The sequence below is a fragment of the Mastigocoleus testarum BC008 genome (assembly GCF_001456025.1).
Taxonomy (GTDB): Bacteria; Cyanobacteriota; Cyanobacteriia; order Cyanobacteriales; family Nostocaceae; genus Mastigocoleus; species Mastigocoleus testarum.
In genome coordinates, this window is the sequence record NZ_LMTZ01000001.1 from 1 (window position 1) to 115343 (window position 115343).

The window sequence follows — 115343 nt, forward strand, 5'->3', positions numbered from 1 at the left end:
AAGACCTTGCCATTGGAATTGTCCAGACTAATCACTTCTCGATCTATCTTACCTTACGTCCTAACTAAGCTGGCGATTGCTATATTTGATGTAAGTATTCATCTAAGTTGGAAAGTCTTTGCAAATTAAACCTTCCATCCATATCTATAATTTGTAATTGGGTCAACGCTCAAGTTTTCAAATTGGATGTGGTTGATTAAAAATTAAAATCCGCATTTGGGTGAATGTAAACTCAGTCGGATTGAATGATTCTCCTTTCAAATTTGGGCATTGGTTAATTATTAATGAGTAAATCGACTGTTATGAATGATACCTGGCGACCTGTGCCAGCAAATTTAACCCTGTTACAAGATGAGATCCATGTTTGGCGAATCAATCTTGATATACCTGAAGAAAGGGTGCAACAGCTATTAGAAACATTATCAGCAGATGAAGTTGCTCGTGCTGACCGATTTTATAAAGAGCAACATCGCCAAAGGTTCATCGCCGGTCGTGCTACGCTGCGCAGTATTTTGGGTCGTTATTTAGATATAGAGCCACAAAAATTAGAGTTTTGCTATGAACCTTTAGGTAAACCTGTTTTAGCACAAACTTGTGGAGGAGATCGACTGCACTTTAACTTATCTCACTCTCAGGGTTTAGCATTGTGTGCGGTTAATCGCGATCGACCACTTGGAATAGATCTGGAGTATATTTCGCCAATTTCTGACGTTCTTAACCTTGCAAAACAGTTCTTCTCTCCTAAAGAGTATTCAATCATGCGATCGCTTCCACCACACCAAAAACAACAAACATTTTTTCGCTATTGGACTTGTAAGGAAGCTTATTTAAAAGCAACAGGCGCAGGGTTAGCACAATTACAAGAAATTGAAATAAATCTCTCTCCAGGAGAAAGCGCCAAGTTGAAAACAGATTCTAACTGGAGTTTATTAGAACTAGTTCCCCAAAGAAACGCAGTTGCTGCAGTTGCAATTGAAGGTTCTGGTTTTAGTCTAAAGTGCTGGCAATATTAAGGGAATTTCTACTTAAAAAGCCACTCATTAGGGCGCATGTCGATGCGCCCCTAGTCACTGTGTAGATCCTAATCCCCATATGCCGCAAGGCGGCAGCAGTGCTATCCCCAATTCCCAGTCGCTAATCCCTAATCCTCCATCACTGCATCTCCACCCATTCGACGATACGGTTCCATACCCACCAAGGGTCTGGGTCATTGGCTTGTTGTTGACCTTTTTTGCTATTTATATAACCAATATGACCACCATGTTTGGTTAACAGTAAATCAATTGCTGGGTTACCACTGCAAGCAGTTTTTAACTCATCAACAATATCTGGGAGAAAAAATGGATCGTCTTGGGCATAAATAATTAAAGTTGGCTTTAAAATGTTTGGTAGTAACTGCAAAGCACTGCTAGCATCATAGTAAGCTTCCACACTGGGGAAACCCAATGGACCAATTACTAACTCGCGATCAAAGCCCCAAATACTCCGAGCGCGTTTGATAGCTTCCGGATCTAAGGTTCCAGGGTGAGCTTTGTGAATCTTCCAAGCAAGCTTTTCCAGATTTTTGGCAATTCTGGCTTCAATGATTCTGCCAAAAGGATAGGAAACTAGGTAAGCCAGGGATCGCCTAGAGTCCAAATTAGGGCAAACTACTGCAACACCACCAATATCATTGGATTGAATGCCAATATCAGTAGTTTGTTTTTTGAGTTCTGTTGCTGCTTTATTACCCCATAAAGCTAATTGTCCTCCCAAGGAATAACCAACAAACCAAAACTTTGCTGGACAACCAATGGCTGCAGCACCTGCTGCGATGCAAACAAAATCATCCCCCTCAAATAGACCATCACTAGTTAAAGTCGGGGATAGTTCCGCTGATTTACCATGGGCGCGCCAATCAAATAAAACCACTGCATAGCCGCGATCATATGCTTTACGTGCCAAAATCCTGAGTGACCACTCACTTTCAAGGTCGCCCGTAATGCCGTAAGTGGCGATAATGGTACCGCGAGGATTTTCGGGGATCGCAACCAAACCATATAAGGGTACATCTTGAAATCCGCGAAAAATATGTTCTTTATAAGGCAAATCGGGACTATTTGAGGTTTTCTCCCAGTATCTTTTGCCCCATAAAGCAGAATATATAGTCATTCGCACACCATTTTGTAAAAACCGAGACGGTTTATAGGCGGCATTACACAACATATTAGTAAAGTTCTATCTAGTGACTCACAATCCTTTTATCTTAATATTTATGTTATATTTAAATTCTTTTTTATAATCAAGACAGCAGTCTTTGTAATTCCCAAAGATTCTTATTTATCCTTAATAAGTAGTAATGATTTTTTAATAATGCCAAGAATTCTTGTCATAGATGACGATCCGGCGATCTCAGAATTAGTTGCTGTCAACTTAGAAATGGCTGGTTATGATGTCAGCCAAGCGGAAGACGGTATTAAAGGTCAAGCATTGGCACTCCAATTGCAGCCAGACTTGATCATGTTAGATTTAATGTTACCTAGAGTCGATGGATTTACGGTTTGTCAAAGATTGCGTCGAGACGATCGCACTTCGGAAATTCCGGTATTGATGCTGACAGCTTTGAGTCAAACTCAGGATAAGGTAGAAGGTTTTAACGCTGGGGCGGATGATTATCTTACTAAGCCCTTTGAAGTGGAAGAAATGCTGGCTAGGGTGAGGGCATTATTGCGACGTACTGATCGCATACCTCAGGCTGCGAAGCACAGCGAAATTCTCAACTACGGACCTTTAACTTTAGTTCCAGAAAGGTTTGAGGCGATATGGTTCAATCAGACTATTAAGCTAACACACCTAGAGTTCGAACTGCTACATTGTTTGTTACAACGTCACGGACAAACAGTTTCTCCCAGCGAAATACTCAGGGAAGTTTGGGGTTACGATCCAGACGACGATATTGAAACCATTCGCGTTCATATTCGCCACCTGCGAACTAAATTGGAACCAGATCCCCGCCATCCCCGATACATTAAAACAGTGTATGGTGCAGGTTATTGTTTGGAATTACCAAGCAGTCCCCCATCAGATACAAGTGTAGCTGCGTCGGAGGTCGAATAAATAACGGTGAACTCTGGGGCGCAAATAGCAAAATTGGCACTCCCGTTCACCGGGTTTTTACTGAGTGCCAAAATTTTTCTATTATTTTTTCTCTTTATTTTTTCTGAATTAATCACATAAACAGCGACTGAAAAGTTTTTTCTGGTCGTAACAATTTTAACTTTACTATTATTCAACCAGCTCCGCGTATGCGCGATGACATTCATCCCAGGGCAAACGCACAGGGCAAACGCATCTTATCAATAGGAACGACCCGATCTCGATAAAGCCCAAAGAAGCAGGATTAAATCTTACACAGGTTGATTGGTAGGAACAACTAACATACGAGGAATGAGGACATGATCTGGTTGTTCTAAGATGAAGCGAACACTACGAGAAATATCTTCTGGCAATAATACACCCCCAGAAGAAATATAATCTTTATTTTCCTGTGTCCAATTATCATAAAGTCCTGTATCTACAGTCCCAGGAGCAACTGAAGCCACCTTGATTCCTGTTCCTGCCAATTCCATCCTTAGTGCATCAGTAAAAGCTTCTACTGCATGTTTAGTTCCGTTGTAAGCTCCATAAGTAGGTGCAGTTTTCAACCCTGCAATACTAGAAGTATTAATCAGAAAACCACTACCAACTTTTTTAAAATGCTTGAGAGTAGTGTATGCCATACGATAAACCGCTTCTACATTGAGCCTTGCCATTTGAGCAATAGAATCAATATCTACTTCTTCAATCGCCCCTATGGTCATCACTCCTGCATTATTTATCACTACATCCAATCGTCCGTAAGACTCTAAAGCAAATTCCAATAAAGAGTAAGGCATTTGAGCGTCAGTAATCGCACCCGCTAGTACTTTGGCGTTTTTTAACGAAGCAGCAAGTTGTTCTAATTTGTCTTGAGAACGAGCAGTAAGAACTAGTTTCATTCCCACTGAATCTAGTTCTTGAGCGATCGCTTTGCCAATACCACTACTGGCACCAGTAATTAGAGCCACCTTATTATTCAAATCCACAATTTTTAGTTCCCAAATGAATCGATTACATAAACAATTTGGGAAACAAAGACAGTAAAGAAGAAATCTATCTCCCCAACAATCATTGTTTCCCAATAATGAATTGAACTTGTTGTGTTCTTAGATTTAAAATTTTTGACTACAGCATTTACTAAGGAGCCAAAGCATTTCCGCGGATTAAGCTACCGATAGTTTTAGCTGTAATTTTCATCTGTGTAATTGGATTAGCCGGGACAACAGTCTTATAAAGATAGCTGTCAAAGGTTAATCTCTGTACGTCAAGGTCATCGCACATTTCCACAAATGCTTCGCGGGTAGCATCGGAACGATAAAATACCCTTTGCAGAATATCCAGAACTTTATAGGTGAGTCCGTACTTTTTATCCCACCGCTTCAAATAAAGCTTCAGTTCTGCTTCTGTAGGAATGCGAGTTCCACCATTAGAAATCTCAACGATGGTTTCAGCACACATCCGTCCAGATTTAGCTGCAAAGTAAATACCTTCTCCTGAAGACTTGGTAACGTAACCAGCTGCATCACCTACCAAAGCAACTCTACCGACTACGCGACGAGGACGAGGATGCTCAGGAATTGGATGAGCTTCTACCTTAATAATTTTACCGCCAACTAATTTCTTAGCAGCACGGGCACGGATTCCAGCTTGTAATTGCTTAATACTTGCTTTGTGTACCTGCATAGTACCAGTACCCACAGCAACGTGGTCATATTTGGGGAATACCCAAGCATAGAAGTCGGTAGAAACGTCGTCACCAACATACATTTCTGCCAAATCTTCGTAATACCCCATCATCTCCTGAGGTAGACGAATCCGCTCTTGGAATGCGATCGCATAGTTGTAATCCCCTGCATCAATTTCTTTCGCGATTCGGGAATTAGCACCATCTGCACCAACAATTAAATCGACCTTCAGAGTTTTGGCAACACCTTTTGCCGCACCTTCAGAATGATCTATGTAATGAATAGTATATGGTTGTGTCTTATCTGTAGGAATATCAAGTTTATTAACGGTAGCATTAATTAAATTTGCACCTAATTTTGCCGCCCGATTACGCAAGTAGCCATCAAGTACCTCACGGCGACACATACCGATATATTCATCTTGATTGACTAAGTTGATATCAACCTCCCGGTTAGAAGGCGAAATCATCTTCATTTTCCGCACTTGGCGGTCGATAATGTCTGGAGGAAGTTCGAATTCACTCACCATGCATAGAGGAATAGCTCCACCGCAAGGCTTAGCATTATCTAGTTTGCGCTCAAATAAATAAGTTTCAATTCCAGCTTTTGCTAATACTTCAGCAGTGCTCGAACCAGCTGGACCTGAGCCAACAACAGCAACCCTCAGACTCAAAGGTTTTCTCCCTATCTTGATATCACTCGAAGCATGTTACCACGGTATTTTGACTCATTTTGCGGCTAAGTAGGGAGATTCAAGTCAAACGCAACATTCCTTAAGATTTCGCAACAAATGTCAGTATAAGAAGCAGGTATTTAAAGGTTTGTCATTATCCGCTTAGATATTATGCATTGAAAAACCTAATTCTTGCTAATTACTTAAAAAAACTAATTACTCAAAAAACTGATTGCTTCATCACACCAAGCAATCCAATCCTCTTCACATCTCAAACCTTTACGTAGTGTCAAATATTGATATTTCTGAGGTAATTGACAATTATTGATATCCTGAAAATATTTTGTTTTAATTTCTTGATAAGTTAATAATCTCTCCCAATGGTGTTGGCGCTGCTCTTGCAATATCTGAATCATCGTTTCTTTAGGCACTAAGTAACCAGCAAATAGCTTAACTAAAATTTCTTCCTTCGCTGGTGATATTCCAGTTGGTTGAGCGATCCAATCCTGAAGAGTTTGCTTTCCTAAATCTGTAATTGAAAAGACTTTTTTGTCTGGACGACCTTCCTGAGCGATTTCCTCAGCTTTAATCCAATTTGACTGTTCTAATTTACGGAGTTCTCGATAAATTTGTTGATGAGTTGCTTTCCAGAAAAAACCTACTGAACCATCAAATTGCTTAGCTAGATCGTAGCCACTACTTGATGAATCAGATAAAGAAGCTAATATTGCATGGGATAAGGACATATTACTCTCGCTTCTAGCCTAAATAATTTTTGCTCCTAGTTGTTGAATATGCATTTTATTGCATATAAATTAAGGATACACAAATTTAACCCATAAACAAGAATATAAATAGTCGTGTTGGATAATCTGAGCACTGTGTAAGCTTGAATTATAAGCTTAACCAGTCCGTCCGTTGTTTTGGAGAAATGGTTAATGTTATTTGTAGGGATTACGTCCTGAAAACTGAAATAATAAAGATTTAAAGATTTGCGTTCTTTCCAAAACCTTGCACTTGATTGGATAAATAGCGTAAATCAAGAAAGAAGAATTATCGGTAATACAAATTGTTGTTAGCTGAATTTGCTCCCCTTGCTTTAATTGCGATCGCACCTACAGGTGTAAATAAACTGCAATCCCTTTGTGTGTCTTCGTCAGGAATACCAAAAGATAGCGCAAATATTTGGGTCCCAGAGTCTTGTGCTGAAATTACAGGAACGCAAGTTTACAACACTTCACTGAAAAAACACGTAGCTAGTTTATGGCAAAACCAAAGAGCATTTATTTTTTGTTTGGCTACAGGTGCAGTCGTAAGATTAATTGCACCTTTGCTAGAAAATAAATCTAGCGATCCAGCAGTCATTGTAATAGATGAAATGGGGCAATTTGTCATTAGTTTGTGTGGCGGACATCAAGGTGGCGGGGATCGACTAGCCCAACTAATTGCTACACAACTTGGTGCAATGCCCATATTAACTGGTGGTTCAGCTAGTTTAGAATTACCAGCGGTGGATATGTTAGGAGTTCCCTTTGGTTGGTGTAGGGGGGAAGGAGACTGGACTGCTGTAAGTGCATCTGTAGTGAGGGGCGAACCGGTACAAGTAATTCAAGAAGCTGGTTCTACTATATGGCGAACAGCAAGGGGTGTGGAAAAATCTTCCCTGTGTTTTGAAGAAACCGTTGATGCTACAGCTGAAATTTGGATTACTTGTAGGTCTTTTACAGATAAAAATTCTACCCATAAACCTTCTACCCATAAATCCTCTAAGCAGAAGTCACAATTTAACCTCAAGGATCATAATTATACTGATCAATCTCAAAAATCAATAATTACCTGGTATCCAAAAGTTTTGTGGGTTGGAATTGGTTGCGAACGAGGAACGCCACGAAAGGTAATAGAAGCTGCGATTGAAAATACTCTCCAAGAATATCAACTAGCAAAAGATGCGATCGCAGGTATTGCCACCATTGATATTAAATCGGATGAAGTGGGTTTAGTAGAATTGTGTGCAAACAATAATTTACCCCTGAGAACTTTTAGGCGCGAAATTCTCAAACACATATCGGTACCCAATCCTTCCCAAATAGTAGCAAAGGAAGTGGGAACGCCCAGTGTAGCAGAAGCTGCAGCTTTATTGGCTACGTTTTATCCTTCCCATACCGACAAGGAGCCAAGTGAAGAAATATTGAATTCCAGTCAGGGGAAAACTAAAGGGGAAATGCTGATTCCCAAACAGATTTTCCGTTTAGAAGGACAACCTGGTGCAGTGACGGTTGCTGTCGCCCAATCGGAAAGAGAATATACAGGTAGAAAAGGCAAAATTTTACTTGTAGGTACTGGACCCGGAGAATTACAACAAATTACACCCGCCGCCCAAACTGCGATCGCATCTGTGGATGTAGTCATTGGTTATGGTCTTTATCTTGACTTAATTAGCCCTTTGTTGAGAACGGGGCAAATAATAGAAGCATTACCAATTACCAAGGAAAGACAACGAGCCCAAAGAGCAATTGAATTGGCTAATTGGGGTTTGATTGTAGCTGTTGTTTCCTCAGGTGACTGTGGAATTTACGGTATGGCGGGATTAGTCCTCGAAGAATTAAAAGTTTGTGGTTGGGATGGGAAAACTCCTGGGATCGAAATTTTTCCTGGTATTACTGCCTTACAAGCAGCAGCTTCTCGGGTAGGAACGCCATTAATGCATGATTTTTGTGCCATCAGCTTAAGCGATTTACTGACACCTTGGGAGATAATTGAAAAACGTTTACAAGCTGCTGCTGCTGCCGATTTTGTCACGGCTCTATATAATCCCAAATCGAAAACCCGTACGAAACAATTAACAATTGCCACAAATATTTTTTTACAACATCGCAATCCAAACACAACAGTTGCAGTAGTTCGTTCGGCTTATCGCGAAGACGAGCAAATTACTCTCACTACTTTGGATAAATTGTTGGATGTTTCTGTAGATATGCTAACTATAGTTTTAATTGGTAACCAAAATACACGTAACTACTGTGAATGGATGATAACTCCACGAGGGTATATTAAGTAAAAAGTCAAAATACAGGAGTCAGGAGACAGGAGTTAGGAGGTTGATTAGAACAAAATAAATTTATCTCCCATTACCCATTACCCATTACCCATTACCTATTAACAATCAAGTAGGTCTAAGTATATAGTTAATAGAACTACAAACAAAAGATAGAACAATTGAACCCAACAAAGCTGCTATTGGTCCTTCAATGATAAAACCATAGCTGGGAGTCAAAACGCTTGCGAGCCAGAGAGTAAAACCATTAATCACAAATGTAAATAAGCCAAAAGTTAATAAAGTAATCGGAGAAGCTAAAATTCTCAGAATTGGCCGAATAATAGCATTGACAATCCCAATAACTAATGCAGCTAATAACGCTGTCATAAAATTATCAACTTTAAAACCAATATTGATGTAATGAAGAATACCAGAAGTAACAAGTAAGGCAAAAGCAGTGCCCAACCAAGTGAATAAAAAACGTCGCATAACCTTTTTTTAATTAATCAGTGGGAAGTAAGAATTATCTGATACATGAATACTTATTGCATCCCGAAACCTCAAAATCAATACTTTAAACTAAAATCAATGCTTTAAATTAAAGACTGACTTGTCCTGCATCAAAATTAGCTCAATAAAATTAACTCGATCTGCGTAAGCCCCATATCCTATCCCTAGGAAGGCGTGGGATAAAATTCCTCCTCGCTTAGTCAAAAAAACCACCTATCTCATCAAAGGGGTAATGAGTTACTATATGTTTGTTGGCAAAGCTGTAAATGCTGGTCAACATTTGTTGTACCTTGTACGCTGAAGCGCACCACTTTAGTGGGGACAACTCACAGTATAGGATTCTACCCAGTAAATAGCATGTTGCTAGTCCGTGGGTAGGTAAAACTTTGACAATACAAAGGTTTGAGTATTCTTTGTATTACTCAACTGTACGGTAGGGCGTACCGCGCAGTCTGAATCTTAAGCTTCTCCTGCAAAGACACCGCGCTAACGGTTAATGTCCACGGCTTACCGGGAGTCTCCGTTCAGCTTGCTGCGTTCAAGAAGCCCACACTCTACCACAAGGGAGCATGTGGGTACGTCACCAAAGAATATCAGTATATGCTTCCCTACAGAAAAATTTGGAAAAACAACTCTCTTCCTGCTGTCAATTCGATGTTGGGGAATAGTAATCGGGAAAAATTAATTTAATATATCAGAATTATCCCACCTATAGGCTGTGTACTGTAAAACACTACCAATATTACTTTAGGTTAGCGTCGGATCTGTTTATTAATAATTTGCCAAGTCGCTCCACCGACAACGCCATCGGCTTCTAATCCGTAACGTTTTTGTAATGCCTTAACTGCTGTTTCTGTTAGGGAACCAAAGTCTCCATCTATACTAGTTTTCAAAAAACCCAGTCTTTTTAATTGTTTTTGTAATTTTAATACTTCTGCACCACGCATTCCCAAACGTAAAATAGGAAATCCCTGTGCAGTATATTGAATCCCAGGTTTCTTGGAAGAACTAATTATTTGTGAAGAAGGAGGTTTTTTGGTAGAAGATGAAGTGGATTGTTGACTGCGGGACGGAGTTTTTGTCGCTGGTTTCTTCTTTGGAGGTTTTACTGGTCTTGGCTCTGGACGAGTTGGAATATTTCGGGTAACTTCTTCAGAACCGATATCATTTCCTCTAATAGTCGCTACTTCCGAAGGAACAGGAAAGTCTGAGTTATTATTTCCACTTGCACTTCCTCCAGCAGGTGGAATAGGAAACAAAGTTTGCCAAGTATTATTATCGACAATACCGTTTGGACTTAAACCTGCGGCGACCTGAAAACTAGAAACGGCGTTAGCGGTATTTTCGTCATAAACTCCATCTACTTCCCCTGAATAAAAATTCAAGAGTTTCAAAGCTGCTTGCAATTCTGAAACAAATGCTCCTTTACTACCCACTTTTAAATTTGGGCGAGAAACTTTTCCTTTAATAATTACTTGGTAATTTGGCTCTTGTGCAGCAACCGAGACAGTACTAACAGAGCTGATCGCCAAAGGTATTAAGGAACAAAGTATTAATAAACAAAATTGACTGTTATGAGATATATTCAATGACAATGCTGAGCGCAAGCTGTTAAAAATACTTGCTTTCTCCATCGCGATCGCGGAATTAGCCCCCGAATACTTCATGCTTTACAGTTTTGAAATTTTCCTAGAGTTGGTGAATCATCCTAGATTTAATGAATAATTCCTAAAATTAATGAATTATTTCTAGAACTGGTAGATACTACTGAAATTATTTAAATTACAGCGATAGCGTCTTGGGAGTTTATAGATTACAGGATCGACTTGCCTTATGCCAAATTTTAAAACCGTTTAATCGTAAAACTGTTTATAAAAACAAAAGCACATTCACAAACACATTAACACTTTTAGCTCATACACAGTCCTAGCTCTGCATAGCTGTAAAAAGAGTAATCTGTCTTGGCTCATGAATCCTGTATTTTCTCAAGCAAACGACTAGACTAATGACACAGTATTAACCGCTTCTTTTTGACCTACCAACGATACATAAGGTTCCCATAAATATTTACGAGCACAAGCAAGTGCATCTTCTTGGGTCACAGCAGTAATTTGTTCCTGAAACTTGCGATCAAAGTCTATCCCCAAACCTAAAATCTCATACCAACCATAGATTTGAGCAATTTGAGCATTTGTTTGTTTCCCAAGGGCGTATTGTCCCAGAATTTTATTTTTTGCTGCTGTTAAAGCTGATTCAGAGATTTCCTTGCTTGAAAGTAAATCAACTTCTTTACGCAATCCTGCAAGGGCTGTACTGGTATTATTAGGGGCTGTACCCATATAAACTATAAATGAAGCGGGGAATAGTCTAGTGGGGTAAAAAGCCGAAACATCGTAAGCTAAACCTCTTTTTTCCCGTAACTCCACAAACAAACGGCTAGAAAGTCCATTTCCTAAATATGTTGAGAGTAACTTTAGGGAAGCATAATCGGGAGAAAGTACCGAAGTTCCCAAATAACCCAACATCATAATAGATTGTTGAGTTGCTTGGGGAGTAATTTGATGTTGTGGCGCAGCACTTACATCTGGTAGCTCGAGTTCTGGTGGCTTTGACTCTGTTGGAGATTCCCAATCACCAAAAATATCTTCAACTAAAGCGACAGCTTGATCAGAGGTAATTTTTCCGGCAATACTAATCACCATATTATCCGGACGGAAATATGTTTTGTGGTATTCCTCTATGTCGTCCCGAGAAATACTCGCCATTGTTGTCTCATTTCCCAGCACTGACATAGAGTAGGGATGATTTTGATACATTGCCTGCCGCAGTTTCTCAAACGCCACCGAAAATGGTTGTTCTTTTTGGGAACGAATATCTTGTAGAGCGATACGTTGTTCGAGTTCTACTTCTGCTTGGGGAAAAGTTGGCGTTCGTAAAATTTTGGCAGCCAATTTTAAAATTTCAGTAAAGTCAGCGGTGACGGTTTTCAAGGACAATAAAAAGTAGTCAGGAGTTGTATCTGCACCTAAACTTGCTCCGACCGACTCGACTTGTTCGGCAATTTCCAGGCTAGAGAGTCCGGAACATCCTTTGGTTAAAACGGCTGAAAGTAAATGGGATAGACCCGATTGCTGGGGCTGTTCGTTGCAACTCCCCGCCCGGAAAAAAATCCGCGCTGCAATAATATCACAAGTTGAATTCTCTGAGGATAGCACTACAATTCCGTTCGGAAGAACAGTGCGATTGATGGTAGATTTGAGCAGCGAGATTGTTGTCATTTGTGTTTTGTCCTTTGTCCTTCGTCACAAGCCATTAAACACTAGTCAAAAATAAAAACTAGCGAACAATCTACATTTAATGACTGATAACGTTTATTAGGGTTTCAATATACCCACCGCATAATTACTCGGTGAGAGGTGTTCTTGGGCGATTTTTTGCAATTTTTGGCTGTCAAAGGACTGAATTTTTTCGGGATATGCAACTGCAAGCTCAACCTCAGCTATTGTGTTGTAATAACCATAAAGACCCGCAAGTTGATTGGGGGTTTCCGTAGAAAAAGCATAATCGTTACATAGTAGTCGTTGAGAACGAGTAATTTCCTCTTCACTAAATCCAAAAGAAATTAAATCTTCCAAATGGTTGCGAATTAATAACTCCACCCGCTCCAGATTTTCTGAATCTAACCAAGCGGTGATGGTAAATAAACTCGATTCTCTTTGTAAGGCGAAGTTACTATAAATTGACTGTACTAACTGTTGGTTTTCCCGCAAATCTCTAATCAGTCGAGATGTTCGTCCCTGTGCCAATATTGCTGAAAGTAGATCTAAGCCATAAGCTGCATCTAAATTTTCAACACCTGGTGCGATCCAGGCCATAATTAATCTAGCTTGTCCTAAGTTGGGCAAACTCATTTCTTGACGAGTAATACCCGACAATACTGGTTTTGTTGCTTGCTGTGGTAATTCGTAATCAGCACGCTTGGGAAAATGTTCGAATGCGCGATCAACTAATTCCAATGCAGAAGTAGATTCGATTCCCCCAACTACGACTACCGTAGTATTTTCCGGTTGGTAGTGAGTATGATGAAAACATCGCATCGCCTCCGGGGAATGCTGACGTACTTCGCTTTCAGCTCCTAGTATTGGGCGTCCATAAGGATGATTTTGGTAAATATCGGCAGCCAAAGACCGAAAGACCATCCAATCGGGATTATCTTGTGCTTGACGAATTTCTTCCAAAACCACATCTCGTTCCCGGAGAAATTCGTCTTCGGGTATTGCCGCATTCAAAACTAATTCTCCCAAATCTGGCAAGGTTTCTTGGAGATTATTTGCCGCTGTCGTTAGAGAATAGTGAACGTAGTCATAGCTCGTTGCAGCATTCGTGACCCCACCTTGGTTCTCAATTTTTTGATCGAATACTCCTGCAGGTAATGTCGGAGTTCCTTTAAAAATCATATGTTCCAAAAAATGAGCTATCCCAAACCAAGGTTTAGGCTCCAAGGTTGTACCAGCACGCACCCAAACGTCTGCCACAACCACAGGAGTGGTAGGAACCTCTTGATGTACGAATGTTAGACCGTTATCTAATTTGAAAACCGAAGCAGGAAACACGTCGTTATTTCAGTGCCTTAATAAGTTTTGCTGCTTTAAAGGACATTTTTATCCAATTCTCTGCGATCTTAGCTTTTGTAAACCCATAAATTAGAGTCTACTTATACGATTAATCTGTGCCTGTTATAGTAACAGGTTCTTCTGATTCAATCTTAATATATTATTAAATACCTTGTATAAAATATAATTATACCCATTTAGTATTAACACCTTGTATTAACACTTTGTATTGAGGTACATAAATTATTTCTTATTGTTTATATATCTTACACATTACGTGCAACTTCGTAGAATTTCAAATACTGGAGTTATTGTTGTGCTATTAGCTTGACGCAACAATTAAGAACCAGCACTCAAATCTAAAAATAGAACCTTCGAACAAAAAATAAATCTAGAAAATAAACCTAAAAACTTAGTTCCGAAACTAAAAATCAAAAAAATCAAAAAATTAAATCAAAATTAAAGCTCCCAAGCCTAATTATTGGCTCCAGGAGCTAAATTATTTGGGTTAGCCGCAACGCCGTTTTACCTAAGTTTATGACCTGGTAAAACCAGGTGGGCACCTTACATCTCGTTTAAAGTTTCCGGATACTGGTCCGGTTTACCGCTACAAGACGACTTTGGTTCCCTTACTTATTAAAGTCATAGATCACAAAACTTTAATGGCAGTCACCAACGTCTCAGCCAACCGTCATTATTATAGCTTTTAATCCGAAATTGTCTACTGGTTATTGGAAACTGATATATGGCTAACGCCACGCAATACCTGGAGCTTTTGTGGCGACGGCAGATCCGTTCGGAACGTAGCGCAGCGATAGGTAACGGCTCCGTGGGTAGCGCAGCTATAGTTATAGCCTCTAGCCGTGCTAAGAGCGGTTAAGCCTTACGGCAGAGCCTATGACTACGTCACCTTACGGATCCGGCGACGGCAAAGCCTCTTGCTGCGCTAACGGCGCAAGCCGCGTGCATTCGTCTTTAGACGCGTGCAAACCGGTACGCTATCGCTAGCCGCTAACGGTAACTGGTAATTTTAACCAGTTATTTTAGTGAAAAAAGATTCAAGAGTACCAAATAGATTCGATTTGATGGGCTACATTGAGAGCATCATCACGGCTCTGAGTATTTAGTAAAACCGTGACATGTCCCAATTTACGTCCGGGACGCGATTCAGTTTTACCATACCAGTGTAAGTGTGCCTGAGGAATTTGTTCTATTTGTTGACATTTTTCTCGCGAGTCACTTTCGGAATTTTCTGTTCCCAAAAGATTTACCATGATAGCCCCTGGAGAAGTCATTGTTGTGTTACCCAAGGGAAAATCACATATCGCTCGTAAATGTTGCTCGAACTGAGAAGTTTGACAAGCGTCAATAGAAAAATGTCCGCAATTGTGAGTGCGAGGTGCAATTTCGTTTACTAATAACCCAGATTCCGCACTCAAGAAAAACTCAATTCCGAAAGTTCCGACTACTTCCAATTTATTTAAGATAGTCGAAGCAATATTCTTTATTTCCTCCACAGTGTGGGATGGAATATCCGCAGGAGCGATCGCCCGACGACAAACTTGTGCTTCTTGCTGAGTTTCCACAACTGGATGGATCGCAATTTCTCCAGTTGCAGAGCGAGTAGCTATTACCCCCAACTCAGATTCAAAGGAGATAAATTGCTCCAGTAACAAGCTTGTGGTGGTTGAATTTTGTTTATAAAACAGTAATTTTGCTTTTAAATCTTTTAAATTTTCAACAATATGAGTACCCTGACCATCATAACCATGACGACGAGCTTTTATTACTAATGGCAAACCCAAATGTCGGCAAATCAAATCTTCACCAGCATCCATATTTACGTCGAATGCTACAAACTTGGGTACGGGTAATCCTAAATCGCACAAAAATCGTCGTTGATTATACTTGTCTAATAAAGGCTTCAATGAATCTAATTTCGGACGAAAACAAACTCCTCGTTGTGATAATTTTGATAATTGTTCTAAATTAATAAATTCATTTTCAAAAGTAATTAAATCACATGTTTTTGCTAAATTAGCTGTTGCATCGGCATCAGCAACGGAGGCAAAGACTGTATCACTAGCGACGCTAACTGCTGGATCTCGAGCATTGGGCGTTTGTACGATTATTTCTATCGCTAATTTCTTCGCCGCCTTACCGATCATCCACGCCAGTTGACCGCCACCAATTACACCAACACGCTTTATCGACATCCTTAAAGAATTACTATTTACTATACTTCACGATTCCATGTCCCCAAATAAATTAAAGTCTCATCCTACTCTCTCTCCCCACTGTCGCAATAACATAAATAAAATCTAATTGAATGTTATTCGATGCGTTTTAGCATACTAACGTTATTAGGTGATTGTGAAATTTTGAACAGTGAATTAGTAAAGGTAGTAGCTACAAATAAAACAGGGCACTGAGTAACAAAAAATCTAATTTAATTATAAGTAAATATATCCTGAAGTATTCATATGTAGACTCCAAAATGAAATAATTATTACTTACTATTTATCTACTGTTAATAACTTACCATCATGTATCATATTTTTTTCAACTTACGTTTAATTAACCATGAATACTTGATGGTTTTGTTTTAATATTTACTGGCAGATTACTATAGAAAAATTTTTATTACTAATTACAAGGTTCTGCTGTATTATTAGTTACAACCAGTTTGGTTGATACAACTGCAATAAAAATACATATTATTCAATATATTTAAATTTTAATTGTAAAGCAATATTTCCTTCTTGGATTATAAAAATTGGAGAGAATCTCATCGATAAGCACATAAAATTTGACAATGAACTTACAATACAACTGCTTTATATATATTCCTTAAATATTGGAAATTCTTATTAAATTAATAATGGAAGCGATTGTAAAAAACAGGCAATAATTATTATTTACTCTGTTTGCATTAAGTATGTTTTTAATTTAGATTAGTTAAAATTTTAATTTTGTTAAAGAATATTTTTGTTTTGTAAAATATAGATTGCTATAGTTATAGTATGTCCATTTGAAATTTGGGTAGATTTTATTCTGGTTTTGCTTGCATATTTTTTAGTATTGTGATTTTATAAACAGATGAAATTGTCTTATTAGTAACTAAGTGAAAACTCTATACTGAAAGCAAAGATTCTGTGTTTATTAAAGTCATATGTAATATAAGAGATAAAAGCTTCACTGAGCGCGACCAATGACCTCAACCCTATTAAAATTTCCTCGTTTAAATGCTCCAAAAGTTCACAGATTGTCCAATGGTTTGACAATACTTGCGGAGCAAATTCCGGTAGAAGCAGTTAACCTTAGTTTGTGGAGTAAAGTCGGGTCAGCAGTAGAAACTGATACGATTAATGGCATGGCTCATTTTCTCGAGCACATGGTCTTTAAAGGTACCCAAAGATTAGTCGCAGGTGAATTTGAGCGTCGAGTAGAAGAAAGGGGTGGAGTTACTAATGCTGCAACCAGTCAGGATTACACTTACTACTACATCACCACAGCTCCAAAGGATTTTGCCGATTTAGCTCCATTGCAAGTTGATGTTGTAATTAATCCGACAATTGCAGATGATGCTTTTGAACGAGAGCGGTTAGTGGTATTAGAGGAAATTAGACGTTCGGAAGATAATCCCCGTCGCCGCAGTTTTCGTAGAGCGATGGAATTAGCATATGAGAATTTACCTTATCGGCGTCCGGTACTAGGTCCAGAATCGATAATTAGTCAACTCAAGCCGCAACAAATGCGTGATTTCCATAATCACTGGTATCAACCTGATGCAATTACAGCAGTTGCGGTGGGCAATTTACCAGAAGAAGAATTAATTGATATCCTTAAACAGGGATTTGAGGATGTTTTTAGTCGTAAGGAAATTCACTTACCCCAAAGTACGAACTACAATTCCGACGGGTTAATTGGTAGTAAAAAACTCGATAGCGAAAAACCATTTACAGAAATTATTCGTCAAGAATTTATTGATGAAAATCTACAGCAAGCGCGTCTGATGATGCTATGGCGAGTTCCGGGATTAAATCAACTCGAATTAACTTTTGCGTTAGATGTACTAGCTGGGGTCTTAGGTCAAGGGCTGACATCCCGACTGGTTAGGGATTTACGGGAAGAGCAGGGATTAGTTTCCTATATCTCTGCAAGTAATATGACTAATAAGTGGCAGGGAACATTTTATATTTCCGCCCATTGTTCAGTAGAAAATTTGCCCTTAGTGGAAGCAGCGATTGTCAAGCATATTGCTAGACTCAGTCAGGAAACAATTCAAGAATCAGAAATTGCTCGGGTGCGCAAGCGAGTTGCGAATAGATTTATTTTTGCGAATGAAAAACCCAGCGATCGCGCCGGTTTATATGGTTATTATCAAACTCTACTTGACAATCTAGAAGTAGCTTTTGATTATCCAAACTACATTCAAGCTCAAGAAACTAATGACTTGATGGAAGCAGCACAGAAATATCTTTCACCTGAGGCTTATGGAGTAATATCACTCAAGCCAGCGGTATAAATGATATATGCAAAATCTACAGGTTACACATGCAAAAATTATAAAGATTATAAATTACGACTCCAAAGAATGACTCTTGAAGAATAACTCTTGAAGAGCCAAAGTTTGCAAGACTCACAACTTTTGTTTTAGCGATCGCCATAGTATAAAAAACAGATTATCTGATTTTTTCTTCCCAGATTATTTCTTGGAAGATCCCTTTTGCATTACTTCTAAAGAATAATGTCAGTACTGATTTGTATAATTTCAGTTATAGTAAATCTGTTTTTATTTTTATGGTGTGTAGTGCTAGCACGAGGTATATTGTGTTTTCTATGAGTTATAAATGATCAGTTATAAATTATGTTAGCGACATGATGCATTCTAACGGATGTTAGCCCAGCCACCCCGTAAGACTAAACCGCTATCTAGCCCAAAGTCATTAAATGAGTCGGTTTATGTTAGCGCGGTGGGGCGCATTTTACTCACACATTTATAGTTGTGGGTTGTTTCCCTGACAAAAGCTAAAATTCAGAATTCCAAATTCCAGAATTCCAAATTCCAGAATTCCAAATTTCAGAATTCCAAATTTCAGAATTCCAAATTTCAGAGTTAAAAAATTCAGAATTACAAAATTCAGAATTACAAACTTAAAATTCCCCAACCCCAAAATTTAATCTTATTATGTGGACTGAAATTGACACCCATGTAAGCCAAGTTACTGGTAATAAATTCCAAACCCAGCAATGGCGTTCGGTTGGTGGTGGGTGCATCAACCAAGGTTATTTTCTCTCCGATGGACAGCGCAGCTACTTTGTCAAAATGAATCGAGCAGCCAAACTCGCGATGTTTGAAGCAGAGGCTTTGGGCTTGAAAGAAATTTATGATGTTGGTACTATCCGCGTCCCTAAACCAATTTGTTCTGGGGTATCCGGTAACTCTTGTTACTTGGTGATGGAGTGGTTAAGCATGGGTAAGGGTAATCCTAAGTCCTGGGAAGAGATGGGGCAAAGATTAGCTGCAATGCATAAGTATCATTTAAGTACTGGTCGCGAGAAAAAGTTTGGTTGGAATATCAATAACACAATCGGTGCTACCCCCCAAATCAATACTTGGACGCAAAACTGGGTAGAATTTTACGTGAAAAATCGATTAGCTTATCAATTTGAGCTTGCAAAGCGGCGCGGTAGTCATTTTCCCCAAGCACAACAGTTATTAAATGCTATACCCAAACTATTATCGGGTCATCAAGTTCAACCATCATTGGTGCATGGAGATTTATGGGGAGGTAATGCTGGATTTACAGAAGATGGAGAGCCAGTAATTTTTGATCCCGCAACCTATTATGCCGATCGAGAAGTTGATATTGCCATGACGGAGCTTTTCGGCGGTTTTCCTGCAGCTTTTTATCGCGGTTACAACAAAGTTTTCCCTTTGAATAAAGGTTATGAAAAACGAAAAATTTTATATAACTTGTATCACATCATCAATCATTTCAACTTATTCGGTAGTGGTTATGTGGGACAAGCAAACAGTATGATTTCCAGGATATTAGGATAAGAAATGAGTAATGAGTAATAAGTAATAAGTAATAAGTAATAAGTAATGAGTAATAAGTAATGAGTAATGTTAGCCTAAGCGGGGCGCGCAGCTAGCGTTAGTGTACCGGATCCGTAGGTAGCGCAGCTATAGCTATAGGTATTGCGCACAGTAATAAGTAATGAGTAAGAAGACTTGAAATGACTCATTACTATTTAAGTTAATTTTTTTATTTTAATTTTTGGGTCTGAATATTTGGTCACACATTACCCATTACCCATTACCAATTACCAATTACCAATTACCAATTCCAATTACCTCTCCCAAAGCGCTCAGGAGATAATTGAGGAATAATATCATCTTCAAAGCTGCTCACCCAATTAGCGAACCGCTTTGCTAAGGGTGGAATAATTACTAGAGGGTTACTAAAACCTGAAAAAATGTAAATATTATCTTGTTCGGGAAGGGAACCAATTAGAGGTAAACTGTCTTTACTAAAAGCTACTAAACAATGATGGAAGGATCCAGGTAATTTACCGATTGCAGGTAGGATATTTTTTATGCGATCGCGTAGCAAGGCTTCACTATTTGTAGCATCTATATTGCTGTGGGGGTCGGTTAATATATAACTAATTTGACCCAAGCGCAAACTTCGATCTAAAAATTGCACCGCTCCAGGATCTAAAATATTACCCAGTTTATTACCTGGTTCGTCCCATAATTCATCACTTTTTGTCGATCCTGATTCTAATTGGAACCGTTGTAAATTTGCCGGCATTACCAAAGTATTCAACTGCAGTTCTACAGGTTGAGTTTCAATGATTTCGGCATGGGTGAAGTATATCGGTATGTTTATACCGGAGGCTTTTAGTAAATTGCGGCTAAAACCACCAGCGCAAACTGCAATATTGGCAGCATAATAAGTGTTTTTAAGGGTTTTGATGGTTGCATAATTTACCCCTGTACTTTGTACTTTCTCCAAATTTTGGAATGTGACAACTTTGTCAATCTCGATTTCTCCTCCTGATTGCAAAAAGCCTTGAAGATAAGCTTGGGTAGTTTTTCCTGGATGAATATGACCGTGTTTAACAGTTAAAGCCCCCGATATTACCTCTGGATTTAATAAAGGTTCCAACTCAGTAGCTTCTTGGGTTGTCAATAATTTTGGAGGAGTAGCAAAGCGAGTGTAATCTTCTTTAACTTTTTGGGGATCGATATCAACGGGGATCGTCAGTAATAAATCCAATTCGCGAAATTCAGTATCTCCTGACAATTCTTCTGAGAGTACCTGATGGCAAATTTTTCCTTCTTCACACAGTTGACGATTGATAGTCGTAGTAGCAGACCAAAATGCTAAACCACCGTAACTGTAGCGAGTAGCATTATCAGGTCGAGCATCCTGTTCTATTAGTAATACTTTAAAGTTTTTTTGTTGTAATTCATACGCGATCGCAGCACCAGCAATTCCCCCACCAACAACAATCCAATCGTAAATTTTCATATTTAGCTAAGAAGTAAAAAGTAAAAAGTAAGAATTAAGAAGTAAAAAGTAAGAAGTAAAAAAAAGTTATTAATCCTCAGTCGCTATATGATACGCCGCAAAGCGGCACACAGTGCTATTTGCTATTCCTAATCCCTAATCCCCAGTCACTATATGCCGCAAGGCGGCACGCAGTGCTATCCCCAGTAACTAATCCCCAGTCGCCACACCAATCTCCAGTCTCTAATCCCCCAAAGACGGCAAATACGACTTATGAGTTACGGTTCACCCCAATGGCTGCCGGTATTAATTCTCATACATTAGACAGAGTAAATGCAAAGTATTTTGAGCCCGCAAACAGCTTATGAAGCATAACCGTCCTCATCAAGGTTCGGGAAACCACCCTTCATCGACTGGCTACACAGGCTCAGTATATATATCAGCATAAGTGGTGGATAGCCAGTGGCTCGAAGTCCCAGGTAACCCCAGAAAAATTTTCATAAATTATTAAACTGGAAATTTTATCAGACCCAGTTATATGAAAATTTAGCCCTTTATAATCTGATTCATTCTTTTGTAGTTATACGGAGCCTACACATAACATGGCAAAAGTAGTTGGAATTGACTTAGGTACAACTAATTCCTGCGTGGCAGTTATGGAAGGTGGTAAACCCACGGTTATTGCCAATGCAGAAGGTTTTCGGACAACACCTAGTGTGGTAGCTTTCGCCAAGAATGGCGATCGCTTGGTAGGACAAATCGCTAAGCGCCAAGCGGTAATGAACCCCGAAAATACTTTTTATTCCGTTAAGCGCTTTCTCGGACGGAAATATGATGAAGTTACCAATGAAGCTACAGAAGTTTCCTATAAAGTGGTACGTGACGGTAACGGTAACGTTAAATTAGATTGTCCTCAAGCGAAAAAACAGTTTGCACCAGAAGAAATTTCTGCACAGGTTTTACGCAAACTCGTTGATGACGCTAGCAAATATATTGGTGAAACAGTAACTCAAGCTGTTATTACAGTTCCTGCATATTTTAATGACTCCCAGCGTCAAGCAACTAAAGATGCTGGTAAAATCGCCGGTATTGAAGTTTTAAGGATTATTAACGAGCCTACTGCTGCTTCTTTGTCATATGGCTTGGATAAGAAGAGCAATGAAACTATCTTGGTATTTGACCTTGGTGGTGGTACATTCGACGTTTCTATTCTCGAAGTTGGTGATGGTGTATTTGAAGTTTTAGCAACTTCTGGTGACACTCACCTTGGTGGTGATGACTTCGATAAAAAAATTGTTGATTACTTAGCACAGGATTTTCAAAAGCGAGAAGGTATTGACCTGCGCAAAGATAAACAAGCTCTGCAACGTTTAACTGAAGCCGCAGAAAAAGCAAAAATTGAGCTTTCTAGTGTCACCCAAGCGGAAATCAACCTCCCCTTCATTACCGCTACTCAAGATGGTCCTAAGCACTTGGACACCACATTAACTCGCGCTCAATTTGAAGGGCTCTGCGCTGACTTGATCGACCGTTGTCGCATTCCCGTTGAGAATGCAATGCGCGATGCAAAGTTAAGTAAAACCAGTATTGACGAAGTAGTTCTAGTTGGTGGTTCAACCCGTATCCCCGCAGTAAAAGAAGTCGTAAAGAAAGTACTGGGTAAAGAACCAAACCAAAGCGTTAATCCCGATGAAGTAGTTGCAGTTGGTGCGGCGATTCAAGCGGGCGTACTTGGTGGTGATGTTACTGGTATCTTACTACTAGACGTATCACCTCTATCTTTGGGTGTGGAAACATTGGGTGGAGTAATGACAAAAATTATTCCTCGTAACACCACAATTCCGACCAAGAAATCTGAGGTCTTCTCTACCGCAGTTGATGGTCAAACCAACGTAGAAATTCACGTTCTCCAAGGGGAACGGGAAATGTCTAGCAACAATAAGAGTTTGGGAACCTTCCGTCTTGACGGAATTCCTCCTGCACCCCGTGGTGTACCTCAAATTGAAGTAACTTTTGATATCGACGCTAACGGTATTTTGAATGTTACTGCAAAAGATAAGGGTACAGGTAAGGAACAATCTATCAGTATTACCGGTGCTTCTACCCTTGATAAGTCTGAAGTTGAACGGATGGTAGATGAAGCTGAGAAGTTCTCTTCAGAAGATAAGGAACGTCGCGAGAAAATCGATCGCAAAAACCAAGCTGACTCCTTGGCTTATCAAGCCGAAAAGCAAATTGAAGAATTGGGCGATAAAGTACCCGCAGATGACAAAACCAAGATTGAAGGTTTAATTAAGGATCTGCGCGAAGCAGTTAACAAAGAAGACGACGAGCAGATCCAAAAATTTATGCCAGAACTGCAACAAGCATTATTCTCCGTCAGCAGCAACATTTATCAACAAGCTGGTGGTGATGCTGCAGGTGCGGGTGCTACAGGAGGTCCTTCTGCTGGTGCTTCTAGTTCTTCATCTGACAGTGCTTCTACTTCGGGAACAGGTGGTGATGATGTAATTGATGCTGATTTTACTGAGAGTAAGTAATTGTTCAGTAATTTTGCTAGATACTAAAAATTAATTTCTCGATTAGTTTCTTGATTATATTAGGGTGCGGCAATTTTGCCGTACTTTATTCTTCAACACAATTTAGTTCGAACAAAAATATTCACGGAAAAGCTACCCACAATTGAAAAGCGGGGTAGCTTTTGGTTTATCCTGAATCTTTGAATCTCTAAACAATATCTGTGTTTTGATATAGCAGCAGTTACCATAATTTTTAGGACGTTTTCCTGTTCCCTGTTCCCTTTAAACCAAAATTATGATGTCCTAAATGAGGTTTCTGTTACTGTATTACCGAAATTGATATTAAATAGCTATTTTCTATTTCGAAAATATTCTTGAAAAAAAAGTTTTAATTTAGCTGTATTCCGTGTTACAATTCCTCAAGCTTTGGCTGATGACAAGGTTCAGGGGCATCTACGTCTAAAAAGCTTCTATTTAAAAGTCATTTCGTAAGAGAGTCATAAAAATAGCCATTGACATTCTTAGCATATTTTTTCAGATCAGCATTGCTTGCAAAGATATCTGCAAAGTTTATGCTCTTTGAGTGAACCTGCGGTAGAACCTGCAAGAAGGTCTTGATGATATCCATACCCATCTGTATCTCCCAAGCCTGGGATACCATACCCTTCGACGAGTTCTATAGCTTGTACAGCGATATCTCGTACATCTTCTCCACCAATATCTTCTTCCTCTTCGCCAACTCCCGCATCTGGTTCTGAACCATACTCTTCGTCTACCCCGAGCAATTAAAGTTTGTTTCTTTGGTACCGTTGGGGAATATTCTTCTAAAGAAATAGTGTCATTGATTTCAGTCTCTCGTATGACTGTCTCATAAAAAGATTCATCTGAGTTTTTCAAGGCTAAGGTTGGTGAAATACCTGTAAAAGCTAGCACTACAGCAGCAAAAACTACAGTTAATTTACTTTTCATCAATAAATTATTCCTTGACTATAAAATGCGAATTTAAGCAAAGTTTTTGCTTGATAGCTGTTGTCAAGCATTTGAAGTAAATATCTTAAAAGAGTTGTATTTCTTATTTTTATATCAGCAAAAATATAACTTGTAAGATATTTTCGACTTGGAAAATAATAAATAAAAAAGAAACATCAAAAATATTTACTCACACAAAGTATGGAAATATAATTTACTACCAATCATAGTTTGTTTAGCACAAATATTAATTGCAATGACAAGTTATTAGCTTATGAATTAATTATTTCTTTGGTAAAATGTAAAGGTAATTATTCAAATAATTATTTAATAACCTAACTTAGATTGTATAAAGATATGAGGTTACAAAAATAACAAATATACAATTAATAACAAAGTATAACAAATGTTTACTTCAAAAAATACTGTCTGGAAATAATTTATCCCTGCGATCAAATATAATTTTGTCTCATATAGTTAAAATGCATTTACTAGCACATTACTTGTCTAAATCATAGATTTTCAATTGATTTTTATTTAGCGTGACTATAATAAAGCTCTTATGTGATGGGGATAAAAGAGCCTTCACTTATCTCTACAAAAATATATTGATCGTCATTAAAAATAGAAAAATTTTCTACACAAATGAAAAATGGTTCAAATAGCTCAATGTCAATTAAATTAATTTTTCAACTAGAAATATTAGTTAGTGTTTGATTTTCCATAAGAATAATATTTATTTCGCACCCTAATAATTTTTATAAAGAAATATTTACGTGGTTTTGTGGCTTAGACTTTAGGTAATTAATATTTGGAATTTTTATTTAGAAATTTTGCTGAATTAGATGTGCAACAACGACATAAATTAATCTTGGATGAGATTTTTATAACAGGAAAATATTTAAGAAACTTGCAAAGTTCTTGACACTTATCTTCTAAGTTGAAACAAACAATCAAATACTTAGAAGGATTAAGAAATGAAAAACCAACCGAAACTTTACTAGTTGCTTTTAGTTACAGCTTTGGGAATAGTAGAATTTTCTACTGTTGTTCGAACTGAATCTAAAAACGAAGAGCAATAAGAACAGCAACTAGCTGCTAAATTACGTCCTTATGCTGAGATTACTCCCGAACAAGCGAAGAAAGCTGCTCGAGTAACTCTGAGAGGTGATACAGAAGAAGTTGAATTGGATGTCAACGAAAATCACGGCTTGTACTATGAGGTAGAGTCTGCAAAAACAGTAGTTTATATAAATGCGAGAAGTGGTAAAGTCTTAGGTAGCGAGTCTGCAAGTAAAGAAGATGCAGTTGAAGATAGCTTAGAAAGTAGTATAAAAATACCTGATAGCGTTCAACTTCCTTACTAATAAATCATTCAGAATATTACTGAGAATGTAAAAGGGGGTTTTTATGTCCAATATCAAATTCTTAATACCCAATTTAACGCTAACTCTATTTCCCTCAAAATCTAATTATGCAATTTCTTCGTTACTAATTTTTCATATTTTTAACTCTTTACCTCGTCAAAAGGTGTTTAGAAAGTTATAGGGAAATAAAAAATTTTATATTCAACTAACAATTTTAATTGATACTGACAACATGCGAATGATAAAACTTAAATTAACAAAATTTCAAATATTATCAAAATTTCAAGAGATTTAACTTTACACTTTATCTCGATTTATTAGAAGTTTTAATTCTAAAAATTTGTAATCTGATTTTAAAATAAAATAATGAGGATCCTAATTGTTGAAGATGATGATCGGATTGCTAAACCGTTAGCAGAAGACTTAAGAAATCAGCACCATGTTGTTGATATTGCTCGAGATGGTATTGAAGGGTGGGAATACTCACAAGCAGCGGAGTATGACCTAATTTTATTAGATTTAATGTTACCTAGGTTAGACGGTATTAGTTTGTGTAAGAGGTTAAGAGGTACTCAATCACAAGTACTGATTCTAATGTTAACAGCTAAAGATACTACTATTGATAAAGTTATTGGGCTGGATGCTGGTGCTGATGATTATTTAATCAAACCATTTGAATTAGAAGAACTTGCAGCACGAATTAGGGCTTTATGTCGTAGAAGTAGAGAAATTCAACAACCAATTTTAAGGCACAATTGTTTACAACTAAATCCGACTACCCATAGAGTTACTTACAAGAATAAAATTATTTCATTAACCCCTAAAGAATACTTAATACTAGAATATTTTTTGCGTCATCCAGAGCAAATTGTTACTCCATCTATACTTCTTGATAAACTTTGGGAACTCGATAAGTCATCTGGCGAAGGAACAATTAAAACTCATATTACTAACCTACGTAATAAACTCAAAGCAGCAGGAAACATGGATAATTTTATTGAAAACGTATATGGAGTTGGGTATCGTCTTAGTTCTAATTAAATGATAACTATTACTAATAAACCTATGTTTCAAAAGACTCGATATAAACTGTTATTTTCTTACGTCACTGTATTTACAATAATTTTGGGAATTTTTACTGTTACTGTAAGAATATTTTTTATCCAAAGTCTCAAACAAGAACTGATACAAAAACTAATAATTCTTAGCACAGATGAAGCTCATGATGCAAAATTAGAAGAAGGTGTAATTAAGATACGAAGTGATTTCCCGACGGAAGAACTTATTGCTCATAAACAAACTTTGGAATGGTTCGATCTTCAAGGTAAACTTATTCAGCGACAAGGTAAATATGATTTAAATTTACCCTTTTCTCCTCAAAATAATGTGCAATACTTTCAGGTTAAAGAAACTGAATTGATTACATTTACTTTATCCATGAAAGATATAAATAATCATCGTCATTTTGGTTATGTGAGAGTAACTCAATCATTAGAAGATTTCAAGCAAACCGTACAAAAATTAGATTTGGGATTAACGAGTGGAATTGTTATTGCTGTAATTTTTAGCAGTATTGGAGGGATGTTCCTGACTCATCAATCCATGCGACCAATAGAGAAAAGCTTTCAACGTTTAAAGCAGTTTACTGCTGATGCTTCCCATGAGCTTCGCAGTCCTTTGATGGCGATTAAAAGTAATGCAGCAGTTGCACTGAAATATCCAGAAGCGATGCGTCCAAAAGATATCGAAAAGTTTGAAGCCATCGCTAGTGCTGTCAGTCAGATGACTTATCTGACTGAAGATTTACTTTTTTTAGCTCGCAGTGATGCTTATGATGGAAGTACAAAAAACGAACATTTTTCTCGCAATAAATGGGATAAGTTTGATTTGGGGATTACTTTAGCTGAATTATTGCAGTTATATCAACCTCAAGCACTGGATAGACAAATTAATCTCAAAACACAACTAAGTAATAATCTTTATATTTTAGGTAATGTTTCCCAACTGAGGAGAGTTTTTCGGAATTTGATTGATAATGCACTTCATTACACTCCTTCAGGAGGAAAAATTGAAGTAAAAACTAATATTATTAAAAAACTGTTGGTAGTTGAAGTAGAGGATACAGGTATAGGAATTACACCAGAGGATATTGAACGGGTATTCGATCGATTTTGGCGAGCAAATGAGTCCCGTTCCTACCGGGATAATGGCTCTGGACTAGGATTAGCTATTTCGAAAACTATTGTTGAGAACCATGGTGGTTCAATTAGTGTTACTAGCAAATTGGGTATTGGTAGCTGCTTTTCTGTGCGATTACCATTGTTAAGTTGAAATCATGAAATTTATGTTAAACCTACAAAATTATATCTATAGAATTAAACCTATAAACTTAAATGGACGATATTAAAATTACAGAAAAAGAATTAAATATTTCACGAATTACTTTTCGATTTATGTTGATAAATTATTTCTAAATTAAAATTTTTTTACTTATAGTACTTGTATTCGTACATATACAAATCTATTAATATGGGACAATGATGAAAATTTCTGATATTTTGATACTACGTAATAGAAAAGAGATTAATTTTCTCATTGATTATTATGCTTTGCATAAATTGCCAGCCTTTATAAAATTTGAAATTGATTTTGAATGTGAATATACATTAGTACAACCAATGGAAACCGTTTTGATGGTGGCTAACGATCCATATCCACTTGTTGAATATTTTGGTAGTGAAAAGGTTATGTTTGAACGAATTCTTCAGCCTCTAACCCTTGTGGAGCAGTTGTCGTCAAGAAGAGATGAGTTTAAACAAGCATTACGTGCAGCAAATTCTGGAAGTGCTGTGATTGCAATTGAATACTGGAATAGTAGTAAAACTTGTATGTTACAAGATCCAATTTTGGTTGAAAGTCCACAAAATAGGCGCTGCTGCTAGCAGATGAATGAAAATTAATAGGCTGTATTAGAGAAAATATCTATCTTATTTCTAAGATTTTCTTCTGAAAATTTGTTTCTAACAATATTTTGGTTTTGGATATCAAACTCTGAATTCTAAACTTTAAGCTTTAAACTTTAAGCTCTAAACTCTAAACTTATTTCGTGAAATGTGTAGATGCTATTCCTGGTAACCGAAACTAACTACTGTAGATACAGTACATGAATAATACTAAGTCCGGATTAATTACCCCTTTTTAGAATGAGAGAGGGAAGTGTGGGAAGTGTGGGGAAATCCCAAAGAATATAAAGGGGCTTTAAAATCGTACTTGGTATAAATTAAGCCATCTTTAGTACTTTTCTCAATAATATTTGATCTTCTAGTTTTGCTTTAAATCTGCCTTTTTCGATATCTCTAATCCAACTTTGACTTTTACCTGTCAGTTTAGCTAATTCTCTTTGGGAAAGATTCATTTTTTTGCGTGCTTGAGAAATTTGTTCTCCTAAAAGCCCTCCTGCTATTTTCACTTTTCTTCTCATCCTTGAACTTTGCTTTTTTTTATTAACTTCACTATGGTATTGTTGCCACTGTGGCGGAAAGTCAAAAGATAAAATTCGACCGTTCATTAACATATTCCACTTTCCACGGGGACTGACATCTGTAAGACTGCTTTGACTTCCTCCATCTTCGATCCAAAATTCTATCGCTTCATCTGGATCTTCAGGAATATTAACTAATTTTGCCCACAAAGGTTGAATTTCTAGTGGATAGGTCACCGGATCGAATACTGGTTTGATGCCATAGTGATTAAGTATTTCTAAATCATTTTCATAGGTCCGTAGTAGCCGCTTACGTTCGTCCCTTTGGGTACAAGCAAGAGCAAGTTTTTTCTCCCCATAAGCAATGCGCATTAAAGTTGGGACAGTAATTCGCTGCTCTCTGCCAACTTTGCTTTTAAATAATAACCACAGCATCATTCGAACTGCACCTTCATGCTGTTGCCAATAACTCATTACAGTAGTTAGTAGAGATTTTGGCAAACTACCGTATTGGTAAAATGCTTTTCTTTCTTTGCAGGCTTGTTTGTTTAAAAAGTATTTTGCCCAGATACCTGCTTTAATTTTAAACGTTAAGCCTACAAGATGTTTGCAACCAAGTTCATCTTCTTGCAGACTATTGTAGGTTTGTGTCAAATGCCATAAACGACTTTCGGGGATTGAGAACCCTTTAATTCTCCCTTGTTGCGGCCAATTAATTTTAGTTGTCAGAGAACAAACTTGATGAATAATATTTTTGATTAAGTTCAACTTAGAAAGTTTAGTCAGGTCTTTTCGTTTTTCTAACCCTAAGTATTTTTCGATCTGACGGTCGTCAATAACAAATTCTTGCTCCCATGGTCTTTCTTGAGCTGTTGCATGAGCTGCAAAGATTAATAGAATACAGGCTGCTTTGATATCAATAGCTGCGATCGCGTTTAAATCTTTGACCTTTGTCCCATCATCGGGAGCATTAGTTACGTAAAAAGCAATCTCTCCTCTTCCTTGCTTAACTGGTCGACGATAACACAAGCTATCTTCTCCATCTTTTTCCCAAGGTAATGATGCTCTCTGAGATAAAATATTGCAGGCTTCCCAAATTACAATTGCTGAAGCAAAAGGATTAGTCTCCTGGTTCGCAAACAGATATGGGCTAGTAGCCTCTGTGTAGTTAACTTTACATCTTCCTCTTTTTGCTTGCAAAGGAATGGGTGAACTCGTTGGACATACGCTTACACAATGGGGTTCTGAATAATAACCCTCACAGTTATTACAAAGTAAAGGATCGATCCAATACCCATTTCCTTCGATTTTGATTGCACCTGTAGGACACTGAAGAAGGCAGATGTCACATCCAACACAACTCTTGTTAGGAATGGTATAAGGCATAAGGCTGAAGTTTTTCCTACTCTACTCGCTGAGATGTCGGACTCAAGTACCACTTGGATGTGTCCTGTTACTTCACTACACACCACCGCATTTTTGTCGGGTAAAGAAAGTATTTTCTTATTCCGACAAATACATTCATATATCTATTTGCGGACGTTGCATCCAATCAACTCTTTATCAAAAATTTAAACTTGAGCCTGATTTAAATTTTGCTTTTTTATAAGATTTCATAAACATTTAGATAAATTTGTTCATAATGAGCTTATAAATTTTTTTGGGGATTCCTTTTCAAGACCGACTCTCATTGCATCTTATTATTGGGGTAAAACCCTTAGAGAAACTGTTATTCATTAACATCGAACAATCACAAAATTCAACTTTTTTAAATATTTGAAATAAATTTTGTTTATATAATTTAAACATTTGTAATTTAAATTAATATCTTAAGCTTCCAGATTAATTCCTATAGTTTCAGAAATATGAAGATAATATGATGATTTTTGTGTACGGAGAATTTATTAAAACTGATTTCTGTTATGTAGAAACATATAAATAAAGCAAAAAAGTTAAGTATATAAAGTCACGTAATATAAAATTGTTAGTTTATCGTTTAAACATAATATTTTATTAACGACAAAATATCTTTTTTGAGTCAAACAATAATACCTTCAATTGATAACTAGCGAATTCAATTTGGATAGTTATCTATTTGCTTTATAAATTATCTGCCAAATATTGAAATATTAAAGTAACCAAGTGCTTGCAAAAATCAAGTGATAGTAAAAATTGAGCCTTAAAAATATTTTTCTTATTATTCATTAATAGAAAATATTTTCATTAGTTATATTTTAATAAAAATTTTGTTCTGGGATATTAATAAAAATGCAACTTTATATAGAATAGAAAATGATTTATTTTTATCACTTTAAATAAAGACTCTTAAGTTAGAATAAATGCAAACAAATCACTATGCGTTCATTAGAAGGTTGAATTATGTCAGCAGTAACAGGACTAACATTTGGTGGTAAAACTTGGACGCCAGAATTTGCGCAAGAAATTGATAAAGATAAATGTATCGGTTGTGGCAGATGTTATAAAGCATGTGGATATAATGTGCTGACATTAAAAGCATTAGATGAAGAAGGTGAATTTGTTGATGATGAAGATGATGATGAAATCGAAAGAAAAGTAATGGTCGTTGCAAACAAAGATAATTGTATTGGCTGTAAGGCTTGTTCTAGAATTTGTCCTAAGAATTGTTATACTCACGCAGCGTTAAATAATTAGGAAACTCCAAGAAGATAACTTATCCCAAATGAATTTTTTCGCGATCAGTGTTTTATAGTCAACTATCGCTTGTCAATCATTACAATGGGATATTTTGATTTACTGTTTCCTTGGTACTGTTGTAATTACTTTGTGGCTGCTTAGGGTTATTTTTTACTAAATTAGGCGCAATTCATTAAATCTATTGAAGCGCCTAAATTTATAGATAGAGGAGAATAAACATATTTCTATTATTTAAAAGTTTATTGCAAACATTTAGACACTATATATCAATTTTGAATATTTAATTTTGTGCTAATCATAAGGAAATTTAGCAGGTACTAATATAGATGATATTTGTGTTTATATTTACTTAATACAAATATCCTCAAGTGTGACTAAATAATACAGAAAATTACAGATTTTTAAATACTACTTGCCTGGGTATAATTCCATCAGCGGGTAGTTATTTTTATATAAAAAAATTTAGAAATGAATTCCTTTAGAATCAATTATTTAATAAATATTAGGATTTAAAAGTGAAATACAATTACACTTTAATATGTCAATAGGACAGTTAGCCGTATTAAATCAGAAATAATTGATGGATTTTTACTCAGTCTAACTTCCTGTAACAAAAATAATTATGTCTATTGAGTCTGGCATCTGACACAATTATTTTTGGCTATTTGTTAATGGGGATACATATCAGTAATATCTCCAAAAACAGCTTCAATTTTAAATTCCCGAACACTCAATACTCAACAATTGACTCATATTGAAACTAGCAGGTATTTATGCTTCAAATTCCTGTTTCACTCCTAACTTTAGTGGCTGGAATTACAGTCACTCTTTTCAGTATTTGGGTTGGTCAACACCACTCTTTACTTCCGGTACAAGCATCCGAGCAAGCACCCTTAGTAGATAATTTTTTCAATATTATGGTTGCAATCGCTACTGCTTTATTTTTAGTAGTAGAAGGAACAATTATAATTTTTTTGGTGAAATTTCGTCATCGTCGTGGAGATGATACAGATGGGGTTCCCATCGAAGGAAGCTTTGCTTTGGAGGTTTTTTGGACAGCAATCCCAACAATTATTGTAATCTGTTTGGGTATATATAGTGTCGATGTATATACCCAAATGGGAGGAATTAAACCGCGTAATAGCGAACAAATTGCTGGAAATCTGAATAAATCTGGAACTGCAATTGCTGCAACTTTAAGTGATGAGGGTGGAGATAGCTTACAAACAAAAGCACTCAAAAGTCCCACCATTGGAATTACAGGAGAAAACAACAAAAAAGCAGACTTAGTAGTCGATGTTACAGGAATGCAGTTTGCTTGGATATTTAATTATCCTGAAAGCGGAATTACCTCTGGAGAACTCCATGTTCCTGTAGGTACGAAGGTTAAACTGAATATTGCTGCGACCGATGTAATTCATTCATTTTGGGTTCCACAGTTTCGTCTCAAACAAGATGCAATTCCTGGTATCCCTACAACATTAGGATTTACTGCAACTAAAACTGGTACCTATCCAATTGTTTGTACCGAACTATGTGGTGGTTATCATGGTTCGATGCGATCGCAAGTTGTAGTTCATTCTCCCGAAAGCTTTGAAAATTGGTTGTTAGCTAACGCTACCAATACTGATAAAGTCACCAATACCATAGCATTAAGCCCTGAAGAGATTCTCACTCCATATGCTCGCGAACTGGGAGTTAATGCTGATACTTTGGCTGCTATTCACCAATAAAACTATTCCCAATTAATGATTCCCAATGAATTACTCACAATGAATCATCCATAGCAGCAACATCGCAAATATCACTTATGACACAGACACAATTACAATCGCCAGAACTTCCAGTGAATCATGGCGCTCACCCTGAAAAATGGAAGTGGTACCACTACTTTACCTTTAATATCGACCATAAAGTAATTGGTATTCAATATCTGGTAACGGCATTTATATTTTATTTGATTGGCGGGTTGATGGCTGTTGCTATGCGCGCCGAACTTGCGACACCAGACCCGGATGTTGTCGATCCCAATCTGTATAATGCTTTGATGACCAACCACGGGACAATTATGATTTTCCTGTGGATTGTACCGAGTGCAATTGGTGGTTTTGGTAACTATTTGGTACCACTGATGGTTGGGGCTAGAGATATGGCATTCCCCAAGCTAAATGCTATTGCATTTTGGTTGAACCCGCCAGCTGCGGCATTATTGGCTGCCAGTTTCTATTTTGGTGGTGGTTCCCAATCAGGTTGGACAGCCTACCCACCCCTCAGTTTAGTTACTGCCCCAACTGCCCAAACATTGTGGATTTTAGCAATTGTTTTGGTCGGAACTTCTTCAATTTTGGGTGCTTTAAACTTTGTGGTCACCATCTGGAAATTGAAAGTTCCCAGCATGAAGTGGGATCAATTACCCCTATTTTGTTGGGCAATTTTGGCAACCTCTGTTTTAGCACTACTTTCTACACCTGTATTGGCTGCAGGTTTAGTTTTGCTCCTATTTGACCTCAACTTTGGTACTTCCTTCTTTAAGCCAGATGGTGGCGGTAATGTAGTCCTTTACCAACATTTATTCTGGTTTTATTCTCATCCGGCAGTATATCTGATGATTCTGCCAATCTTCGGCATTATGTCTGAAGTGGTTCCCGTTCACGCCCGCAAATCAATTTTTGGTTATAAAGCGATCGCTTACTCCAGCGTAGCGATTTGTGTAGTTGGTTTATTCGTCTGGGTACACCACATGTTTACGAGTGGTACTCCTGGTTGGATGCGGATGTTCTTTACTATTTCCACCTTAATTGTTGCAGTTCCCACAGGGGTAAAAATTTTTGGTTGGGTCGCAACCTTATGGGGAGGCAAAATTCGCTTTACTAGTGCGATGTTATTTGCCCTTGGTTTACTATCAATGTTTGTCTTGGGTGGTTTAAGTGGCGTCACTATGGGTACTGCACCTTTTGATGTCCATGTCCATGACACCTATTATGTAGTTGCTCACTTCCACTTTGTCCTATTTGGTGGTTCCGTATTTGGGATTTACGCCGGAATTTATCACTGGTTTCCTAAAATCACCGGTAGGTTTTTAAATGAAACTTTGGGTAGAATTCACTTTGTTCTCACCTTTATCGGAACTCTTGCAACCTTCTTACCAATGCATGAATTAGGTTTGCAAGGAATGCCTCGCCGGGTAGCAATGTACGACCCGCAATTCATGGCTTTAAATCAGATTTGTACCATCGGTGCTTTTGTCTTAGGAGCATCAGTAATCCCCTTCTTTATTAATGTCCTTTGGAGTTGGGGATTTGGACGAAAAGCCGGAGACAATCCTTGGAACGCTCTTTCTTTAGAATGGACGACCTCTTCACCTCCAGCAATTGAAAATTGGGAAACTCTACCTGTGGTTACCCATGGACCCTACGAATATGGTTTCAATGAGGAGGATGGTACTTCTGTAAAATCAGGTACTGCAGCTGAGCCTAGTGCTTGAAATATTGGAATGTAATACTTATTTGCAAATCTAATTCACAAATCTAAAGCTGGTGACAGAATTTTAAAGGCTCTCCAAAAAGTTTTTGGGAGGCACAGAGAGCCTCCCGAGGCTAAATTTCTTACCAGAGAGAAGAAAGCAAATAAGGCAGTTATCTATCTACTAGTAGTAATGCAACCCTAACGACCATAAACTGATATGACAATTGCACCTACAACTGACACTAGCCATCACGAAGAACATCCAGACTTCCGAGTTTTAGGACTGTTAACCTTTCTCGTTTCCGAATCCCTAATGTTTGGGGGATTTTTTGCGGCTTATTTGTTTTATCGAGGTTTGGCTGATGTTTGGCCTCCCCACGAAACTGAGGTGGAACTGATATTACCAACAATTAACACAATAATTTTGGTTTCTAGTAGTTTTGTGATTCATTTCGGCGATGCTGCTATTAAAAAGAATGACCTCAAGGGAATGCGGAAATGGTACAAAATAACAGCCGGTATGGGCGCTATTTTCTTGCTAGGTCAAGTTTATGAATATTTGACATTGGGATATGGCTTAACAACCAATATTTTTTCTAATTGTTTTTACTTGATGACCGGCTTTCACGGTTTGCATGTATTTATTGGGTTGTTATTAATTTTGGGAGTTTTATGGCGTTCTCGTCGCCCCGAACACTATAATGCCACGAAACATATTGGTATTGAAATGGCAGAAATCTACTGGCATTTCGTAGACATTATTTGGATTGTTTTGTTTTCCTTGCTTTATATTCTGACAAGGTTCTGATTTTTCAGTTAACAGTAGTTATCAGTTATCAGTTAACAGTGAACAGTTAATGCGCTAACAGTTAACAGCTAACTTTTGATAAATTAGTTTGAACAGAATATATTTTTTAGCTATAGGGATAGATTTTGGTGATTTACAAAATTTAAACATGACTCCTATAGTAATCTCAAACTAATAATTGATAACTGATAACTGATAACTGATTACCAAGGAGTTTTTATGTTAGTAGATACAGATAGATTTTCTTGGTTCGAAGTTCCGGAAAATATCAAAAAGTTATTGATGTTAGCTGCAGATAATTGGGAGAATAATTCTGAAGCAGAAAAATATATTAATCAAGCTTTGGCAAAAACTGGAAAAAATACAGATGTTTTAATTGCAGCATACAGATACTTCTACTACAAATATAATTATCCTATGGCATTACAAATTGCCGAAAAGGTCATAGATATAATTAGAGAAGTAGAAAATTTTACTAATGACTGGGAAGAATTAAAGCCAGTACTAATTGCTCGAAAAGAAGAAGCGAGAATTAGACTTTTTTTAAATGCTTATGCTGCTTCTGGATTAGTTTTAGCCAAGTTGGGAAAACTAGAACAAGCAAAAAAAATCTGTATACAGGTTAAAGAAATTGATGATAATGACGAATTTGGTGCCGGAGTATTGCTTGATATATTGACGCGCCCACCAGAAGAAGATGATTAGAAATAAAAGGTAATTGGTAATGGGTAATGGGTCATTGGCAATTGGTAATTGGGAAAATTGAAAACTATACCCTAGGGGTAAAATTTAAGATAATACTTTGAATTTTATACGTAAATTTTACATATGAAAGGAAACGATTGGCTTGTTACTAAAGACGGGAAGTATCAGCTTTGCGAATCTGTAAGAGAATGGGATTTACTAGAAGATAATTACTATCTGTATCGGTTTTTAACTGAGTTAGAAGATACAGTTAAACGAACTAAAGTAGAAATCGAATATCTTGCAAAAATTCGTACATTAGTAAGACGTTTAATTACTAATTCTTATTGGGTTAGAAGTAAACATCCAGAACCTGATTTTGAAACTGGTACTTCTGTTGAACTGTTATACGATGAATTAGGCTTCCAATTTACCGTACAGACAGTAACATTTACACCTGGGACAACTTCTAACATTCATAATCATGGTACTTGGGGAGTAGTTGCAATTTTAAAGGGTCAAGAAAAAAATACTTTATGGCAAAGAAAGCCGACTCCCGAATTTAACGATAAAATAGAATTTACCAAAGAACTAATTTTGTCTCCTGGAGATATTATCAGTTTTGTTCCCGGTGCAATTCATTGTGTAGAAGCAGTCGCTGACGAACCAACTGTAACTTTTAATTTGTACGGCGAAACAAAATCAAAAGAAAGATTTGAATTTGACACAGCGAATCATACTGCAAAGAATTTCTAATAGGGGAATGGGGAATTTCTCGAAAGTCCTATCTAACTAATAATTAATTAGGAGATAGTAGAATGGCAAAAGTTATTTTTTATGAAAAGCCGGGTTGTAAAAATAATACAAAACAAAAAACTTTGCTTGCAGCAGCAGGTCACGAATTGGAAGCTCACAATTTACTAACTAATTCTTGGACTGCTGAAAGTTTGCAGTCATTTTTTGGCGATCGCCCTGTAGTTGAATGGTTTAATAAAGCTGCACCAAGGGTCAGATCTGGGGAGATACTTCCTGAAGAATTAGACGCACAAACAGCTTTAGGATTGATGGTAGAAGATCCACTATTAATTCGTCGTCCCTTAATTCAAGTGGGAGAACATCGAGAAGTCGGTTTCGACGTGGAACGCATTGATGCTTGGATCGGTTTAAAAGCTGCAAATGATTCCTTGAAGGACACTACTGAAAAATTAATGAACCAAGATTTACAAAATTGTCCCCGCAAACACGAACATGATGGGAACGGTAAATGTCATAGTTAATCAAAACCAAAACATTAATTCTGTTACGGGTAGATTAGGCTTTTGGGCTACTATACCCAGCCCTTTCAGCGCGAACTGATGAACTATGATTCAAGAGTTGAAAGTCACTCAAGTGCGTAGGTTATTGGTGACAAATTGAAGGTATCCTTGAGAATATCAAGATCAAGGTAGTTAAAAATGCTATCCTCTCTTAACTAGCACATTTTCAAACCCTTACATAACAAAGGTTTTAGCTCAAGCCAAAAAATGTGCTAGTTTTATTTGTTGGGAGGGGGTTTAATAGTTATATCCTGCGGACACGCTTCCGCTAAGCGCTAACGTAATGACGTAATGACGTTTATTTTGCGTAAGTCCTGTCTTACACAAAGTGTTTCTTCAGATTTATCAAGGATTATTAGTTACAGAAAAACGAACCGCTACAATTATCATCAGAATTGGTTGTTTCTTTCTGTACGGGTTGGTTTTGTGAAGGTTTAGTGTATGTCGGCTCGGCTTTTATAGGTTGGCTTTGTCTAATATCATAGACGTTACTTAAGTATGCATCTACATCAATATAAATTGGTTTACCTCTTGTGATGCTCATTTTTTGTTTCCGAGTTGATACATTGAATAATTCCGTCAGGACTTTTTTGGGGTTATCTTTGGATTCTAAAGTTAGTAATAAACCACCTGAGATGCAGCTACTATTTTTACTTCTGGCAACACATATTACTTTCTGATGATTTATTTTACCAGTTGTAATATATCTCAGGTTTCCTGCATCAGAATGTTTTTGAAATCTTTCTGTTATCAATTGACAGCGTTTTTCTGCTGGATAACCTGAATTTCTAAAAGCTTGAGATTTCCAAGTAATAAACTCAATTTTTTCTTTGGAAGTGATTACATAGGTTATGGGGAAACTTCCGCTAGTTTCGCAGATATACTTCACCTTGCTATAAGACCTTGCAGGAGCGGTACTAAGTATAGAAAATGCTGTGATTAATGCAATTGATAGTGTAGGAAATAATTTGTTTTTCATAATGTTTTAATTAGCTAAAGTACAAGCAATTTTTTGAGTTATTATTTGCTAGGTTTAGATTTACTAGGTTTAGATTTGCTATATTTAATTATTACAATTGGAACCTTGAGCAAATATAGATTGACTACCTTGACAGTTATCAATTGTTTTAGGGTCTGTCGTAGAATTTTTTCTAAGGGATGTTACTTTCTGAATAATTCCTTTTTTTTTGATGTCCCAATATGGAGTGTTAGAAATTTTATTTGCAGCAGCGATCGCGTCGTTATATCTATTTTGTGTTAATGCACGCTGTGCTAGGCTTAAATACTCTTTGTTGGTATTATTCTGCTTTTGCCATTGTTGTGTTAGTTCCTGGACATTTTTATAATGGGAACTTGTTGATGGAATGACTTTCAGGGTTGTGATTGCATTATCCACGTCTCCTGAGTTTTCATAATTTTCTGTGGCTTTATCGATGATTTTTTTTGACCAAACGTTAATTGACTGTTGAGAATTTTCAGAAAAAGCTTGATTTTTTGGAACTTTATTAGCTTCAGTAATTGCTTTGGCAAAATCTCCTCGCTCTGCTAATAATTTAGCTTGAAGAATACGGCACTCATTAACAATATTAATCAATTCTGTTTTAGCCTGACTATAGGGTAATGAATCTTGACTAAGAAGACTAACTTTATCTCCTTTATCTATACATTTGCTATACTCCTTTTGCTTCTTAAAAGATTTTATTTCTTCTACATTTGCCAAAAAGTTTTGATTTTTACCCCAATTTAGACCAAAAATAGTAATTATCCCTCCTGCAGCAACAATCAATAGCGTAATAACTGCTACAGGAAAAACAAGGACTTTGAGAGGGTTTTTTGGAGAGCTTTGTGGAACAGAGTGAGGTGCATCAAAATTTGATGCTGTAGGTGATGCAGAATTGATTGATGCAGAATTAATTGGTGCAGAATTACTTACTGTATTACCAGAATTTTGGTTTTCCCTGGATGAAGATATTGCATTTGACAATGGTGTGTCAGAAGAAGCAGTATTATGAGGGGCTGCGATCGATTTGCTCGCAGAAGCAGAAGAACTGGAAATAGTATTTGGTTGACTGACTGGGTATCTAGGAGAAGCTACGGTGGGATTTGTGAGAGATTTGATTACATCTAGTACTTCTTGTGCAGACTTATAACGGTCTTGGAATTGATAGCGTACCATATTACTAAGGATAACGGCTAATTGAGGATTGACTTGAGTATGGCTTTGCCACTCTATTTCACCGTTAGCGTCCTCTTTTAATTCTTGAAATCCTGTAATTGCTTGGATGGCTATAACTCCTAAAGCATAAATATCGCTGCTAAAACGGGGTTTTCCCCTTGCTTGTTCTGGCGGCATATACCCTGCAGTACCTATTATTACAGATGTAGCCATCTGAGTTTTGGCAGCGGTCAACTGCATACTGATTTCCTTAATTATGCCGAAATCAATTAGAACTAGCTTATTATCTTCTTGACGGCGAATAATGTTTCCTGGTTTTAAGTCGCGGTGTATTACTCCATTGCTATGTACAAAGTGGAGAATTTCTAATATCTCTTGCAACATTTGCATTACCTGGTTTTCGCTCCAGCAACAACCAGGTTTAAATTCTGAATTGAGTAGGTTACCGTCAATAAATTCTTGGATTAAATAAAATTCATTTTCTTCTTCAAAATATGCTAAAAGTCTCGGTATTTGAGGATAATTACCCAGTTTTTCTAAAGCTTCTGCCTCTTTCTGAAAGAAACGCTTAGAAGTTTCTAAATAGTAAGTTTGAGAATTAATTGGTTTTAAGTGCTTAACCACACAGATGGGATTACCCGGTCGATGAGTATCTTCAGCTATATAAGTCTGTCCAAATCCCCCAGCGCCAAGGAATTTGATTATTTTGTAACGACTTGCTAGTATCTTATTTAACATCTAGTCGGGATTATTATATAAATATAAAATTAATTAATCGTGAGTCCTGTTAATAATAATTCACTAATAATTCACTAATATTATTTCGATCATTATTCCGATTCTCCCATTAACGTGAAAGCAGCCCAATGAGTGGGGTTTAGAGGCTTTTTCATATTACTGAGCATTGCTTGGCGTAATGCTCGCGCTTTATCACCATCTGCTTTCAGATTCTTGTAGAAGGATATCATTAGTGCTTTTGTGGTGTCGTCTGGTGCATCCCATAGGGAAACTATCGTACTAGCAGCCCCAGAAGTAAGTAAAGACCGGGATAAACCTATCACACCATCTCCCGTAATGTCACCCCTACCTGTTTGACAAGCACTCAGTACTACTAGTTCGGCGTTGAGTTGCAAATCTATGATTTCGGGAGAAGTAAGAAAACCATTGTCATTTCCAGATGGGGCTAGAGCGATCGCACCGGGTACGCCTAACTGCTTTATGTCATCAAGTAGACCGTGGGTTGCTATATGAATTATTTTGGCTTTCGGCATCTTTTTGACAATATCTAGTTTAGTAGCATCTTTGCCAATAATCGCTTTAGTTTGTAAAAGATTAGCAACTTCCTTGGCTTCTATTTCTGTACCATCTAGTTGATATAGTTGATAGGGTGGGTCTCCAACCTTCAAGGTGGGCATGGTAGGATTACCTACAACTAAGATATCTTTTGCTAGTCCTTGGCTGCGTTTTCTTTGCTGGTGAGTCAGTCCCAGGATTTGAATTGCTGGAGCAGATACAATTGTGTGTTTTTCAATTAGGTATTTACCATTTTTATCTTCTAAGGCTGTAAATGGTACAAAGAATAGTGTTTCATGGGGTATAAAAATAACACGTTCTTCGGGGTCTTTCGGTAAATCCTCGGCAATGGGTGCAATCAACAGTTCGTGTAATTGCTTTAGACCTTGAGAAACTACTTTCTTGTTGATAAACTCCGAATTTTCCGCCGGGTCGAGAGCATTGCGAGTTTTAGTTACTATTTTTGTGAGGGAGGTATTTTGCTGACGTAGGGATTTGAGATTAACTCTTCGCAAAATTACTTCACCCGTAGGTTTAACTACCCAGATGAAAAGTTCTAATTCTGGGGCTTTTAGCTTACCTTGGTGTAAGAAGTCATCCGGAACAATGGAATATTCAACCAGAGTGGCTTTTTGCTGTTTAGCGATTTGCTTAATTTGAGTAATTGTTAAAGGCGCGATCACTTTAGATTTAGAATTAGAGTTAGACTTCGATTTTAAATTTCTTTCCATCAACTCTGCGAAAACCCTAGCCCGTCCTAGTTCTGATGCTTCTAATGCTGCTCCGGGTTTATTCTGAGCGACTAAAATTTGCTGTAGTAAATTATATGTATTAAGTTGGGTATCAAAAATTGATACCTTATTGCGATCGCCCAAATTTTCTCTAAGGGAATCTAAAATATTTACAGAAAGACGGAGTTTCTTTTCCGCTTCCACCAGTTTTCCAGATGTAAATAAAGTATGTCCAAAATTGTTGAGAACCAATGCTTCTGAAAGGCGATCGCCTATTTCTTGGGCTATTTTTAAACTCTGCTGCTGGGATGTAATTGCTTTGTTATAGTCTTTGAAGTTTGCGTATATTAATCCCAAACTATTCAAAGCTTTCTGCTCGATATTGCGATCGTTAAGTTCCCGCGCTAGGTTTAAACTTTTCTGGAAAGCTTCTAGTGCTTGATTGTCTTTTCCTTGAGATTGGTAAGCAGAACCCAAATTATGCAGAATACCCGCTTTTCTTTGCGAGTCCTTTGTTTCTTCAGCGATCGCTAAACTTTGCAAATATAACTCAACCGCTTTAGAATAATTACCCTTGTCAGCGTAAATCATTCCTAAAGCACCTAATGAAAAACCTTCTCCTACCTGGTCTTTAATTTCCCGTGCAATAGTTAAACTCTGCTGCTGATATTCTTCAGCTTTTTTATAATCCCCTATGACTGAATAAAGATTACCCAGATTGCCTAACAATTGTCCCTGTGCTTGACGGTTATTAAGCTCTTGAAAAATTTTCAAAGCTTGCTGCTGATAATCAATCGCCTTACTATACTTTCCTATCTCCCTATGAGCAAGTCCCAAATTACCTAACGTTTCTCCCTCTCTTTGTCGGTTTTTCGACTGTCGATAAAATTTCAGTGCGTCTTGCCAAGATTGAATAGCCAGTGTAAATTGACTTTGCTGGTAGTATTTCAGTCCTTTGTGTAAATATTCATCCCCCTTCGTCTTAGCAGTAGTTTGGGATTGAGCAACTACCTGTGAAGCAATAAATGGAACGCTCCCACACACAGGAATGATAAAACTGACAAAGACACAAATCAGTTTTATTTGCAATTGACAATTTGCTTTTGACTTTGCTGTGGACATAGTTACAAAAGGAGCTAGAAAAATCTACTCAAACAAAATAGCGGTTTATATCATGTCTGTTTAAATGACCGTCATTGTGACACTCGGGCAGCAATCTCAATCTCAAAAACCCTTCTGATATGGTGTTTTCGGCGTAGAGACATTTCATGAGACGAGACCATTCTCAAGATAGTTATTTCCGAGAAAAAACGTAATTTTTGTACAATAAATCTCTATCGAAATTAAAGGTTTTCAACTCCTCCTCATCATCAGTATTAAAAAGATTAAAATCTGAGCCTGTTAATTCCCCATTACCATCATTGCTAAGTGTCAACTCTGTCGCATGACCCTTGTCTTTGAGCAGAGCAACCAGGGATTCATCTAGTGACAATACACCAAAAACTGTGATTTCTTCTTGTTCTTGATTTTGGTCTCGATCTCGGTCTTGGTCTCGATCTTGTTGTTGTTGTTCTTGGTTACCGGTATCTGAGTCGCCAGTATTGGAGTCAGCAGTATTTGAGTTTCTAGTATTCGAGTCGCCAGTATTTGAGTTTCCAGTGTTCGAGTCAGAAGTATTCGAGTTTCCAGTATTCGAGTCGCCAGTATTTGTACCACCAGTGTTTGAGTTACCAATATTTGTACCACCAGTATTTGTACCACCAGTGTTTGAGTCACCGGGTTTTTCTGATGATGGTGGGTTTATTATTCTTGGTGGTGGATCTGGATTACCAAATGTTCTACCATCAATAGATTTCACCCCACTTTGATTTCCATTGGTTCGTGCAGCAATAACTCCAATGGTTCCACTCTCATTATCTTTAAATGAAACTGGCTCTTTTGTACTATCTCCTACTACAAAAAATTCACTTCCAACCTCAATCTTTACCTCACCTATTCCATCACCCGGTTCATTTTGAGTAATTACATCATTTTTAGTTTTAATCCTAATAAACGGCAATGTTGTCTTATCAATTTCAGGATCTTTGCCCTCACCTGGTGGGTTCGATATCGGATTAGCAACTGTTATACTAGCGAAAATTTTGGGAGTATCAGTATTGTCAGAATCTCGAATATCTTCACTTACCTCTTCCCTTCCAATTGCTCTAAAAAATCCACCGGCTTTGATATTAATATCACCAGCACGAAACTCGTCCAGATCAGCCTCACCATCAAGAATTCCTGCGAAAATAGTATCGACTTCTATATTCCCTTTTTCAGCAGATAAAAATACCTTCTCACGACTTATAATCCTATCTGTTTTAATATTGCCATTCTTGGAAATTATAGATACATTTGGAGATTTAGAAGTTTCCAATCTATCATCTGGAAGAATAGAATTCTTGCTCCCGTCAGAATTATAGCTAACAACATCTCCATCTTTTATATTGATACCAGAACCCGTGAGAGTAACTGTATTATCCTCATTAACGGTAATTCCTGTTACATTGCTGATATTGCCACCGGCTAATAGATTCGGTAATGATTCAATCTTAAATCTGCTGGGTAATGGATTCGGATTTCCCGTTGTTTCAGTCGTCGATGCGATATCAAGAGACAGCAGATTTCCTTGTTGACTAATCCGTACTGTACTCTTACCAGGAACCGCAGCTATAGTAATCTGACCTTTTTCAGCAGTAAGTGTCCCAGTATTTACTACCGTACCACCCACTAAAGTCAAGTTCTGTCCTTCCTTAACACTCAAGTCACCAGAATTGACAATTGCCCCTGGGTTATCCATCGTAAAAGCAAAAGCAGTAGGATTCTCTGTCAACTTAGAATAGTCATTGCTACCAGTTGCACTGAAGAAATTAGTATTAGAACCGGAACCAAAGCCAATACCGTTGGCTGTTGTTACAGTCAAAGAACCGGGTAAATTAAAGGTTTTTGCATCTTTACCAAAAATAAACCCAGCTGGATTCATTAAAAACAAGTTTGGATTATTACCACCTGTAACCTGAATCGTGCCGTTAATTTTAGAGATATCTCCACCAGTAACGCGAGTCAGAATATTTGTGATATTTCCATTTGCAGCCTGAAAGTTCGCAACATCATCTGTACCCAGATTGAATTGAGTCAAACTGTGAAACTGATTTGTGCCATCACCATCACTAGAAGTATTTCCACCGGTTATTGTGGATGTAGTCCCATTACCGTTGGAAATGTCTTCAACTTTTGTTACAGTGTCTGCTGATGTAATTTGTGCTTGTACTTTTCCTATACCAATTACCCCCACCAAGGGGAGGGTCATTAATAAAATACTAAATTTATTCACTTTTAACTCTACTTATTTATAGCTTATTTATATTTATTTAGTTTTAGTAAAAATATCTAGTCTTGGCAGAAAACAAGAATTATTAGTCAGTAAACTTATATTTTACGTAATCCCACATATACCAGAATTGAAAGCTCTAAACTCTTCTTCGTATCCAAAATTTACGCAAAATTCACACTATTCAATATTTATACTCAAATAAATTAATTTTTATGTAATATTATCACTAAGTACAAACTCTGTTGTACGATCTTTGTTTGAACAGAAAAGACAAGGAATTAATTTCAAATAAGACACTAATAAGCCAACTTCAAGCGTTATATATATGTATATAAGCATACCATAAATATGTTTTCTACAGCCTAATTTGCGTGGATAATTTAAAACTTGCACTAAATGCGGACATCAAAAGTGGAGATGTATCCTAAGCGGAGCCAGAGACTTTACCCCGACGCCACAGGCTCTGGGCGATAGCGCTATTGGCAGGTAGGTCTCTACAACTTAATGGCTCTTAGCGGTAGCGTGACGTTAGTCATACACCACGCTGTGCTAACAAAATTAATACAACAAATCAAATAAAAATTGTTGATATGAGAAGAAGCTCTATACCCTTGAATTTAAGATATTTATTGCCTTGGTGCTGCTTGACAATTCCCAGTGCCATTTTACTAACTTGGTTATTACCAAGTTACGCAGTTTCCGACCCTTCAAATACTACGTCAAATATAACGCCAGTGGCAGACATGGCGAATAAAGTAGCTCAAAATTCCCCTGCACCAATCATTAATCCTAGACCAGATCCTAACCGCGATCGCTTACCACAACCTCTCCCAACTCCACAACCCCTACCAGAAGAAAAAGACCCGATTCTTCCTCCTCCAACTCCGAACAAACAACCATCACAGTCAGATGTGCGTATTTCTATCACCAAAATAAAAGTAGTTGGTAGTACTATCTTTGGAGCAAAGGAAATCGATCCCATTGTAAAACCCTTAGAAGGAATGTCTGTTACCCTAGATGAACTAAGACAAGTAGCAGATAACATTACTCAACTGTACTTGAAAAAAGGCTATATTACCTCCAAGGCTGTCGTAGCCAATCAGACTATTGCTGACGGAGTTGTGCAAATTCGGGTGATAGAGGGTAGTTTAGAAAGAATCAAGGTTGAGGGAACTAAAAGGGTTAATCGTAGCTATGTCAGAAGTCGCGTACGTCTGGGAGCAGATAAACCCCTAAACAGTAACGAGCTAGAAGAACAACTGAGATTGCTGCGGATAAATCCTCTGTTTGACAATGTAGAAGCTAGTTTAAGTGCTGGTTCTAAAGTTGGTAAAAGTATTCTTACCGTCAGGGTGAAGGAAGCAAACCCCTTTCAAACTGCTTTGAGTGTAGATAACTATACTCCACCTGCAATTGCACCGGAAAGGGCAGGGATCTATTTGCGCTACCTTAATTTAACTGGAATTGGGGATGAAATTACAGCATCTTATAACTTCGGGGTGAACTTTGACGACTTTGACAGAGCAGCATCAAATGTATATGATGTTACTTATCGCGTACCAGTTAACCCTATGAATGGCACTGTGCAATTTCGTGCCGCTCCTAATAATAACAAATTAATTAATCCTCCCATAGGAGAGCCTTTTTCTGATGTAAAAGGTAGTTCAGATTTTTATGAAATCAGTTACCGTCAACCCTTAGTGCGATCGCTCAAAGAAGAGTTTGCTTTGTCTACAGCACTTGCTTTTCAGGGTAATAGTGGATCTTTTAGATTTAATGGTGATACTAACAGTTTTCCTTCCAGCCGTACCCGAGTTCTCAAGTTTGGACAAGACTATCTTCGTCGCGATAATAAAGGAGTTTGGGCAGCGCAGTCCCAATTTAGCTTTGGTTTAGATATTTTTGATGCCACGGTCAGTTCTGATGATAGTCAAGATGGACGCTTTGTCAGTTGGTTTGGTCAGGTGCAAAGGGTGCAACAGTTGGGTAATGACAACTTATTGATTGTACAAGCCGATTTGCAACTGACACCGGATGACGTACCATCATTCTACGAGTTTTTTATTGGCGGCGGTCAATCCCTACGGGGTTACCGTCAGAATGCTCGCTCTGGAGACAATGGATATCGCCTATCAGTGGAAGGTCGCATTCCCATATTGCGTAATAAGAAAAAAGTTCCCACATTGCAACTTACTCCCTTTGTTGATTTGGGGCAAGTTTGGAATAAGAGAGGCGATATAGACGATTCTTTCTTAGCTAGTGCAGGACTAGGATTACTATGGCAACCAAGTCAAAATTTGAATATCCGTGTTGATTACGGCATTCCCTTTGTGGATATAGAAACACCAAGTGATAGTCTTCAGGATAATGGGTTGCACTTCAGTTTTACCTACAGTCCTTAATCTGGAGTACATCTAGCGGTTAGAAGGGGAAATTAGAATTTGAAAACAAGTAAAGGAATCGTCACTACATTCAGTAAACCAAAAAGTTTTTCTCCGAAGGGCGATCGCTAATGAATGTGGATTAAATAAAGTACAAAAGTAGGGTGCTGTTAGCATTGCGTAACGCACCATTCCAAATTTCAGAATTACAGGTTATTAAATTCTCATCCCTAATCAAGTTTACGTACGGCAAAGTGCTAAAAAGAGAATAAAACACAATTAATACTTATGATTTTATGAATGGGTAAAAAATGAAATGATGAATATAGCGTTTACCATTACAGGTACAGGACTTACGCAAAATAAACGTAATTACGTATGACTAACGTCACGCTTTGCTAACAGCTACGCTGCGGGCTAGCGACAGCGACGTATATGTCCTGCGGACACGCAATACCTACGGTACGCTATCGCTAGGCGCTAACGCCAAAATCGGTGAGATTGCTATCTCCTAAACGGAGACGCTACGCTAACCCTGCACTGCGTTCCGGTCGCAATGACAAATCTATGTCCTGCGGACACGCGATGCTAACGTTGCGTAAGTCCTGAGGTATATTGATTTAGGTCAGTAACAGTTGTATGCTGATTTGTTCATAGATTATTAATTTTGCAATCCCTTGAAAGGACAAGTTAATTCTGTAGAAGCCGCAACTGATTGGCTTTATCGCTACCCAGAGCTTTACTCGGGTACTTTAATTAAGCGCTACAAAAGGTTTTTTGTTGACGCTAAACTTGATAGCGGAGAAATAGTAACAGCCCATTGTCCCAACACAGGACCAATGACAGGGGTTTCAACTCCTGGTAGCGCTGTCATGTTGTCCAAGAGTAATAACCCCAAACGCAAACTCGGCTACACTTTAGAATTAATCGAAGTTCATGATAATGGACCTACTTGGGTGGGTGTAAATACAGCTTTACCCAATCGAGTAGTCAAGTTAGCTTTAGAAAAACATTTATTTCCAGAACTAGGGGATTATTTGAAAGTTCAGTCGGAAGTACCCTACGGACAAGAGAAAAAAAGCCGCGTTGATTTTTTGTTGTCGGGGACAGAAATGGAACGTTCTATATATCTGGAAGTTAAAAATACAACATTTGTTAAGGGTAAGTTAGCTTTATTCCCAGATACAGAAACAACACGAGGACAAAAACATCTCAGAGAATTAATGGCTTTATTACCAGATTATCGCTCAGTTATGCTTTACTTTATCAACAGGGGTGATTGTATGGATTTTGCACCTGGTGATGAAACTGACCCTGTGTATGGTAAATTGCTGCGCGAAGCTTTATCTATAGGTGTGGAAATCTTACCTTGTAGATTTGCAGTTAGTCCAGAGGGTATTCGTTATTTAGGGTTGGCGAATTGTAGCTTTGTTTAATTCTGAATATTTCTAGGTTTCATTAATCTTCAATTCTAAGGGGTCAGTATATAATTATTACTCACCCCTTGTATATCAAGAATGTGGTAGACCCAAGCGTCGCCACTCCATCATTCCACCAGTAATATTAAAGACTTGAATGAAACCTACTTTGACCAGATATCTTGCAGCAATTGGGCTGCGATGCGAGGTTAAACAAATCACAACAACAGGTTCATTTTTGGATAAATTCCTAAACCATTGAGGATAAACCCAGCTACGTAAAATCGGTATGGAACCTATAATAAGACGTGGCAAACTTAGGTTGACTGCTCCTACAGCATGAAATATATCATACTCAAATTTACTACGTACATCTATAAGTAAAGGAGGTTCGGGTAATTTGACAAATTCAGAAGGAGAAATATCAATCACAAATGGTTTAACAGAAGATGTAGACGCCATATAAGTTACTTTTTTTATGAAGTAATTATTTAAAAATCTTCGATTAATTTCTTAGATGAGTATCGAGATTATCTTTCTCAGTCGATAGTTAATTTAGTCTGTACTTATTTTGCGCTCTTCTGAGTTTAAAAACATATAATCTCGATACTCACAGATTTAAAAATGCTCGTATTGCTCTACTTCAAATCCAGAGCCTAATCCCCAATTTTTTTCGATTCTGTTTTCTAAACCCACCAGGGTTTTTTCCCCGTGCGGGGGTCTGTTTCTATCCAAGGAGAAATTCGAATATATTCCCCTTCAAGGTTAACGCCAACGAGCTTAAGGGGAAGAGGTGCAGGACCGCGCACTACTCTCCCATCAGAATCATATCGAGAACCATGACAGGGACATTGAAATTGGTTGTCATTGGGATTCCAGGGAAAAGTACAACCCAAATGGGTGCAGTTATCGACGATTCCCCAAGGATGCAAAGTCGCATCTGACTGTACAGTCAGGTAAGTTGGTTCTGCTGCTAAACCTGCAACTAAGGCTCGAGTCCCAGGGGGTTCAGCTAAAATTTGACTAGCAGGAATCAAATCTCCATTAATATCTTTGGCGAGTATAGAACCATCTTCACCGACTTCTGTGGGAGCAACAAAAAATTGAGCTGCAGGATACACTAAGGTACTTGCTGTAGTGGCGACAACTGCACCTGTGAGAAAATTTAGTAATTGTCGCCTCGACATTGAGGGATTTTCTAAAGGGAGACTCTCTGACATTAATTTACACCTCCTAGCTTCGGTATAGGTGTTGAGATACTTAGTTTATAGTTTGCTTTTATAAATGCCTTGCCTATACTATATTACTATATAGTAATTTGATGAGTAGGGTTAATGGATTTTCTATCGCAAAGTTTGTTTCTAGCTGATTCTATCTATAGTATGTTTTATTCAGCCAAATATGTTTGCTCAAAGCTCTCAAGTAGAAATAGGTTTAGAAGGGTATTTTGAGTCTTTTTTATTGCATACCTAGAAAGTGATATCATCGTATTACTAATTAGTTAATAAAAACATAGCTGCTCGGAGTATCATCAAAGCGATAAACGAATAAGGCGTGGGAGTATCCAAAGCGGTTTTAGGGTGGCACTTTTGAACCAATCCTGCGCTAGACCTAATAGCAATTGGAGTCATCAACATGGTTCATGTTGTCATCATAGGTGCAGGAATAGGGGGTCTACCAACAGCTTACGAACTGAGACGTTTATTACCGAAATCTCATCGCATCACACTGATTTCCGATAATCCAAAATTTACCTTTATTCCCTCTCTACCTTGGGTAACCTTTGACTTAACACCATTAGAAAATATTCAAATAGATATAGAGCATCTGCTTTGGAGACGAGGTATTGATTGGGTAGAAGGCAAAGTTACAAACTTCGACCCTCACGCACAAACTCTGTATATCTCAGGAAAAAATATCCCAGGAAAAACTATTCATTATGATTACGCAGTTAGCGCAGCTATTTATTTGTGCGTAGCGCTATATCGGTTGCATTACAAGTAAGTGTCAAACCAGAATATCAAGACCGACCAATTATCGCGATCCAAGCAAACTCTAGGGAGCAATATCTTGATGACCTCGGATGTGTAATACATGCATTTGATTTAATCACAAATTCTATAAACTTTACATGAATAGTCTTATAGAAAATGACACAAAATCAAAAATTACTTCTATAATTAAAGTGTAAGTAATAAATGAGGTAATAAAAATGAATATGGGTAGAGGTGGATACCGCAGAAATGCCGGAAGAAAAGCTGGCTGGAGACATGGTGCAACCAAAACCATTCGGGTTCCCATCGCCCTCAGAGAGGAATTGTTGGAGATTAGCAAACAGTTAGATCGAGGTGAATATATTTCTCAAGGAACATATTCAGAATTGAATGCAATTTTGAGTACATGGCAAGCTAAATGTGATGCTGAACCTCTTGAGTCTGGGGAATGGCAAAAAGTACAACAGTTGATAAGTGAGATTCGACAACTCTTGTCAACAGACCAAACAGATTCCGTTTCTTCTGTCAGGATGGATGAATGTTTATCACCAGAAGAAGGTTTTGAACGTGGTCACAGAAGACGTAGAGGTCGTCATTTTGGGCGATTTGGCAGATTTGGAGATTGTGAAAGAGATTTTCAAGGAGAAGACGATTGCGATCGCACAACTAACGACAGCTAAAATATAAGCTGCGATAATATTACCGTTGCAAATAGAAATCCCTATGTCTGCAAGAATAGAGGTGGTTCTATCCCGTTCTTGGTCATTCTCTAATCCTTTCGCCGTTTTTTATGAATACAGGTTGGCAAATTCAGGATAAATTCTTAGAAATACATTCCCAATGGGTGACAGTAATTGGCGAACATCTGCAGGATGAAACAGGACAAATCCTGGAATATTGGCGGGTAGAAAAAGCAGATTCGGTAATTATTTTACCAATTCAAAATCAACAGTTAATTTTACCGCCACCAACCTATCGTCCGGGACTAGGAGACAAAACTCTTGATTTTCCTGGTGGAAGGGTTCCACAAGGAGAGGAAGCTGTTACAGTGGTGCCGAAAATTCTTCAACGAGAATTGGGAATTACAGCAGACACAATTTCCCAACTGATATCTTTAAATACCCAAGGTTGGGCTATCAATAGCTCTTTCTCTAATCAGAGACTATTTGGCTTTGTTGTTGAATTAAAACCCACTGTACAGATCCCATCAAATTTTGTCGGAGCAATGTATTCGATTAATGATGATGGTATAGCATTATTGCTTAATTCACTGACCTGTTTGCAATGTCGGGCTGTGTTGTTGGCGTGGTGGACAAAGCGTCATTTTCTTACCCATGTAGAGTATGACAAGGATGATTGGAATAAAGATGATTGGTACGAGTAGTTTACTAACGGATAGCCACCGTCAACAGGCATTAAAACACATATGTTTATAACAGAATCTAATAGTTACATTGAGCTTCTGCAAAAGTTTCCACCTCGCCCAATTAAATCAGAGGCGGATTTGCTTTCAGTTCAGGAAGTTATTGATGCTTTGTTTGATTTTGGTGAGATGACACCAGAAAAACAAGACTACATAAATGTACTGGGTATTCTGATCCATGAATATGAAGAGAAGCATGTATCAATTCCAGACTTAAGTGGTGTTGAGTTGCTTAAGGTGTTAATTAATGAGTTTGGGCTCAGACAAAAAGACCTAATTCCTGTTTTCAAAACTGAGTCGAGTCGATTGTATCCGCGATTCTGAACGGACAACGTAAATTTACAGTAGAACATATTGAAAAGCTGTCTGAATTTTTCAATGTTTCTCCATCTGTATTCTTTAGTCGGTTGTCATAAAAAGTATAGGAACGAACATCTTGGGGTGGGACATTACCAAAGGCGCTCGCAAGCGAATTCAGTGCTTAGAACGTAGTTGGGCTTTGGTGACTGATGATACTGATTTTGATTATGTGGATGGACTGACTTTGGAACATTGGTAGTTATTGTGAATGCCGAAGATTATCTGTACCGCGATCGCACAAAATCCCCTCCAAAAGCGATCACACCAGCCATTCCCTGTAGAAGTATCGCGGTAAATTGCCAGCAAATCAAGCAAGTGACGAACTTTGTTATGGGTGATATTTGGATAATATCGTATACAGAAAAATGCTTTAGCTGGGTTTATCAGTATAAATTTTTTATGTATTCAATCCATTCTGGCACTATGTAGTCACTAGTAATTTTTTCTGAATACTTTTTGGCAAATTCAAATTTATTATTATTTGTGTCGAAAAAAGTTTCTAATAATTTCTGCTTACTTGGTGATAGGTCCAATGAAAAATATGTTGATTCTGCTGTAGGTTGATTTATTTCTTTTATTAAATTTGATAATTCTGTATGAGTCTTCTCGAACTCTTTTAAAGTTTCAAAAAATATCTTTCCATTTAGTGCATCTTCAATTTCTGTTTTTGGAGACACTGGATTAGATTCAATTTTGACAAGAACTGTTTTTCTTTTTGACTCATCATTAACTATACGATAGCAAATTAATTTTTTTAATTCATCTCTAGTTGAGTATCGAACAAGTTCCGAATCTGTATCGGAAACTAATATAACTTTACCTTTTATTTCTTTTTTGAAATCTTCATAAGCAACTTGAAGATGGTTATAAATCTTTTTAATTTCACTAGCACCACCTACGGGAATAATTCGCAATTTTTTTTCCTTTTTAATATCTGCAAAATACGCTTCAAAATATATTTTTTCTGAAGACCCTTCGCAAATCAACCAATTGTATGGCTCGTCAGAAAGAATGCTTGTAATTATTGACTGTACAAAATCATTTAAACTTTTTAATCTAATATCATAAGGTAATTGGCCTTTTGATTCACAAACAGTTTGCTTAATTGATTCTCTATATCTACTGATACTTATTAAATCAAATCTATGTTGTTTAGATTTATCTATTTTTGAAATCACACTTACATAGCCATCTTCAAGCATGGGTATAAAACCGTACCAGTGTGTTGTAAATAATAGTTGAGAGCAAAGCGCACTTATCTCAAATAATTTATTAAATTGGTCATAACAAGCTGACATATGTAATGATGATTCTGGCTCATCTATCGCAATAATCAGATTATCAGTATTTGACCTATAGTTTTTCAGGAATTGAAAGGCAAGTTCAATTATTGCTTTTTGTTTTTCACCTGAGCTTAAAACATTTAATTCCAGCCAGTGTTCTCCTTGTTCTTTATGAAGTTTTCTGATTTTAAAGTATGCTTCAATAATCAATTTATAAACATCATTTTTTTTTAGACTTACTTGCCTTGTCCCAGAAGTTCTAAATGAATACTCACCTAAAATATTTGATAATGATTTAATAAAATTATTTAGATTTTGATTAATTTCTTGTATTTTTTCTTGAGGCACACATTTTTCTACTATTTGATTTAAAGATTCACCCATTAATAATTGAATCTCTTTGGTCTCAAGCTGAGTGAAAGTATCAGGATCAATATCTTTTGGGATATAGATGTATTCAAATAATTCTTTTAAGTCCTCGTGAAGTGAAGTAAAAGACTTTAATTCTTCATCTTGAATTTGATTGTTAGTTTCCTCAGTGTCATTGCTTATTGCTTCGACAAGTTTCCTTGTATTAAATATACTGAAATTTGGTACTTTGTCATAAGATAAACCGAGTGGAATTAATATCAAATTATCTGTGTTAGGATATCTTTCTCTCAATGAATACCTTTGTTTTTGAAATGTTTTAAAATGTACTCGATTTTGTGGATTTATATCTGATTCTTCAACATGCCATGTGTAATCACTGATTTTTTTTAAAATCTCTGCATTTTTAGTATTTGATATTTTATCTAATTGTAATAAATATACAGGAACTATATGTGGTTTTGTTGTTGGTATGCCGCTTTTTCTCACAGCTACATTATAATTCCAGCTTTTACTATTTAATAAACAGTCAAGTGATTCCAACACTGAACTTTTTCCAATTCCGTTATTACCCACTAAGCCACAGAAACTATGCCCGTTTGTTAAAGGAATATAGTTAATTCCTGTGTAGGTTTTGATATACTCCTAAGAAACACATTCTAAAATCCTTAACCAGCAAGGGTTTGAGTTTTTGAATCAACAGATTCGCTGGTATTGGAAATAGGAATGAGTTCCAAGCCAAAAGCTTGAGCTTTTTTCTTGAGGTTTTTGAGCATCCGGTCATGATACTGTTGCTCATAAGCATTAATACCAGGATCAGTGTAAGCACCTCCAGATGTCCAAAGGTGATAAAAAATACGTGCTAATTTGTGTGCAGCAGCAGTGATTGCTTTTGGTGCACCTAAACGTGTTTGCATACGACGATAGTAAGCACCTAAGGCAGAGTGGCTACGGGACAGAGTTTGGGCTGCCATACGGAAAGCATTTGCAGCACGATTAGCTACAGGACGAGTTTTAGAACTCTTAACTTTACCACCAGTAACACGACTACTAGGACATAAACCCAACCAAGAAGTAAAATGCTTAACAGTTGGGAAGCGAGAGGGATCTAATCCAAGCTCGGAGAGTAATATTAGTACAGTCAAAGCACCAAAACCATCAACTTGAGTAAAATCAACACCACTAATACGATACAAATGTGTACGTAAATCAAATTGTGGTGCATTTCCCGGCTGTTTTTTCCCACGACGTTTTGGTTTATTCAAAGGTTTTTTTGTGATATCAACCTTATCTGTAAATGAAGCCAAACATTGCTCTACTTGGTTATCACAGTCTGCAATCTGGGACTGGTAAAATTCGTAAAACTTTAGTTCTTGTTGGAGAATGAAAACTAATTCTGGGCGATAATCTCCAGTTAAAGATGCAGCAATCTTCTCTTTACTTGCTTTAATACGCCCATCCTTAAGAGCAGCTAACTTGATTGGATTACGTTCTCCAGATACAATCCCTCGAATAATACTTAATCCGGTAGTGCCTGTAATATCGCTAATTACCCGATGCAATTGTATATTCATTTGCGTCAAGGCTTTTTGCATTCTTTGTACGTGAACACAAGCACTTTTGATCAGATTATCCCTTTGACGTATATAACTGCGTAATGCACAAATTTGGTCTTCCGGTCGAAATGAACCAGACAATAAACCATATGTATGTAGTTGTTGTAGCCATTGACAATCTAATACATCTGTTTTACGACCAGGTACAGTTTTGACGTAGTGAGCGTTGACCAGCTTAACTTCAAAACCACGACTTTCTAATATTTGAAATACAGGTATCCAATAAACACCTGTTGACTCCATTGCTACGGTTTCAATACCACATTTCTTTAACCAATCTGCCATTGTATAAAGGTCAGATGTAAAACAAGCAAAGCTCCGTACATTCTCGTCATCTCTTCCCAGAGGAACACTTACCCAATGTCTATCTGCACCAATATCAATCCCTGCAGCATTAAGATTGATTTGGCGTAGATTTCGATCTAAATCTTGGCTTCTTGGCTTTTTACGCTTGCTCATGAGAGTAAACAAAGAAATTGCATTGCTTATTTGATTGGGTGTACCATGCCTGGGTGGGCAAGTAAATTTAATCTCCTAAACGGGATAGTAGCGATGCTACTTCACCAATACTGTTGCCAATATCACCCAGAACCACGCTTAGATTCGGACGAATACTGCACCAATGTAATAACGGTTTTTACTGTCATGGTACTTTTTTAGTGTATAAGTTATTGACCATAAAATTTGATTTATTGTGTTTCTTTTATTAGTTGCGGGCGTGTAATCGCGCCCGTTGGGCGCTTAGATCTTGCACCTGGAAATGTGGATGTCAAAACCACAACTACGTACAAGAGAAATTAACCGTTCAATATCAAGTAAAAGAAGAGACACTACATTTTTTGGGAAGATAGATTCTAAGGCAGTTTGTGCAGCTTCACCCCAATCAGGTCGTAATGGTAGCTGAGTCGATAAATAAGTCCAATGGGCAATAAAATAAGCAGTAAAAGAAAGAATGAGCCAGCGATACATTCCAAGTAAAGTACCCTGACCAAAACGGTGGAGTCCAAAACGATGTTTTGCAGTCTTAAACAAGCCCTCAATTTGCCACCTACGCTTTCCCCACCACTTAATGGTGCTAGCTTTTAAGGGTAAGCGTAGATATGATAATTCTTTTTTCTAGTCTGCCATTATCGCGTTTAAGATAATACCAAGAGATAGTCACAGGGAAATTCAAACCGACCAAACTTACTTGTTGTCCCTGCTTATGTAAATGTCTCAAAGACCTTCCATCATCTAATGTTCGGCTAACAGCTACGCCTATAATTGCATGATGTTTAAGCTTACGTATTCCGTGTATGAATTCTGCACTACCAAAACCAGTATCAGCCAAAATCATTACCTTAAAACGTTTAGTTAACAACTTTGGTAAGCGCTTGATTAATTTCAATCCTAGTTGGGCTGGTGACGGAGTACCTTTACCTCTCCATACTCGGAAACTCCACGGTATTCGCCATCTTCCGACGACCAAATATAGCACTACTATATGTAACCCCCGTTTTCCGTTATAAACTGAGATTAAATCCTCAAATTTCTTAAATTTTCCGCATTTTTCCTTCGCAAGCGAAGGCGCTGCGCGTACCAAAGTTGTGAGGTCAACTATTACCTGTAAGAATGGTCTGCGTCCTCTACCTGACTCAAATAAAGTTCTTAAAACAACCTCTAAAATCTGGCTTCTAATTATACGAATCATTCCCCTTGTTGACCAGGCATTGATATTTAAAAACCTGCTTAAAGCGCTTGCTGACTTACTTTTAGAGTATTCTGGCAATGGGTGTCCTTGTGCTTCTAAGAACAATCCCAGCATCGCTTCTAAATTATTTTTTTGGTACCGGGTAGGCATCAAATCTTTGAGGTTGTAAACTAACTCTTGGGCGGTGGCAAGCATAGTTCTTGCTTTAACTAATGATAAATTTCACGCCCTTTTTCCCATATTTTGCTGTTTTTTGCCATATATCAGCAATTTTTGTCATAAACGATAATGATAATCGAATATAAACAAAGCAAAAGATATAAAAAACGAGAAAAAGCATGTAATTGCCATAAATAATTGTCAATTTGTTGGCAAATAGATTTTTTGCCCTAAATTTGTCGATTTTATCTTTATTTTTAATCACTTCTCTGATTCAATTTTAGGAAGATTTCTACACTCCTGCTTGTTTAAGTGTTAAAGTTTGTACATAAAGTGATGTTTGCCACTTTGCAACACTGAGACTAATTAATTTATTTACTGTAGTAGTTTTACAGGCTTGATTTATATATTTGCGGTTTACCCTTAAGGTGCAAGATCTAAGTCTACGTTCTGGGTAATCTACGACCTCTGCACCGAAAGCTTCTAACATCCCTACCAATACCTGGGGAAATTCAGCTCCACCCATAGAGTGCTCGGGAAATATCTTTGCATAGTGACAGCCCACATGATCGGTTGCTTTGATTCCCTTCAAACTATACTTCGCCTTTGCAGCCAATTTATAACGGTTAGCAAAGAATACATCTGAAGCATGAACTACAGAGGGTCTAGCACCGGAAACATGAGGAATCCAGAACTCCCGACCGGTTGTTTCTCTTAAAGTTTTTTCTGTATATTCACGTAATTCTGGATCTTCTTCCCAAAGTTTAATAACTTCTGTGTAGTTAGCAAAAGAAGTAACGCAGAAAGAAAAAAGATTATCCACACCTAGTTCGTGATGAGCTACAGAAAAATTCCTCGCCGCCATCACCATTTGGGTTTCCAGGTTGGATACATCCCCATGATAGCCAATAGCCCCACAGGAAGTATGTCCTGGTGCTTCCCGTAAGTCTATACCCAAGTCATTTTTTAAGATTTTATAGGCGATACCTTCTGTATATGGAGCAGCACTTTGGAGGAAACAACTACGAAAGCATCCCCACTTATTCCCACCTGCTTCATCTACCGTTGGGATGTGTTTATGGTGTTTTTCCCAAGCTTTTTCCTTCCCTGCTATTTTCATTGTCCCTCTTCCTCTCAGTAATATGATAGTCAAGTAAAGTTTTGTATCTTTTAATTCGGGGTTGGGTAAGTTTTCTAAGCTCACCCGAGTTTTTTTAGATGAATTCACTATAATCGTTCTGTGTAGCGATAATATATACAAAATCTATCGCAGATTAAAGAAGTCAATTGCTGTCATCATGAGCAACGGAATTGAGTATGAGCAAAGGTACATTATTTGATAAAGTTTGGGACTCACATACGGTCGGGGTGCTTCCTTCAGGACAAAAACAATTATTCATTGGGTTACACCTAATTCATGAAGTTACTAGTCCCCAAGCCTTTGCTATGCTACGGGAGAGGGGGTTAAAAGTACTATTTCCAGAACGGACTGTCGCCACTGTAGATCATATCGTACCAACAGATAACCAAGCCCGTCCTTTTAGCGATCGCCTAGCAGAAGAAATGATTCAGGCGCTAGAAGATAACTGTAAGCAAAACGGTATCACTTTTTATAATATCGGTTCTGGCAGTCAAGGAATTGTGCATGTGATTGCTCCGGAACAAGGACTTACTCAACCAGGAATGACCATCGCCTGTGGGGATAGCCACACATCCACCCATGGCGCATTTGGGGCGATCGCTTTTGGTATTGGAACTAGCCAAGTCCGGGATGTTTTAGCTTCTCAAACCCTTGCTCTTGCTAAGTTAAAAGTCCGTAAGATAGAAGTTAACGGTACTCTCAAGCCCGGTGTTTATGCTAAAGATGTAATTCTCCATGTGATTCGCACCTTGGGTGTTAAAGGTGGTGTCGGATATGCCTACGAGTATGCAGGTACTACTTTTGAGCAAATGAGCATGGAAGAACGGATGACCGTTTGTAATATGTCCATTGAAGGTGGTGCTCGTTGCGGCTATGTTAATCCAGATCGAGTTACCTATGAGTATCTCAAAGGTAGAAAATTTGCACCCCAAGATTCCGAATGGGAAAAAGCTGTAGCTTGGTGGGATTCTATTCACAGCGATGCTGATGCTGAATATGATGATGTAGTAGTTTTTGACGCCAGTGAGATTCCTCCAACAGTTACTTGGGGAATTACACCCGCACAAGGTATTGGGATTAATCAAGCAGTACCAACCACTGAAGAATTACCTGCTGACGATCGCTTCATTGCAGAGGAAGCCTATAGCTATATGGATTTAGCTCCTGGTAAACCGATCGAAGGTACCAAGGTAGATGTTTGCTTTATTGGTAGTTGCACTAACGGACGAATTAGCGATTTACGTGAAGCTGCAAAAATAGCTGAGGGACATCATGTAGCTCAAGGGGTCAAAGCATTCGTTGTTCCTGGTTCTGAATTGGTGAAACAGCAAGCCGAAGCGGAAGGTTTAGATAAAATTTTTCAAGCAGCAGGATTTGAGTGGCGCGAACCTGGATGTTCTATGTGTTTAGCAATGAATCCCGACAAGTTAGAAGGAAGACAATTAAGTGCATCTTCCTCAAATCGCAACTTTAAAGGAAGACAAGGTTCAGCTTCTGGTCGGACTTTACTAATGAGTCCAGCAATGGTTGCAGCTGCGGCAGTAAAAGGCGAAGTTTATGATGTCCGCGAATTATTGAATTAATTTTAGGGATTGGGGATTAGGTATTGGGGATTGGGGATTGGGGATTGGTTATTCAATCTCAAACGCCAATTTCTTCCCATTACCACATTACCGTAAGGTGTGGGCTTTTGGCGTTGGTGAGTGCGTAATGCTTTTGGTGCAAATATCTACGAAAAATTAATGTTTCAATAACTTAATTTCTTGATTAGCATTCTCTATTCAGCAACGCCGGGCTTTTACTTATTACCTGTTATCTATTACCCATTACCCATTACCCATTACCCATTACCCATTACCCATTACCCATTACCCATTACTCACTACTCATTACTCATTACTTAATCCAAATGACAAGCGAAGTTAAAGCTATTTCTGGACGCGGTATTCCTTTAGTCGGAAATGATATTGATACTGATCGCATTATTCCGGCGCGGTTTTTGCGTTGTGTAACTTTTGATGGTTTGGGCGAACATGCTTTTGAAGATGATAGGAAAGCTTTAGCAGGAAAACATCCATTCGATCAACCCCAGTACAAAGGTGCAAATATTTTGGTTGTTAATCGCAACTTTGGCTGTGGTTCATCACGGGAACATGCACCCCAAGCCATATCTAAATGGGGTATCCAAGCTTTAATTGGTGAAAGTTTTGCTGAAATCTTTTTTGGTAACTGTGTGGCGATGGGTATTCCTTGCGTCACTATGGATCCTGAAAAAGTCAAAGAGATACAACAAATTTTAACTAACAATCCTCAAGCAGGGGTGAGCATAAATCTAGAAATGATGCAGGTACTATGCGGTGATTTTTCTGCATCGGTTTCAATCGATCAAGGTGCCCGAAATATGTTTATCTCCGGAACTTGGGATGCTTGCGGTCAGTTAGTAGCTAATGCAGGTAGGATTCGGGAGACAGCGATGCAATTACCTTATGTAAGTTGGAGTAATTTGGCTGCAGGTTAGTTAAGATTTTGATATTTTCTGGTACTAAATAGTCTTATGTAATGTGGGCGAATGCCCACTTTTTATTAATTTACTTGCAGATACATATCATAGTTGTAATTGAATATGTATTCAAAGTTATGACTCTTGAATAAAATTAATATTTTTTTATCAAGAGTCAGAATTTAGTTGCTATTAATCTCTACATATACCTGAAACACTTGTTTACAGCTTTTGTAACACTTCTGTAACAATACGCCAATACCCCACAAAACCCCCCTTTTTTTTCCTTCCGATAATGGGAACATTAAGTTGTGATGAACCACAAACCCAAAATGTATGAGCTACCGTACTCCAACTAATTTGAAAACTTGAGTTTTCGCCAAATTATTTTAAAAATCAGGATGTATTTTAGGTTAATATCGGGGCTGCTTTTCTGTTCCATGATATCTGTTAGGTCATCACTAAAATAAACAATCAATATCTCATTTTTACAAATTATTACTGATACAAACGAGTAAAGTTGTGTCAAGGGAATATAACACTTTTATCTGTTAATTAGCCCTCGATATCTTTAGGGCTATTACCGCGAATATGCTCCTGATCGACATAGCTAACTAAAAGTTGAATAAAATACAATATTTGACAGATGCCACCAATATTTTCACAAGTTGAACTGGGCGAATATATTGCCAAGGTGTTGGGTGAAGCACTCTCAGAACAAGAACTACAAAAATGCCTGCGGGTTATAGAAATTATAGAACCAGCAGTTGCGACTCAGTTTTGGCAAACAACAATTGCCGAGCCAGGTATATGCATAGTACTGGGGGGTAAAGTTCGCCTACTTGATGGGGCAGAGAATTTAATTGCAACCCTCCAAGTTGGTTCGTCATTTGGAGAAGCAACTTTATTTAGTGAAACTGAGTTTCAAGCTTATGCAGCAAGGTCTTCAATAGATTTGAAGCTTTGTTATTTTAAGCAAGAGGGAATTGACAATTTAATTAATGAATACCCCCAAATTCGCGATCGCCTAAGGAAGCGAGCTGAAAGTTGGGATTTACTGATGTTGTGTCGCCAAAATTCACAACTTCTGGGGAGTAATTCCACAGAAGCCACAATGCAAGCTTTATCATTATTTAAATCCCATCCTTTAAATACTTTGGATGAAATATTTTTTCCCAAGGAAGCCAAGTTGTGGGTACTGCGACAAGGAGAACTTATTAATTCTGAGGGGAACAAATTAAATCCTGGAATTATTTATGAATCTTCTGTTCTGGAAGCTAAAAATTGGCAAGCAACAAAGACTACAATCCTCTACAGTCTAAATGATTCTGATTGGATTGAAGCTCTAAAATATTGTCCGGCGTTAGCAAACTTTACTGAGTCTGAATTATCAGAAGAATCTGTAAAAGATAGACAAGAAGGACAAAATATTAAACTTAAGTCTTTACCAGACAGATTTAATAGAAGTACAAATGTAATTCCTTTTCGCCACCCAAGCAAAAAGCAGGTTAAAAAATCAGAAAAACAACCTTTATTTCCTACACCAAGGGTAAAGGTTAAACATTGGTGGGAACGTTTGACCAAAACCTACCCATTTTATGCCCAACAAAGTGCCTCGGATTGTGGTGCTGCTTGTTTAGTAATGATTAGTCGTCATTGGGGTAAACGTTTAAGTGCAAGTCGTCTCAGAGATTTAGCCAACATTAACCGCAATGGAGCATCATTACAAAGTTTAGCTGCAGCAGGAGAAAATATCGGGTTTGTAACTAGACCCGTCAAAGCTAGTTTTGATAAATTAGCACAGCAAAGTTTACCTTTAATTGCTCACTGGGAAGGCAAACACTACATTACCGTATTTGAAATTAATCGCAAACAGTTAATTGTATGCGATCCAGCCATCGGTCAACGGACTCTCACCCATAAAGAATTTAAAACTGGATGGACTGGTTATGCGTTGTTGCTCCAACCAACAGTTCAATTTAAGGAAACAGAAGAAGAGAGGAGTTCTTTATGGCAATTCTTTGAATTGCTCAAACCTCATACTAAAGTATTACTAGAAATTTTTGTTGCTTCTCTATTACTTCAAATATTTGGACTGATTACCCCAATATTTACCCAATTATTACTAGATAGAGTCATTGTTCAAGGTAGTACGGTGACCTTAACAGCTATTAGCTTGGGGTTAATTATTTTTGGGTTATTTCGCATAGTTATTAGCGCCCTGCGCCAATATATGCTGGCTCATACCGCCAATCGCGTCAGTGTAGCTTTATTAGTAGGTTTTATTAAACATACTTTTAGTTTACCCTTGGGGTATTTCGAGTCTCGTTATGTTGGCGATATAGTCTCACGCATCCAGGAAAACAAAAAAATCCAACGTTTTCTTACAGGGGAGACTCTGTCAATATTGCTAGATTTATTGACGGTGTGCATTTATCTTGCAGTGATGTTCTGGTACAACTGGCAGATGACATTGCTAGTACTATTGATTGTGCCTCCATTTTTTATCTTGGCATTCGCAAGTACTAATATTTTACGTCGGATGTCGCGGGAGATTTTTAATGCAGGAGCCGCACAAAGTAGTTATTTGATTCAATCTCTTACAGGCGTACGCTCAATTCGGTCAATGGCTATCGAGCAAACTGTAAGATGGCATTGGGAAGAACTACTCAATGATGCGATTAAAAAAAGCTTTCGGGCTGAAGTTATCGGTAACCGCTTACAAATTATCAGCGGTAGCATCGATACTATAATGACTACCGGATTACTCTGGTATGGTGCATCCTTAGTTATTAATAATCAGCTAACTATTGGACAGTTAATTGCCTTCAATATGTTGATGGGTAATGTTATCAGTCCATTCAAACGACTCTCTGTAGTCTGGAACCAATTACAGGAAATTTTTATTTCTGTAGAGCGAATTAATGATGTACTCGATGCAAAACCAGAAGAAGATTTATTATCCTCACCACGTAAACCCTTACCTAATCTTCAAGGTCATATTCGCTTTGATAATGTCACTTTTCGTTATCACCCGGAAAGCGAGATTAATATTCTGGAAAATATTAGCTTTGAAATTCAGCCCGAGCAGATGGTTGCAGTTGTCGGACGTAGTGGTTCGGGTAAAACTACCTTATCAAAGCTAATTTTGGGGTTATATCCCCCGAGTGACGGTAGAGTTTTAATTGATGGTAATAATATCACTGATATTGCTCTCAAATCTTTGCGATCGCAAATTGGTGTTGTCGATCAAGAAAGCTTTTTGTTTGGCGGTACAATTCGGGAAAATATCAGTATTGCTCATCCGGATGCATCTCTAGAGGAAATTATTGAAGCCGCTTCTCTAGCTGGAGCCCATGAATTTATTCAAGACCTACCCATGGGATATGAAACTGAAATTGGCGAAGGTGGAGGAATGTTATCCGGAGGACAGCGTCAACGTTTGACTATTGCTCGCGCATTACTAGGTAATCCTCAGCTATTAATTTTTGACGAAGCAACTAGTAACCTTGATGCGGAATCAGAACGTATTATTCAGAATAATCTCAAGACTATCTTGAAAGGTCGTACTAGTTTGATCATTGCCCATCGCCTATCAACTGTTCGGAATGCTGATATGATTCTAGTATTAGATCGGGGTGTAGTGGTTGAAAGCGGTACCCATGAAGAGTTAATAACTCAAAAAGGTCATTACTACTACCTTAACGAACAGCAATTGGCACAAGCTGGTTAGATATATACATAATTAATGCTGGTTCATTAAAACATAAATTCGACCCGCCGATGCCATAATTTTAGATCTTGCAGCAGTAAATAATTAGAAAAATAAAGCGAGTCTGTAAGGATTAGTTTTCTATGTGTGTTTTCATTGCTCGCACAACCATTATTTAATATGTGCCAGATCTATGGGATCTACTTGTTAATACCACTTGCTTACTTTATGAGGCAAAGTATTTATGCCACAACCATCACGCCATCACTATAACAATGATGCCCTTGCAAAATTGGAAATTAGAGAATTTCAATCTTCTACTATTTCTGGTAACTCTGAGGGAATTACAAATAATTTAATCCAAGAATGTAAGACCCATCAAGACATGGGTCAAACAGATCGAAAACCTCTAGGAAATGGAGATTGGCATTATGGTACGGAAGAATTATTAGATGCTTTACCGCGACTTTGGAGTCGTTCCTTGCTCTATCTGCTAGTAACCTTTACTGCGGTTATTTTACCTTGGTCAATGCTCTCTAAAGTTGATGAAACTGGTAGGGCAAAAGGACGTATAGAACCTCAAGGTGCGACACAAAAATTGGATACTCAAGCAGGTGGTAGTGTTAGTGCTGTTAACGTCAAAGAAGGAGATATTGTTAAGGCTGGTCAAGTTTTACTGGAGTTGAAGTCAGATGTAATCGAGAATCATCTCGAAGAAGTACAAGCAAGGTTATCTGGATACCAAAGCCAATTAGTACAACTAAAATTATTAAAGAATCAACTTCGGCTAACAATTAGCATTCAAGAACAGCAAAACCAATCTCAGCAATCGGAAAAAGTTGCCCAAATAGATCGGGCGCAGCAACAATTAGACTCTAAGCAAAATCTCTATAATATCCAAAAATTAGAAAAACAAGCTTTAGTTGAACAAGCAAAACAAAACGTTCTATCTACTCAGAACACCTACAAACTTACTAAAAATCGTTTGCGACGCAATCAAGCAGAAGTACAACGCTATCAAAAACTTTTTCAAGTAGGAGCAGTTCCACAAATAAAAATTGTTGAACTCGAGGATAAAGCTGAGGAGAGTCAGCAATTACATCAAAATTCTCTGTCTGAAGTCAAACAATCTCAACTACGCCTTAAAGAAGAACAGAATCGATATCAAGCAGTAATAAATCAAGCTGCTTCGGAAATCAAACAAGCCAAGCTTCGCCTAATCGAACAAAAAAATAGTTATAAAAGTTTGATTAATGGTGGAAAATTAGCATTATTGCAAACTCAGGAGCAATTGAAAGATATAGAACGCCAAATAATTCATTTGCGATCGCAAGCCTCTCAAGCTAAAAGTCAAAGTGCATCTTTACAAACGAGATTACAGCAGCATATAGTGCGCTCTCCAATTGACGGTATCATTTTTGAGCTACCTGTATCCAAAGCAGGAGAAGTATTACAGCCCGGTCAACGAATTGCTCAAATTGCACCCAAAAATGCTCAATTCATTCTCAAAGCTCACATACCAAGTCATGAAAGTGGTTTTGTGAAAGTAGGAATGCCGGTAAAAATCAAGTTTGATGCTTATCCCTTCCAAGAATATGGGGTAGTCACAGGTCAGGTAAACTGGATTTCGCCGGATTCAAAGCCTAAACAAACTTTACAAGGTAATATCGAAAGCTATCAGTTAGAAATCTCTCTTAATAAGCAGTTCATTGAAAATGGCAACAAACAAATCAATTTAACTCCCGGTCAAACTGCAACAGCAGAAATAGTTGTCCGTCAACGTCGGGTAATTGATTTTATTCTCGATCCTTTCAAAAAGTTACACAAAGGTGCTCTGGAACTTTAGTTATCTATCTCTAGAAATAATCCATTCAATAATACATTTGATATGCAAGATTCTTTATCAATTTCTAGCCATGATGCAATCCACTACATCAAAATCTCTTGTCAGCTTCCTGGAGTAATTGAAGCTATTGCTTCAGAGAAAATCATGACACAGGCTGCTCAAAAATTAGGTATTAAGGTGGAAGAAGCCCAAATACAACAAGAAGGCGATCGATTTCGGGCAGCTAAAAAACTGGTAAAAGCACAAGATACGTGGATTTGGTTACAACAGCATCATTTGTCTGTAGATAACTTTGAGGAATTGATTTATAAAAAAATACTCTCTCAAAAACTTGCAACTCATTTATTTGAGGATAAGGTTGAAAGTTTCTTTTTTCAAAACAAGCTTGATTATCTTGCAGCAGTTACCTATGAAATTATTCTCGATGACAAAGATTTAGCTTTGGAATTATTTTATGCATTACAAGAGGGTGAAACTACTTTTATAGATGTTACGAGGGAGTACATTTCTAACCCAGATATTCGTCGTACTGGTGGTTACCAAGGAATTAGACGACGAATAGATTTTAGACCAGAAATTGCATCTGCTGTATTTGCTGCTAAACCTCCACAAGCTATCAAGCCTATAACCACGAATCAAGGAGTCTATTTAATCTGGGTGGAGGAGATAATTCAACCAGAATTAGATGATAAATTAAGACAACAAATAATTACTGAATTGTTTAACACCTGGCTAAAACAAGAGATTTCAAGAATGCAAATAATAACTCAATTTGACTCCGTAGTAAATACTCAGAAATCACCCTTTGTGTTGGGTGCATAATTAAGTAACTTACATGTTAGAAAATCATCCTTAATTAATCTGTTTTTTTATTGTTTTAAGCAATATTATTTGAACGGTAAAAATAGAAAAAATTAATTAATTAATTAATTAAGTATTTTTCTGATTGTCTACTTTTAATATTCTGAGCTATTTAAAATAAATAGTTTTTATCTCATCGTTTGACCTATCTTCATGAAGTTAAATCTATACTTGGACAATGTTTATCATAAATATTGTCCATATTTTGCTGCTTAAAAAATGATGATTTTGTGTTGTATAAAAATGTCATAAAATTATATTTTTATTCCTAAAAAACATCTCAAATACTATTGTTTTTATTGAGTAATTGTTTTACATTAAGAATGTAAGAGAAAACAAGTTCTTTTCAAAAACTTTTCTCGTAAATAGCTTTTTTATTCCCAGGAGAAATACAATGAATATCTCTGATTTAAATCACTTAGAAGTGGTTGAGACATCTAGTGTTGTTGGTGGTACCAGCTATGGTTACACTACTTACGACAATGAATATATTAATGTTGATGTCAACTTTGATTTTGATAACAAATTTAAGAGTTTAGTTTATTTACAGGGTAATACTGCTTCTTCCAAATCACTTGCTGATGCACTCGGTCCTTACAGTAAAGCTGATACCTTCAATCAAACTAAAACTATAGCTGGTTACGGTTCTTCATCTGTTGGAATATCCGGCTCTGCATCTAGCTTCTACCCCTCTTACAACCCTTACCACTAAGAAGTTATTAGCGTAAGAGACAACTAACTAGTTTCTTTCAAAACTTTTCTCAAAACATAATTTAATTCCCAGGAGAAATACAATGAATATCTCTGACTTAAATCACTTAGAAGTAGTTGAAGTATCTAGTGTTGTTGGTGGTACCAGCTATGGTTATACTACTTACGACAATGAATATATTAATGTTGATGTCAACTTTGATTTTGATAACAAATTTAAGAGTTTAGTTTATTTGCAGGGTAATACTGCTTCTTCCAAGTCACTTGCTGATGCATTCGGTCCTTACAGTAAAGCTGATACCTTCAACCAAACTAAAACTATAGCTGGTTACGGTTCTTCATCTGTTGGAATATCCGGTTCTGCATCTAGCTTCTACCCCTCTTACAACCCCTACCACTAAGCAGAAGGTTTAAGTCAAAGCTAATTTGCAAACTGTAGGACTTAGGTTGTCATAGGGTAATGGATAATGGAAATTTATAGTATCATTCAGGGTTTTAATCCCAGGTATGTATGCTACCAACAAAATTTTTCATCCTCTCTAGTATCTCCAGTATTTTGGAAAAATCAGCCTGAGTCCTGATTTCAACTTCAAGCAAAGCTCCGTTCTACTTAGTAGATAATATTCCTAGTTCTGATTTATAAAAACTTAACTCATAGCAGACATATACTCTACTTTGTGAAGCAGCGCGGTCTTGGGGGTCTCCCCCATGAGCGACAACTGAACCCGTAAGGGTGTAAATCTGACATATATAGGCGGCTAATACTCTATTCCGGACATGAGATTTAAGGTCTGGAATAGATTTTTCATTAGGAGGGAAATATCTTATGTAGCAGTCCTAAATCATTTGTAAAAATAAATAGAATCGCTATATATAGAATTTATTCTTCTAATAAAATGTGTTTAAGTTGGTAATTTAATATAAATCCCTCGCACTAAATGAGCAAGGGTAAGTATGTACAGATATTGGCAGTTTTATAATTAGCAGAAAACTATTTTTGCTAGTATAGAAAATGTGGTACTAATAGATTTAAAAAAATCACTACGATCAGACCTATTTTTTATTATGTTCGATAACTATAAATTGAATCTGAAAAAATAAGAGATGCTAGTACTTGAAGCAAGATGAACAGTATTATTAGTTATTGCTGCGGCACTTGCATCAGCGAATGCAAAACCTCCTGAGAATAAATTCGTTTTATAATTTATAGTCGAAGTCTGAACATTTGTAGAAGATAAATCACCAAAAGCAACACCTGAAGCTATTGCAAAGCTTGAATATGGAGATGTTGTTGCGATAGCTTGAGCCTTAGCAAACATTCCTCCAAATATTTGATTTTTTTCTTCTACTATTCCTAAAAAATCTAAGTCATTAATAATCATCTTTCACAAAAGATATCATTTATATAATAAAATATTAACATGGATTTATGTTTAAATAATTGACTTCATTAGTGGCTAAACAAAAATTATAAATAAAATAATGAGAAATAAATCATATTTTTATATACAGTTAATTGATTGCATTTTATGAAAAATTCCAAAATTAATAAATTATTTAAACAACAAAATAAGTTCGACTTTTATTGTTTATTTAGACTTTTTTAATAACCCTTTTTACTATTTATATACATAATAGAACGCAAATATTTATTTAAAAATTACTTATTAAATTTGATTTACAAAAAATAAGATGCATCATACATTTATCTAATATTCTGTTTATATAATGTTTCAATGGATTGACATGTATGCGATTGCTAAATAAAGATAATTATTCTTAAATGAAGTTTTTGGGCGTTAGTCAAGCGTATTTATCTTAAAACATCTCTCTAAAATCTCACATTCATAGTTTTTAGGACTTACGCAAAATTAACCTAATGGCGTCATTACGTTAGCACGCACCTACAGTGTTCAGCGTAGCTGCGTCAACAAACAGCTTTGCTGCGGGCTAGCGACAGCGACGTATATGTCCTGCGGACACGCTATAGCTATAGCTGCGCTACTTACAGAGTCGCTACCTGCGGATCCGCTAACACGAAAACTCTGGGATTGTTATCTCCTAAACGGAGACGCCGTCTTCTGCGCTACCTTACGGATCCGCTAACCCTGCACTGCGTTTCGGTCGCAATGACAAATCTATGTCCTACGGACACGCTACGAAGACCGTTGCGTAAGTCCTGGTTTTATACGGGAACAGTTTTCATGGGAGAGTTTATAAACCTGAAATTTAGCTAGCAAATGAATATTTAATGTATTACCCAAGATAGATAATGGTGAATCAAGTATGGCTGGCTAAGAGTAAATAAAGATAATGCTAGTTTTTTATATCATGGGATTCCAAAATATAATGTACGGATAGGCTAGCAAAAATTATTTGCTCTTGTTACAAATAAACTAAGCTGGTCTCTAATCTTTGTGTTAATCTTATCCACAGGTGCAATTCTAGTATTTGCGATCTGCTAGTACGACTTCTGTTAAGTATTAATACTCTATATGCGCTGCAACGCCACTTGTGATCGTATTGTGCGATCTATTTTTTATCACCTTCAAAACAGGTAAAAGTATATCTTCATCAGAGAAATTTGAAAGATTGCTGTAATTCTCAAAGCCGGATATAAAAGAAAAATAACTTCGTATAAATACTATGTTTATAGAATCATAAATAACATGGAGAATTGTTCGCGTAAGCCGACACGAAAGTCATCAAAAAGAAAAGCCATCAAAAAAATTTATAAAAGAATCCAACAAAAAAGAATTCAACGCAAAAAAATTCACAAACGTCGCCAAAAGAGAATATCACTTTTTACAGCTTTTGCAATTGTATTATTGTTTGCTGGTGGTGCTCTTGCGATTACCTCTATTCGGATTGGTTTTTTATTAATTGTCAGACCAAGTGAGGTTCTCTGGGTCAATCATTTACTACCTGAATGGGCAAAAATTAAGGATGTAGATCTCGACTTACCCCAAAGTCGCAAACAAATCGAAAATGCTATATATCACCAAGGACAAATTGCAGGAAAAGTCTTACCCTTAGCAAAAACTACTGACCAATCCTTTCTACTTCCTATTTTTCAAAAAAGACCCAACTGTCAGTCAGATTGTCAGAAAATTGTTGAATTAAGGGCTTACAATCGTTCCAAGCGAACTGGAGAAACGCCAGAAAAATACTATGAAATGGTTGCACGCTTAGCAATTGATGGTCCAGAAGAATCTTTTGTTATCGCTCCCTTGGTAAATATTACTAACGAAACCCAAGGTGCTAATATTGCCTTACCCTTAAGTCAGATTGAGTCCTTTCGAGGAAATAATCTTCCACCAGGAAAGTGGTTTTATCTCCAGGGTCAGCATAATTCCGGCAACCACAGTGTGACTTACGGTCATATTATTTACTACAATCCAAAACGCAAACACTTGAAAGTAATGCAGCCTTGGAGTAGTCCATCAGGAGACCTTCCAAAATGGCAGCAAGTAACAGGGGACAAGATAAAAGAACTAGTTGTTAACCAAACAGTTGGTTTTGAGCCTCGAGTTCGCGTTTATCAGGCTAAGTACTTTAACTCTATTCGCAACCCAATTAGACTTCGCTCGATCACCCTTAAACCTCCAACCTTCAAAGATAGGGGTTACCAAAAAGCTTTACTAATTGCTCGCAAGGGTTTGTGGACTCCAGCCTTTAAGTGGTTACAATTTATCCAAAAGCAACACAAAGGCAAAATATCTGCAGATTCCATCGCTCAAATTGACTTAATTCGCTTGCACTCAGAACTTAGTACCAAGCAAGCAAATATCAATTGGGCAAGTCCCAGCCAACAAATACAAGTCTATTTAATTGATGGTCGCTGGGAAAAAGCTTTACAAGTATTTGAGAAGTCGCCAAGCAATTCCAAAGAAATAGTCAGCTTGCTCAAAGCAGATAGAGGTAGATTGTGGGATCGCGTTAAAGCCGCGCTACAAGTCAATCCCAATCGCCCCCAAGTTCAAACATGGGGGGCTCTAATTTTAGCTGCAAAATTTGGAGATTCGCGTGCAAAATCATGGTTAACAACGCAAAAAAGGTTAAATAAAAGTAACCTTGCACGCCTTGAAATTTTGCTGGCAAGACTTGAGGATGGGACAGAATAATTACAATAATGTCTTATTGCTGTCCTGGGAAGCTTTATCTGAAATTAGATGGATCTCCAATTAGAAGTGACATGCTGCCACACTCGCTGAATCAAATATGGGGTGGAAACATGTCACATATGGAAAAATACTGATGGATATTGTCTAAGACATTAATCCTTTTAAATCATAGATTGGAGTAATTGGTGTTTTATATTTGGATTCAGAAAAAGTGATTTTTTTATTCTTGTTTGGTATTCGCAGCCAATCTTTTGAGTTGTAAATGTTTTAGCTCTTGAAGTAGACAATCCACCTCAGCTTGTAAATGCATGAACTTGACCTGTTGGTCAACCTTATAAGGAGATTGATTTAACTTCGTTGCCACCATAGTTTGAGATTCTCGATCGGACACACTGGATATAGACATTTTTAACTGAATTAAAATTTAACTCACACCATAAGAAATATTATAATGGTGCAATATAAAGTAATCATTAAATTATTATATATTTGCCATTGTCATCCGTAATTATTGCGAATTAAATAAATACTGAGTCACTTAAGTACATAGCGCAACAAAAGCTACATGCGCACCAAGTGAAACTCAATGAAAATTAAACCATGGGAGTCTAACTAAATCCTGTGGAATTGAATCGAATAAATTTGGAAAAATATTAAATATTGAAAAATATTAAATCCTGAAGAAATGGATCCCGGCTGTTGATCTATACATGTTAAAGGATACAATAATATATTGCATTGCTTGATAATTAAAGCGGCAATTATCTTGTAGATCCATCTTGTAAATTCAAGATTTCGGTTACAGGATACGTAACAATTGCCTGCATTTTTTTATTTAAAGTTTTTTATTTCTGACTAAGAGGCCTATTAAAAACCGTGACTTTAAGCCTGTCTGCTGCGACATCTCAACGCCAACCGTGGCGTGGATTGATAGAGCAATATCGTGAATACTTGCCTGTAAGCGAAGAAACTCCGGTAGTAACTCTGTTAGAGGGTAATACTCCCCTTATCCCAGTTCCTGCGATCGCAAAACGTATTGGCAGACAAGTAAACGTTTTTGTTAAATACGATGGTCTCAATCCCACCGGTAGCTTTAAGGACCGAGGGATGACAATGGCAATTTCTAAAGCCAAAGAAGCTGGAGCAAAAGCAGTAATTTGTGCCAGTACCGGAAATACCTCAGCAGCAGCTGCTGCTTATGCAAAGCGTGGGGGGATGAAAGCTTTTGTCTTGATTCCGGATGGCTATGTTGCTTTGGGTAAATTAGCACAGGCTTTACTCTACGGAGCTGAGGTGCTGGCGATCGAGGGTAACTTTGATGAAGCTTTAGAAATTGTGCAAAAAATAGCCCGTAATTATCCCGTCACCTTGGTGAATTCTGTTAATCCCTATCGTTTAGAGGGACAAAAAACAGCAGCCTTTGAAATTGTAGATACTTTGGGAAATGTTCCAGACTGGTTGTGTATCCCAGTTGGTAACGCCGGTAATATTTCTGCTTACTGGATGGGATTTTGTGAATATCATCAAGACCAAAAATGCGACCGTTTACCTAAAATGCTCGGCTTTCAGGCTGCGGGTTCTGCACCTTTAGTTAAGGGCGAACGAGTGATGCATCCGGAAACCATCGCTACGGCGATTCGTATCGGTAACCCAGCCAGTTGGGAAAAAGCAGTTGCTGTAAAATCAGCTAGTATGGGTAATTTCTATGCTGTAAGCGACGAAGAAATTCTTGATGCTTATCGATTACTTGCATCGACAGAAGGTATTTTTTGCGAACCTGCAAGCGCTTCTTCTGTAGCAGGTTTATTGAAAGTAAAAGACCAAGTACCCACTGGAGCAACAGTTGTTTGTGTCTTGACGGGAAATGGCTTAAAAGACCCAGATACAGCAATTAATCATAGTAATCCCCAGTTTAAAAAAGGTATAAAACCAAATATCAACGCTGTTGCTAAAGCTATGGGATTTTGAGTATCAGTGATAGCTTAATGTCCTACTGTACACACAATATCTAGGGTACGCTTTGTCCTTAGGCTAGCAATTTATTTCTAACGCCAAGCCCTCACGGACTGCTGTTTACTGTTCGCTCCTCCCATTACTAACTTTAGTTTTCTGTTGTTTAAAACCATCAATCGCATCGCCCAAAGCTGTAGTAAGGCTTTTACGGGTTTGAATATGCACCTCTTGTTCCGTTTTTAAAGCTTGCTGTAAGCGATCGCGTTCTTTCATTACACCAATTAGTTTGACTTTCAGTTCTTTAATCGAATTAAGTTTTTCTACTTCATCCTGAATTTTCGTAGCTGTTTGAGCATCTGGTAACTTTCCATCATCGGTACCTTTTATTTGTCGAATTTCTGACTTTAAAGAAGCTATAGTTTCTTGAAATAATTGTACGTCTGTACGACGTTGTTCTGCCTCAGTATTATAAAGCTTACGCCATTTCTCCGAACTCTCCCAAGCCGATGTCAGTTGGGTTTGTAAATCAATTATAGTTTGTTTCAATCTCTGAATTTCTGTCAGCCATTTTTGTGTTAAGTCTTGACTCATAAAAAAATCCACATATATTTATGTTAGCTTGCATTTTCTCACAAAAATCCAGAATTCAACCTGGAATGAAGCTCAAAAATTTTTAAAATAGCTAATAAGTAAAATTGTAATTTTAAGATATTCTACTGGAGTTATTTGAACTTTGATAAAATATAAGACAAAATTTCAAAGCTGTAACGAGAAGTTGGAATCAAAAATATCTTTATAGATTACAAGAACTACAATAGTTATCAAGTATCGTAGACATCAAAAATTATACAAATCACTAAAGTAGAATGTGAAGTCTGTACGCAAGAATTTAATCGCTTAATCCATGATTTAATTCAATATAATGTGTAACTCTATGGTTTTGAATTTGATACTTTCAATACAATGTTCTCAATAATTATTTTGAACTCTCAATAATTAATTTTCAATCAATTAATTATTATAAATTTATAACTTCTTGTATTGATACATTGTAGAAATCTTAGGATTACTACTGTCATCATATTAATGATGAATTTCTGATTCACCAAAAATATAATGACTCAGCAAAAATACTCTAATAATTAACATAATCATTCAAACAAGCTGCTTACTATGATTCGAAACTGGTTATCTAATAACTTGGGTGTAAGTCCAGTTCGCAAAGAACAGGTTTATACAGAAATATACAAATCGGTAAGTTTGAAAGATGTCAGCTACTGGATTGAAGTTCTGTTTTCTGCGGGAATTGCGACTTTGGGATTGGTACTCAATAGCCCTGCGGTAATTATTGGTGCAATGTTGATATCACCATTAATGGGATCTATTCTCGCTAATGGGTTATCACTAGCAGCAGGCGATGTGATTTTAGCTTGGCGGGCACTAATTAAGCTAATTTTGAGTTGTGGTGTGGCTATTTCATTTGCATTGTTTTTGGTATGGTTGCTTCCATTTAAGGAAATGACACCCGAAATTTTAGCCCGCACTCGCCCTAATGTTTTAGATTTGGTTGTGGCTTTATTTTCTGGTGCAGTTGGTTCTGTAGCGATTTGTAAACAGCCAAAGGGTGTCGTTACTTCTATTCCTGGAGTTGCGATCGCTGTTGCCCTCATGCCACCATTATGTGTGGTGGGCTACGGTTTAGGGATTGCAGCAAGTCAAGGTTTTACTAATGGATTACAGGTTGCTAGCGGTGGTGGATTGTTATTTTTTACTAATTTAGTAGCCATCACTTTCACTGCAATGATAGTTTTTCTGGCATTAAATGTTGACAGCGCGCGTGCAAAACAAAGTATTAGAGAATGGCGTCAACAAGATAAAGAAACTATCTGGATGCGAAATATCCTAGAAAACTTACCAGCTTCCAAGAAATTAAGGAAGATTGGTACGCTTCCAGCGCGGTTTATGTTGATTTTATTCACTATAGTTGCAATTTTTATTCCTCTCAATCAATCATTTAGGCAGCTAAAGCGAGAAGTTGCGCGCCAACAAGAGGAAAATTCGATTAATTCAGCAGTAAAGGAGATATGGCAAGAAAATTTTGCTAATTTACCAAATGGTGAGCCGCGTTCTTTTATTGGTGGAATGGAAACCCGACCAAAAGAGCAGAGATTATTCATTCAAATTCAGGTTTTTACTAGTAAGTTGTACACACCAGAAGAACAAAATAGTTATGTAAAAAAACTTGCTCGGCGTTTGAATAAGCTACCAGAATTATTAACTCTCAAATTAATTGAGATCCCTACAGCATCCAATGAGGTAATTCGCTCTTTACCGCAGCAGGAACCAGAAACAGTAGAACCAGCAGTTGTTACAATTGCTCAGCTACATGCTAATTTCACTCAAGAAATACAAACAGCTATGAGCAGTCTGCGATTACCACCACCAGCTGAAATAGTTAATTATGAGGTTACTACTACTCCCACTACACCATTAAAAGTCCAGGTCATATATTTAAGCGAACGTGACATTAGTTCGGATGCTCAGTTGTTATTAGCGGATGACATTAAAACCAGATTGGCTTATCCATCTGCGATGGTCAGTATGAACAGAATTTCTCCTGCGGTGGGAGATATATCATTTACCCGTAATGAATCTCAACTTACTCAAATAGATATCCAAAGATTGGATCGGGTCGCAGATATCTTACAACAACAGTCGGCTTTACGTTTACAAGTAACTACTCACAGACAAGCTGACGAACCCAAAGAAATTTTACTGGCTCGTTTTCAAACAATAAAAGAATACCTAGAATCGAAACGACAAATCAGAGCTGAAAGAATTGCAATAGTAAATGGAGATACCTCTCGATTCAATGCAGTACTTCGATTAACAACAAAATCCTCAAATCAGACTTTCGTCGCCCAATCTTTTGATAATTCCGATAATGATCTCTAGTTATCGATTTATTGCTTAATACGAATCTGTTACTTAGGGCTTACTGAATAAAACTTAAACCTATAACAGACAAGGTTTTTAAGCTTTTTTGTGTCAAACAAGTGCAAGGAAATAATGTTTATAGTCTCAAAAACCTTGCACTTTATTCCCTGATATCTTTAGGTAAATTAGAAACCAAAGGACGAAACTAATATTTTGTACGCTGTGTGGCTTCTAGATTCGCGAAACTCTACTTTTTTAGCTAACGCTACGCTGTGCGAACAGCAAGCCCTACTTAGGATGATGCTAAGAAATACGAGGTTATTTTGGAAACTCAATTTGTAGGAAATCAAGTTTAAAGAAAGGGGTTTTTTCTTGAAAGACTGGACAGAGGCTGAGCCGCACCTGCAGTTTAAGCGCAGCTACACCGCACGGAAAATCTGTTGCAATGATTTATTAGTGATTTATTAAATTGATGTGATTTCCATTTTAATCTTGGAAAGTGCTAATAGGCAGCTACTAATAAATTAATTACGCAGATATCCCTTTCAGATAAATCAAATAAACTTAATCTTTTCCTTCAGTTGTTTTCTGAGTAGATGAAGACTGAGATTGATTATTAAGGTAATTAAATATCCCATTTAAGGGGGAAATTCTTATTCCTGGTGGGGTGTAATCTGCAGGAAGGTAACTTTCTGGAATAGTTATTTGATTACCATCTCTGATCGCAGAGTAGTGGGGAGAAAGAATTTCAATACCATTTTCGTTACATTTGTCCTGAATATTTTGGTGCAATTCCGAGTAAATTCGCGCCATAATAGCAGGACGTTTGGTATAAGCATTTAACTCATAGCTGACATAAAAGTCATCTAAACTTTTTTGCAATACAAAAGGTACTGGTTCAGTAAGAATATCTTGTGTTACTTTTGCTGCATCAATCAAGACTTCATGGACTTTACGCCACGGTACATCGTAGCCCAAAGTGATATTAGTGTGAAGCACTAGCGGTGGATGTTCGGGATCGGACTGAGCCGCACTATAATTAACGATTTGACTCGTTAAAACCGTAGAATTGGGCAAAGTGATTACAACATTTTTTATCGTTCGGATCCGCGTAACTAACAAAGTTTTTTCTGCAATATCCCCAATCGCATCAGCAATTTTCACGCGATCGCCAATTTGAAATGCTCTGGTGTAAATCAAAATAATCCCAGCAACTATATTTGCGACAACAGCTGTGGAACCTAAGGAAAAAAGTACACCTAGGAACAAAGAAACTCCCTGAAAAGCTGGAGAACCAAATCCTGGTAAATAAGGGAAAGCTACTACTGCAGCTAAAATTATCATTAAAAAGACAGACAATTTATAAGTTGGTCTTGCCCATTCTCGATAAAAACCTTGAATGGTCAGGTTACCACGTTCAATTGCTATAAAGAAATTGCCAAGCAGTTTAATTAAATAAAAAGTAACAAAAATAACAATAAATAAAGCAAAAATATTTGGTAGATACTTGATAAATTCTTCCCAAGAGGTTACAGCAGCTTTGACAAAGTATTGAAAAACCTGTCTTCCAAATTGTTTAGTCCAAGGAAAGAAACTTAAAACTAAAGGTATATAAAACGCTAAAGCTCCCAAGGTTAAAATCCATCTTAGGAACTTGAGTATGGAAATTAGTAACGAGGAAATTCGAGTTGCAGGTAACAAGTCAAAATTTTGAATTCGCAATGCGGGAATTCTCGTGCTCCCGAAAGTATTGACTTGGGTATAAAGTTTGGGGAATAAGAAAGCAAATAAAATTAATGTCGCTAAAAATATTACTGTGGCGATCGCAGTATTGATAATTCCTTGACGTATAAATTCTGGACTGCGTTCTTGACGATATTGAACTACTTGTGTCTGAATTTTTGCTAGATAGCTTCTTGCTAGTGCTTGTCGTGTTTGGTCAAAAGCTCTAGCATCCGCATCGGTTACCGTTAACAGTACCCGATTTCCCACAGTTAAATTAGTAGTTTCGGGTTTATCATCCACAGCAAATGTGTTTACTTTGACTGTTGGGTCTTCTGCGATCGCTTTTAAACGATTTGTTACAGCTCTGGCGCGTTCCTCTGCTGTAAAAGCCCCAACCCCTGCTCGAATATCAAAAAGTTTTTCTCCTCCAAGTATTACTCCCATCGCTTCAGGGTTAGAATTTGGAGTTGTGGTTACATTTGGCGTAGGGTTTGCTGGTGCTTGGGCGTAGCTACCTGAAAATGGAACAATAAATAGTGATATACATAAAGCTATGACTGCAAAAAAAAACTTCAGAGCTTGAAATTTAAGGAAGTTTTTTTTCCTGGTGATTTTACTCAAACGTTTCATTTACAACTAAGACAGAAGTTTAATAATCATAGGGTTTAACTGAACCGAACAAAATAAGTTATTTGTAAAACGTAATCGTAAACAAACCAAAATTTTCAATAATTAAATTGGAATTGGTGAATCTACATAAATTGTTGGTTCACTGATTGAGAATCTTATACCATTTTTCTCAAGCATTTGAGAAATTTTTGTATTGGCTAACTCTAATAAACGCTTACGCAGTTGAGTAGAATCTTCACTTGAACCTAAGATAAAAAAAGTTATCCTCGCACGACTTCCAGGTCTCTCGTCAATTTGAAAAAAATTAATCTCCGTACTACCGGGGTCGATACCAAATACAGCATTAGTGCTTTCTTGAATCACTTTGACCACGAAAGATTGCTGATGTTTTTCCAATACTCGAACAAAATCTAGATAGAGTAGTACCATTACCTTTTTACCCCTGGTAATGTTTTCAATATCCTTAGTTGCCATCAGAGAATTAGGAACAATTAAAAGAGTATTTTTTGCAGCTAGTCGAATTTTTGTCGAACGCAAGCCTATTGATTCTACTCGACCGTATATATCTTCAGCATGAGGATTAAAATTGACGCGGATATATTCTCCTGGAACATAAGGACGGTCTAAGTATAATACAATTGTACCTAATAATTGTTCTAAAACTCTTTGGGCAGCAAAAGCAAGCGCAATACCACTTATACCCAAGCCAGTAATTAAAGCCAGCAAATTTACATTATTAGTTTGGGCAAAAAATACAATTGCAGTGAATCCAATAATAACATTGAAAACAGTCTCAGCAACTAAAATAAAATCATCTGCAGACTTTCCTAGTTTGTCAATTATAACAACTCCATAAATACGCACAAACTGTTTAAATAAACGAGACACAAGCCACGCAATACTGACTATCAATCCCAAGTCAATAAAAAACTTTAAAAACTGATATAGATTTTGATAACTAGAAATTATTTTTAAACAAAAATTCCACAGAAGAAGTGTACCTGTCAGTTTAATTAAATGACCTAAAGGGTCAAGTAAATTCTCGTAAATTTTTATGGATTTCTTTGGAAATAATTGTTTAACAATCAGCCTAACAAGTAAGAGTGTATAGCGACCTAATAGTAAAGAAAATATTACAAGTATTAGGAATATTACTAGTCTCAGTCCTAGAATAACTAAAAATTTTTGAGCTTCTTCGTCAAAACGAATAAAATCATTTAGTATCGATTCTATATCCATTGTATTTAATTTTTATAAATTAATAGGTGAAGAGACATTGATAGTTTTCTCTTTGATATCAAAGATGATGCCATATTCCTTTAATTTATAACTAATATTTTGTCTAGCGATATCCAGGAGTTGCTTGCGTAATTCCATTGATATTTCTCCCGAACCTAGTAAAAATAAAGTAACTTGTGCTTCTACAATATTTTGATCTAAGTCATCAACTATATCTTTAAAATTTACTTTTGTAATACGATTATCTAAGCCAAAAATATCTTTAGTGCTATCCAAAATTACTTGACGAATTAAAGCTCTTTCTTCTTGAGATATAGCCTTATATAAAGTCAAATAAATTAAGGAAATTACCTTTTTAGCATTAGTCAAATTTTCAATACTAACCTGAGTAAGGATATTATTTGGAATAATAACTAAACTACCTTTACCAGAAGTACGAATCTTTGTAGAACGCCAACCAATGGACTCAACTCTACCAAAGGTGCGATCAGGTAAGTGTACATAATCATCAATAACAAAAGGACGATCCAGATGAAGTACAACACCCCCTAACAATTGTTCTAAGGTTTTTTGAGCGGCAAAAGCAACTGCTAAACCTCCAATTCCCAAACTTGCTAACAAACCGACTAAATTAATTCTATGTGTTTGAGCAAATAGAAAAATAATAATTAAAACGATAGTAGCATTAGCCAAAAATTTTGCGAGAATTAAAATCTCACTATCTAATTTTCTTTGAGTCCTCAGGGCTGCATTAAGCAAATAAACATCAAAAAATTGTCTAAATATACGCAGCGCTAACCAAATGAAAATAATTGCGATTACGAGTCCAAAGATAAATTCAAATAATTTTAGCCATTCTTCTAAGGGAGAAAGTAAAATGATGATGTCAATAATTGTTAGTAACACTACCAAAATTATCTGATTTTGATAAGGTGTCAATACCTGCTGATAAACTTCTTGAAATTGAAGGGAAATTAAGCGCTCGGTGACTGACTCACTAATTTTAGGAAGGAAAATACTAACAGCAATCGTAACTATTCCAACTATACCAACTAAACAAATAATCTTAGCTATATTAAAGATACTATTACTTGGTAAATTACTGATTACAAAACTTAGAGCTAATTGAGCATCCATAACAGCAGGAAACATATTTATCCAGATCGAGATAGAGAATTGAAAAAAATTGTCTGATTATAAAATTGTCTGATTATAAAATTGTCTAATTATAAAATTGTCTAATTATTTTGAGACGAGAAAAAATTTTTATCACTTTAAAATTGATGAAGTCGAATGTTATTAATGTTCATAAACAGTAATGGTGAGACGAACATTGTGAGAGAGAGGATTCTGTACCCAAAATTCCTGAATTAGATTACTTGGTTCTGCAGTGATATTCAGATTTTTTCCTGATACGCAAGTATAAATTTTCAGGTTACAGCCACAGGGAATGGCAACATCACCTGGTTTTACAGCTATTACAATCTTTCTTGCTGGTGGATTTAGCTTGATTACTTGCTTGGATATTTCCGGCAATACCGTAAGATAGTATACCTTGGTGGGTTTAGGACATTCTGAATCTTGCTTCCTAGAAGTAGTTGATAAAAAGATACTGGCTTGTATTAATGGAACTACAGGTAACATTAAGAACCAAATTAGTGAGAATAATATTCTGCGCCTAAATTCTATGGATGAATTAGATTTTGATGCAGAAAAGCTCTTAGACACTTTTTGCAAAAACCCCTCAGCTAAAACATACTAAAGCGAAGAACAAGTTGTAGCTGTTTTATTTACCCTAGTTCCTTGCTAGCGCCTCTATACAAATTTTCCCTTGCTTTTGTCTAAGTTTGTGATTTCTTTTAAAGTTCTTTACGAATTCTTCTGAGTAAGTTGTTACACAATCTGTTTGTTGCATCATCTAGCAAGAATTATATTGTGCCAATATGCGAAGTGTCACACATTGTATTACTTTTGCTGAAGATCGGCTAAGATGAGAGGTTAGGAAGAACAAATTATTTAAATATACTATCTTCCACAGGAGGAGAAAATAAAGGTAAGTTAACGGGTAACACAAGAGGGTTTAATTAGAATTTTACTTTCTGCTTGCCTATAGTCGACAGCGTCTGAGAGAAGAAATCGAAGACCGGGTGTTGTACGGCAAAAAGATTGCTTATCTACCTGCTCTTGGTGGATACTTAAATACATAAAGTCAGTTTGAATAAGCTACCCAGAGTAAATTTCTTGGGTACCTAGATACTTATTGAATTTTGATTATAACTATATACACTTTGATGATTGCGCAAGGAGTCTAAAATCCAGGCGATCTTAGAGGTTTTGGATTTTTCGAAATAGATGATTGTAGTACATTTCAACTACTATCTCTTGATATTGCTATGAGACTAATCCACACTCATCCAACAAATAGTGAAAATTAGTCAGGTTACCTATGAAATGACTAATACTTTGCTGTGGAAATAGAGTGTCAAAAAATACTGAATTTCTTGAGCTTGCTTAATTTAATCACAGCTTGCTCTTACAGTTACCAGTATTTTTTACCAACATCAACTCACATCCGTAACAGATAAATTTATTACAATTTAAGGCATAAGCAATGGCTTTCCCCTATCGACAACATATTGCTTTAATTTCTGTTTATGACGATCCAGCGCTTGAGAATCCTACGGAAGAAGGTGGGGGACAAAATCTCTATGTGCGCCAATTGGGAGAAATTTTAGCTCAAAAAGGTTGGCAAGTGGATATGTTTACCCGCAAAGTTGACCCCAACCAAGCAAACATAGTAGAACATAGACCTAACTGCCGGACGATTCGCCTCAAAGCTGGACCAGAAAAATATATTTCCCGCGATTGGATTTTTGGTTACTTACCGGCTTTCACAAATGCAATTTTAGATTTTCAGAAACAGAAGGGTATTTATTATCCGATAGTTCACACTAATTATTGGCTTTCAGGTTGGGTTGGTTTGAAACTTAAAAAAATCCAAAGTTTAAAGCTAATTCATACATATCATTCTCTTGCTAATGATAAATATGAACCAATAGAAAGGTTTGCTTGTGTTAACAACATTCGCCTACATGCAGAGAAAGCTTGTTTGCAGACCGCAGATTACATTGTAGCTACTACTCCACAAGAGCAAAAAGATATATATTCTTTGGCTTCTTCCTACAAAAATATCAAGATCCTGCCTTCCAGTGTTGACATGAAAAGGCTTGCTTGTATTCCTAACCCAGGAGCTTTAGACCTTACTGTTGTTTCAGAAGAAACTGGTTTATCAGCTCAAGGACAAAATAAATTTGCGATCGCAAACGCAATTGATAATATTTTAGACAACCCCGAATGGCAAAAAAACTTAGCAGAGATCCCAAGAAAGCAGGTTGAAGAATACTTTAGTTGGGAGCAAGTTGGATCACAATTAAACGAGCTTTATATCCAACTACTTCAACAACCATCACTCCCATTACCATCTAGTAATTCTGGACTGTTGAAAAACTGGCTTGGGCGCTTAGTAACAACTCAGGCTAGTTCCAAATCGAAAATTAAAGCCTCATAAATTTTCGGAATTGCTCTTAATTGGGGGATGGTTTGATTCCCCCTAACCTCCCATCCTAAGTGCTTTGCGACTATAGGTAATTACCTTGCAGTCAGGCTATAGCCTGTGGTTTCGGCGGAGAGAGCCATGTGCATTAGCCATAAGGTGAGTTAAACCTTAACTACAAAATTCAGAGAATTCATTTTTAGATTCACTCGCCAATTCTGTAACACCAAATTTTCCAACTCTATCTCAAAAATATTCGAGTTATTTATGGATATCCAATTGACAGCAATCCGTAGAAGCGAGTTACTAAATCTACCAGTAATCGATATTGAAAGTAAAGAAGAGATTGGTCGTGTAGACCAAGTATGGCTTGATATCAAAGCCCATAAGGTTACAGGTCTAACTTGTACTCGTAAACTCTTATGGCAATCTGGTCAAAGGCAATCTTATTTTCATTGGGCACAAGTTGAGAAAATAGGAACTAAAGCTGTTTTAGTTAATACCAAACGTCAAGTCAATTTTAATTTATCAGAGTTAGTTGACTCCATAGCATGTAACGAACTATTTACAGAGAACGATAGTAAAATTGGCAGCACCATCGGTTATCAATTCGAGACAAAAACGGGTTCTGTCATTAGTTACCTATTTGTTTTTCAGAATTCTTTATGTTTACCCTCTGGAATTTATCAACTTTCACCCGCAGATGTGATCGGTATCGATTATACAAAAGTAATTGCCTTTGAAACTGCAATTCGAAGTGCCGAAAAATATGGCTCAAGTATTGTTGAAAAAATTACTTCTACAGTTGAATTTTTCAAGGAAGACTATATTCCTTCTACAGCATTATAGATCTCTAGTAGAGCGATAAGTAGGTTAGTGAAGAAGGCAGAAGGCAGGAGGCAGAGGGCTTTTATGGAGCAATTGGTAGGGGCTAGACCTGCGGTCACGCTGCGCTAACCGACCCACTACCAATTGCAGACCACCAAATTTCATTTTGGTGGGGGCCTTAAACCCTTGCTCCCTCCGGTCACCAGAAGCCTTACGGCACAGGCCTTCTGCCTTCTGCCGTCGTACTTCTGCCTTTCTTGGTAAGAAAAATCATAACTTGTTTGTAATAGCGCTTTAGCCCTAAAGCGCTACTAAGAAAAACCAATTTGTACGCTCTAGGTTAGCTTTTGATTGTAAATAAACATCCAATTTATCTACAAAAAACAGTTGAATCATGAATATTACAAAGACTAAAAGTAATTCTATCAGCGGCACTCAAACAGAAGAAAAATATCATTCATCAAATGATATTGTTAAAAGTTATCTTCGTGAAGTTGGGCGTATACCAGTTTTAACCCACGAACAAGAAATTTGTTATGGGAAACAAGTCCAACAGATGATGATTTTGCTTGAAGGAAAGAGGAATTTGGAGCTTGAATTAAATCATGAACCAACAATTTCACAATGGGCTGATAAAATGCAATTGAGTCAGGAAATACTATTAAAACAGTTCGAGCAAGGACGAATAGCAAAACAAAAAATGATCCGGAGTAATTTACGACTGGTAGTGTATGTCGCGAAGAAATACCAGAAGCGTAATATGGAATTTTTAGACTTAATTCAAGAAGGTTCATTAGGATTAGAGCGTGGGGTAGAAAAATTCGATCCAACTCGAGGATATAAGTTTTCAACTTATGCTTATTGGTGGATTCGTCAGGGTATTACAAGAGCAATAGCCCAACAAGGACGCACCATCAGTTTACCGATTCATATCACAGAGAAGTTAAACAAAATTAAGCGAATTCAAACGAAGTTATCTCAAGAATTAGGTCGTACTCCAAAGGTAGCAGAGATAGCCCAAGCATTATCTTTAGAACCACAAAAAATTCGAGAATATTTGTCTTTGATTCGTCAACCAATATCTTTAGCTACATCGATTAGTTCGGAAAGAGATATAGAATTACAAGATATTTTGAAAGATGAGGGACTTTCAAGTGAATTTTATGTTGACCGAGAATTACTAAGTGAAGACATTAATAAATTATTATTAAAGTTAACCCCTCAGGAACGGAAAGTTTTAACCTTACGCTTTGGTTTAGTAGATGGGAAAGAGCTAACTTTAGCACAAGTTGGGAAACATATGGATATGAGCCGCGAACGAGTACGACAGTTAGAAAAACAGGCGATCGGTAAGTTAGGAAGACATCGAGATAAAATACGCAGTCATCTATCTTATTAAGATCCCAAATATATCCTTTTGCGATCCTTGCTATTGTCTTAACATTAGCAATTCAATTTCTTCAACCATAAACTGAAGTGACTCCCGGTCCCCAAGGTAAACCAAATATAAACCAAGCAATAAATAAAATTATCCACCCAACAAAAAATGCAATTGAATAGGGTAACATCAGAGAAATTAATGTACCTAAACCTAAACTTTTGTCATACTTTTGGGCAAATGCTAATACTACCGGTAAATACGGCATTAATGGTGTAATAATATTTGTTGTGGAATCACCGATTCTATAAGCTGCTTGAATTAATTCTGGTGAATAACCAACCAACATAAACATTGGTATAAACACGGGAGCCATAATTGCCCATTTGGCCGATGCTGAACCTACAAATAAGTTAATTACTAAGCTCACTAAAATAAATAATATCAATAATGGCACCCCCGTAAGACCGGTTGCTTTAAGAAAATTCGCACCATTTACCGCCATAATTATTCCTAAATTACTCCAAGAAAAATAAGCAATAAATTGTGCGGCAAAAAACGCCAAAACAATGTAATATCCCATTGATGACATTGAATTGCTCATGGCTTTAGCAACATCTTTGTCATTTGTGATACTGCCGGAAAATTTACCGTAAACGATTCCAGTTATCAAAAATAGTAAGGCGATAATAAATACAATACTGTTAATGAAAGGTGAAGGAATCAGGGTAAATGTTTTTGGTTCGCGTAAAATTCCTTGACTTGGTAATACTAGCGTCGAAATCAAAACTGTAAATGCAAGTAAAGTGTATCCCGCCCAACGCAAACCTTTTCTTTCTGCTGCGGTAAGTTGTTGCATTTGGGCTTCTTCTTCTTGATCGTAACTACCCAGACGCGGTTCAATAATTTTTTCGGTAACAAACCAACCGATCCCAGTAATTAAGAAAGTGGACACCACCATGAAGTAATAATTGGCGGTAGCATTTACTTGATACTCCGGTTTTATTAATTGTGCTGCACTTTGGGATAAACCAGCAAGTAAGGGATCGAGAGGATTAATAATTAAATTAGCACTGAATCCACCGGATACTCCTGCGAACACAGCAGCTAAACCAGCTAGAGGATGACGATTATATGCAAGATAAATTACTGCTCCCAGGGGTACGAGTACCACATATCCTGCATCGGCTGCGATATTACTCATTACACCAGCGAATACAAGGAAAGGACAAATGAATTTTCCTGGCGCAATTAATACTAGTTGTTTGAGTAAAGCCGAAAGTAAACCCGTGTATTCAGCAACACCAACCCCCAACATTGCAACTAAAACAATACCAAGGGGCTTGAACCCAGTAAAGTTCTCAACCGCTTTAGTAAATATTTGACGGATCCCATCAGGGGTGAGTAAAGATACCGCAGAGATCGTTTTGCCGTCTCCTGGATTAACTACAGATATTTGTAGCCAAGCAGCGATCGCACTGATTATAATTACCGCGAGGGATAATATAAAAAATAATGTGATGGGATCGGGTAATTTATTTCCTAGTATTTCGATAAAAGCGAGAAATCGATCTATCCAGCCAGATTTTTTACGTTGAGTATTTGGTTCCATTCAAAAATCCAGAGTTTATAGGTAATTGTTCACAGTTAACAATTAACACTTACCGCTAAACTGTCAACCCCTGAGACTAAATCTGGGTGAATTACGCCTTTCTTTTTGGAATGAGAGGGAAGTGTGGGGAGTGTGGGAAGTGTGGGGAGGTGTGGGAAGTGTGGGAAGTGTGGGGAGGTGTGGGAAGTGTGGGAAGTGTGGGGGGGAAATCGCAAAAAACAAAAGGGTTTGAAAAATCGGATTTTGTATGATATTAAATTCAAGTCAAAATTCAAAATTACTTAAACCCCCTCAAAATGAAGGAAATTAGCACTTTTTCTCGCTTTTGCTAAAATCTCTAATATTTAAGGGTTATAAAATGTACGAGTTGATAGATAACTTATTTTTTTACATTTTTCGATCTATCTTCCCAATCCCTAATCCCTAATCCCTAATCCCTGATCGCCAATCACCAATGCACCTTAACGTTAATATTCAAGGAAAAGGTTTTCCCATTCTTTGCTTACACGGTCATCCTGGTTCCGGTAATAGCATGTCAGTCTTTACCGAACATCTATCACAACACTTTCAAACCATTGCTCCCGACTTACGGGGATATGGAAAAAGTCGAACCAAGCAAGATTTTGTAATGACAGACCACTTACAGGATCTTGAAGAACTTTTAGATCGCTTACAAATAAAAAAATGTTTAATTCTGGGATGGTCCCTGGGTGGTATCGTGGGGATCGAATTAGCGTTAAAACTACCACACCGAGTAACAGGACTAATCCTTGTTGCAACTGCTGCAAAACCCCGCAGCAATCATCCACCAATTTCTTTACAAGATAATTTATTTACTGGTATTGCCGCACTATTAAATTACGTAAAACCAGGCTGGGACTGGAATATTCAAACTTTTGGTAAAAAATCTCTTTTCCGTTATTTAATTAATCAACATACTCCCAGTACCTATAGCTATATTGCAAAGTATGCCGTACCAGCCTATTTACAAACTTCTAGTTTTGCAACTCGAGCTTTAAACAGAGCGATCAAAACTGACCGGAATCGAATACCGGATTTATACCAAATACGATCCCCTTCACTAATGCTAACTGGTGCTGCAGACCGTCATATCACCGCCCTAAGTAGCTTAGAAACCTCACAAAACCTCAGCAATTGTAAGTATAAATGCTATCCTCAAACGGCCCATTTGTTCCCTTGGGAAATTCCCGGACAAGTCCTAGGAGATATTGATAATTGGCTGGGAGAAAATCTGTCAGTAGTTTGCAATCAGTAGCCTCAGCAGAAAAAGTATTTCTATCTACCAAGGACTATTGATTGCCTATTTCATGTAGCCCTATCAAGCAAATTAAAGTTGACCGCTAAAGACAGGCTTTACTTTGCGGTCAACCCATTCCCCCAAGTCATCTGCAACTGTTAATGCACTTGGTTTACAGCGCTTGACGTTTACATATATTCCTATTGCTCCCTCGGCTTCTAAATCCTCTACATAACCCTTCATTGCAGCTTTTGCTTCTGTTGCATCTAGGAAAGGACCAAAGTAATAGGTGCACTTAGGATGTTGGGTATGTACTTCTACCCACCAAGCCATACCAACACCTTGGGCAACATTGGTTAATACTTCCTTGAAATTATTCCAAATCATACTCATAGTTTTCCTGGTAACTTACTAAATCTGGTTGGAGTTTGTTAAATTTTTTGTTGTTGCTTTTACATTTCTTTATACTCTGTTACCCGAACTTTTTCAAAACATTCTTGGTTACTAATGTTTTGGCTCAAATTTAGTTTTTGACTCAAATTTGAGCGGGTAACCAGTTGTAGTTAATCTAAATGCAGTGTATTTGACCAACGTTGACGATAAATTTCATACAGAACCATTCCCGATGCTACGGAAGCATTAAAACTAGGAGTTTTACCCATTGTCGGAATGGATACCAAGAAATCGCAGGAGCGTTGGGTTAACATACTCAGACCTTCTCCTTCGGAACCAATTACCACAACTATTGCACCATTAAAATTAACTGTGTGTAAAGATTGACTTGCTGAATCATCAGTGCCATAAATCCAAAAACCAGCTGATTTTAATTCTTCTAATGCACGGTGTAGGTTAACTACCCTCGCTACGGGAAAGTTTTCTAATGCGCCTGCTGCAACTTTTATTACTGTAGAAGTAATTCCGGCAGATCTCCTCTGGGGAATCACCAAACCTTGAGCGCCGATGGCTTCAGCTGTGCGAATAATTGCTCCTAAGTTGTGAGGATCGGTAATTCCATCAGCAGCAATAATTACGGGATCGGATACAGATTTTATTTTTTCGAGTAATTCTTGCAAATCTAGATATTCATGGGGTGCGACCTGCGCAGCTACACCTTGATGATTTGCTCCATGGGTGATTCGATCCAAGCGCTTTGGTTCAACTTCATCAACAATACTGCCATTTTCCTTTGCCTGTAAAATTAACGAATGAAAACGAGGATCGTAGCGAAGACGGGGAGCAATCCAGATACGATTGAGAAGACGCTTGTTTTCCAGAGCTGTAAGTACGGGATGACGTCCGTAAATCAAATCTTGATTTTCTCGATCCCTCATTTCTGGGTTTGTTGTCCTGTTAGAGGGCTGGAAGTTAGAATTTCGTTCCCGCAGTCCATCGTTATGAGTCCGTTCTTTTTTCGATTCATTATTGCGTGGTTTTCCAGAGTTACGGGAAACAATTCGCTTACCTTTAATTTTTAAGGGCTGACCATTTTTTGGGCGTTCGGATTTGATTTTTTTTGATTTGTTAGTCATACATCTACACAGTAGAAACACCGCTTGAGCGAATGCATCAATTTAGTTTTCCGAAATCGTGATAGCTGTTTAGTTCTCCAAATTCAGTTTGTTTAATAATTCATTTAAACGTTGAATATCAGTTAGATATAAATAGCCGATTAAAGTTTCTAAACTTGTTGCTTGTTGATAAGTTTGGGGATCTAAACGTTTGGGACGTCCCGTAGCCGCATTACGACCTTTACGGACGATCTCCAACTCAGTTGCAGTTAAATACTCCCAGAGCGATCGCAGTAATTTAGCTTGAGTTTCTGCCCTCACCTGTGTGACCACCAAATGGTGGTAAGTTTTTGCTTGCTTTTGGGGAATGAGATAAAAAGTCCGAACATAGAGTTCATAAACTGCATCTCCCAAATATGCCAGTGCTGTAGGAGAAATTCGCTGCAACTGTGACCGATCTACCATGTTGGAGAATTGCTCTAGTTTATTCGCGAGCGTTTCACACGTCGATGAGTGTTTCCTCGGAGATTCGTCTTTTTTCCCCAAGTGCTCTTCCCCCTTTAATGTCACAAGATAACTGTCCCTTTAATTAAATCAAGAAGATTGTTTGTCAGATAAAAAAAATTATTAAAATACTGCCGCGACACTCTACCAAGGATAATCGCAGTTAAAAGAGTTGTTTCAAATCATTTTAGCTCGACAATAAGAACTTGGGAGAGATTTTGATGATAAATTTCCAAAAATTTTCCAGAATTTTTTCAGAATTTTCCCAAAAATATTCCAGAAATTTTTTAGAATGTTCCCAGAGATTTTCTAAAATCTTTTCAGAATCTTGTCAGAATTTTTTAGTTAATTATGTAAACACAAATATTTAAGTCGGATATTAAACTTTAGACATAATACTAGATCGAATCGAATTTTGAAAAAAATTAAGCTATCCAGATTCTGGGATCGGATAGCTATACTAAGCATTTACTCAAGGGAGTAAAACTACTTGATATTTTCTAAAGCCTGGTCAACCGATGGTTGTAAGGCAAGAAACTTCTCTAAGCGAACTAGCTTGACAGTTTGAGTTACACGAGCATTAGTAACAATTTGAAAAGTGCCTCCAGAAGTCTGTGCTTGCTTGGCTAGCTGTACTAAAGCACCTAGACCGGAGCTATCGACAAAGTCGATTTGTGAGAGATCCAAAATAATGTGCTTTGGTCCTTCATCCATTTTGGTTCCCAACACTTTTCGAAATGTTGGCTCGGAAAAAGCATCTAATAGACCTGTGAGGCGGAATAACTGAGAACTATCCCTGACTTCGCGAGTACCTCTCAGGCTGACGGTGAGATTCAGTGGCTCAGCAATAACTCCCTCCTTATTAAATTACAAACGCTCCAGTATAGATGTTTTTTGTGCATCTTGTCTACATCTCTTAAAGACTTGATTGTAAACCGCAAGTAACATTTAAAACATTTCAGTCAAACATTTGGGGGTCATGAGGAAATTTGTAATCCTTAAAGTTTGGTATAAATTTCTCATATTTATCGAGTTAATTTTGCTCCCTCCCTGTCGGACAATAAGGCATTTTTATCTTATAGCAGAATTGTGCGCCTTCTTTACTCCACTTTGCAGACCCACCGATTTGTTAACAGAAACCAGGAATGGAAGCTGTTTGACACCTACATAATTTTTAGGTTTTTAGTAGTTTAGGTTTTTAGTTGTATATACCTCACTTACTTGTAATCCTGTATAAATCCCCAATTAGGCTCACCTTTAACTGATTTCAACTTTATCTGAATGACGAGCAGCATGCATTGCTTGAACAAATTTCTCAAATAAATAATCAGCATCGTGTGGACCGGGACTCGCTTCGGGATGATATTGTACGGAGAATATTGGTAAATTTTTGTGACGCATCCCCGCAACTGTAGAATCATTCAAGTTCAAATGGCTAATTTCGATTTCTGCTGTTTGTACAGAATCTTTTTCAATTGCAAAGCTGTGATTCTGACTGGTGATTTCTACTTTTTGCTTTAGACCAGCAGGATGATTTAAACCACGGTGACCAAACTTGAGTTTAAAAGTCTCAGCACCCAAAGCATGACCAATAATTTGATGTCCCATACAGATACCGAACATTGGTTTTTGACTTTTTAACAGTTCTTTAGCTGTTTCAATTCCTTCACTCACAGCAGATGGATCTCCGGGTCCATTGGACAGAAAAATACCATCTGGTTTGTAATTGAGAATTTCTGCTGCTGATGTATGTGCGGGAACGACAACGATCCGACAACCATAACTAGCTAAACGTCGTAGAATATTACGCTTGATCCCAAAATCCAAAACTACGACTGTAAAAGTTTCTTGTTTTTTGTTTGGTTGAAGTAATTCTGAATTAAACTCCCAACTAGGAGCAGTTGATTGGTCCCATTCATAAACAGTGGAAGTTGTTACTTCCTTCACCAAATTTAGACCATTCATGTTGGGAGCGTCCTGCACCCGGAGTAATAGTTCTCCAGGATCGAGAATTTCTGTGGAAATACCACCGTTCATGGCTCCATGAACGCGAATTTTACGTGTCAAAGCCCGGGTGTCAATCCCATATATCCCAGGTATTTGATGCTTGTGTAAGTAATCAGGTAAAGACTGAGTTGATCGCCAGTTACTAGGTCTATTACAAATATTACGTGCGATCGCACCCCTCACTTGGGGTTTTTCCGATTCTTCGTCGTCAGGATTAACACCGGTATTCCCTAATTCAGGATAGGTGAAGACGACTATCTGACCGCAGTAACTTGGATCTGTGAGAACTTCTTGATAACCAGTTATCCCAGTGTTGAACACTACTTCTCCGATGGTAGTTCCCGTAGAACCAAATGACCATCCACGATAAGTAGTCCCATCTGCGAGAACGAGCAAAGCAGGTATTGCGTCAAACAGGGGCATAAGCAAGTGAGTATGAAAGCCTTTCATCAGCTGCAATTATTAGCTGCAACTATTTACAGTTCGATGCTAATTATCCCATAGTTAATTGTTTCTGATAAATTGCACCATTTTATATAAGATTTGTAGGAGCATTATTCTATAGCCCTACGTAATTAGGTCAGGAAATTCATAAATACTAAAACCTGTGATTATTGAACTTTTGGTCGCCTTCTTGTGCGGTCTGTTTTGCTGTGCTTTGCACCACTGCAAGCCCACAACACCTGGAATATGTTTTCGCGAACTGAAGGTTTCGTGAACTGTTAGCTCTGATGCAATCTGTTATGTTCTACGGACACGCCCTTAGCTTTTAGTTATTGCTGTGCTGCTACGGTCCACTAATGACTTGTGCATAGCCCTATATTTCTTATTCTCCGTTTTCCGTTTACCATTTCCTATGTCTAAAAGTAATTAATCAAAAATAAAGAATTAACCTATAAGAATCTATAAATGAGAAGATTAAGGACCAAGAAATTAAAATCAAATATTTAATTTTGAATTACAAATGGTGCTAGTCACTTGACTTTGTATTCCTTACGTGTTTACTCACTTTTGTTTGATGTAAATTGGTCAAATATATGACTATCTACTACTTGAAAGTTGATTATTCTGAGGTATTTCAGGAAAATGTAATTCTCCAATTGGGGAATGACAATAAATCCGGATCGCACCTTGTAGGAGTAAGTATGAGAAGTATGAAGGATATGGATAAATCCCAATAATAATGGAACATTTTCAAGGTCAGATTTGTATAGGATTAATTTTTTCCGGTTACTTCACTTAATATCTCTCGTTCGCGTTTTCTCGGGGTTCCAAATTTTCTTCAAATTCATTCATACTCTTCTCCAGATTTTCTTCACTCATCTCACAAGTTGAAATTAATTAAGCAAAGGTAGATTTGAAGAATAATACCCAGGTAAAATTAAAACTTATTATGCTGCAGCCTCTATTGTCTCGTTCTGGCTTATTTTTTCTTTCCGCAATGCTAACACTATTAACTATTGCTTGTAGTAGGGAAAATGAAAGTCTGAAAACTCAAAATCAACAAAAATTAGGACACAATCAGCCCAATACACAAACATCTACTCCTGAAATTAACCCTCAAATTGAATCTGGACTTAACCCGTCCCCGATTAAAACTCAAAATAATGTGGGTCATTCCCCTGACTATGCCAGTAATTCTGTTTCCGAGCAAAATACGAGACTTGATTTATTGGAACAAGCACTCGATAAAGCTGCAAATGCCTCAAATATTAGTCATACTGCACAATCTAGAGATGATTGGCGACTGGTTATTACTCAATATCAAGATGCGATCGCCTTGTTGAAACAAGTTGGACGGCAAAGTATCAACTACACTATGGCACAAATTAAAATTGCCGAATATCAGCAGCAGATCCAATATGCTCAACAACAAGCTCGTTTAGTACAACCCAGGGATGTGGTTGTATCGCGATCACCAAAATCTATATCAGGGGTAGCAGGATTCAATATCCCCCAAATCATACCTGAATCAAAGAAACAGCCATCATTAACAACTCCAGAAGAAAGTTCTTTTAAAGAAGAATTATCTCTTGAGAAAATAAAATCACCTGCCCATCTTAATCAACAAATATCTTCCCAACCAATATCTTCCCAGCAAACATCTCCCTCACAACAAACATCTCCCCAAAAAATACCTTCAAAAGCCGAAAATCAAGGAGAAGTTTTTGCTCAACAACAAGATAGACAAAAATTAGAACGTGATCGAGAAGAAATTGTTTTTACTGTTCCCATTAAAAGGCGTGTTGGTGGAACTCCGGTGATTGAAGTTAATTTTAATGGCGATCAGCAATTTGACATGATTGTCGATACAGGAGCATCTGGGACAGTTATCACTCAAAATATGGCAAAATCTTTGGGAGTTGAAGCTGTCGGGAAAGCACAAGCAAATACTGCCAGTGCCAAAGCTGTAGAATTTTCCATTGGCTATGTTGATTCCATGGAAACAGCTGGAGTTCAGGTAAATCAAGTAGCAGTAGCAATTGCTGGTAAGGAATTAGAAGTAGGACTTCTAGGGCACGATTTTTTCGGAAATTACGATCTCACAATTAAACGTGACGTTGTTGAATTACGCCCACAGTCCGATTCACAAGTCGATCCGCCAATTGAAACTCCAATTCATTCCCCAAGAATTATTACTTCTCCAAAAATTCAACCAACTGTTCCAACTTCTTCCAAGCAGCCCCAGACTGCAGAATCTCTTTAGCTTTTTTGATACCCTCAGTATAATTATTTAGAGTCACTGCTTCACCAACTTGTAGCGCCATTGCAGTATTTAATGCAACCACATCTTGTTGTGCTTGTGTCCCTTGACCTTGCAAAACGTTTTTCAGAATTTCACAATTTTCTTTTATATCTCCTCCTCTTAATGCTGTTGTTGGTGCAGAATGTAAACCTAATTCTTCAGGATTGATGCTTGCTAACTTCACTTCACCTTCTGCTAGCAGCGCCAGATCTGTTAAATCTGCCAAACCCGCCTCATCCAGTTTTTCTCGCCCGTGAACTACAATTGCCGTTGGAGTACCCAATAACTGAAGTGACTCAGCGATTATTTTTACTAGTTTGGGATCGGAAACCCCAACTACCTGTCCTTTAGGACGTAAGGGATTCACTAAAGGTCCAATCAAATTAAATATCGTCCTAATTTTCAAAGTTCGTCGCAACTGAGCAACTGATTTGAGAGCTGGATGCCACCCAGGAGCGAACAAAAAGGTTACTCCCACTTCTTCTAGAGCAGCCCGGACTTTTTCCGCAGGTGCATTGAGATTGATACCCAAAGCTTCTAAAACATCAGCACTACCGACACGACTAGAAGCAGAACGATTGCCATGTTTGGCGACAGATAAGCCAGCGGCTGCGGCAACAAATGATACTGCAGTGGAAATATTAAAAGTTGATGCTCCATCTCCTCCAGTCCCGCAGGTATCGATGGCATTAATATATCTTGAATCAGGGGTACTTGATTGGGAAGATTGGGCTTGCACAACAGATGCCATACCTGCTAATTCAGGAGCAGAAACACCTTTGCATTGTAAAGCGGACAAAATAGCTCCTGATAACTCAGGAGGAATTGATTCATTTAACCATCCCTGCATTAATTCTGCTGCTTGGGTGCGCTCGAGAGATTGATAGTCCAACAATTGTTGTAATATTTGAGACCAATCTTCATAAGATTGTGGTGAATTATTCATAGGTAGTTGGGGATTAGGAACTGGGGATAGCACTGGGTTAGGCAACAAGTAGCATATGTTTTAAGAAGTAATTACTATTTATAAGTACTTTTACTCTCAGGAGAGCATATGCCAATGTAACACTAGCGACACTTTCCGAACAAAAAGCACAAATTACAAGTTTACAAATTTACAAATTTACAAATTCACAAGTTTACAAATTTACAAGTTTACAAATAATGAATTATTTAAATATCTACCGTCTTTTCCCATTAGACAACGTTTTTGATATTTTATTCAAACAATATTCAAAAAAATTTTCCCAGGGTATAATCTGAGAAATCTATGGAATTTGGGTAAATTTTTCAAAACTTATTATTGAATTCAAACTTCAAATTCAAAACATAAAATAAAATAATTGAAATTATATTATTCAAAAATAATAATAGTTAAACCCGGCGATGGAACTCAACAATATTTTGCAGAATTTTTACATCATAATTACCAAAAAAGTCATGTCCTAATAGTCCAATCTCTGCTTTTGGGGCGATCGCAACTTCAACATCTTTTACAACAACTTTACCCGCGCCAATCGAACGAACCTTACCTGTTTGCAGTTCGATTTGAGAACCGTCAGCAATAATCGCATTTATGATCCCTGAGGGAGTCAGGTTTAAAGTGCTCGCCATCCCTTGGGTAATAAGAGTTTTACTTGCACCTGTATCAACAATCATTTCAAAAGACTGACGGCCATTGAAAGTAACATCTATAACAGGAGTTCTGCCACTGCGACGTTTAATTGGGACTCTAAAAACTCTTGTATCTGCAGGGGTAACACCGCAAAGATTTCCCAAGCTGATGCTCTTCCCAGATGAAGTAACCATAAAACAGACACCTTGATTTTCAGCACTTGCTGTATCTGAAGAGATCGAAAAAATTAGAGGGATAAGTGCAACGATTTTTATCCACTCTTTGGTAGTCTTATTCACAGCTTTTTCTCCTAGGTTATCCTAAATCGGTTTATTGTTTAGGTTACCCAAATCGCTCAAAAAATAAGTCTTCGGTTATCAGTTAATGCGCAATACTTACAGTACGCTTACGCTAGGTAGCGCACGCTATAGCTATAGCTGCGCTACCTACGGATCCGCTAACAGTTAGTAGTTGTCAATTAATGGATTGCTGTCAGCGCTGTACCTACTGTAGAGTTTGGGTTTATACCAATTACCAATTACCAATTACCAATTACCCATTACCCATTACCCATTACCCATTACCAATTCTATTGCCCATTATCAACAATAACTAATGACAATCTTGAAAGCATATGTTACAGATCTAATACATAAATTATTTTTGATTGTGATTTTAAAGTTGTAGTAAATTGGCGGCGATGGAACTTAGCCAACAGGATCGGAACTTACTAGAGCGCCTTGAAGAATCTTTATGGCGCGAGGAAACGCGTTTTGATATTGCGTTAATTAAAGAAATTATAGCTGAAGATTTTATTGAATTTGGAAAGTCAGGTCGTATTTATCACAGAAGTGATGCTTTATCGATCTCAGCACAACCAATAGAAGCAATAATTCCACTTCCAGATTTTGAAGCGCGTTTGCTTGCCGAAAATGTTGCACAAGTCACATACAACAGTGCAGTTACATACCGAGGTGTTATCAATAGGGCGCGGAGAAGTTCTATTTGGACGCGATCGCCATCGCCCCACGGTTGGATTTTAAGGTTTCATCAGGGCACCCCATATTAGCAGGCTAAAGGGGCAAAGAACATCTGAAATTTGGAAATATAAAATTGGGTTATTATTTGAGACTAGTAATATCTCTTATTTAAAGAAAATTAAAATGTCTCCCTGGCTTTCCCTGTTACAAAAACCCAAAAATCTTCGAGATAAAGGTGTTGCACAAAATTGGTTTACAGAAATTGGGAACTATCTGCTTAATGGTTCCGATTTAATTGTTGGAAATCAAGTGCACCGAATTATTGAGATTGAATTTTACTGTTTTGCACCCGAACATCCCGACTACTTTGCTCACAGAGATCCACTGCAGAAAGAATGCGGAAGTTGGTATTTTCATCGCAGTGGTGGAAAGTATAAAAATGGCAGCTTCAAAGGGTTAGATTTAACTTTTGGCGATGGCGAAATGTTCTGTGGAGTATTATTTCGTACCATTGAGTCATCAACAGGAAAGTTAATCTGTGGACCTTCTCTCTGTGTCGATTATTTACTTGCATCAAGCGATCATGATGATGTGAAATCTTTAGATGAAGCGATTGCTGGGAAAAAAGCTTGGGATCCTCAAAACCCGGTTTTCCTCAGGGAAAAAAATATACAGGAGGAAAATCAGATTTTTCGTTCGGGAAGAGTAGGTTTGACCCTAAGAAAAGCTAAGTCATTTCCCAGTTTGACGGAATATATTCTCAAACCCTATCGCTACTTTGTTGAACCAAGAAAAGTTAGTAAAGGTAAGCCCTACATCGTACTTTCTATGTATCTTCAAGGACTAAGTCAAGAAGATATAAAACAAAATACAGGTAGCCCTAATTCAAGTATTGAGCGATACATCAATGATTTTGAAGTTGGAAAACAAGAAGAAGATTTTTCTCCTTATTTTGTTAAGAATTTGAATACCAAAGCACTCTGTAAACTTCATGGAACTTGGTATCAGCATTTTTTGAGTAATGTTAGCGCACAGTAATGAGTAATACCAAATCCGATTTTTAAAATCCCTTTATATTTTTTGGGATTTCCCCCCCCACACCTCCCACACCTCCCACACTTCCCTCTCTCATTCTAAAAAGGGGTAATTAATCCGGATTTAGTATAATTTAGTCTTCCCCATCCTCCCACACTCCCCACACTTTCCCCAAGTCTCCAGTCCCTAGTGACAAATATATCAACATGTAATACAATCATAATACATAAATCTTTTTTGATTTAGAGGTTGTAATTAATTAACAAAAAGGAAGTCTTATGATTCCCCGAACGCGTATCCGTAATATTGGTATATCTGCCCACATTGACTCTGGTAAAACTACATTAACAGAGCGGATTCTCTTCTACACTGGTAGAATTCACGCTGTGGGAGAAGTTCGGGGAGGTGGTAAGGGAGCTACTATGGACTTCATGGATTTGGAAAAAGAACATGGTATTACCATCGCCTCAGCTGCTACTACTTGTACTTGGAAAGATTCTCAAATCAACATAATTGATACTCCAGGTCATGTGGATTTTACAATTGAAGTCGAACGAGCTTTAAGAGTACTTGACGGTGCAGTCATGGTGTTATGTGCTGTGGCTGGGGTACAGTCACAGTCGGTGACTGTAGATCGTCAGATGAAGCGCTATCGCGTTCCTCGTTTAGCCTTTGTCAATAAGATGGATCGAGTCGGAGCAAACCCATTTGAAGTTGTGCAAGCTTTAAAGGATAAACTACAACTCAATCCTGTTTTGCTGCAATATCCTATTGGTGCTGAAGATAAATTTGAAGGTGTTATCGACCTCATTGAAATGAAGGCTCATTACTTTGAGGGTGAAAAGGGAGAAAGATGGTTGAAAAAATCTATTCCTGAAGATTTGTTGGATCGAGTCCAAGAAGCACGGGAGGAAATGCTTGATACCCTCTCTTTATTTTCTGAAGAGTTAACAGAAGTATTATTAGTAGGTGAAGATGTTCCTCAAGAACTAGTTTGGCGAACAATTCGTCAAGCAACTTTGAGTTTGAATATTACTCCTATTCTCCTTGGTTCGGCTTTCAAAAATAAAGGCGTACAAAATTTATTGGATGCAATTCATCTGTATCTACCATCTCCCATTGATAGGGAAGTAGTTAAAACCATAGAGGGAATAAATATCAACCCCGAGCCAGAAGTGCCTTTAGTTGCTTTAGTATTTAAACTGACTTTAGAGCAGTTTGGACAGTTAACTTATACTCGGATTTATTCCGGTAGCTTAAAATCGGGGGATAGAGTTTATAACTCCCGTACTGGAGAAAAAATCCAAATTGGTCGGTTATTAAGAATGCACGCTAACAAGCGAGAAGAGCTTGATATTGCAGTTGCAGGAGATATTATTGCTTTTACTGGTGTCGAGTGTGCCTCTGGCGATACTTTATATACTGGGAATTCACAAGTGTTCCTAGAAGAAATCTTTGTTCCTGAACCAGTTATTTCTCTAGCGATTGCGCCGAAGAAACAAGAGGATACAGAGCGTCTTGCGAAAGCACTCAACCGCTTTCGACGGGAAGATCCGACTTTTCACGTTAGCATTGACTCAGAGACAAAAGAAACCTTAATCTCTGGAATGGGAGAACTCCATCTAGATATTTATCTCGAACGCATTCAGCGAGAATACAAAACGCCAGTGTATGTTGGTAATCCGGCTGTAGCTTACCGGGAAACAATCTCCCAAAAAGCTAGTTTTGACTACCGACTCAAAAAACAATCAGGTGGTCCCGGACAATATGCTCATGTCTCTGGTTGGATTGAACCATCCGATGAAGAGTTTGTATTTGAGAATCATGTCTTCGGCGGTATGATTCCTAAAGAATATATTCCTGCTTGTGAAAAAGGTTTTCTTGAAGTGATGATGTCAGGGGTAATTGATGGTTATCCTGTAACTGGGTTAAAAGTCATTTTGAATGGTGGTTCCTATCACCCTGTCGATTCTTCAGAATTTGCATTTCAAAGAGCCGCTCATCAAGCTTTAGAACAAGCACTTACCAAAGCTAAACCTTATCTACTCGAACCAATTATGCTGGTAGAGGTTGAGACACCAAATAAATTTTTGGGAAGAGTTCAGGGTGACCTTTGTCGCAGGATGGGTTTGATTTTAGGTTCTCAAATCATGCCCGATTATACTGTGATTCGGGCTGAGGCTCCTCTAGCACAAATGTTTAAGTATTCCCAAGATTTACGCTCCTTGACTTCTGGTATGGCGACTTTCTCTATGCAGTTTGCTTGTTACCGACAAAAGTTCGAAGGTTAAACGAAAACAAGTTGTGTTACTGATGTAAAACATCATACAAAACGGTTATCCGCATTCGCTGATAGAGACGCGTTCTTCTTTGCGTTCCCGCAGGGAAACATATCGCGTCTCTACAATATTATTTTTACTTAATCTTAACTCTTCAATAATTATCAATCAAAGGTATTAAGTCTTACTTACATTGATTATATTTACAATCTATAACATAGTATGTCTTGAAATTTTTATTGCTGTTTAAATCGGGATTTTATTTGAATAGGTGTCAGATCATATCAGAAAATTAATAGACAAAGATTATGACAATAGATTTACGTCGTTTTTTTCAAGTTACAAACCCCAGTAAAACTTTAGCAATTGAAAATTTAGAAGACCAAAAGTACTACATCGATTTTTCCTCTGTACGCGGTGGTAAAATCATTGCAGAATTAAAGGATAAAATTACATTTTTTTCCCCAGATGAACCCACATGTATGTTATTCACCGGACATATAGGCTGTGGTAAATCTACAGAATTGTTAAGATTAAAGGTTGAACTGGAAAAAGAGGGTTTTCATGTAGTCTATTTTGAATCTAGTGAAGACCTAGAAATGGCTGATGTAGATACTGCTGATGTGTTATTGGCGATCGCTCGTCGTGTCAGTCAAAGTTTAAATCTTATCGACATCAATATTAATCCCAATCGAGTCAGTAAACTTAAGCAATTACTACAAGGGGCTGTAGATATTTTAAATAGTGATTTGCAGTCTGTAAAATTTAAGATTCCAGGGTTAGGGGATGTTGGTATATCTTCCCAAGATGAAAGCAATGGAGAAAAATTCTCTCTTGCTTTTGGGATTGGTGAAATCACCACCAGGATAAAAAGTGATGTTAAACTACGACAAAAGCTTAACCAGTATTTGGGACCGCAGAAAAATCAACTCGTCGAAGCAATTAATCAAGAATTACTCCAACCGGCGATCGCAGCTTTAAAGACAATAGGGAAAAAAGGCTTAGTAGTAATCGTAGATAACCTTGACCGAGTTGACAGTCGAGCTAAAGCTTGGGGACGTCCTCAACAAGAATATTTATTTATCGATCAAAGTGAATATCTAACTAAACTTGATTGTCATCTAGTTTATACCATGCCTTTAGCCTTAATGTTTTCCGATGGTTATGGAAATCTAACTCAACGTTTTCCTGAGGATCCAAAAGTTTTACCAATGGTACCAGTGCAATTAAAGGATGGTAGTGATGATACAACTGGAATGATGTTATTGCAGCAAATGGTTTTAGCAAGAGCTTTTCCTGAAGTTAAACCCCAAGAGCGTCTCAATAAAATAACAGAAATATTTGATGAAGCAGCAAGTTTAGATCGGTTATGTCGCATCAGTGGTGGTCATGTACGAGATCTACTGAGACTATTGAATAACTGGATTCAAAAACAAAGAGATTTACCATTACGTCGTCAAACTTTAGAAACATTAATTCGTTCTCGTTGCAATGAAATGACAATGCAGATTTCCGATGATGAGTGGGAATTACTTCGTCAGGTCAAGGAACGAAAAAAAGTTGGAGGCGATCAAGAATATCAAAAGTTAATTCACTCTCGACTGGTATTTGAATATCGCGATCGCCATGGTGAGTCTTGGTTTGATATTAACCCAATTATTGCCCAAGCAACTGAGTTAAAGAGTAAGTAAAATGGGAACCGAAAAATCAGAAAATTGGGAAACAACTCCATCTAATGAAGAAGTATTAGACGAACTTGTTTGGACTTTGGAAAGTTCTAGAGGTGAATTTAAATTAATTTTGGCGCGTTGTAACTATTTACGGTTACGATCACAATTGGTAAAACGCTTGCAATCTCTCACAAATATTGACATCCAGGTTCTCCAACTCCAACGAAGTGATAAAACACTTTACACCACAATTCATGCTCAACTGCAAGCTCGACTCAAAAATCAGCTTGATTGCAAACAACCAGAAGCTTTAATGGTTTTTAATTTAGAGTCGGTTTCTGACATTACCCAAATGTTTAGTACCACCAACCAAGTAAGGGAAGAATTCCGCAAACATTTTCACTTTCCCGTTGTTTTATGGGTAACAGACGAAGTTCTACATCAATTTTTGCATTCAGCCAGTGATTTTGAAAGTTGGGCTACAAGTATTGAATTTTCTCTTTCCACACCAGAGTTAATTAGATTTTTGCAAAAAGATACCGATGCATTATTTACCAGCGCGATGGCTGCAGATATGTACGATATTGGCTGGGAAATGGGTTATTTACGACGTCGAGAAATTACCAGTGCTCTACAAGATTTAGAAGGACGCAAACAAAAACTCGAACCAGTCCTCAAAGCAAATGTGGAATTTGTGCAGGGACAGAACGCCTATCTCAAGAATCAAATTACTGTAGCTTTGAAACATTATCACCAAAGTCTGAATTTTTGGTGTAGATATGTAGCTTGTCCTAGAGACATTATTTACTGTAGAGATGCGTTAGCAAAGCAACATTCCCGCAGGAAAATATGTCGTGTCTCTACAATGAAACGAAAAAAATTCACTGCTAAATTGAAGATAGGTTTGATTATGTTTAATATCGGGTTGTGTTATTGGGAAGAAGCACAAACCCATCGAGTCCAATCCCAGGATGATTTGGAGAAAGCCAAAAGTTACTTTCAGCAAAGTATCAATACCTTTACAGAAACTGACCGTCCTCATTTAGTCGCTAAATTTATCAACTCCCTAGGTGAAGTTTTGCGACAGTTAAAAGCTTGGCGTGAATTACTTTCCCTTGCAGAAAATTCTTTGGGATTGCAACAATTATATGGGAACCCTATACAACTAGCTCAAACCTACAGTTTTTTTGCAGAAGTTGCATATCAGCACAAATGTTGGCTAGATACAAAACATTACATATATAAAGCACTACATAACCTTAGTAAAGTTAAATCACCACCCCAATCGCACCGTAGCTTATATCTGATGTTATTAGCTCAAGCGGAAAATAAGCTTGGACAAGTACCAAGAGCCTTAAAACATCTGCAAATGGCTGCAGATATTGGAATCCAAAGCAATCCACATCAATATATACAGATTTTGCGATCGCTACGATCGTTACATTGGGAGCAAAAACACTATCTCCAAGCTTTTCGCACTAAACTTCAAGAGCGTTTCGTCGAACAACAATATGGTTGGCGAGCATTTGTTGGTCCAGGAATATTACAATCGGTACAACAATCAAAGTTAAAAAATTTTGTTGAGACGCGACACAATAATTTTGTAGAGACGCCACATGTTTCCCTGCGGGAACGCTTTGCTAACGCGTCTCTACATGGGGTTGCACCAGAAATTTTTGCATCCGGTAGAAAGCGCAATATCGAGGATTTATTAGAAAGAATAGCCCGTCCTGACTATAAACTCATAGTAATTCATGGATATCCCGGTGTCGGTAAAAGCTCTTTAGTACAAGCCGGACTTTTACCCGCAGTCAGACAAAGATACCTTGGGACTCAAGATATAGTTCCCATACAGATAACTGATTATCATTACTGGACGAAACAATTAGTAGATCTCTTATTAAATACTCTTAAACAGAAAAATATAATTGTTGAGAATCAAGACCACTCATTTGATAATATTCTTAAATTACTCAAGAAGTGTGAAGAAAAGAATATCCGCATATTATTGATTTTTGATCATTTAGAAGAACTTTTATCAATTGAAAACTTACCAATTAAAAGAAAACTCTTTTTTCACTTTATCTCTAAATGTTTAAATATCCTCACCGTTAAAATAATTATCCTTTTAAGACAAGAATATTTATATATTTTATCTGATATCAATTCACGTTATACTTCTAGTGTTATTCATGATATCTACCATAGTGATGTTCTTTATCGGGTTGGGAATATTTCCATTAATGAAGTCAAGCCATTAATTAAGAATCTAACTAAATTATCTAACTTTCATTTAGAAGAAGCTTTAATAGAACACTTGGTAGAAGAATTAGCAACAGAATCAGTAGAAGTTAGTCCTTTAGAGTTACAAGTTTTGGGAACACAATTACAGACAGAAAATATTACCACATTAGAGCAATATCTTAATTGGGGGCCGAAATCAAGGTTTATCCAACGTTATATTCAAGAAGTCATTACCGATTGTGGCGATGAGAATAAACAAGCTGCCGAATTAGTAATTGAGTTGCTTACAAATAATATTAGTAACTTTACTATTCAAACCAACACAGAATTAGCAGAAAAACTATCTTTATTAGCCGTCAATCTAAAAGTCAAAAAAATAAATATCCAGAAAAGTCAACTCAATTTGGTATTACAAATTTTTATTGAGTCAGGTGTGGTCTCCCTATTATCATCATAAAATTGTCACATATTATGATTTTCCATCTCTAAAAAACCCACAAAGTGAACACCCTAGGTTAAGAGCATTTAGGGAGTTTAGAAGGGAATTGGGGAAACCTGACTAACAAAAATATGAAACACAAACATTTTATTGTCCCACCTGACAAACAAATTTCTTTGGATAAAGACTACGATCCCGCTTACATTGATGACTATAGCAAGAAGAAAGATGCTAAAGAAAAGTTAAAAGCAGGTATCGAACAACTAGCGATTTATCAAGATATTCTCTACGCCCAAAACACCTATGCTTTATTATTAGTTTTTCAAGCAATGGATGCTGCGGGAAAAGACAGCACCATTAAACATGTAATGTCTGGTGTTAATCCCCAAGGTTGTCAAGTGTTTAGTTTTAAAGCTCCTTCAGAAGAAGAACTGGATCATGATTATCTTTGGCGAAGTTATAAAGCATTACCCGAGCGCGGTAGAATTGGCATTTTTAACCGTTCCTATTATGAAGAAGTATTAATAGTGCGGGTTCATCCGGAAATACTCCATAAACAACAACTTCCGAAATTTCCCGACGGAGATAAAATTTGGCTTTCTCGGTTTGAGGAAATTAATGACTTTGAAAAATATTTAGTGAACAATGGGATTATTGTTCTCAAATTCTTTCTCAACGTATCAAAAGAAGAACAGAAAAAACGCTTTTTAAAACGGATAGACACACCAGAAAAAAACTGGAAGTTTTCTAGAAGTGATGTACGGGAGCGGAAATTTTGGGATAAATACATGCACGCTTATGAAGAAGTTTTTAACCACACCAGTACCCCTTGGGCTCCTTGGTATATAATTCCTGCAGATCGCAAATGGTTTACTCGGCTTACTGTAGCTGATATTATCTGCACAAAATTAGAAAAACTCAATTTAAAATATCCCAGCGTTACAGAAGAAAAAAAACAACATCTTTTAGAAGCAAAAGAAATGCTCGAGAGAGAAGAGTAAACAGTTATTCAGTTAATGCGCTATGTACACTTATGTGTCCCGCAATACCTAGAGCTTTTATGGCGACGGCAGATCCGTTCGGAACGTAGCGCAGCAATAGGTAACGGCTCCGGATCCGTAGGTAGCGCAGCTATAGTTATAGCCTCTAGCTGCGTGTATAGCGGTTAAGCTTGCGGCACGGGATTTAAACAAAAATTAAGCCCAAACGAATCCTATTTTAACTAAAATCAGTTGTCGTTTACTAACCTAAGATATTCACTTAAAATATTTTCCTCAGTTTCTAAATGATTTCGATATTGAGAAAATATAATACTCTCTTTTCGGTCGAGAATTGCTTGAAATAATTTACAATGAACATCAAAATAAATACAACCAAATTTTTGAATTATAGAATTGTTAAAAACAATATTTAAATAAAGTTCCTGGTAGGATTGATACATTAGTCTTTTGGCAATAATTTTATTGCTTATGCTGGTGTATTTAAGCAGAAATTGATGAATGTGAAGCTCACAATCTACGTAGTCATCAATCGTATCAAACTTTTTGAAAATTTTAAACATTTGCTCAAATTTTTCCAGGTCTTTCAGATTCTTATTCTCGATAAACATTTTCACTGCCTGTACTTCTCTTTCATATTTTTCTCTAATTATTTCATAGATGTTTATATTCGCCAGTTCTGGATATAATTGACAAGCTCTTACACCCAAAGTTTGACTGAGTTTTATAAGATTCTTAATGCTAGGATACCTACAACCTTTTTCATATAATTGGATAGTTCTAGTTGCCAGATTTGACTCGAATGCTAGTTGTTCTTGGGAGTAGGAGTTTTGTTTTCTAGCGATTTTTAAATTTTGGGGAAAAGAATAAAAACTCATAGTAGATATAGACCTATTTGGCTGTATTAATTTCTTAATTTAGAACTAGTAAAAGATATTCTTGACAGTCAAATTTATATGTTTTTAAATATGTAATTAGAATATAAATTCATTAAATGAATATACTAAAAAATAATTCGTATCTGAAGACCAGTATTAATTTATCAAAATTTTTGGTTATTTAATTTTATGTAGTTCAAATAAAAGAACTAATTCTCAATTCTTAGGAATAGTGAGATATTTCTAGACTTTACCCTAACCGTACAATAATTACAGCAATATCCTATCCTTTGTATCCTTCTTCCATAACTCTGGAGAAGTAAAAATATCAGACTATTTTTTAACCTCAAACAGGGACTGAGTTTGGAGCTTTATTTTCTAACACTATGAATAAAATAATCACTTTTGACTAAAAGTATTATGCAGCAGGAATTTCATTTTTTACTCTGATGAGTAGTGATAGAAAAGCGATATAGCAGTCCTAAATGAATCGTGAGATTATTAGTAACAAGCAGTATGAACATCTTGGCTCCCAGTTGATAGAGAAAAGACACTTCCACTATAATCTTATATATTATTATTTTTCAAAAATGATTTAGGATTGCTATACTCTAATCATAATTTTTGCATATAGGTAATTAGCTAAAAATTATCTGTATTTACTTGACACTGGAAAAATAAGTTCTAGCACAATTTATTCTTGAACTTGGAAATCTCGATTTATTGGATTTTTAACTGAGAAAAAATGTAAATCCTCTTTCTGTATCCCTATTTGTATAGGGATAATTGAAATTAACTTATGCACTAAGGCGATTTATATGTCATACATTAGAAGGGAAGCATCTCAACTTGCAATAATAGAAGCCTTTGCAGGGCTAGAAGATTCTCGTAGTTGTGGCAGACAGCGTCGTAATAGCACTATTTACCTTGGCATGGCAACGTATAGCGGATTGCAAGTAAGTGAGGTACAGCCAAAAAGCTAGAAGTTATACCTAAAGCAGGTTTCACTCCTGACTCTTGTATCCTGTCTCCTGACTCCTGCTATATTGTGTGGTTATCATCAAATAGAAAAGAATTTTCATGTTTTTTTAGTGTTTTCAGAAGCCGTTCTCTCTTTTTTTGAGAAAGACGATTTTGACTGGCATACGTGGCTGGAATTGAAAAAATACTGTTTTTATATAATACAATCAAGCTGCGTATTTTATATAGTACAATCAAGCAACTTAGCAGCTTAACTCATACCTTCTGTTTCTAGAGTTAAAATCTTACCGTCAAAAAAAAACACACACACGTACAAAAGATCGTAGACATTCTTATGAAAACTAACTATGTTTATTTCATAACAAACAAAACTATCTTTTGTGATTCTGAGGAGAGAAATACATAACCTATGACTCTTCTGAACTTAAGAAAATATTGTGAATTGTGTGGTCGTATTGAATCTTTAAATTTAGATGACCTTAAGTAAATCACTTAGAAACAAAGGTTATAAGTTACTCTGTGTGGAAAAACTATGCCGTCCCTTGTGTAAAGCTGGCTTAAGTGCTTTTGCGGTCCAAAAAAATTCAAATTTATAAGTGTCAATATTTTGTTTTTATCTAGATATAGTTGTTTGATTCATATATCTAGGTTTAGGTAACTTATTTAGGTTTTGGTGTATATCCCTTTTCCTAATTGTGTCTAAAGTTTTTTTATACTAATACTTTTTCATTAATTTACTTGGATAATATCTATCTAAGGCAAATTGGGTGTCTTGTTTCTTGCTCTATCTACATTAAAGGCTTTGCTGGAATAGCTTTAATACTGATTACTGTTTAAAGCTTTCTTCACAAAATTTCAGATCACTTATTGCAGAAAGTGATGCAAGAAAACTAAATTCATTCAGTACCGCTGTGACGTCAGGCATAAAACTTGACGCTAAAATATCAATGTTGAGAAATAATACTTCGACATTCTTTAGGCATTTGTAATGTTCTTCGCAGAGACTAAAGAGAAACTGCTTCTAAATCTGGGTATCGACAAGATATTCCAGTTAAATCCAGTTTAATAACATTTTCTCAGTTAGATTTTTGTGTAAACTTCTCACAATTTCAAATCCGATGAAAGAATCTAGTAATAATCTCTATATACCCGAACAGACAACTAAAAAATCTTTAGAAACCTTTAAGGTTTTACCCCATTTCGTTGGTAGATGGGAAGGAAATTGGGTATGTATGGATGCAGATGCAATAGAGATAAAAAGATTCACGGCGATTTTAAATCAGAACATAGTTGATAATCAGTGGGTTCAAACAAATGAAAATTTTTTTGCTGATGGTAAAACAGAGACTCTACACTTCTTTGGTAAACCCATATCTGATGACATAGTTTTTTTAGAAAGTCCCGATATACCCTATTGTAATTTCAAAATGTTAATTCAAGAATTGTCAGATAATATAATCCTTCTTAGGGTGTGGGATAAACTAACAGGAGCACCTTTAGCGACTGAAACAATACACTTAATTAGCCTAAATCATAGAGTTAGGACAATTCAACAGTTTAATCCGCCAGATGGTAATCTTCGTGGTTTTATGATAATAAATGAAAAAAGAACAAATGATATATAAATATAGTATTAATATTTTGTAAATTAAAATTAAATTATTTTGTCTCTTGAATTATCATAATTTAAAAGACAATTTTCGAATGAATAATGCAAATTAAATCTCATAAAAAATATAAAATTTTGCCTTCTCACTATATGGGATCAACATTTTTTATTAATTTATGAAGTATATAAATTTCAACAAATAAAAGGAGTGTAAACTAAATATGGCTACTATAACTTCTGATTTCTTCACCCTCAATAAAGATTCACTGAAAAACTATCCAGATGCAATTAATCAGATATACAGAGGTAATATTGATGGTATTTGTATCAAAAATGTTTTTTCAAAAGAAGATATGCTCAAAGTCAAACATAACCTTGAGAACAAAAAAGATTATTTGAAAGATTATACTTATACTCAAGGTTATGGTAAGTTTATCGGTGCGATTTTACAAGCGAACACAGATGATAAAACAGCATATTTTAAAGATGCTGCAGCTTTAAGAGTGAGATTGAAAAATATTTTCGAACATAGAGACTATGAAACCACAATTCAAGCTGTATTCAGTCAGATATCTGGTGGTAGAGAAGTTCAAGCAGCCCAAGAAAGCTCTAATAAAGTATACTCTCCAGCCATAACTAGATACACTTCTCCCAGTCAGGGAGGTATCAAAGTACACAAAGGAAATGAATTTATCGATCATCCAGCTTTTGATGGGTTAAAGCAAGTTGCTAAAGTCAGAAATAGCCTTAGTTATTTCATAGTAGTTGATAAGCCAGAAGATGGTGGAGAGTTAGTTCTCTATGATGGCTTACCAGACAAATTAACTGTTCCGAAACAGGATTTAGATTTAGATAATTGTCAAAAAAGATCCTTTCAGCCTGATGCTGGAGATATGACTATTTTTCATGGTGCCACTATATGGCATGCAATTTCTGATGTAAAAGGTAAGAAAAATCGTATAAGCATAGGAGGTTTTGTTGGTTTATCAGCAGACGAGCGTAAAGTAGTCTACTGGAGTTAATCAGAAACAAACATTCATGCTCTGCATATATATTTCTCATTGTTCCGCTCGAGAAGTTTTTGGTTCAGATTTTCACTCTTCACTACTTTTTCAATTCTTATAAGTCTCCAATCGAACTGTTTGATAGAGCATGTTCATATCTCATTTTTGAATTTAACTTGCACTTGAAGAATTTGCTCTTGTTTTAGAATTCCCACTAGATAGTTTATACTTCAAAAAATAATGGAAACTAAATACCAAGAAAATATAGACTTGATAAGTCCAGAGATAATTGATAGAAAGTGGATTACTCTAAAAACCGACTCTTTAAGCAATTATCCTGATGGGATCAATCAAATTTACAAACATGATATTCATGGGATAATTATAAAAGAAGCATTCACTCCAGAAGAAATACTCAAAATAAGTTCAAAAATTAAGCATCGCAAAGATAATAGGAAACGGGAAATTTATGGAGAAACATTAGGAACTGTTTTAGTAGCAAATAAAGGAGGTGACAAAACCGAATACTTTAGAAATGCAAACATACTAAGAGAAGATTTAAATAATATATTTGAAACCTCATTTGAGACTACTATTCAAACGATATGTTCTCAGATCTCAGGAGGAAGAATAGTAGAAGTACCTCAAGAATATAATCAAACGTATACATCAGCTACTATTCGTTTTGTACATCCAAATCAAGGTGGGATGCCTTTACATAAAGGTAATCAGTTTATTGACGATCCTGCTTACAATCACTTGAAACAAATTGCCAAAATGGTAAATGGTCTCAGTTATTTCATTGTCATTTCCGAACCTGAAGAAGGAGGCGAACTATTAATCTATTATCCATCACAAGAACAAATGACAATGGCAAGGCAAGATTTAGACTTTGACAAAGGTTATAAAAAATACATTAAACTTGCTGCAGGAGATATGCTGTTATTCCAAGGTGGTAACATATGGCATCAGGTGTGTGATGTTCAAGGGCAAAAGGAGAGAATTACAATCGGAGGTTTTATGGCGATATCTAAATGCGAACGAAAAATTTACTATTGGAGCTAACTTAATTATTTGTGGTTCTTCAGTCTTTGTTATGCCAAACTATTAGTTAAACATCATGAATTGACTTTATCAGGACTTACACACGGACAACATAATTACAGTCATTGCGACCTAAGGAAACAATCCCAAACCACTGAGAATTGATAGCGAGTGCGTAAGTTCTATTGATAACGAAAAGTCCAAATACCCAACTTGTGTCAAAAGTCTAAAATGTTAACTTAGTAAGTTAAACTTCCTTGCATGGCAAAGGTTCCAGGTTGTTCAATCAATTTCTAGGCACAGTACGTACTGAAGACCCTTGTTTGTCTAGTGATACTACAGCAGTCCTATTGAATGGGTGAAGATTACTTACCACTGAGAGTCTATTTCAAGGAACTTGACCTTAGTTCTCATGTAGGATTGCTGATTTGCATAAAATCTTCATTTTCCAAGAGTGATAAAAGCTGTTTGTGGTTGATAGCATCAAGCATTATGTATAAAAGAAATCATTATGTCTTCTTAGAAGAGGAATAAGCTTATATGAGCCTGATTCAACTTCTCTTACGCAAATCCTGGCATACCCTTGCTGTAACAATACTGACTAGTCTGGTCAGTGGTGCCAGTAGCACGGGGTTGATTGCGATGACTAACAAAGTTTTGAACAGCGGCAAATTGGGGGAGGTAGAAGTTGTAGGAAGTTTCATATATCTCTGCCTACTAATGCTGATTGCAAATATCTTATCGCAGGTATTAATAGCCAAATTTTCGCAGAGCACTATATTTGACATGAGGGTTCAAATTAGTCGTCGCATTCTTGCTTCTCCCCTTCAGCAGTTAGAAATGATTGGCGGTCACAGATTACTAGCAACACTGACAAATGACGTTCAATCTGTTTCCACTGCACTATCTGGACTTCCTTCCCTATGTACTAACCTTGCTATAGTTATTTGTTGCCTTTTCTACTTAAGTATGCTTTCTTTGAGTGTATTTTTAATAGTAGTAGGATCCATGGCTCTGGGTATTCTCAGTTTACAAGTAATAATTGCCAGGGGTAGAAACTTATTTAAATTGGCACGAGAAGA

General features: G+C 37.0%; 93 protein-coding genes and 1 other RNA gene (1 of these 94 running past the window's edge). 54 read left to right on the top strand and 40 right to left on the bottom strand.

Going from position 1 to position 115343, the window contains the following annotated elements; translation table 11 throughout:
- Positions 1-284: 284 nt before the first annotated feature.
- Positions 285-1013, top strand: coding sequence for a 4'-phosphopantetheinyl transferase HetI (hetI, locus tag BC008_RS00005; RefSeq protein ID WP_027842779.1), 729 nt, complete (start codon positions 285-287; stop codon positions 1011-1013).
- A 139-nt stretch (positions 1014-1152) separates the two neighbouring features.
- Here hetI and BC008_RS00010 read toward each other — a convergent pair whose 3' ends face one another.
- Positions 1153-2205 (bottom strand): YheT family hydrolase, encoded by a 1053-nt coding sequence (locus BC008_RS00010; protein WP_027842778.1) that lies wholly within the window; start codon positions 2203-2205, stop codon positions 1153-1155.
- A gap of 147 nt (positions 2206-2352) precedes the next feature.
- On the opposite strand from BC008_RS00010, the gene BC008_RS00015 reads away from it, so the two are divergent.
- Entirely contained in the window at positions 2353-3096 is a 744-nt protein-coding gene (locus BC008_RS00015) for a response regulator transcription factor (RefSeq protein ID WP_027842777.1), read from the top strand.
- 290 nt (positions 3097-3386) lie between these two features.
- On the opposite strand, the gene BC008_RS00020 is transcribed toward BC008_RS00015, so the two are convergent.
- The 3 genes from BC008_RS00020 to BC008_RS00030 form a co-directional block, all read right to left on the bottom strand.
- Entirely contained in the window at positions 3387-4103 is a 717-nt protein-coding gene (locus tag BC008_RS00020) for an SDR family oxidoreductase (RefSeq protein ID WP_036265190.1), read from the bottom strand.
- A 151-nt stretch (positions 4104-4254) separates the two neighbouring features.
- On the bottom strand, positions 4255-5475 hold the full coding sequence (gene chlP / locus BC008_RS00025; protein WP_027842775.1) for a geranylgeranyl reductase: 1221 nt from the start codon (positions 5473-5475) through the stop codon (positions 4255-4257).
- Positions 5476-5687: 212 nt separating this feature from the next.
- Positions 5688-6221, bottom strand: a complete 534-nt coding sequence (locus BC008_RS00030; protein ID WP_027842774.1) for a PadR family transcriptional regulator — start codon at positions 6219-6221, stop codon at positions 5688-5690.
- Positions 6222-6544: 323 nt separating this feature from the next.
- On the opposite strand from BC008_RS00030, the gene cobJ reads away from it, so the two are divergent.
- Entirely contained in the window at positions 6545-8533 is a 1989-nt protein-coding gene (cobJ, locus tag BC008_RS00035; RefSeq protein WP_072207665.1) for a precorrin-3B C(17)-methyltransferase, read from the top strand.
- Between the two features lie 105 nt (positions 8534-8638).
- Here the strand turns inward: cobJ and BC008_RS00040 are convergent, their stop codons facing one another.
- From BC008_RS00040 to ssrS, 5 genes are all read right to left on the bottom strand, one after another.
- The gene (locus BC008_RS00040) at positions 8639-9001 is read right to left on the bottom strand and encodes a phage holin family protein (protein ID WP_058182910.1); all 363 of its coding nucleotides are present in this window, start codon (positions 8999-9001) and stop codon (positions 8639-8641) included.
- Between the two features lie 773 nt (positions 9002-9774).
- Positions 9775-10689 carry a peptidoglycan-binding domain-containing protein gene (locus BC008_RS00045; RefSeq protein WP_235595757.1) on the bottom strand — a complete coding sequence of 305 codons (915 nt, stop codon included), beginning with the start codon at positions 10687-10689 and terminating at the stop codon, positions 9775-9777.
- Between the two features lie 330 nt (positions 10690-11019).
- Entirely contained in the window at positions 11020-12300 is a 1281-nt protein-coding gene (locus BC008_RS00050) for a M16 family metallopeptidase (RefSeq protein WP_027842772.1), read from the bottom strand.
- 96 nt (positions 12301-12396) lie between these two features.
- On the bottom strand, positions 12397-13635 hold the full coding sequence (locus BC008_RS00055) for a M16 family metallopeptidase (RefSeq protein ID WP_027842771.1): 1239 nt from the start codon (positions 13633-13635) through the stop codon (positions 12397-12399).
- Between the two features lie 505 nt (positions 13636-14140).
- Positions 14141-14325: non-coding RNA, 6S RNA (ssrS, locus tag BC008_RS45655), on the bottom strand.
- 55 nt (positions 14326-14380) lie between these two features.
- Between ssrS and BC008_RS52000 the strand changes: the two genes are divergently transcribed.
- Positions 14381-14515 carry a hypothetical protein gene (locus BC008_RS52000; protein ID WP_268768181.1) on the top strand — a complete coding sequence of 45 codons (135 nt, stop codon included), beginning with the start codon at positions 14381-14383 and terminating at the stop codon, positions 14513-14515.
- A 178-nt stretch (positions 14516-14693) separates the two neighbouring features.
- Here the strand turns inward: BC008_RS52000 and BC008_RS00060 are convergent, their stop codons facing one another.
- Positions 14694-15845 (bottom strand): 5-(carboxyamino)imidazole ribonucleotide synthase, encoded by a 1152-nt coding sequence (locus BC008_RS00060; protein WP_027842770.1) that lies wholly within the window; start codon positions 15843-15845, stop codon positions 14694-14696.
- Positions 15846-16846: 1001 nt separating this feature from the next.
- On the opposite strand from BC008_RS00060, the gene BC008_RS00065 reads away from it, so the two are divergent.
- The 3 genes from BC008_RS00065 (at position 16847) to BC008_RS00070 (ending at position 19702) form a co-directional block, all read left to right on the top strand.
- Entirely contained in the window at positions 16847-18163 is a 1317-nt protein-coding gene (locus tag BC008_RS00065; RefSeq protein WP_027842769.1) for a M16 family metallopeptidase, read from the top strand.
- A 478-nt stretch (positions 18164-18641) separates the two neighbouring features.
- On the top strand, positions 18642-18758 hold the full coding sequence (locus BC008_RS52580; protein ID WP_082650443.1) for a pentapeptide repeat-containing protein: 117 nt from the start codon (positions 18642-18644) through the stop codon (positions 18756-18758).
- A 68-nt stretch (positions 18759-18826) separates the two neighbouring features.
- Entirely contained in the window at positions 18827-19702 is an 876-nt protein-coding gene (locus BC008_RS00070; protein WP_027842768.1) for a fructosamine kinase family protein, read from the top strand.
- A 280-nt stretch (positions 19703-19982) separates the two neighbouring features.
- On the opposite strand, the gene BC008_RS00075 is transcribed toward BC008_RS00070, so the two are convergent.
- A complete protein-coding gene (locus tag BC008_RS00075) occupies positions 19983-21182 on the bottom strand; it encodes an NAD(P)/FAD-dependent oxidoreductase (protein ID WP_027842767.1) in 1200 nt (399 codons plus the stop codon).
- Between the two features lie 581 nt (positions 21183-21763).
- Here BC008_RS00075 and dnaK point away from each other — a divergent pair.
- Positions 21764-23701, top strand: a complete 1938-nt coding sequence (gene dnaK, locus BC008_RS00080) for a molecular chaperone DnaK (RefSeq protein ID WP_027842766.1) — start codon at positions 21764-21766, stop codon at positions 23699-23701.
- Between the two features lie 518 nt (positions 23702-24219).
- Here the strand turns inward: dnaK and BC008_RS00085 are convergent.
- Positions 24220-24465 (bottom strand): hypothetical protein, encoded by a 246-nt coding sequence (locus BC008_RS00085; protein ID WP_058182911.1) that lies wholly within the window; start codon positions 24463-24465, stop codon positions 24220-24222.
- Positions 24466-25770: 1305 nt separating this feature from the next.
- On the opposite strand from BC008_RS00085, the gene BC008_RS00090 reads away from it, so the two are divergent.
- The 4 genes from BC008_RS00090 to BC008_RS00105 all read left to right on the top strand — a co-directional run bounded on the left by BC008_RS00090 (position 25771) and on the right by BC008_RS00105 (position 28958).
- Positions 25771-26016 (top strand): PepSY domain-containing protein, encoded by a 246-nt coding sequence (locus tag BC008_RS00090; protein WP_082650444.1) that lies wholly within the window; start codon positions 25771-25773, stop codon positions 26014-26016.
- A 366-nt stretch (positions 26017-26382) separates the two neighbouring features.
- Entirely contained in the window at positions 26383-27057 is a 675-nt protein-coding gene (locus BC008_RS00095) for a response regulator transcription factor (protein ID WP_027842765.1), read from the top strand.
- 24 nt (positions 27058-27081) lie between these two features.
- Entirely contained in the window at positions 27082-28347 is a 1266-nt protein-coding gene (locus tag BC008_RS00100; protein WP_027842764.1) for a sensor histidine kinase, read from the top strand.
- A 206-nt stretch (positions 28348-28553) separates the two neighbouring features.
- On the top strand, positions 28554-28958 hold the full coding sequence (locus BC008_RS00105; protein ID WP_036265186.1) for a hypothetical protein: 405 nt from the start codon (positions 28554-28556) through the stop codon (positions 28956-28958).
- 338 nt (positions 28959-29296) lie between these two features.
- Here the strand turns inward: BC008_RS00105 and BC008_RS00110 are convergent, their stop codons facing one another.
- Complete coding sequence (locus BC008_RS00110; protein WP_027843861.1) at positions 29297-30883, bottom strand: helix-turn-helix domain-containing protein; 1587 nt, start codon at positions 30881-30883, stop codon at positions 29297-29299.
- A 993-nt stretch (positions 30884-31876) separates the two neighbouring features.
- Here BC008_RS00110 and fdxB point away from each other — a divergent pair.
- The 7 genes from fdxB (at position 31877) to BC008_RS00145 (ending at position 38407) form a co-directional block, all read left to right on the top strand.
- Positions 31877-32170 carry a ferredoxin III, nif-specific gene (gene fdxB / locus BC008_RS00115; RefSeq protein WP_027843862.1) on the top strand — a complete coding sequence of 98 codons (294 nt, stop codon included), beginning with the start codon at positions 31877-31879 and terminating at the stop codon, positions 32168-32170.
- A gap of 776 nt (positions 32171-32946) precedes the next feature.
- The gene (locus BC008_RS00120) at positions 32947-33906 is read left to right on the top strand and encodes a cytochrome c oxidase subunit II (RefSeq protein WP_027843863.1); all 960 of its coding nucleotides are present in this window, start codon (positions 32947-32949) and stop codon (positions 33904-33906) included.
- Between the two features lie 77 nt (positions 33907-33983).
- Positions 33984-35657 (top strand): cytochrome c oxidase subunit I, encoded by a 1674-nt coding sequence (ctaD, locus tag BC008_RS00125; protein ID WP_036265786.1) that lies wholly within the window; start codon positions 33984-33986, stop codon positions 35655-35657.
- Between the two features lie 198 nt (positions 35658-35855).
- A complete protein-coding gene (locus BC008_RS00130; protein WP_027843864.1) occupies positions 35856-36446 on the top strand; it encodes a cytochrome c oxidase subunit 3 in 591 nt (196 codons plus the stop codon).
- A 219-nt stretch (positions 36447-36665) separates the two neighbouring features.
- Positions 36666-37151 carry a hypothetical protein gene (locus tag BC008_RS00135; RefSeq protein ID WP_027843865.1) on the top strand — a complete coding sequence of 162 codons (486 nt, stop codon included), beginning with the start codon at positions 36666-36668 and terminating at the stop codon, positions 37149-37151.
- A gap of 123 nt (positions 37152-37274) precedes the next feature.
- Positions 37275-37886, top strand: a complete 612-nt coding sequence (locus BC008_RS00140) for a cysteine dioxygenase family protein (protein ID WP_027843866.1) — start codon at positions 37275-37277, stop codon at positions 37884-37886.
- Positions 37887-37948: 62 nt separating this feature from the next.
- On the top strand, positions 37949-38407 hold the full coding sequence (locus tag BC008_RS00145) for an ArsC/Spx/MgsR family protein (RefSeq protein WP_027843867.1): 459 nt from the start codon (positions 37949-37951) through the stop codon (positions 38405-38407).
- 394 nt (positions 38408-38801) lie between these two features.
- Here the strand turns inward: BC008_RS00145 and BC008_RS00150 are convergent, their stop codons facing one another.
- From BC008_RS00150 to BC008_RS00165, 4 genes are all read right to left on the bottom strand, one after another.
- Positions 38802-39425, bottom strand: a complete 624-nt coding sequence (locus BC008_RS00150) for a COP23 domain-containing protein (protein ID WP_058182913.1) — start codon at positions 39423-39425, stop codon at positions 38802-38804.
- Between the two features lie 84 nt (positions 39426-39509).
- Positions 39510-41360: a serine/threonine-protein kinase gene (locus tag BC008_RS00155; RefSeq protein ID WP_058182914.1), complete on the bottom strand. Its 1851-nt coding sequence runs from the start codon at positions 41358-41360 to the stop codon at positions 39510-39512.
- A 92-nt stretch (positions 41361-41452) separates the two neighbouring features.
- Positions 41453-43768 (bottom strand): CHAT domain-containing protein, encoded by a 2316-nt coding sequence (locus BC008_RS00160; RefSeq protein ID WP_027843868.1) that lies wholly within the window; start codon positions 43766-43768, stop codon positions 41453-41455.
- Between the two features lie 172 nt (positions 43769-43940).
- Positions 43941-46019 carry a two-partner secretion domain-containing protein gene (locus tag BC008_RS00165; RefSeq protein WP_153009493.1) on the bottom strand — a complete coding sequence of 693 codons (2079 nt, stop codon included), beginning with the start codon at positions 46017-46019 and terminating at the stop codon, positions 43941-43943.
- 590 nt (positions 46020-46609) lie between these two features.
- Here BC008_RS00165 and BC008_RS00170 point away from each other — a divergent pair.
- Both BC008_RS00170 and sfsA read left to right on the top strand, forming a co-directional pair.
- Entirely contained in the window at positions 46610-48421 is a 1812-nt protein-coding gene (locus BC008_RS00170) for a ShlB/FhaC/HecB family hemolysin secretion/activation protein (protein WP_082650445.1), read from the top strand.
- Positions 48422-49077: 656 nt separating this feature from the next.
- Positions 49078-49836 (top strand): DNA/RNA nuclease SfsA, encoded by a 759-nt coding sequence (gene sfsA / locus BC008_RS00175; protein ID WP_027845744.1) that lies wholly within the window; start codon positions 49078-49080, stop codon positions 49834-49836.
- 75 nt (positions 49837-49911) lie between these two features.
- On the opposite strand, the gene BC008_RS00180 is transcribed toward sfsA, so the two are convergent.
- Positions 49912-50280 carry a rhodanese-like domain-containing protein gene (locus BC008_RS00180; RefSeq protein WP_058182916.1) on the bottom strand — a complete coding sequence of 123 codons (369 nt, stop codon included), beginning with the start codon at positions 50278-50280 and terminating at the stop codon, positions 49912-49914.
- 224 nt (positions 50281-50504) lie between these two features.
- On the bottom strand, positions 50505-51038 hold the full coding sequence (gene petC, locus BC008_RS00185; protein WP_027845743.1) for a cytochrome b6-f complex iron-sulfur subunit: 534 nt from the start codon (positions 51036-51038) through the stop codon (positions 50505-50507).
- 415 nt (positions 51039-51453) lie between these two features.
- Between petC and BC008_RS00190 the strand changes: the two genes are divergently transcribed.
- The 6 genes from BC008_RS00190 to BC008_RS52005 all read left to right on the top strand — a co-directional run bounded on the left by BC008_RS00190 (position 51454) and on the right by BC008_RS52005 (position 53794).
- A complete protein-coding gene (locus tag BC008_RS00190) occupies positions 51454-51822 on the top strand; it encodes an FAD-dependent oxidoreductase (RefSeq protein ID WP_058182917.1) in 369 nt (122 codons plus the stop codon).
- Positions 51823-52030: 208 nt separating this feature from the next.
- Positions 52031-52492, top strand: coding sequence for a hypothetical protein (locus BC008_RS00195; protein ID WP_058182918.1), 462 nt, complete (start codon positions 52031-52033; stop codon positions 52490-52492).
- A 110-nt stretch (positions 52493-52602) separates the two neighbouring features.
- Positions 52603-53196 carry an NUDIX hydrolase gene (locus BC008_RS00200; RefSeq protein WP_058182919.1) on the top strand — a complete coding sequence of 198 codons (594 nt, stop codon included), beginning with the start codon at positions 52603-52605 and terminating at the stop codon, positions 53194-53196.
- 42 nt (positions 53197-53238) lie between these two features.
- Positions 53239-53559, top strand: coding sequence for a helix-turn-helix domain-containing protein (locus BC008_RS00205; RefSeq protein ID WP_235595758.1), 321 nt, complete (start codon positions 53239-53241; stop codon positions 53557-53559).
- Positions 53556-53651 carry a hypothetical protein gene (locus BC008_RS51070; RefSeq protein ID WP_235595768.1) on the top strand — a complete coding sequence of 32 codons (96 nt, stop codon included), beginning with the start codon at positions 53556-53558 and terminating at the stop codon, positions 53649-53651. The genes BC008_RS00205 and BC008_RS51070 overlap by 4 nt, the downstream gene beginning before the upstream one ends.
- A 20-nt stretch (positions 53652-53671) precedes the next feature.
- Positions 53672-53794 (top strand): PIN domain-containing protein, encoded by a 123-nt coding sequence (locus BC008_RS52005; protein ID WP_268768183.1) that lies wholly within the window; start codon positions 53672-53674, stop codon positions 53792-53794.
- A 184-nt stretch (positions 53795-53978) separates the two neighbouring features.
- Here the strand turns inward: BC008_RS52005 and BC008_RS00210 are convergent, their stop codons facing one another.
- The 5 genes from BC008_RS00210 to BC008_RS00235 form a co-directional block, all read right to left on the bottom strand.
- Positions 53979-55886, bottom strand: a complete 1908-nt coding sequence (locus BC008_RS00210; protein WP_027845742.1) for an AAA family ATPase — start codon at positions 55884-55886, stop codon at positions 53979-53981.
- Between the two features lie 29 nt (positions 55887-55915).
- On the bottom strand, positions 55916-57322 hold the full coding sequence (locus tag BC008_RS00215) for an IS110 family RNA-guided transposase (protein ID WP_027845741.1): 1407 nt from the start codon (positions 57320-57322) through the stop codon (positions 55916-55918).
- A gap of 282 nt (positions 57323-57604) precedes the next feature.
- Positions 57605-57895: a hypothetical protein gene (locus BC008_RS50205; RefSeq protein WP_235595759.1), complete on the bottom strand. Its 291-nt coding sequence runs from the start codon at positions 57893-57895 to the stop codon at positions 57605-57607.
- A 43-nt stretch (positions 57896-57938) separates the two neighbouring features.
- A complete protein-coding gene (locus BC008_RS00225; protein WP_201026060.1) occupies positions 57939-58748 on the bottom strand; it encodes a hypothetical protein in 810 nt (269 codons plus the stop codon).
- A 256-nt stretch (positions 58749-59004) separates the two neighbouring features.
- Positions 59005-59940, bottom strand: coding sequence for a heterodisulfide reductase-related iron-sulfur binding cluster (locus BC008_RS00235; RefSeq protein WP_235595760.1), 936 nt, complete (start codon positions 59938-59940; stop codon positions 59005-59007).
- An 89-nt stretch (positions 59941-60029) separates the two neighbouring features.
- On the opposite strand from BC008_RS00235, the gene leuC reads away from it, so the two are divergent.
- The 7 genes from leuC to BC008_RS00270 all read left to right on the top strand — a co-directional run bounded on the left by leuC (position 60030) and on the right by BC008_RS00270 (position 69884).
- Positions 60030-61436: a 3-isopropylmalate dehydratase large subunit gene (gene leuC, locus BC008_RS00240; protein WP_027846836.1), complete on the top strand. Its 1407-nt coding sequence runs from the start codon at positions 60030-60032 to the stop codon at positions 61434-61436.
- Positions 61437-61762: 326 nt separating this feature from the next.
- A complete protein-coding gene (leuD, locus tag BC008_RS00245; protein WP_027845924.1) occupies positions 61763-62371 on the top strand; it encodes a 3-isopropylmalate dehydratase small subunit in 609 nt (202 codons plus the stop codon).
- Between the two features lie 628 nt (positions 62372-62999).
- Complete coding sequence (locus BC008_RS00250) at positions 63000-66086, top strand: ABC transporter transmembrane domain-containing protein (protein WP_027845925.1); 3087 nt, start codon at positions 63000-63002, stop codon at positions 66084-66086.
- A 223-nt stretch (positions 66087-66309) separates the two neighbouring features.
- Entirely contained in the window at positions 66310-67911 is a 1602-nt protein-coding gene (locus BC008_RS00255; protein ID WP_027845926.1) for an HlyD family efflux transporter periplasmic adaptor subunit, read from the top strand.
- A gap of 42 nt (positions 67912-67953) precedes the next feature.
- Positions 67954-68733, top strand: coding sequence for a peptidylprolyl isomerase (locus BC008_RS00260; protein ID WP_027845927.1), 780 nt, complete (start codon positions 67954-67956; stop codon positions 68731-68733).
- A gap of 433 nt (positions 68734-69166) precedes the next feature.
- Complete coding sequence (locus BC008_RS00265) at positions 69167-69484, top strand: hypothetical protein (protein WP_058182921.1); 318 nt, start codon at positions 69167-69169, stop codon at positions 69482-69484.
- Between the two features lie 82 nt (positions 69485-69566).
- Complete coding sequence (locus tag BC008_RS00270) at positions 69567-69884, top strand: hypothetical protein (protein WP_058182922.1); 318 nt, start codon at positions 69567-69569, stop codon at positions 69882-69884.
- A gap of 675 nt (positions 69885-70559) precedes the next feature.
- On the opposite strand, the gene BC008_RS00275 is transcribed toward BC008_RS00270, so the two are convergent.
- A complete protein-coding gene (locus BC008_RS00275) occupies positions 70560-70865 on the bottom strand; it encodes a hypothetical protein (protein WP_027844281.1) in 306 nt (101 codons plus the stop codon).
- A gap of 1287 nt (positions 70866-72152) precedes the next feature.
- Between BC008_RS00275 and BC008_RS00280 the strand changes: the two genes are divergently transcribed.
- A complete protein-coding gene (locus BC008_RS00280) occupies positions 72153-73607 on the top strand; it encodes a hypothetical protein (RefSeq protein ID WP_027844280.1) in 1455 nt (484 codons plus the stop codon).
- 220 nt (positions 73608-73827) lie between these two features.
- On the opposite strand, the gene BC008_RS00285 is transcribed toward BC008_RS00280, so the two are convergent.
- Positions 73828-74013, bottom strand: a complete 186-nt coding sequence (locus BC008_RS00285) for a hypothetical protein (protein WP_027844279.1) — start codon at positions 74011-74013, stop codon at positions 73828-73830.
- 470 nt (positions 74014-74483) lie between these two features.
- On the opposite strand from BC008_RS00285, the gene thrC reads away from it, so the two are divergent.
- Positions 74484-75575 carry a threonine synthase gene (gene thrC, locus BC008_RS00290; protein ID WP_027844278.1) on the top strand — a complete coding sequence of 364 codons (1092 nt, stop codon included), beginning with the start codon at positions 74484-74486 and terminating at the stop codon, positions 75573-75575.
- Between the two features lie 105 nt (positions 75576-75680).
- Here thrC and BC008_RS00295 read toward each other — a convergent pair whose 3' ends face one another.
- A complete protein-coding gene (locus BC008_RS00295; RefSeq protein ID WP_027844277.1) occupies positions 75681-76151 on the bottom strand; it encodes a hypothetical protein in 471 nt (156 codons plus the stop codon).
- A 582-nt stretch (positions 76152-76733) separates the two neighbouring features.
- On the opposite strand from BC008_RS00295, the gene BC008_RS00300 reads away from it, so the two are divergent.
- Complete coding sequence (locus tag BC008_RS00300; protein WP_058182923.1) at positions 76734-78515, top strand: DUF389 domain-containing protein; 1782 nt, start codon at positions 76734-76736, stop codon at positions 78513-78515.
- 546 nt (positions 78516-79061) lie between these two features.
- Here BC008_RS00300 and BC008_RS00305 read toward each other — a convergent pair.
- The 4 genes from BC008_RS00305 to BC008_RS00320 form a co-directional block, all read right to left on the bottom strand.
- Entirely contained in the window at positions 79062-80852 is a 1791-nt protein-coding gene (locus tag BC008_RS00305; protein WP_036266192.1) for a mechanosensitive ion channel family protein, read from the bottom strand.
- Positions 80853-80954: 102 nt separating this feature from the next.
- Positions 80955-82091: a mechanosensitive ion channel family protein gene (locus BC008_RS00310; protein ID WP_027844275.1), complete on the bottom strand. Its 1137-nt coding sequence runs from the start codon at positions 82089-82091 to the stop codon at positions 80955-80957.
- Between the two features lie 12 nt (positions 82092-82103).
- A complete protein-coding gene (locus BC008_RS00315) occupies positions 82104-83243 on the bottom strand; it encodes a mechanosensitive ion channel family protein (RefSeq protein WP_201026055.1) in 1140 nt (379 codons plus the stop codon).
- A 147-nt stretch (positions 83244-83390) separates the two neighbouring features.
- Positions 83391-83819, bottom strand: a complete 429-nt coding sequence (locus tag BC008_RS00320; RefSeq protein ID WP_153009494.1) for a hypothetical protein — start codon at positions 83817-83819, stop codon at positions 83391-83393.
- A gap of 883 nt (positions 83820-84702) precedes the next feature.
- Here BC008_RS00320 and BC008_RS00325 point away from each other — a divergent pair.
- The 3 genes from BC008_RS00325 to BC008_RS00335 all read left to right on the top strand — a co-directional run bounded on the left by BC008_RS00325 (position 84703) and on the right by BC008_RS00335 (position 87871).
- Positions 84703-85659, top strand: a complete 957-nt coding sequence (locus BC008_RS00325) for a glycosyltransferase (protein ID WP_027844273.1) — start codon at positions 84703-84705, stop codon at positions 85657-85659.
- A 252-nt stretch (positions 85660-85911) separates the two neighbouring features.
- Positions 85912-86493, top strand: coding sequence for a PRC-barrel domain-containing protein (locus BC008_RS00330; protein WP_027844272.1), 582 nt, complete (start codon positions 85912-85914; stop codon positions 86491-86493).
- A gap of 373 nt (positions 86494-86866) precedes the next feature.
- Positions 86867-87871 (top strand): RpoD/SigA family RNA polymerase sigma factor, encoded by a 1005-nt coding sequence (locus tag BC008_RS00335; protein WP_058182925.1) that lies wholly within the window; start codon positions 86867-86869, stop codon positions 87869-87871.
- A 61-nt stretch (positions 87872-87932) separates the two neighbouring features.
- Here BC008_RS00335 and BC008_RS00340 read toward each other — a convergent pair whose 3' ends face one another.
- A complete protein-coding gene (locus BC008_RS00340) occupies positions 87933-89462 on the bottom strand; it encodes an AbgT family transporter (protein WP_027846827.1) in 1530 nt (509 codons plus the stop codon).
- Between the two features lie 86 nt (positions 89463-89548).
- Between BC008_RS00340 and BC008_RS50210 the strand changes: the two genes are divergently transcribed.
- Both BC008_RS50210 and BC008_RS00345 read left to right on the top strand, forming a co-directional pair.
- Positions 89549-89713 carry a hypothetical protein gene (locus tag BC008_RS50210; RefSeq protein WP_201026061.1) on the top strand — a complete coding sequence of 55 codons (165 nt, stop codon included), beginning with the start codon at positions 89549-89551 and terminating at the stop codon, positions 89711-89713.
- A 203-nt stretch (positions 89714-89916) separates the two neighbouring features.
- Entirely contained in the window at positions 89917-90738 is an 822-nt protein-coding gene (locus BC008_RS00345) for an alpha/beta fold hydrolase (protein ID WP_058182926.1), read from the top strand.
- Between the two features lie 72 nt (positions 90739-90810).
- On the opposite strand, the gene BC008_RS00350 is transcribed toward BC008_RS00345, so the two are convergent.
- The 5 genes from BC008_RS00350 to carA all read right to left on the bottom strand — a co-directional run bounded on the left by BC008_RS00350 (position 90811) and on the right by carA (position 95162).
- On the bottom strand, positions 90811-91113 hold the full coding sequence (locus tag BC008_RS00350) for a DUF1816 domain-containing protein (protein WP_027845539.1): 303 nt from the start codon (positions 91111-91113) through the stop codon (positions 90811-90813).
- Between the two features lie 170 nt (positions 91114-91283).
- Positions 91284-92249, bottom strand: a complete 966-nt coding sequence (gene rlmB / locus BC008_RS00355; RefSeq protein ID WP_027845538.1) for a 23S rRNA (guanosine(2251)-2'-O)-methyltransferase RlmB — start codon at positions 92247-92249, stop codon at positions 91284-91286.
- Positions 92250-92318: 69 nt separating this feature from the next.
- A complete protein-coding gene (locus BC008_RS00360; RefSeq protein ID WP_027845537.1) occupies positions 92319-92798 on the bottom strand; it encodes a Mini-ribonuclease 3 in 480 nt (159 codons plus the stop codon).
- A 420-nt stretch (positions 92799-93218) separates the two neighbouring features.
- On the bottom strand, positions 93219-93569 hold the full coding sequence (locus BC008_RS00365; RefSeq protein WP_058182927.1) for an STAS domain-containing protein: 351 nt from the start codon (positions 93567-93569) through the stop codon (positions 93219-93221).
- 420 nt (positions 93570-93989) lie between these two features.
- Positions 93990-95162, bottom strand: coding sequence for a glutamine-hydrolyzing carbamoyl-phosphate synthase small subunit (gene carA / locus BC008_RS00370; RefSeq protein WP_027845535.1), 1173 nt, complete (start codon positions 95160-95162; stop codon positions 93990-93992).
- A 970-nt stretch (positions 95163-96132) separates the two neighbouring features.
- Here carA and BC008_RS00375 point away from each other — a divergent pair.
- Positions 96133-97446 (top strand): retropepsin-like aspartic protease family protein, encoded by a 1314-nt coding sequence (locus tag BC008_RS00375; RefSeq protein WP_058182928.1) that lies wholly within the window; start codon positions 96133-96135, stop codon positions 97444-97446.
- Here BC008_RS00375 and trpD read toward each other — a convergent pair.
- Together trpD and BC008_RS00385 are read right to left on the bottom strand one after the other, a co-directional pair.
- Positions 97376-98431 carry an anthranilate phosphoribosyltransferase gene (gene trpD / locus BC008_RS00380; protein ID WP_027845534.1) on the bottom strand — a complete coding sequence of 352 codons (1056 nt, stop codon included), beginning with the start codon at positions 98429-98431 and terminating at the stop codon, positions 97376-97378. The genes BC008_RS00375 and trpD overlap by 71 nt on opposite strands.
- A gap of 428 nt (positions 98432-98859) precedes the next feature.
- Positions 98860-99399: a retropepsin-like aspartic protease family protein gene (locus BC008_RS00385; RefSeq protein ID WP_027845533.1), complete on the bottom strand. Its 540-nt coding sequence runs from the start codon at positions 99397-99399 to the stop codon at positions 98860-98862.
- Positions 99400-99800: 401 nt separating this feature from the next.
- Here BC008_RS00385 and BC008_RS00390 point away from each other — a divergent pair, with 401 nt between their 5' ends.
- The 6 genes from BC008_RS00390 to BC008_RS00415 all read left to right on the top strand — a co-directional run bounded on the left by BC008_RS00390 (position 99801) and on the right by BC008_RS00415 (position 108748).
- Positions 99801-100169: a nuclear transport factor 2 family protein gene (locus BC008_RS00390; protein ID WP_027847040.1), complete on the top strand. Its 369-nt coding sequence runs from the start codon at positions 99801-99803 to the stop codon at positions 100167-100169.
- A gap of 94 nt (positions 100170-100263) precedes the next feature.
- Complete coding sequence (locus BC008_RS00395) at positions 100264-101118, top strand: hypothetical protein (RefSeq protein WP_027847041.1); 855 nt, start codon at positions 100264-100266, stop codon at positions 101116-101118.
- Positions 101119-101393: 275 nt separating this feature from the next.
- Entirely contained in the window at positions 101394-103406 is a 2013-nt protein-coding gene (gene fusA / locus BC008_RS00400; RefSeq protein ID WP_027840662.1) for an elongation factor G, read from the top strand.
- A 296-nt stretch (positions 103407-103702) separates the two neighbouring features.
- Positions 103703-105085, top strand: coding sequence for a P-loop NTPase fold protein (locus BC008_RS00405; RefSeq protein WP_027840661.1), 1383 nt, complete (start codon positions 103703-103705; stop codon positions 105083-105085).
- Position 105086: 1 nt separating this feature from the next.
- Positions 105087-107765, top strand: a complete 2679-nt coding sequence (locus BC008_RS00410) for an nSTAND1 domain-containing NTPase (RefSeq protein WP_036264180.1) — start codon at positions 105087-105089, stop codon at positions 107763-107765.
- A gap of 113 nt (positions 107766-107878) precedes the next feature.
- Entirely contained in the window at positions 107879-108748 is an 870-nt protein-coding gene (locus BC008_RS00415; protein ID WP_027840660.1) for a polyphosphate kinase 2 family protein, read from the top strand.
- A 227-nt stretch (positions 108749-108975) separates the two neighbouring features.
- Here BC008_RS00415 and BC008_RS00420 read toward each other — a convergent pair whose 3' ends face one another.
- Positions 108976-109623 (bottom strand): helix-turn-helix domain-containing protein, encoded by a 648-nt coding sequence (locus BC008_RS00420; RefSeq protein ID WP_036264160.1) that lies wholly within the window; start codon positions 109621-109623, stop codon positions 108976-108978.
- Between the two features lie 818 nt (positions 109624-110441).
- On the opposite strand from BC008_RS00420, the gene BC008_RS49190 reads away from it, so the two are divergent.
- The 5 genes from BC008_RS49190 to BC008_RS00440 form a co-directional block, all read left to right on the top strand.
- Positions 110442-110606 carry a hypothetical protein gene (locus tag BC008_RS49190; protein ID WP_161938051.1) on the top strand — a complete coding sequence of 55 codons (165 nt, stop codon included), beginning with the start codon at positions 110442-110444 and terminating at the stop codon, positions 110604-110606.
- Positions 110607-111722: 1116 nt separating this feature from the next.
- A complete protein-coding gene (locus BC008_RS00425) occupies positions 111723-112229 on the top strand; it encodes a hypothetical protein (RefSeq protein WP_058182929.1) in 507 nt (168 codons plus the stop codon).
- A 205-nt stretch (positions 112230-112434) separates the two neighbouring features.
- Positions 112435-113235, top strand: a complete 801-nt coding sequence (locus tag BC008_RS00430; RefSeq protein ID WP_027840658.1) for a 2OG-Fe(II) oxygenase — start codon at positions 112435-112437, stop codon at positions 113233-113235.
- Between the two features lie 222 nt (positions 113236-113457).
- The gene (locus BC008_RS00435) at positions 113458-114282 is read left to right on the top strand and encodes a 2OG-Fe(II) oxygenase (RefSeq protein WP_027840657.1); all 825 of its coding nucleotides are present in this window, start codon (positions 113458-113460) and stop codon (positions 114280-114282) included.
- 519 nt (positions 114283-114801) lie between these two features.
- On the top strand, positions 114802-115343 hold the 5' portion of the coding sequence (locus BC008_RS00440; RefSeq protein ID WP_027840656.1) for a cyclic peptide export ABC transporter. The gene runs 1084 nt beyond the window's last position; only the first 542 of its 1626 coding nucleotides appear in the window; the start codon lies at positions 114802-114804; its stop codon lies beyond the right edge, outside the window.

Excerpts from the sequence above, each read along its gene's own strand:
- hetI (WP_027842779.1), top strand. The coding sequence starts at position 285 with ATGAGTAAATCGACTGTTATGAATGATACCTGGCGACCTGTGCCAGCA.
- BC008_RS00010 (WP_027842778.1), bottom strand. The coding sequence starts at position 2,205 with ATGTTGTGTAATGCCGCCTATAAACCGTCTCGGTTTTTACAAAATGGT.
- BC008_RS00015 (WP_027842777.1), top strand. The coding sequence starts at position 2,353 with ATGCCAAGAATTCTTGTCATAGATGACGATCCGGCGATCTCAGAATTA.
- BC008_RS00030 (WP_027842774.1), bottom strand. The coding sequence starts at position 6,221 with ATGTCCTTATCCCATGCAATATTAGCTTCTTTATCTGATTCATCAAGT.
- BC008_RS00040 (WP_058182910.1), bottom strand. The coding sequence starts at position 9,001 with ATGCGACGTTTTTTATTCACTTGGTTGGGCACTGCTTTTGCCTTACTT.
- BC008_RS00045 (WP_235595757.1), bottom strand. The coding sequence starts at position 10,689 with ATGAAGTATTCGGGGGCTAATTCCGCGATCGCGATGGAGAAAGCAAGT.
- BC008_RS00050 (WP_027842772.1), bottom strand. The coding sequence starts at position 12,300 with ATGACAACAATCTCGCTGCTCAAATCTACCATCAATCGCACTGTTCTT.
- BC008_RS52000 (WP_268768181.1), top strand. The coding sequence starts at position 14,381 with ATGGCTAACGCCACGCAATACCTGGAGCTTTTGTGGCGACGGCAGATC.
- BC008_RS00065 (WP_027842769.1), top strand. The coding sequence starts at position 16,847 with ATGACCTCAACCCTATTAAAATTTCCTCGTTTAAATGCTCCAAAAGTT.
- BC008_RS00070 (WP_027842768.1), top strand. The coding sequence starts at position 18,827 with ATGTGGACTGAAATTGACACCCATGTAAGCCAAGTTACTGGTAATAAA.
- BC008_RS00075 (WP_027842767.1), bottom strand. The coding sequence starts at position 21,182 with ATGAAAATTTACGATTGGATTGTTGTTGGTGGGGGAATTGCTGGTGCT.
- dnaK (WP_027842766.1), top strand. The coding sequence starts at position 21,764 with ATGGCAAAAGTAGTTGGAATTGACTTAGGTACAACTAATTCCTGCGTG.
- BC008_RS00095 (WP_027842765.1), top strand. The coding sequence starts at position 26,383 with ATGAGGATCCTAATTGTTGAAGATGATGATCGGATTGCTAAACCGTTA.
- BC008_RS00100 (WP_027842764.1), top strand. The coding sequence starts at position 27,082 with ATGTTTCAAAAGACTCGATATAAACTGTTATTTTCTTACGTCACTGTA.
- BC008_RS00105 (WP_036265186.1), top strand. The coding sequence starts at position 28,554 with ATGATGAAAATTTCTGATATTTTGATACTACGTAATAGAAAAGAGATT.
- BC008_RS00110 (WP_027843861.1), bottom strand. The coding sequence starts at position 30,883 with ATGCCTTATACCATTCCTAACAAGAGTTGTGTTGGATGTGACATCTGC.
- fdxB (WP_027843862.1), top strand. The coding sequence starts at position 31,877 with ATGTCAGCAGTAACAGGACTAACATTTGGTGGTAAAACTTGGACGCCA.
- BC008_RS00120 (WP_027843863.1), top strand. The coding sequence starts at position 32,947 with ATGCTTCAAATTCCTGTTTCACTCCTAACTTTAGTGGCTGGAATTACA.
- ctaD (WP_036265786.1), top strand. The coding sequence starts at position 33,984 with ATGACACAGACACAATTACAATCGCCAGAACTTCCAGTGAATCATGGC.
- BC008_RS00130 (WP_027843864.1), top strand. The coding sequence starts at position 35,856 with ATGACAATTGCACCTACAACTGACACTAGCCATCACGAAGAACATCCA.
- BC008_RS00135 (WP_027843865.1), top strand. The coding sequence starts at position 36,666 with ATGTTAGTAGATACAGATAGATTTTCTTGGTTCGAAGTTCCGGAAAAT.
- BC008_RS00140 (WP_027843866.1), top strand. The coding sequence starts at position 37,275 with ATGAAAGGAAACGATTGGCTTGTTACTAAAGACGGGAAGTATCAGCTT.
- BC008_RS00145 (WP_027843867.1), top strand. The coding sequence starts at position 37,949 with ATGGCAAAAGTTATTTTTTATGAAAAGCCGGGTTGTAAAAATAATACA.
- BC008_RS00150 (WP_058182913.1), bottom strand. The coding sequence starts at position 39,425 with ATGAAAAACAAATTATTTCCTACACTATCAATTGCATTAATCACAGCA.
- BC008_RS00155 (WP_058182914.1), bottom strand. The coding sequence starts at position 41,360 with ATGTTAAATAAGATACTAGCAAGTCGTTACAAAATAATCAAATTCCTT.
- BC008_RS00160 (WP_027843868.1), bottom strand. The coding sequence starts at position 43,768 with ATGTCCACAGCAAAGTCAAAAGCAAATTGTCAATTGCAAATAAAACTG.
- BC008_RS00170 (WP_082650445.1), top strand. The coding sequence starts at position 46,610 with ATGAGAAGAAGCTCTATACCCTTGAATTTAAGATATTTATTGCCTTGG.
- BC008_RS00180 (WP_058182916.1), bottom strand. The coding sequence starts at position 50,280 with ATGGCGTCTACATCTTCTGTTAAACCATTTGTGATTGATATTTCTCCT.
- petC (WP_027845743.1), bottom strand. The coding sequence starts at position 51,038 with ATGTCAGAGAGTCTCCCTTTAGAAAATCCCTCAATGTCGAGGCGACAA.
- BC008_RS00190 (WP_058182917.1), top strand. The coding sequence starts at position 51,454 with ATGGTTCATGTTGTCATCATAGGTGCAGGAATAGGGGGTCTACCAACA.
- BC008_RS00195 (WP_058182918.1), top strand. The coding sequence starts at position 52,031 with ATGAATATGGGTAGAGGTGGATACCGCAGAAATGCCGGAAGAAAAGCT.
- BC008_RS00200 (WP_058182919.1), top strand. The coding sequence starts at position 52,603 with ATGAATACAGGTTGGCAAATTCAGGATAAATTCTTAGAAATACATTCC.
- BC008_RS00205 (WP_235595758.1), top strand. The coding sequence starts at position 53,239 with ATGTTTATAACAGAATCTAATAGTTACATTGAGCTTCTGCAAAAGTTT.
- BC008_RS00215 (WP_027845741.1), bottom strand. The coding sequence starts at position 57,322 with ATGAGCAAGCGTAAAAAGCCAAGAAGCCAAGATTTAGATCGAAATCTA.
- BC008_RS00225 (WP_201026060.1), bottom strand. The coding sequence starts at position 58,748 with ATGCTTGCCACCGCCCAAGAGTTAGTTTACAACCTCAAAGATTTGATG.
- leuC (WP_027846836.1), top strand. The coding sequence starts at position 60,030 with ATGAGCAAAGGTACATTATTTGATAAAGTTTGGGACTCACATACGGTC.
- leuD (WP_027845924.1), top strand. The coding sequence starts at position 61,763 with ATGACAAGCGAAGTTAAAGCTATTTCTGGACGCGGTATTCCTTTAGTC.
- BC008_RS00250 (WP_027845925.1), top strand. The coding sequence starts at position 63,000 with ATGCCACCAATATTTTCACAAGTTGAACTGGGCGAATATATTGCCAAG.
- BC008_RS00255 (WP_027845926.1), top strand. The coding sequence starts at position 66,310 with ATGCCACAACCATCACGCCATCACTATAACAATGATGCCCTTGCAAAA.
- BC008_RS00260 (WP_027845927.1), top strand. The coding sequence starts at position 67,954 with ATGCAAGATTCTTTATCAATTTCTAGCCATGATGCAATCCACTACATC.
- BC008_RS00265 (WP_058182921.1), top strand. The coding sequence starts at position 69,167 with ATGAATATCTCTGATTTAAATCACTTAGAAGTGGTTGAGACATCTAGT.
- BC008_RS00270 (WP_058182922.1), top strand. The coding sequence starts at position 69,567 with ATGAATATCTCTGACTTAAATCACTTAGAAGTAGTTGAAGTATCTAGT.
- BC008_RS00275 (WP_027844281.1), bottom strand. The coding sequence starts at position 70,865 with ATGATTATTAATGACTTAGATTTTTTAGGAATAGTAGAAGAAAAAAAT.
- BC008_RS00280 (WP_027844280.1), top strand. The coding sequence starts at position 72,153 with ATGGAGAATTGTTCGCGTAAGCCGACACGAAAGTCATCAAAAAGAAAA.
- BC008_RS00285 (WP_027844279.1), bottom strand. The coding sequence starts at position 74,013 with ATGTCTATATCCAGTGTGTCCGATCGAGAATCTCAAACTATGGTGGCA.
- BC008_RS00295 (WP_027844277.1), bottom strand. The coding sequence starts at position 76,151 with ATGAGTCAAGACTTAACACAAAAATGGCTGACAGAAATTCAGAGATTG.
- BC008_RS00300 (WP_058182923.1), top strand. The coding sequence starts at position 76,734 with ATGATTCGAAACTGGTTATCTAATAACTTGGGTGTAAGTCCAGTTCGC.
- BC008_RS00305 (WP_036266192.1), bottom strand. The coding sequence starts at position 80,852 with ATGAAACGTTTGAGTAAAATCACCAGGAAAAAAAACTTCCTTAAATTT.
- BC008_RS00310 (WP_027844275.1), bottom strand. The coding sequence starts at position 82,091 with ATGGATATAGAATCGATACTAAATGATTTTATTCGTTTTGACGAAGAA.
- BC008_RS00315 (WP_201026055.1), bottom strand. The coding sequence starts at position 83,243 with ATGTTTCCTGCTGTTATGGATGCTCAATTAGCTCTAAGTTTTGTAATC.
- BC008_RS00325 (WP_027844273.1), top strand. The coding sequence starts at position 84,703 with ATGGCTTTCCCCTATCGACAACATATTGCTTTAATTTCTGTTTATGAC.
- BC008_RS00330 (WP_027844272.1), top strand. The coding sequence starts at position 85,912 with ATGGATATCCAATTGACAGCAATCCGTAGAAGCGAGTTACTAAATCTA.
- BC008_RS00335 (WP_058182925.1), top strand. The coding sequence starts at position 86,867 with ATGAATATTACAAAGACTAAAAGTAATTCTATCAGCGGCACTCAAACA.
- BC008_RS00340 (WP_027846827.1), bottom strand. The coding sequence starts at position 89,462 with ATGGAACCAAATACTCAACGTAAAAAATCTGGCTGGATAGATCGATTT.
- BC008_RS00345 (WP_058182926.1), top strand. The coding sequence starts at position 89,917 with ATGCACCTTAACGTTAATATTCAAGGAAAAGGTTTTCCCATTCTTTGC.
- BC008_RS00350 (WP_027845539.1), bottom strand. The coding sequence starts at position 91,113 with ATGAGTATGATTTGGAATAATTTCAAGGAAGTATTAACCAATGTTGCC.
- rlmB (WP_027845538.1), bottom strand. The coding sequence starts at position 92,249 with ATGACTAACAAATCAAAAAAAATCAAATCCGAACGCCCAAAAAATGGT.
- carA (WP_027845535.1), bottom strand. The coding sequence starts at position 95,162 with ATGCCCCTGTTTGACGCAATACCTGCTTTGCTCGTTCTCGCAGATGGG.
- BC008_RS00375 (WP_058182928.1), top strand. The coding sequence starts at position 96,133 with ATGCTGCAGCCTCTATTGTCTCGTTCTGGCTTATTTTTTCTTTCCGCA.
- trpD (WP_027845534.1), bottom strand. The coding sequence starts at position 98,431 with ATGAATAATTCACCACAATCTTATGAAGATTGGTCTCAAATATTACAA.
- BC008_RS00390 (WP_027847040.1), top strand. The coding sequence starts at position 99,801 with ATGGAACTTAGCCAACAGGATCGGAACTTACTAGAGCGCCTTGAAGAA.
- BC008_RS00395 (WP_027847041.1), top strand. The coding sequence starts at position 100,264 with ATGTCTCCCTGGCTTTCCCTGTTACAAAAACCCAAAAATCTTCGAGAT.
- fusA (WP_027840662.1), top strand. The coding sequence starts at position 101,394 with ATGATTCCCCGAACGCGTATCCGTAATATTGGTATATCTGCCCACATT.
- BC008_RS00405 (WP_027840661.1), top strand. The coding sequence starts at position 103,703 with ATGACAATAGATTTACGTCGTTTTTTTCAAGTTACAAACCCCAGTAAA.
- BC008_RS00410 (WP_036264180.1), top strand. The coding sequence starts at position 105,087 with ATGGGAACCGAAAAATCAGAAAATTGGGAAACAACTCCATCTAATGAA.
- BC008_RS00415 (WP_027840660.1), top strand. The coding sequence starts at position 107,879 with ATGAAACACAAACATTTTATTGTCCCACCTGACAAACAAATTTCTTTG.
- BC008_RS00420 (WP_036264160.1), bottom strand. The coding sequence starts at position 109,623 with ATGAGTTTTTATTCTTTTCCCCAAAATTTAAAAATCGCTAGAAAACAA.
- BC008_RS49190 (WP_161938051.1), top strand. The coding sequence starts at position 110,442 with ATGTCATACATTAGAAGGGAAGCATCTCAACTTGCAATAATAGAAGCC.
- BC008_RS00425 (WP_058182929.1), top strand. The coding sequence starts at position 111,723 with ATGAAAGAATCTAGTAATAATCTCTATATACCCGAACAGACAACTAAA.
- BC008_RS00430 (WP_027840658.1), top strand. The coding sequence starts at position 112,435 with ATGGCTACTATAACTTCTGATTTCTTCACCCTCAATAAAGATTCACTG.
- BC008_RS00435 (WP_027840657.1), top strand. The coding sequence starts at position 113,458 with ATGGAAACTAAATACCAAGAAAATATAGACTTGATAAGTCCAGAGATA.